Source organism: Stappia indica (assembly GCF_009789575.1).
GTDB classification, from domain to species: domain Bacteria; phylum Pseudomonadota; class Alphaproteobacteria; order Rhizobiales; family Stappiaceae; genus Stappia; species Stappia indica_A.
The window spans coordinates 2,559,515-2,671,430 of the sequence record NZ_CP046908.1; the positions used below are offsets into that span (position 1 = coordinate 2,559,515).

General features: G+C 64.9%; 115 protein-coding genes, 2 tRNA genes and 4 pseudogenes. 92 read left to right on the forward strand and 29 right to left on the reverse strand.

The annotated features are described in order from the left end of the window. Positions 1–24 precede the first annotated feature (24 nt). Positions 25–1,848 (reverse strand): translational GTPase TypA, encoded by a 1,824-nt coding sequence (gene typA / locus GH266_RS11965; protein WP_158194109.1) that lies wholly within the window; start codon positions 1,846–1,848, stop codon positions 25–27. Positions 1,849–2,017: 169 nt separating this feature from the next. Here typA and GH266_RS11970 point away from each other — a divergent pair, with 169 nt between their 5' ends. The 4 genes from GH266_RS11970 (at position 2,018) to folK (ending at position 5,396) form a co-directional block, all read left to right on the forward strand. Beyond that, complete coding sequence (locus GH266_RS11970) at positions 2,018–2,503, forward strand: MarR family winged helix-turn-helix transcriptional regulator (RefSeq protein WP_158194110.1); 486 nt, start codon at positions 2,018–2,020, stop codon at positions 2,501–2,503. Further along, a complete protein-coding gene (locus tag GH266_RS11975; RefSeq protein ID WP_244953675.1) occupies positions 2,500–3,828 on the forward strand; it encodes a multidrug effflux MFS transporter in 1,329 nt (442 codons plus the stop codon). The genes GH266_RS11970 and GH266_RS11975 overlap by 4 nt, the downstream gene beginning before the upstream one ends. A 186-nt stretch (positions 3,829–4,014) precedes the next feature. Continuing rightward, positions 4,015–4,890, forward strand: coding sequence for a dihydropteroate synthase (gene folP / locus GH266_RS11980; RefSeq protein WP_158194111.1), 876 nt, complete (start codon positions 4,015–4,017; stop codon positions 4,888–4,890). After that, positions 4,887–5,396, forward strand: coding sequence for a 2-amino-4-hydroxy-6-hydroxymethyldihydropteridine diphosphokinase (gene folK, locus GH266_RS11985; protein ID WP_158194112.1), 510 nt, complete (start codon positions 4,887–4,889; stop codon positions 5,394–5,396). Before folP ends, folK begins: the two co-directional genes overlap by 4 nt. A gap of 33 nt (positions 5,397–5,429) precedes the next feature. Here the strand turns inward: folK and GH266_RS11990 are convergent, their stop codons facing one another. Together GH266_RS11990 and hisC are read right to left on the reverse strand one after the other, a co-directional pair. Beyond that, a complete protein-coding gene (locus tag GH266_RS11990; RefSeq protein WP_158194113.1) occupies positions 5,430–6,350 on the reverse strand; it encodes a prephenate/arogenate dehydrogenase family protein in 921 nt (306 codons plus the stop codon). A 62-nt stretch (positions 6,351–6,412) separates the two neighbouring features. After that, positions 6,413–7,534 carry a histidinol-phosphate transaminase gene (gene hisC, locus GH266_RS11995; RefSeq protein WP_158194114.1) on the reverse strand — a complete coding sequence of 374 codons (1,122 nt, stop codon included), beginning with the start codon at positions 7,532–7,534 and terminating at the stop codon, positions 6,413–6,415. A gap of 384 nt (positions 7,535–7,918) precedes the next feature. Here hisC and metX point away from each other — a divergent pair, with 384 nt between their 5' ends. After that, a complete protein-coding gene (gene metX / locus GH266_RS12000; protein ID WP_158194115.1) occupies positions 7,919–9,148 on the forward strand; it encodes a homoserine O-acetyltransferase MetX in 1,230 nt (409 codons plus the stop codon). Positions 9,149–9,273: 125 nt separating this feature from the next. Beyond that, positions 9,274–9,837 (forward strand): methionine biosynthesis protein MetW, encoded by a 564-nt coding sequence (metW, locus tag GH266_RS12005; RefSeq protein ID WP_067224794.1) that lies wholly within the window; start codon positions 9,274–9,276, stop codon positions 9,835–9,837. On the opposite strand, the gene GH266_RS12010 is transcribed toward metW, so the two are convergent. The 3 genes from GH266_RS12010 to GH266_RS12020 all read right to left on the reverse strand — a co-directional run bounded on the left by GH266_RS12010 (position 9,770) and on the right by GH266_RS12020 (position 11,834). Continuing rightward, positions 9,770–10,624 (reverse strand): class I SAM-dependent methyltransferase, encoded by an 855-nt coding sequence (locus GH266_RS12010; protein ID WP_158194116.1) that lies wholly within the window; start codon positions 10,622–10,624, stop codon positions 9,770–9,772. The two genes, metW and GH266_RS12010, sit on opposite strands and share 68 nt — an antisense overlap. A gap of 159 nt (positions 10,625–10,783) precedes the next feature. Next, positions 10,784–11,323, reverse strand: a complete 540-nt coding sequence (locus GH266_RS12015; RefSeq protein WP_158194117.1) for a MarR family winged helix-turn-helix transcriptional regulator — start codon at positions 11,321–11,323, stop codon at positions 10,784–10,786. Positions 11,324–11,333: 10 nt separating this feature from the next. Continuing rightward, complete coding sequence (locus tag GH266_RS12020; RefSeq protein WP_158194118.1) at positions 11,334–11,834, reverse strand: flavin reductase family protein; 501 nt, start codon at positions 11,832–11,834, stop codon at positions 11,334–11,336. A gap of 238 nt (positions 11,835–12,072) precedes the next feature. On the opposite strand from GH266_RS12020, the gene GH266_RS12025 reads away from it, so the two are divergent. From GH266_RS12025 to acs, 15 genes are all read left to right on the forward strand, one after another. Beyond that, complete coding sequence (locus GH266_RS12025; RefSeq protein ID WP_158194119.1) at positions 12,073–13,119, forward strand: 2,5-dihydroxypyridine 5,6-dioxygenase NicX family protein; 1,047 nt, start codon at positions 12,073–12,075, stop codon at positions 13,117–13,119. Further along, entirely contained in the window at positions 13,116–13,919 is an 804-nt protein-coding gene (locus tag GH266_RS12030) for an alpha/beta fold hydrolase (protein ID WP_158194120.1), read from the forward strand. Before GH266_RS12025 ends, GH266_RS12030 begins: the two co-directional genes overlap by 4 nt. Then, on the forward strand, positions 13,916–15,187 hold the full coding sequence (locus GH266_RS12035; protein ID WP_158194121.1) for an acyl-CoA dehydrogenase family protein: 1,272 nt from the start codon (positions 13,916–13,918) through the stop codon (positions 15,185–15,187). Before GH266_RS12030 ends, GH266_RS12035 begins: the two co-directional genes overlap by 4 nt. Next, the gene (locus tag GH266_RS12040; protein ID WP_199270303.1) at positions 15,184–16,722 is read left to right on the forward strand and encodes a class I adenylate-forming enzyme family protein; all 1,539 of its coding nucleotides are present in this window, start codon (positions 15,184–15,186) and stop codon (positions 16,720–16,722) included. The genes GH266_RS12035 and GH266_RS12040 overlap by 4 nt, the downstream gene beginning before the upstream one ends. A gap of 31 nt (positions 16,723–16,753) precedes the next feature. Next, positions 16,754–17,767, forward strand: coding sequence for a TRAP transporter substrate-binding protein (locus GH266_RS12045; RefSeq protein ID WP_158194122.1), 1,014 nt, complete (start codon positions 16,754–16,756; stop codon positions 17,765–17,767). Further along, a complete protein-coding gene (locus GH266_RS12050) occupies positions 17,764–18,273 on the forward strand; it encodes a TRAP transporter small permease (protein ID WP_158194123.1) in 510 nt (169 codons plus the stop codon). The genes GH266_RS12045 and GH266_RS12050 overlap by 4 nt, the downstream gene beginning before the upstream one ends. Positions 18,274–18,316: 43 nt before the next feature. Further along, the gene (locus GH266_RS12055) at positions 18,317–19,609 is read left to right on the forward strand and encodes a TRAP transporter large permease (protein ID WP_158194124.1); all 1,293 of its coding nucleotides are present in this window, start codon (positions 18,317–18,319) and stop codon (positions 19,607–19,609) included. Between the two features lie 146 nt (positions 19,610–19,755). Continuing rightward, positions 19,756–20,076: a hypothetical protein gene (locus GH266_RS12060; protein ID WP_158194125.1), complete on the forward strand. Its 321-nt coding sequence runs from the start codon at positions 19,756–19,758 to the stop codon at positions 20,074–20,076. Between the two features lie 108 nt (positions 20,077–20,184). Continuing rightward, the gene (leuC, locus tag GH266_RS12065) at positions 20,185–21,597 is read left to right on the forward strand and encodes a 3-isopropylmalate dehydratase large subunit (protein ID WP_158194126.1); all 1,413 of its coding nucleotides are present in this window, start codon (positions 20,185–20,187) and stop codon (positions 21,595–21,597) included. 227 nt (positions 21,598–21,824) lie between these two features. Next, the gene (locus GH266_RS12070; protein WP_158194127.1) at positions 21,825–22,382 is read left to right on the forward strand and encodes an HNH endonuclease; all 558 of its coding nucleotides are present in this window, start codon (positions 21,825–21,827) and stop codon (positions 22,380–22,382) included. Positions 22,383–22,581: 199 nt separating this feature from the next. After that, positions 22,582–23,982, forward strand: a complete 1,401-nt coding sequence (locus GH266_RS12075) for a TadE/TadG family type IV pilus assembly protein (RefSeq protein ID WP_158194128.1) — start codon at positions 22,582–22,584, stop codon at positions 23,980–23,982. 269 nt (positions 23,983–24,251) lie between these two features. After that, positions 24,252–24,327: transfer RNA gene (locus GH266_RS12080), tRNA-Thr, on the forward strand. A 329-nt stretch (positions 24,328–24,656) separates the two neighbouring features. Next, positions 24,657–25,178: a hypothetical protein gene (locus tag GH266_RS12085; protein WP_158194129.1), complete on the forward strand. Its 522-nt coding sequence runs from the start codon at positions 24,657–24,659 to the stop codon at positions 25,176–25,178. 29 nt (positions 25,179–25,207) lie between these two features. Then, a complete protein-coding gene (locus GH266_RS12090; RefSeq protein WP_158194130.1) occupies positions 25,208–25,606 on the forward strand; it encodes a DUF1761 domain-containing protein in 399 nt (132 codons plus the stop codon). Between the two features lie 153 nt (positions 25,607–25,759). Then, the gene (gene acs / locus GH266_RS12095) at positions 25,760–27,700 is read left to right on the forward strand and encodes an acetate--CoA ligase (protein WP_158194131.1); all 1,941 of its coding nucleotides are present in this window, start codon (positions 25,760–25,762) and stop codon (positions 27,698–27,700) included. Between the two features lie 84 nt (positions 27,701–27,784). Here acs and GH266_RS12100 read toward each other — a convergent pair whose 3' ends face one another. From GH266_RS12100 to hemC, 4 genes are all read right to left on the reverse strand, one after another. Beyond that, positions 27,785–29,695: a heme biosynthesis protein HemY gene (locus tag GH266_RS12100; protein WP_158194132.1), complete on the reverse strand. Its 1,911-nt coding sequence runs from the start codon at positions 29,693–29,695 to the stop codon at positions 27,785–27,787. A gap of 61 nt (positions 29,696–29,756) precedes the next feature. Further along, on the reverse strand, positions 29,757–31,715 hold the full coding sequence (locus GH266_RS12105; RefSeq protein ID WP_158194133.1) for a COG4223 family protein: 1,959 nt from the start codon (positions 31,713–31,715) through the stop codon (positions 29,757–29,759). A gap of 181 nt (positions 31,716–31,896) precedes the next feature. Beyond that, positions 31,897–32,604, reverse strand: a complete 708-nt coding sequence (locus tag GH266_RS12110) for a uroporphyrinogen-III synthase (RefSeq protein WP_158194134.1) — start codon at positions 32,602–32,604, stop codon at positions 31,897–31,899. Positions 32,605–32,607: 3 nt separating this feature from the next. Then, the gene (gene hemC, locus GH266_RS12115; RefSeq protein ID WP_209001450.1) at positions 32,608–33,543 is read right to left on the reverse strand and encodes a hydroxymethylbilane synthase; all 936 of its coding nucleotides are present in this window, start codon (positions 33,541–33,543) and stop codon (positions 32,608–32,610) included. Between the two features lie 50 nt (positions 33,544–33,593). Here hemC and tsaD point away from each other — a divergent pair, with 50 nt between their 5' ends. The 10 genes from tsaD to leuB all read left to right on the forward strand — a co-directional run bounded on the left by tsaD (position 33,594) and on the right by leuB (position 42,154). Further along, positions 33,594–34,748: a tRNA (adenosine(37)-N6)-threonylcarbamoyltransferase complex transferase subunit TsaD gene (gene tsaD, locus GH266_RS12120; protein WP_158194135.1), complete on the forward strand. Its 1,155-nt coding sequence runs from the start codon at positions 33,594–33,596 to the stop codon at positions 34,746–34,748. Then, positions 34,745–35,269, forward strand: coding sequence for an NUDIX hydrolase (locus GH266_RS12125; protein WP_244953676.1), 525 nt, complete (start codon positions 34,745–34,747; stop codon positions 35,267–35,269). Before tsaD ends, GH266_RS12125 begins: the two co-directional genes overlap by 4 nt. Continuing rightward, on the forward strand, positions 35,266–36,285 hold the full coding sequence (locus GH266_RS12130; protein ID WP_244953677.1) for an NAD(P)H-dependent glycerol-3-phosphate dehydrogenase: 1,020 nt from the start codon (positions 35,266–35,268) through the stop codon (positions 36,283–36,285). Before GH266_RS12125 ends, GH266_RS12130 begins: the two co-directional genes overlap by 4 nt. A gap of 114 nt (positions 36,286–36,399) precedes the next feature. After that, positions 36,400–36,687 carry a YciI-like protein gene (locus GH266_RS12135; RefSeq protein WP_067224394.1) on the forward strand — a complete coding sequence of 96 codons (288 nt, stop codon included), beginning with the start codon at positions 36,400–36,402 and terminating at the stop codon, positions 36,685–36,687. A gap of 3 nt (positions 36,688–36,690) precedes the next feature. Then, positions 36,691–37,113, forward strand: a complete 423-nt coding sequence (locus GH266_RS12140; protein WP_158194136.1) for an EVE domain-containing protein — start codon at positions 36,691–36,693, stop codon at positions 37,111–37,113. Beyond that, entirely contained in the window at positions 37,110–37,775 is a 666-nt protein-coding gene (locus GH266_RS12145) for a class I SAM-dependent methyltransferase (protein WP_158194137.1), read from the forward strand. The genes GH266_RS12140 and GH266_RS12145 overlap by 4 nt, the downstream gene beginning before the upstream one ends. A 145-nt stretch (positions 37,776–37,920) precedes the next feature. Further along, positions 37,921–39,090, forward strand: a complete 1,170-nt coding sequence (locus GH266_RS12150) for a M20 aminoacylase family protein (protein WP_158194138.1) — start codon at positions 37,921–37,923, stop codon at positions 39,088–39,090. 75 nt (positions 39,091–39,165) lie between these two features. Beyond that, positions 39,166–39,951 (forward strand): sulfite exporter TauE/SafE family protein, encoded by a 786-nt coding sequence (locus GH266_RS12155; RefSeq protein ID WP_209001451.1) that lies wholly within the window; start codon positions 39,166–39,168, stop codon positions 39,949–39,951. 37 nt (positions 39,952–39,988) lie between these two features. Then, positions 39,989–40,948, forward strand: coding sequence for a threonine/serine dehydratase (locus GH266_RS12160; protein ID WP_158194139.1), 960 nt, complete (start codon positions 39,989–39,991; stop codon positions 40,946–40,948). A gap of 93 nt (positions 40,949–41,041) precedes the next feature. Beyond that, entirely contained in the window at positions 41,042–42,154 is a 1,113-nt protein-coding gene (gene leuB / locus GH266_RS12165) for a 3-isopropylmalate dehydrogenase (protein ID WP_158194140.1), read from the forward strand. Positions 42,155–42,239: 85 nt separating this feature from the next. On the opposite strand, the gene GH266_RS12170 is transcribed toward leuB, so the two are convergent. The 4 genes from GH266_RS12170 to GH266_RS12185 form a co-directional block, all read right to left on the reverse strand. Then, positions 42,240–42,443 (reverse strand): Trm112 family protein, encoded by a 204-nt coding sequence (locus tag GH266_RS12170; protein WP_158194141.1) that lies wholly within the window; start codon positions 42,441–42,443, stop codon positions 42,240–42,242. 104 nt (positions 42,444–42,547) lie between these two features. Continuing rightward, positions 42,548–43,228, reverse strand: coding sequence for an LON peptidase substrate-binding domain-containing protein (locus GH266_RS12175; protein WP_158194142.1), 681 nt, complete (start codon positions 43,226–43,228; stop codon positions 42,548–42,550). A gap of 147 nt (positions 43,229–43,375) precedes the next feature. After that, on the reverse strand, positions 43,376–44,368 hold the full coding sequence (gene trxA, locus GH266_RS12180; RefSeq protein WP_158194143.1) for a thioredoxin: 993 nt from the start codon (positions 44,366–44,368) through the stop codon (positions 43,376–43,378). A 151-nt stretch (positions 44,369–44,519) separates the two neighbouring features. Continuing rightward, positions 44,520–45,035, reverse strand: coding sequence for a prolyl-tRNA synthetase associated domain-containing protein (locus tag GH266_RS12185; protein ID WP_158194144.1), 516 nt, complete (start codon positions 45,033–45,035; stop codon positions 44,520–44,522). 177 nt (positions 45,036–45,212) lie between these two features. On the opposite strand from GH266_RS12185, the pseudogene GH266_RS12190 reads away from it, so the two are divergent. Further along, a pseudogene (locus GH266_RS12190) lies at positions 45,213–45,925 on the forward strand (IS5 family transposase). 191 nt (positions 45,926–46,116) lie between these two features. After that, positions 46,117–46,191, forward strand: a tRNA-Gly gene (locus tag GH266_RS12195). Positions 46,192–46,895: 704 nt separating this feature from the next. On the opposite strand, the pseudogene GH266_RS23700 reads toward GH266_RS12195, so the two are convergent. Further along, positions 46,896–47,102, reverse strand: a pseudogene (locus GH266_RS23700) (transposase); the annotation flags it as partial. Positions 47,103–47,490: 388 nt separating this feature from the next. On the opposite strand from GH266_RS23700, the gene GH266_RS12205 reads away from it, so the two are divergent. The 4 genes and pseudogenes from GH266_RS12205 to GH266_RS12220 all read left to right on the forward strand — a co-directional run bounded on the left by GH266_RS12205 (position 47,491) and on the right by GH266_RS12220 (position 50,137). Next, a complete protein-coding gene (locus GH266_RS12205; RefSeq protein WP_036585637.1) occupies positions 47,491–47,862 on the forward strand; it encodes a DsrE family protein in 372 nt (123 codons plus the stop codon). 37 nt (positions 47,863–47,899) lie between these two features. Then, entirely contained in the window at positions 47,900–48,355 is a 456-nt protein-coding gene (locus GH266_RS12210) for an OsmC family protein (RefSeq protein ID WP_036585640.1), read from the forward strand. A 70-nt stretch (positions 48,356–48,425) separates the two neighbouring features. Then, positions 48,426–49,756 (forward strand): annotated as a pseudogene (locus GH266_RS12215) (NAD(P)/FAD-dependent oxidoreductase). A gap of 15 nt (positions 49,757–49,771) precedes the next feature. After that, positions 49,772–50,137, forward strand: coding sequence for a DUF5368 domain-containing protein (locus tag GH266_RS12220; RefSeq protein ID WP_036585643.1), 366 nt, complete (start codon positions 49,772–49,774; stop codon positions 50,135–50,137). Positions 50,138–50,156: 19 nt separating this feature from the next. On the opposite strand, the gene GH266_RS12225 is transcribed toward GH266_RS12220, so the two are convergent. Continuing rightward, positions 50,157–50,984 (reverse strand): AraC family transcriptional regulator, encoded by an 828-nt coding sequence (locus GH266_RS12225; protein ID WP_036585645.1) that lies wholly within the window; start codon positions 50,982–50,984, stop codon positions 50,157–50,159. Between the two features lie 50 nt (positions 50,985–51,034). Here GH266_RS12225 and GH266_RS12230 point away from each other — a divergent pair, with 50 nt between their 5' ends. The 8 genes from GH266_RS12230 (at position 51,035) to GH266_RS12265 (ending at position 57,241) form a co-directional block, all read left to right on the forward strand. Further along, the gene (locus GH266_RS12230) at positions 51,035–52,456 is read left to right on the forward strand and encodes an SLC13 family permease (protein WP_199270304.1); all 1,422 of its coding nucleotides are present in this window, start codon (positions 51,035–51,037) and stop codon (positions 52,454–52,456) included. Positions 52,457–52,486: 30 nt separating this feature from the next. After that, positions 52,487–53,362 (forward strand): MBL fold metallo-hydrolase, encoded by an 876-nt coding sequence (locus GH266_RS12235; protein WP_036585647.1) that lies wholly within the window; start codon positions 52,487–52,489, stop codon positions 53,360–53,362. Between the two features lie 14 nt (positions 53,363–53,376). After that, a complete protein-coding gene (locus GH266_RS12240) occupies positions 53,377–53,583 on the forward strand; it encodes a YgaP family membrane protein (RefSeq protein WP_036585649.1) in 207 nt (68 codons plus the stop codon). Continuing rightward, complete coding sequence (locus GH266_RS12245; protein WP_036585651.1) at positions 53,580–54,005, forward strand: YeeE/YedE family protein; 426 nt, start codon at positions 53,580–53,582, stop codon at positions 54,003–54,005. Before GH266_RS12240 ends, GH266_RS12245 begins: the two co-directional genes overlap by 4 nt. 1 nt (position 54,006) lies before the next feature. Next, a complete protein-coding gene (locus tag GH266_RS12250) occupies positions 54,007–54,444 on the forward strand; it encodes a YeeE/YedE family protein (RefSeq protein ID WP_036585653.1) in 438 nt (145 codons plus the stop codon). Continuing rightward, positions 54,428–54,775: a protein tyrosine phosphatase family protein gene (locus GH266_RS12255; protein ID WP_036585655.1), complete on the forward strand. Its 348-nt coding sequence runs from the start codon at positions 54,428–54,430 to the stop codon at positions 54,773–54,775. Before GH266_RS12250 ends, GH266_RS12255 begins: the two co-directional genes overlap by 17 nt. Positions 54,776–54,786: 11 nt before the next feature. Beyond that, positions 54,787–56,541, forward strand: coding sequence for a SulP family inorganic anion transporter (locus tag GH266_RS12260; RefSeq protein ID WP_036585657.1), 1,755 nt, complete (start codon positions 54,787–54,789; stop codon positions 56,539–56,541). A 322-nt stretch (positions 56,542–56,863) separates the two neighbouring features. Then, positions 56,864–57,241 carry an ABC transporter permease subunit gene (locus GH266_RS12265; RefSeq protein WP_244953828.1) on the forward strand — a complete coding sequence of 126 codons (378 nt, stop codon included), beginning with the start codon at positions 56,864–56,866 and terminating at the stop codon, positions 57,239–57,241. A gap of 350 nt (positions 57,242–57,591) precedes the next feature. On the opposite strand, the gene GH266_RS12270 is transcribed toward GH266_RS12265, so the two are convergent. After that, a protein-coding gene (locus GH266_RS12270) for an IS3 family transposase (protein WP_155269201.1) occupies positions 57,592–58,760 on the reverse strand; the annotation gives its coding sequence in 2 pieces (ribosomal slippage) (positions 57,592–58,496 and positions 58,496–58,760; 1,170 coding nt in all). A 64-nt stretch (positions 58,761–58,824) separates the two neighbouring features. Beyond that, positions 58,825–59,146: pseudogene (locus tag GH266_RS12275) on the reverse strand (site-specific integrase); the annotation flags it as partial. A gap of 350 nt (positions 59,147–59,496) precedes the next feature. Between GH266_RS12275 and GH266_RS12280 the strand changes: the two are divergent. The 14 genes from GH266_RS12280 to GH266_RS12345 all read left to right on the forward strand — a co-directional run bounded on the left by GH266_RS12280 (position 59,497) and on the right by GH266_RS12345 (position 71,067). Next, positions 59,497–60,069 carry a hypothetical protein gene (locus GH266_RS12280; protein ID WP_158194145.1) on the forward strand — a complete coding sequence of 191 codons (573 nt, stop codon included), beginning with the start codon at positions 59,497–59,499 and terminating at the stop codon, positions 60,067–60,069. Next, the gene (locus tag GH266_RS12285) at positions 60,059–60,409 is read left to right on the forward strand and encodes a hypothetical protein (protein ID WP_036585661.1); all 351 of its coding nucleotides are present in this window, start codon (positions 60,059–60,061) and stop codon (positions 60,407–60,409) included. The genes GH266_RS12280 and GH266_RS12285 overlap by 11 nt, the downstream gene beginning before the upstream one ends. A gap of 35 nt (positions 60,410–60,444) precedes the next feature. Then, positions 60,445–61,536, forward strand: a complete 1,092-nt coding sequence (locus GH266_RS12290) for a DUF4417 domain-containing protein (RefSeq protein ID WP_080692015.1) — start codon at positions 60,445–60,447, stop codon at positions 61,534–61,536. A 116-nt stretch (positions 61,537–61,652) separates the two neighbouring features. Then, entirely contained in the window at positions 61,653–62,330 is a 678-nt protein-coding gene (locus GH266_RS12295) for an ATP-binding protein (protein ID WP_158194146.1), read from the forward strand. Beyond that, positions 62,331–62,927, forward strand: a complete 597-nt coding sequence (locus tag GH266_RS12300; RefSeq protein WP_036585665.1) for a hypothetical protein — start codon at positions 62,331–62,333, stop codon at positions 62,925–62,927. It begins immediately after the preceding gene. Positions 62,928–62,929: 2 nt separating this feature from the next. Then, on the forward strand, positions 62,930–63,850 hold the full coding sequence (locus GH266_RS12305; protein ID WP_036585667.1) for a Kiwa anti-phage protein KwaB-like domain-containing protein: 921 nt from the start codon (positions 62,930–62,932) through the stop codon (positions 63,848–63,850). Positions 63,851–64,259: 409 nt separating this feature from the next. Continuing rightward, entirely contained in the window at positions 64,260–65,222 is a 963-nt protein-coding gene (locus GH266_RS12310; RefSeq protein WP_158194147.1) for an ArdC family protein, read from the forward strand. After that, positions 65,219–65,614 carry a DUF2958 domain-containing protein gene (locus GH266_RS12315; RefSeq protein WP_036589696.1) on the forward strand — a complete coding sequence of 132 codons (396 nt, stop codon included), beginning with the start codon at positions 65,219–65,221 and terminating at the stop codon, positions 65,612–65,614. Before GH266_RS12310 ends, GH266_RS12315 begins: the two co-directional genes overlap by 4 nt. 124 nt (positions 65,615–65,738) lie before the next feature. Further along, entirely contained in the window at positions 65,739–67,877 is a 2,139-nt protein-coding gene (locus GH266_RS12320) for a Spo0J and enkurin domain-containing protein (protein WP_158194148.1), read from the forward strand. A 155-nt stretch (positions 67,878–68,032) separates the two neighbouring features. Next, a complete protein-coding gene (locus tag GH266_RS12325) occupies positions 68,033–68,602 on the forward strand; it encodes an ATP-binding protein (protein WP_036589140.1) in 570 nt (189 codons plus the stop codon). A gap of 399 nt (positions 68,603–69,001) precedes the next feature. Then, complete coding sequence (locus GH266_RS12330) at positions 69,002–69,166, forward strand: hypothetical protein (protein WP_196244983.1); 165 nt, start codon at positions 69,002–69,004, stop codon at positions 69,164–69,166. A 198-nt stretch (positions 69,167–69,364) separates the two neighbouring features. Continuing rightward, entirely contained in the window at positions 69,365–69,913 is a 549-nt protein-coding gene (locus tag GH266_RS12335; RefSeq protein WP_036589139.1) for a hypothetical protein, read from the forward strand. Between the two features lie 64 nt (positions 69,914–69,977). Next, entirely contained in the window at positions 69,978–70,394 is a 417-nt protein-coding gene (locus GH266_RS12340) for a hypothetical protein (protein WP_036589138.1), read from the forward strand. Beyond that, positions 70,387–71,067, forward strand: a complete 681-nt coding sequence (locus GH266_RS12345; RefSeq protein ID WP_036589137.1) for a hypothetical protein — start codon at positions 70,387–70,389, stop codon at positions 71,065–71,067. The genes GH266_RS12340 and GH266_RS12345 overlap by 8 nt, the downstream gene beginning before the upstream one ends. Positions 71,068–71,074: 7 nt before the next feature. Here the strand turns inward: GH266_RS12345 and GH266_RS12350 are convergent, their stop codons facing one another. Both GH266_RS12350 and GH266_RS12355 read right to left on the reverse strand, forming a co-directional pair. Next, positions 71,075–71,458, reverse strand: coding sequence for a type II toxin-antitoxin system VapC family toxin (locus GH266_RS12350; RefSeq protein ID WP_036589135.1), 384 nt, complete (start codon positions 71,456–71,458; stop codon positions 71,075–71,077). Beyond that, entirely contained in the window at positions 71,455–71,712 is a 258-nt protein-coding gene (locus GH266_RS12355; protein WP_036589132.1) for a type II toxin-antitoxin system Phd/YefM family antitoxin, read from the reverse strand. The genes GH266_RS12350 and GH266_RS12355 overlap by 4 nt, the downstream gene beginning before the upstream one ends. Before the next feature lie 199 nt (positions 71,713–71,911). Here GH266_RS12355 and GH266_RS12360 point away from each other — a divergent pair, with 199 nt between their 5' ends. The 5 genes from GH266_RS12360 to GH266_RS12380 all read left to right on the forward strand — a co-directional run bounded on the left by GH266_RS12360 (position 71,912) and on the right by GH266_RS12380 (position 80,311). After that, positions 71,912–76,261: a strawberry notch family protein gene (locus GH266_RS12360; protein ID WP_158194149.1), complete on the forward strand. Its 4,350-nt coding sequence runs from the start codon at positions 71,912–71,914 to the stop codon at positions 76,259–76,261. Then, entirely contained in the window at positions 76,262–77,299 is a 1,038-nt protein-coding gene (locus tag GH266_RS12365; protein WP_036589118.1) for a DUF7146 domain-containing protein, read from the forward strand. Between the two features lie 368 nt (positions 77,300–77,667). Further along, complete coding sequence (locus GH266_RS12370; protein WP_051517913.1) at positions 77,668–78,603, forward strand: DUF2493 domain-containing protein; 936 nt, start codon at positions 77,668–77,670, stop codon at positions 78,601–78,603. Between the two features lie 120 nt (positions 78,604–78,723). Continuing rightward, positions 78,724–79,185: a hypothetical protein gene (locus tag GH266_RS12375; protein WP_425329538.1), complete on the forward strand. Its 462-nt coding sequence runs from the start codon at positions 78,724–78,726 to the stop codon at positions 79,183–79,185. Positions 79,186–79,909: 724 nt separating this feature from the next. Next, positions 79,910–80,311 carry a single-stranded DNA-binding protein gene (locus GH266_RS12380; protein ID WP_036589112.1) on the forward strand — a complete coding sequence of 134 codons (402 nt, stop codon included), beginning with the start codon at positions 79,910–79,912 and terminating at the stop codon, positions 80,309–80,311. 69 nt (positions 80,312–80,380) lie between these two features. On the opposite strand, the gene GH266_RS12385 is transcribed toward GH266_RS12380, so the two are convergent. After that, on the reverse strand, positions 80,381–80,821 hold the full coding sequence (locus GH266_RS12385; RefSeq protein WP_199270306.1) for a hypothetical protein: 441 nt from the start codon (positions 80,819–80,821) through the stop codon (positions 80,381–80,383). A 243-nt stretch (positions 80,822–81,064) separates the two neighbouring features. Between GH266_RS12385 and GH266_RS12390 the strand changes: the two genes are divergently transcribed. The 25 genes from GH266_RS12390 to GH266_RS12505 all read left to right on the forward strand — a co-directional run bounded on the left by GH266_RS12390 (position 81,065) and on the right by GH266_RS12505 (position 102,110). After that, positions 81,065–81,313 (forward strand): helix-turn-helix domain-containing protein, encoded by a 249-nt coding sequence (locus GH266_RS12390; protein ID WP_036589110.1) that lies wholly within the window; start codon positions 81,065–81,067, stop codon positions 81,311–81,313. A gap of 128 nt (positions 81,314–81,441) precedes the next feature. Next, entirely contained in the window at positions 81,442–81,705 is a 264-nt protein-coding gene (locus tag GH266_RS12395) for a hypothetical protein (protein WP_051517908.1), read from the forward strand. A gap of 133 nt (positions 81,706–81,838) precedes the next feature. Next, positions 81,839–82,063, forward strand: coding sequence for a transcriptional regulator domain-containing protein (locus tag GH266_RS23495; protein ID WP_080692129.1), 225 nt, complete (start codon positions 81,839–81,841; stop codon positions 82,061–82,063). Continuing rightward, a complete protein-coding gene (locus GH266_RS23500; RefSeq protein ID WP_051517907.1) occupies positions 81,978–82,610 on the forward strand; it encodes a DUF2285 domain-containing protein in 633 nt (210 codons plus the stop codon). Before GH266_RS23495 ends, GH266_RS23500 begins: the two co-directional genes overlap by 86 nt. A gap of 135 nt (positions 82,611–82,745) precedes the next feature. After that, on the forward strand, positions 82,746–83,027 hold the full coding sequence (locus tag GH266_RS12405) for a helix-turn-helix transcriptional regulator (RefSeq protein ID WP_036589108.1): 282 nt from the start codon (positions 82,746–82,748) through the stop codon (positions 83,025–83,027). Between the two features lie 11 nt (positions 83,028–83,038). Further along, entirely contained in the window at positions 83,039–84,157 is a 1,119-nt protein-coding gene (locus tag GH266_RS12410; RefSeq protein WP_051517906.1) for a replication initiator protein A, read from the forward strand. A gap of 177 nt (positions 84,158–84,334) precedes the next feature. Next, positions 84,335–84,838 (forward strand): DUF2840 domain-containing protein, encoded by a 504-nt coding sequence (locus GH266_RS12415; protein ID WP_158194150.1) that lies wholly within the window; start codon positions 84,335–84,337, stop codon positions 84,836–84,838. Positions 84,839–84,867: 29 nt separating this feature from the next. Beyond that, on the forward strand, positions 84,868–85,605 hold the full coding sequence (locus tag GH266_RS12420; RefSeq protein ID WP_051517911.1) for a DNA-methyltransferase: 738 nt from the start codon (positions 84,868–84,870) through the stop codon (positions 85,603–85,605). Then, positions 85,602–86,150 (forward strand): S26 family signal peptidase, encoded by a 549-nt coding sequence (locus tag GH266_RS12425; protein ID WP_036589100.1) that lies wholly within the window; start codon positions 85,602–85,604, stop codon positions 86,148–86,150. Before GH266_RS12420 ends, GH266_RS12425 begins: the two co-directional genes overlap by 4 nt. A gap of 71 nt (positions 86,151–86,221) precedes the next feature. Then, positions 86,222–86,560 carry a DUF736 domain-containing protein gene (locus tag GH266_RS12430; RefSeq protein WP_036589098.1) on the forward strand — a complete coding sequence of 113 codons (339 nt, stop codon included), beginning with the start codon at positions 86,222–86,224 and terminating at the stop codon, positions 86,558–86,560. 3 nt (positions 86,561–86,563) lie between these two features. Further along, positions 86,564–87,343: a lytic transglycosylase domain-containing protein gene (locus tag GH266_RS12435; RefSeq protein WP_051517905.1), complete on the forward strand. Its 780-nt coding sequence runs from the start codon at positions 86,564–86,566 to the stop codon at positions 87,341–87,343. Between the two features lie 247 nt (positions 87,344–87,590). Further along, on the forward strand, positions 87,591–89,375 hold the full coding sequence (locus GH266_RS12440; RefSeq protein ID WP_036589096.1) for a relaxase/mobilization nuclease domain-containing protein: 1,785 nt from the start codon (positions 87,591–87,593) through the stop codon (positions 89,373–89,375). 15 nt (positions 89,376–89,390) lie between these two features. Next, entirely contained in the window at positions 89,391–91,391 is a 2,001-nt protein-coding gene (locus tag GH266_RS12445) for a conjugal transfer protein TraG (RefSeq protein ID WP_036589094.1), read from the forward strand. A gap of 11 nt (positions 91,392–91,402) precedes the next feature. After that, positions 91,403–91,831: a ribbon-helix-helix protein, CopG family gene (locus tag GH266_RS12450; RefSeq protein ID WP_036589091.1), complete on the forward strand. Its 429-nt coding sequence runs from the start codon at positions 91,403–91,405 to the stop codon at positions 91,829–91,831. A 530-nt stretch (positions 91,832–92,361) separates the two neighbouring features. Next, positions 92,362–93,360 (forward strand): P-type conjugative transfer ATPase TrbB, encoded by a 999-nt coding sequence (gene trbB / locus GH266_RS12455; protein WP_036589089.1) that lies wholly within the window; start codon positions 92,362–92,364, stop codon positions 93,358–93,360. Further along, the gene (locus GH266_RS12460) at positions 93,357–93,686 is read left to right on the forward strand and encodes a TrbC/VirB2 family type IV secretion system protein (protein ID WP_036589087.1); all 330 of its coding nucleotides are present in this window, start codon (positions 93,357–93,359) and stop codon (positions 93,684–93,686) included. Before trbB ends, GH266_RS12460 begins: the two co-directional genes overlap by 4 nt. Next, the gene (locus GH266_RS12465) at positions 93,686–93,967 is read left to right on the forward strand and encodes a VirB3 family type IV secretion system protein (protein ID WP_036589085.1); all 282 of its coding nucleotides are present in this window, start codon (positions 93,686–93,688) and stop codon (positions 93,965–93,967) included. The genes GH266_RS12460 and GH266_RS12465 overlap by 1 nt, the downstream gene beginning before the upstream one ends. 10 nt (positions 93,968–93,977) lie before the next feature. Continuing rightward, the gene (trbE, locus tag GH266_RS12470; RefSeq protein WP_158194151.1) at positions 93,978–96,500 is read left to right on the forward strand and encodes a conjugal transfer protein TrbE; all 2,523 of its coding nucleotides are present in this window, start codon (positions 93,978–93,980) and stop codon (positions 96,498–96,500) included. Then, entirely contained in the window at positions 96,497–97,273 is a 777-nt protein-coding gene (gene trbJ / locus GH266_RS12475) for a P-type conjugative transfer protein TrbJ (protein WP_036589081.1), read from the forward strand. Before trbE ends, trbJ begins: the two co-directional genes overlap by 4 nt. Before the next feature lie 20 nt (positions 97,274–97,293). Further along, positions 97,294–97,581: a putative entry exclusion protein TrbK-alt gene (gene trbK-alt / locus GH266_RS12480; RefSeq protein WP_036589078.1), complete on the forward strand. Its 288-nt coding sequence runs from the start codon at positions 97,294–97,296 to the stop codon at positions 97,579–97,581. Between the two features lie 3 nt (positions 97,582–97,584). Next, a complete protein-coding gene (gene trbL / locus GH266_RS12485) occupies positions 97,585–98,943 on the forward strand; it encodes a P-type conjugative transfer protein TrbL (RefSeq protein WP_036589076.1) in 1,359 nt (452 codons plus the stop codon). Continuing rightward, the gene (gene trbF, locus GH266_RS12490; RefSeq protein ID WP_036589072.1) at positions 98,940–99,629 is read left to right on the forward strand and encodes a conjugal transfer protein TrbF; all 690 of its coding nucleotides are present in this window, start codon (positions 98,940–98,942) and stop codon (positions 99,627–99,629) included. Before trbL ends, trbF begins: the two co-directional genes overlap by 4 nt. Further along, positions 99,626–100,651, forward strand: a complete 1,026-nt coding sequence (gene trbG, locus GH266_RS12495) for a P-type conjugative transfer protein TrbG (RefSeq protein ID WP_036589069.1) — start codon at positions 99,626–99,628, stop codon at positions 100,649–100,651. The genes trbF and trbG overlap by 4 nt, the downstream gene beginning before the upstream one ends. Then, positions 100,648–101,823 carry a TraB/TrbI/VirB10 family type IV secretion system protein gene (locus GH266_RS12500; RefSeq protein ID WP_199270307.1) on the forward strand — a complete coding sequence of 392 codons (1,176 nt, stop codon included), beginning with the start codon at positions 100,648–100,650 and terminating at the stop codon, positions 101,821–101,823. The genes trbG and GH266_RS12500 overlap by 4 nt, the downstream gene beginning before the upstream one ends. Beyond that, positions 101,823–102,110, forward strand: a complete 288-nt coding sequence (locus GH266_RS12505; RefSeq protein WP_036589063.1) for a DUF2274 domain-containing protein — start codon at positions 101,823–101,825, stop codon at positions 102,108–102,110. Before GH266_RS12500 ends, GH266_RS12505 begins: the two co-directional genes overlap by 1 nt. Here GH266_RS12505 and GH266_RS12510 read toward each other — a convergent pair. The 7 genes from GH266_RS12510 to GH266_RS12540 form a co-directional block, all read right to left on the reverse strand. Next, positions 102,104–103,072, reverse strand: a complete 969-nt coding sequence (locus GH266_RS12510; RefSeq protein WP_036589061.1) for a LysR family transcriptional regulator — start codon at positions 103,070–103,072, stop codon at positions 102,104–102,106. The two genes, GH266_RS12505 and GH266_RS12510, sit on opposite strands and share 7 nt — an antisense overlap. Positions 103,073–103,113: 41 nt before the next feature. After that, a complete protein-coding gene (gene tlpA, locus GH266_RS12515; RefSeq protein ID WP_036589143.1) occupies positions 103,114–103,800 on the reverse strand; it encodes a thiol:disulfide interchange protein TlpA in 687 nt (228 codons plus the stop codon). Between the two features lie 56 nt (positions 103,801–103,856). After that, on the reverse strand, positions 103,857–104,471 hold the full coding sequence (locus tag GH266_RS12520; RefSeq protein WP_036589059.1) for an SCO family protein: 615 nt from the start codon (positions 104,469–104,471) through the stop codon (positions 103,857–103,859). After that, positions 104,471–104,974: a copper chaperone PCu(A)C gene (locus tag GH266_RS12525; protein WP_051517904.1), complete on the reverse strand. Its 504-nt coding sequence runs from the start codon at positions 104,972–104,974 to the stop codon at positions 104,471–104,473. Before GH266_RS12525 ends, GH266_RS12520 begins: the two co-directional genes overlap by 1 nt. Positions 104,975–105,639: 665 nt before the next feature. Next, positions 105,640–106,095 (reverse strand): pseudoazurin, encoded by a 456-nt coding sequence (locus GH266_RS12530; protein WP_036589054.1) that lies wholly within the window; start codon positions 106,093–106,095, stop codon positions 105,640–105,642. Between the two features lie 26 nt (positions 106,096–106,121). Next, entirely contained in the window at positions 106,122–106,784 is a 663-nt protein-coding gene (locus GH266_RS12535; protein WP_155269264.1) for a class I SAM-dependent methyltransferase, read from the reverse strand. A gap of 13 nt (positions 106,785–106,797) precedes the next feature. Next, a complete protein-coding gene (locus tag GH266_RS12540) occupies positions 106,798–109,047 on the reverse strand; it encodes a heavy metal translocating P-type ATPase (RefSeq protein WP_036589052.1) in 2,250 nt (749 codons plus the stop codon). Between the two features lie 188 nt (positions 109,048–109,235). Here GH266_RS12540 and GH266_RS12545 point away from each other — a divergent pair, with 188 nt between their 5' ends. Next, positions 109,236–110,168, forward strand: a complete 933-nt coding sequence (locus GH266_RS12545) for an endonuclease/exonuclease/phosphatase family protein (protein WP_036589051.1) — start codon at positions 109,236–109,238, stop codon at positions 110,166–110,168. Positions 110,169–110,186: 18 nt separating this feature from the next. After that, entirely contained in the window at positions 110,187–110,714 is a 528-nt protein-coding gene (locus GH266_RS12550) for a hypothetical protein (protein WP_199270308.1), read from the forward strand. 3 nt (positions 110,715–110,717) lie between these two features. On the opposite strand, the gene GH266_RS12555 is transcribed toward GH266_RS12550, so the two are convergent. Next, positions 110,718–111,131, reverse strand: coding sequence for a MerR family transcriptional regulator (locus GH266_RS12555; protein ID WP_036589046.1), 414 nt, complete (start codon positions 111,129–111,131; stop codon positions 110,718–110,720). 255 nt (positions 111,132–111,386) lie between these two features. Between GH266_RS12555 and GH266_RS12560 the strand changes: the two genes are divergently transcribed. Next, entirely contained in the window at positions 111,387–111,788 is a 402-nt protein-coding gene (locus tag GH266_RS12560; RefSeq protein ID WP_036589045.1) for a copper chaperone PCu(A)C domain-containing protein, read from the forward strand. Positions 111,789–111,916 lie beyond the last annotated feature (128 nt).

Here is a 111,916-nt window from a genome sequence, read left to right on the forward strand (position 1 = left end):
ACATCCACTCGACCTTGCGGCGTATCAGGCGCTCTGCTTGGTCGCCGCACGCTCCGCGCGCTTGCGGTCATGCGGATCGAGCAGCGCCTTGCGCAGGCGGATGGTCTTCGGCGTCACCTCGACCAGCTCGTCGTCGTTGATGTAGGAGAGCGCCGCTTCCAGCGACAGGCGGATCGGCGTCGTCAGGCGCACCGCCTCGTCCTTGCCGGCCGCGCGCACGTTGGTGAGCTGCTTGCCCTTCAGCACGTTGACCTCGAGGTCGTTGCCGCGCGTGTGCTCGCCGATCAGCATGCCGCGATAGACCTTGACGCCCGGGTCGATCAGCATCGGGCCGCGGTCTTCCAGGTTGAACAGCGCATAGGCCACCGCCTCGCCGTCGCCGTTGGAGATCAGCACGCCGGTGTGACGGCCGGCGATCTCGCCCTTGTACGGCGCGTAGTCGTGGAACAGGCGGTTGAAGATCGCCGTGCCGCGCGTGTCCGACAGCAGCTCCGACTGGTAGCCGATCAGGCCGCGGGTCGGGGCGTGGAACACCAGCCGGGTGCGGCCGGCGCCCGACGGGCGCATCTCGAGCAGGTCGGCCTTGCGCTCCGACAGCTTCTGCACGACGACGCCGGAATGCTCCTCGTCGACGTCGATGATGACTTCCTCGATCGGCTCCAGCCGCTCGCCGTTCTCGCCGGTGCGGAACACCACGCGCGGACGGCCGACGCACAGCTCGAAGCCCTCACGGCGCATGTTCTCGATCAGGATCGCCAGCTGCAGCTCGCCGCGGCCCGCGACGATGAAGGCGTCGGCCTCGGTGCTGTCCTCGATCTTCAGCGCGACGTTGCCCTCGGCCTCGTCCATCAGCCGCTTGCGGATGACGCGCGACTGCACCTTGTCGCCTTCCGTGCCGGCCAGCGGGCCGTCATTGACGCGGAAGGTCATCGACAGGGTCGGCGGATCGATCGGCTGGGCCGGCAGCGCCTCGGTGTATTCCGGCGCGCAGATCGTGTCGGAAACCGTCGCCTCGCTCAGGCCCGAGATCGAGATGATGTCGCCGGCGACGCCCTTCTCGATCGGCTGGCGCTCGAGGCCGCGGAAGGCCAGCACCTTGGAGATGCGGCCGGTCTCGACCAGCTTGTTGTCGCGCGACAGCGCCTTGACCGCCATGTTCGGCACCGCCTCGCCCGAGACGATGCGCCCGGTCAGGATGCGGCCGAGGAACGGGTTGGCCTGCACCGTCGTCGCCAGCATGCGGAAGGCGCCCGGCTCCGCCTTCGGCGGCTGGATATGGGCACGCACCAGGTCGAAGAGCGGATCCATGGAATCCTTCGGACCCGCCGGATCGCTCGCCATCCAGCCCTGCTTGGCCGACCCGTAGAGCACCGGGAAGTCCAGCTGCTCCTCGTTGGCGTCGAGCGCGGCAAAGAGGTCGAACACCTCGTCCAGCACCTCTTCGGCACGCTGGTCCGGCTTGTCGATCTTGTTGATCGCGACGATCGGGCGAAGGCCGAGCTTCAAGGCCTTGCCGAGCACGAACTTGGTCTGCGGCATCGGCCCTTCGGCCGCGTCGACCAGCAGAACCACGCCGTCGACCATGTGCAGGATACGCTCGACCTCGCCGCCGAAATCGGCGTGGCCGGGCGTGTCGACGATGTTGATGCGGGTGTCGCCGTGGGTCAGCGAGGTGACCTTGGCGAGAATGGTGATGCCACGCTCCCGCTCAAGGTCGTTGGAATCCATCATCCGCTCTTCCGTGCGCTGATTGTCGCGGAAGGCGCCCGACTGCTTCAGCAGCACGTCGATCAGGGTGGTCTTGCCATGATCGACGTGCGCGATGATGGCGATGTTGCGCAAGTCCATGTTCGGGCTGCTCCGGAAATGACAACGCGGGCCCACCGGGACCCGCGGATTTTCGCGCCCTCTATAACCGCAGAGCCGGATTCTTGCAACGCAGCATTACGCAGGGCGTCCTTGACAGATCCGCAGGACGGGCGCATTTGATAAGGTAACCATACTATCTGGAAAGCTTATGGACCCCGATCTTCCGACCAGGCCGCTCGGCTTTCTCGTCGGCGACATCGCCCGGCTTTTGCGCCGCCGCTTCGAGAAAGCGCTGGCCGAGGCCGACACCGGCCTCACCGCCGGCGAGGCCCGCACCCTCGCCTTCGTCGAGCATTATCCCGACCAGCGCCAGAGCGCGCTGGCCGAGCGTTTCGGCGTCGAGCCGATGACCATGTGCGGTTTTCTCGACCGGCTGGAAAATGCCGGCCTCGTTGCGCGCCGCCCCGACCCGTCCGACCGGCGGGCCAAGCTCGTCGCGCTGACGGCGGCGGCCGAGCCGGTGCTCGACCGCATCCATGCCGAGGCGGTCACGATCCGCCGCGCCGCCCTGGCCGGCATGAACCGGCAGGAGATGGACGCCGTCTACGCCCTGCTGGAACGCATGCACACCAACCTGCACGCCTCGACCGACCACAAGACCTATCAAAAGACAGACCAACCGGAGCGCTCATGAGCAGCACCGCCACATCCGCCGTTTCCGAGGCGATGGACAAGCTTCCCCCGCTCGATCCCGCCCTTGCCCCCGGCGCCCCGCGCGCCCGGACCGGCCGGCCGGCCCCGCCGGAGGGCGGCCCGATCATGAGCGAGATGCGCACCTCGCTGCTGGGCGCTGCGCTCGTCGCCATCGGCCCGATCACCATGGCCCTCTACACCCCGGCCATGCCGGTGCTGGCCGAGGCCTTCGGCACGTCCCAGTCGATGATCAAGCTGACGCTGACCGCCTATTTCGCCGGCTTCGCGCTGACCCAGCTGATCTGCGGCCCCCTGACCGACGCCTTCGGCCGCCGTCCGGTGACCCTGGCCTTCCTGGTGCTCTATCTGGCCTCCACCGTGGTCGCGACCTTCGCCCCCACCATCGAGTGGATGATCGTCGCCCGCACGCTGCAGGGCATCGGCGCCTCGGTCGGCGTCGCCGTCTCGCGCGCCATCGTCCGCGACCAGTTCACCGGCCAGACCTCGGCCCGCATCATGAACACCATCGCCATGATGCTGGCGATCGGCCCGGCGCTCGCCCCCACCATCGGCGGCGTCACGCTGGAACTGTTCGGCTGGCGCGAGATCTTCTGGGCCATGCTGATCTACGGCGTCGTCCTGCTCGTGGTGACGCAGGTCGCGTTCCGCGAGACCAATCCCTATATCGACCGCGCCAACCTGCGGCCGCGGGTGCTCCTGCACAATTACGCGACGCTGCTGCGCGATCCGCGCTACATGCAGCCCAGCATGCTGGTCGGCTTCGGCATCGGCACCATCTACACCCTCGCCTCGGTGCTGCCCTTCGTGCTGATCGACCATGTCGGCCTGACGCCCAGCCAGTTCGGCTTCGGCATGATGGTCCAGTCAGGCTCGTTCATCTCCGGCACCATCGTCACCGGCTTCGCCATGCGGCGGGTCGATGCCATCCGCCTGCTGCCCTTCGGCATGACCGGCATGGTCGCCGCCGCCGCGGCCCTGCTCGCCTCCTTGAGCCTGTTCCCGCCGACCTTCCTCGGGGTGATGCTGCCGGTCGGCGCCTTCGCCTTTTCGCTTGCCATGTCGCTTCCTTCCGTCACCAGCGCCGCGCTGCAGGGCTTCCCGCGCATGGCCGGAGCGGCCTCCGCACTGATGGGTTTCCTGCAATTCGGCGCCGGCCTGCTCGGCAGCCTGATCATCGCCGCCCTCGGCAATCCGCTGCTCGGCATCATCCTGGTGCCGCCAGCAATGCTGTTCATCGCGGTCGCCTCCTACCTGCTGCTCGGCCGGGTCAATGCCCGCCGGGTTGCCGCCGCCGGCCAGGGCTGAAATCCGCCGCGACCCTTGACGCGATTGGGCCTTGACGCGGCGGGGCGAACGGCGCAAGACCGCGGCGGAGACGGTTGTTCCGGTCGCAATCTCGGCCGTGCGCGGAGGCTGGCCAGCCATATCTGGCGGCGGGGCTTCCGGGCCGGGGCATCACGCCAGGTCGGGACACGAGACCGGGGCAGACGAATGACATCACCTCGCAGCGACGCACCCCCTTCGCCGGCTGCCGATGCACGGGCGCCGCGCCTTCTGCGCCACAGCCGCGGCGCGGTGCCGCTCGACCGGCCGCGGGTGATGGGCATCCTCAACATCACGCCGGACTCCTTTTCCGACGGCGGCCGCTTCCTCGCCCGCGACGATGCCCTGTCCAGCGCCCGGCGGATGATCGCCCACGGCGTCGACGTGATCGACATCGGCGCCGAAAGCACCCGGCCGAACGCCGACCCGGTCTCGGCCGAGGAGGAATGGCGCCGCCTCGCGCCCGTGCTGGGCGAGGTCGTCGCCCTCGGCGCGCCCGTCTCCATCGACACCTACAAGGCCGACATCGCCGCCAGGGCCTGCGCTCTGGGCGCCGTCATCGTCAACGATGTCTGGGGCCTGCAGAAGGATCCGGCGATGGCCGAGACGGTCGCCGAGGCCGGCGCCGCAGTGATCATGATGCACAACCGCGAGCGCGCGGATCAGGGTATCGACATCCTCGCCGACATCGACCGCTCCTTCGAGCGCTCGATGGAGCTTGCCGCCCGCGCCGGCATCCCGGCCGAGCGTCAGATGCTGGATCCGGGCATCGGCTTCGGCAAGACCCAGGACCAGAGCTACAAGGTGGTCAACCGGCTGGAGCATTTCGCCCGCCACGGCCTGCCGCTGATGGTCGGCGCCTCGCGCAAGCGCCTGATCGGCGCGGTGCTGGACGTCGACACCGAGGACCGGCTCTACGGCTCCCTTGCCCTGCACACCATCGCCTTCCTCAAGGGCGCGGCCATGGTCCGCGTCCACAATGTCCAGCCGCATGTCGATGCCGCCCGCATCGCCCATGCCACCATGAGCGAGCACGTGGGATGAGCACCGCACAGAGAAAGACCCTGGTGCGCGCCGCGCTCGGCCTGGGGTCCAATGTCGGCGACACGCTGGCCAATCTGGACGCGGCGCTCGCCGCGCTGGCGGCAACGCCGGGCATCGTCGTGGTCGCCCGCTCCTCCGACTACCGCACCCCGCCCTGGGGCCCGGTGCCGCAGGACGACTACCGCAATGCCTGCGCGGTGATCGAGACCCGGCTGTCGCCGCGCGACCTGCTCGACCGCTGCCTGGAGGTCGAGCGCAGCCTCGGCCGCGTCCGCGACATCCGCTGGGGGCCGCGCGTCATCGATATCGACGTGCTGATCTATGGCGAGGAGCGGATCGAGGAGGACGGCCTGACGATCCCGCATCCGCGCATGGGCGAGCGCGCCTTCGTGCTGGTGCCGCTGGCCGAGATCTGGCCGGACGCGCCGGTCGGCGACGGGCGCACCGCGCGCCAGGCGCTCGCCACCTGCCCGGGCCGCGACGAGATCCGCCCCATCAGGGACTGATCCCGTCCGCCAGCGTGCGCCCGGAAACTCCGCTTAGCGCTTGGCGTCGCGGCCGAAGTTCGGCGCGTCGGTCTCCTGGCCCGCCTCGACGATGGAACGGCGGATGCCGCGCGTGCGGGTGAAGAGCTCGAACAGCGCCTCGCCGTCGCCCCAGCGCACCGCCCGCTGCAAGGCCGACAGGTCCTCGGAGAAGCGCGACAGCATCTCCAGGATCGCGTCCTTGTTGTGCAGGCACACGTCGCGCCACATGGTCGGGTCGGAGGCCGCAAGCCGCGTGAAGTCGCGAAAGCCCGAGGCGGAATACTTGATCACCTCGGACTTGGTCACCGTCTCCAGATCGTCGGCCGTGCCGACGATGTTGTAGGCGATGATGTGCGGCACATGCGAGACGATGGCCAGGACCAGGTCGTGATGCTCGGCATCCATCGTGTCGACCATCGAGCCGCAGGCCCGCCAGAAGGCCGACAGCCGCTCCAGCGCCTCAGGGTCGGTGCCCGGCACCGGCGTCAGGATGCACCAGCGGTTTCGGAACAGTTCGGCAAAGCCCGCATCCGGTCCCGAATGCTCGGTGCCGGCGATGGGATGGCCGGGGATGAAATGCACCCCGTCCGGCAGGTGCGGCGCCATCTGCCGCACCACGGAGGCCTTGGTCGAGCCGACATCGGTGACGATGGCACCGGGGGCAAGCGCCGGGGCGATCCACTTGGCCACCGCCTCGCTCGCGCCCACCGGCACGCACAGGATGACGAGATCGGCACCGCTCACCGCCTCGGCGGCGTCGAGATGATAGCTGTCGCCGAGCCCCAGTTCCTCGGCCCGGCGCAGTGTCTGCTCCGAGCGGGTGGAAATGGCGATCTCCTCGGCCAGCCCCTCGCGCCGCGCCGCATGCGCGATGGAGGAGCCGATGAGGCCGATGCCGATCAGGGCAAGGCGGCGGAATTTCGGATCTGACATGAAAACGGCCTGACACTTGCGGTTCCCGCGCGCCGTGGCGCGGGAACCGTCGCCGTGGCGCCTCAGCGCCCGGCGAGGAACTCCTTCAGCACCGAGACGACCTCGCGGTTGGCCTCCTCGCTGCCGATCGACATGCGCAGCGCATTGGGCAGCCCGTAGGCGCCGACGGCCCGCAGCACGCATCCGCGCGCGCTGAGATAGGCATCGGCCTCCGCCGCGGTGCGGCCCGGCTCCTCGGGGAAGTGGATCAGCACGAAATTGCCGACGCTCGGCGTAACTTCAAGGCCCAGCGCCGCCATTTCCTTGCTCACCCAGTCCAGCCAGATGTCGTTATGGGCGACGGCGGTCTCCAGGAAGGCGCGGTCGCGCACGGCGGCGATGCCGGCGGCCTGCGAGGCGCCGGAGACGTTGAACGGCCCGCGCACCCGGTTCAGCGCGTCGATCACATGCGCCGGGCCGTAGCCCCAGCCGATGCGCAGCGCCGCCAGACCGTAGATCTTGGAGAAGGTGCGCGTCATCAGCACGTTGTCGGCCGTCGCCGCCAGTTCGACGCCGGCCTCGTAGTCGTTGCGGCGCACATATTCGGCATAGGCCGCATCGAGCACCAGAAGGACGGAAGGCGGCAGGCCGGCATGCAACCGGCGGATCTCGTCGAACGGCAGGTAGGTGCCGGTCGGATTGTTCGGATTGGCAAGGAACACGACCTTGGTGCGCGGGGTCACCCGCGCCAGCAGCGCGTCGACATCCGTCGTCAGGTTCTGCTCCGGGGCGACGACCGGCGTGCCGCCGGCGGCCAGGATGGCGATCTTGTAGACCAGGAAGCCGTATTCGCTGTAGAGCCCCTCGTCGCCCGGACCGATATAGGTACGCGCCACCAGCTCCAGGATCTCGTCCGAGCCGTTGCCGCAGATCATCCGCTCCGGGTTCAGGCCGTAGACGTCGGCGATCGCCTCGCGCAGACCCGTCGAGCCGCCGTCCGGATAGAGCTCCAGATGACCGGCGCAGGCGCTGAACGCCTCCACGGCGCGCGGGCTCGGGCCCAGCGGCGTCTCGTTGGAGGACAGCTTGTGGAGCTTCGCACCGCCCGCCGCCTTGGTCCGGCCGGGCACGTAGGGAGCGATCTCCAGAATGCCGGGGCGCGGCTCGGGACGGGACGGGGAACGGGGATCGGCGGTCGTCAGCATGGCCGAGATTTCCTGACTGCGGCGGTCTTGGCCGGCACGCGGGCCGGCCTTGCGGGACTACCGTATCGGCAACCATGCCGGCACGGCGGAAGAACGGCCGGCAACCATGCCGGCCTTGCGATGAGGGCGGCCGGCAACCATACCGGCCTTGCGAAAAGACAGCCGGCGCCCGCTGAAAACGGGGCTCCGGCCAGCGCATACTCATAGGCAGTAGGCCTGTCGAAAGCAAAAGAAAACATTGACGTTGCCCGGACGGGCTCCTACGTCTGCTGGTCCCCGCGGGCCGGCCCCCACAAGGGCGAAAACCGGCCCTCGCGAGACAGTTTCGACCCCAGGCGTTGCCTGCAAACCGCGCGAACGCCGCCAGGAGGATGTCCGGCACCGATGAGCAAGGACACGACCGCCGAAGAGACCCCGCCCGATCAGAGCCCACCGGAACTGCGGGCAGCGCCGGCCAGCGAGGCCGACAACCCGTCGAGCCGCGTCGAGAGGTTCGGCGGCGACAAGGCGTTGCAGCTCGATTCCGGCACCGTGCTCGATCCCTGGCAGATCGCCTACGAGACCTATGGTACGCTGAACGAGGACCGCAGCAACGCGATCCTCGTCGCCCACGCCCTGACCGGCGACCAGTATGTCGCCTCGCCCAATCCGCTGACCGGCAAGCCCGGCTGGTGGTCGCTGCTCGTCGGCCCGGGCAAGCCGGTCGACACCGACCGCTTCTTCGTCATCTGCGCCAATGTGCTCGGTGGCTGCCTCGGCACCACCGGCCCCGCCTCCACCAATCCGGCGACCGGCCGGCGCTGGGGCCTCGACCTGCCGCTGGTGACCATCCGCGACATGGTCCGCGCCCAGGCGGTGCTGCTCGACCATCTCGGCATCGAGACGCTGTTTTCCGTGGTCGGCGGCTCCATGGGCGGCATGCAGGTGCTGCAATGGGCGGTGAGCTATCCCGAGCGGGTGTTTTCCGCCGTGCCCATCGCCGCCGCCGCCCGCCATTCCTCGCAGAACATCGCCTTCCACGAGGTCGGCCGCCAGGCGGTGATGGCCGATCCCAACTGGTGCGGCGGGCGCTATTTCGAGCGCGGCGTGCGCCCCTCCAAGGGGCTGGCGGTGGCGCGCATGGCCGCCCACATCACCTATCTCTCCGACCCGGCGCTGCACCGCAAGTTCGGCCGCAACCTGCAGGACCGCGAGGCGATCACCTTCGGCTTCGACGCCGATTTCCAGATCGAGAGCTACCTGCGCCACCAGGGCATGACCTTCGTCGACCGGTTCGACCCCAACTCCTATCTCTATGTCACCCGGGCGATGGACTATTTCGACCTGGCCGCCGATTTCGGCGGCTCGCTGCCGCGCGCCTTCCTGCATTCGCCGACCCGGTTCTGCGTCATGTCCTTCACCTCCGACTGGCTGTTCCCCACCGCCGAGAGCAAGGCCGTGGTCAAGGCGCTGAATGCGGCCGCCGCCAACGTCTCCTTCGTCGAGGTGGAGAGCGACCGCGGCCACGACGCCTTCCTGCTCGATGAGCCGGAAATGTTCCGCACCGTGCTCGGTTTCCTGACCGGCGCGGCCCATGCCCGCGGGATCGCCCCGCCGGCGGGAGGTGCTGCATGAGCGTGACGACCATCACCACACCCGAGGCCGCGGTGGACGCGCCGCCCGTGCCGACGACCGCGCCGCAGGCTGCCGCCCAGCCGGGCAGCGCGCGCGGCGACCACCGTCTCGTCGCCGATCTGGTCATGCCGGGATCGCGGGTGCTCGACATCGGCTGCGGCGAGGGCGAGCTGCTCGATCTGCTGATCCGCGAGAAGCAGGTGGACGGGCGCGGCCTGGAACTGTCGCAGGCCGGCGTCAACGCCTGCGTCGCCCGCGGTCTGTCGGTCGTCCAGGGCGATGCCGACCGCGACCTGTCGGACTATCCGGACAACGCCTTCGACTTCGTCATCCTCAGCCAGACGCTGCAGGCGACCTACGCTCCGCGCCGGGTGCTGGAGGAGCTGCTGCGCATCGGCTCCAACGTCATCGTGTCCTTCCCGAACTTCGGCTTCTGGCGCAATCGCCTGCAGCTTCTGTTCGGCGGCCGCATGCCGGTCACCGACTACCTGCCCTATTCCTGGTACGACACGCCGAACATCCACTTCTGCACCATCCGCGACTTCGTGCTCCTGTGCCAGGAGGCCGATGCCCGGATCGTCAAGTCGATGGCGCTGGATGCGGGCGGCCGCCCGGTCGGCTTCACCGCGCCCTGGTGGGTCTGGAACCTGATCGGCGAACAGGCCCTGTTCCTGCTGAAACGCTCGTAAGGCCTGACCGCCCGAAGCCAGACCGCCTGAACCCGGAGCCGGCGCGCCCGTTCATGCCGGGCGCGGCGCCCTCCGGCACGAAGACCGGCCGCAGCGCCTTCATCAGCCGCGTCTCGCCGCCGGCCGGCGCACCGCGGAACATCTGCTTCTCCGCCTCGATCACCAGCAGACCGGCAAAGGCCGGCCACAGCCGGCGGCCGATCCGGTCCCAGGCCGGCGCGCTGCGCAGCACCAGTCGCGAGCGGGTCGGCGGCAGGCACAGCGCCTCGTCGCTTCCCGACGGGCGGAACTGGCAGGCGCGCAGCAGCCCCTCGATCTGTCCGCGCGAGAACGGCCGGCCGTAGCCGAAGGGCGAGATTTCCGAGCGCGCCCACAATCCCCGCCGGTTGGCGACGACGACGATCATCCGCCCGCCCGGCACCAGCACCCGCCAGATCTCGCGCAACAGCGCTTCCGCATCGCCGCAATGGTCGAGGCAGTGGACGACGAGCACATTGTCGAAGACGTGATCGGGGAACGGCAGCTCGGTCTCGTCGACCAGCGTCGCCGAGTTGCGCCCGCCGCGCGGCCAGGCGACCACCCCTTGCGCCGCCGGCATCGCGGCGATGCACCGCTCCGCCTCTTCCAGATAGGGCCGCATGTACGGCGCGGCGTAGCCGACCCCGAGCAGGCTACGCCCTTTCAGGTCGGGCCAGCGGGCGCGGATCCGCGCGCCGACCAGCACCCGCATCATCCGTCCGAGCGGCAGGTCGTAGAAGGTACGCTGGTGCTGGACGTCGAGATACATGCTGACCCGCCTGAGGCAGACCCCGGCGGGGCGTGCGGGCTGATTGAACCCGTTGCGGCGTTTGGATGCAACAACGCAACTTTTCGGCATTTCGAGACGGAATTTTGCAAAATCCGTCTCAATTTCTGCAATAGCCCTCAAATCATTGTAATTACAATATTATTTTTCGGAAAAACCGTCGAAATCCACGAAAGGAGCGCCAGATCCCGCCCGTTCGATCAGCCGCAGCAGGGCCCGGCGCAGCGTCTCCGTTTCCCCCTCGCCGATCGCCTCGACCAACCGCGCCTGATGTGCCTGCGCCTCGAGGATAAGTTCGTCGACATGCGCCTCGCCCGCCGGCGTCAGCCGCACCCAGACGCGGCGCCGGTCTTGCTCATCCGCCTGCCGCGCGACCAGCCCCTTGGCGACCAGCTTGTCGACGGTCTTGGAGATCGCCGGCTGGTTGGCAAGGCAGCTCTTCGCCAGTTCGCCGACGGTCAGCCCCTCGCCCGTCCCCTTCAGCGAGGCGAGGATGCGCCACACCGCCACCGGCACGCCGCGGGCCCGCACCTGCTCGTGGAATTCCGCGCTTGCAACGCTGGAGGCCCGCGCCAGCAGATAGAGCAGATAGCCGTCGACGAAGCGCCCGGAGGCAGCGCCGGAAGCGCCTTCAGGCGGGCTGCCGGGGGACGGGCGGCTAGGTGCCGCAAGATCGGTCATTGCACGCCTCTCATTCGGGCAGGGCGGCCGACGGGCCGGCATAGCTCGGGGTCGCGTAGCGCCCCGAATGATAGAGCAGCGGCTCGCGGTCCGCATGGTCGAAGGCCTCGACCCGCCCGAGGAAAACCAGGTGGTCGCCGCCCTCCACCCGGGTCGCGTTGAGGCACTCGAACACGGCGGTTACCCCCGCCAGCACGGGCACGCCGCACTGCCCCGGCTGCCACGAAACTCCAGCGAAACGGTCCTCCACCGGCCGCGCGAACCGGTCGGACAGCGCCTGCTGATCGGACGCCAGGATGTTGACCGCATAGTGCCGGGACCGCTCGAAAACGGCGAGATTCTGCGATTTTCGGGCGAGACTCCACAGCACCATCGGCGGGTCGAGCGAGACCGAGTTGAAGGAATTGGCCGTCAGCCCGACCGGCCGGCCGGCCTCGTCCAGCGTGGTGACGATGGTGACGCCGGTGACGAACCGCCCGAGGGCGCTGCGGAAGCTGCGGTGATCGCTCATCATGGCCCGTCCTCGTGCCTTCGGCTTGCGGAATGCCGGCGACCCGCCGCCGGCAACAAGTTCATGCCTAAAAATATTCCTTTTCATACAATAACGAAATTGCTACGCTCCTCCAAGTTCTTTTCGCTTGCTGCGAAAATTGCCCGCCCGGCGCAACAAAACGTCGGACGGCACGGATCTGGCCGTGCCGGACATCGGCGCGAAGCGATGGGCCGGGGCGGATCGGGAGGAGGATCTGATGCTCGCCGACAGGATCGAGGGAAAGTGGATCGACGCCTTCGCGGCCGTCTTCACCCTCTGCAAGGTCGCGCCGGGGGAGAGTGTCGCAATCCTCTCCGAAACCCAGTCGCGCGCCCTCAACGTCCACATCGCGGAACTCGCCCTGCTGCGCCTCGGCGCCCGACCCTTTCACGTGGTCGTGCCGACGCCCCCGCAGGATGCGCCGGTGCCGGTGCGCTCGACCGGCGCGTCGGCCGCGCTCACCGGACAGGACGCGGCGATTGCCGCCCTTGCCGCCAGCGGCCTTGTCGTCGACCTGACGGTCGAAGGCCTGCTGCACGCGCCGGAGCTTCCGCGCATCATCGCGGGCGGCGCCCGCATGTTGATGATTTCAAACGAACATCCGGACGCGCTTGAGCGCCTGCTGCCGCAGCCACGCGACAAGGACCGGGTGCGAGAGGCCGTCTCCCGCATCCGTGTGGCGACCGAGATGACTGTCACCTCCGCCGCCGGCACGGACCTCAAGGTCGCCATGAAAGGCGCCTCGACCGTCGGCGTTTGGGGCTGGTGCGACCGGCCGGGCTCCGTCGCCCACTGGCCGGCCGGCCTCGTCGTCAGCTTTCCCGCCGCCCACAGCGTCAACGGCACATTGGTGCTGGATGCCGGCGACATCAACCTGACCTTCAAGCGCTATCTCGAGCGCCCGGTCCGCCTCACCATTGTCGACGACTACGTGACGGCGATCGAGGGCGAAGGTACGGATGCCGAGCTGACCCGCCGCTATCTCGCCGCCTGGGGCGACAAGGAGGCCTATGCCGTCGCCCATGTCGGCTTCGGCATGAATGCCGGGGCACGCTACGAGGCGCTGACCATGTACGACCAGCGCGAGACCAACGGAACGGAAGTGCGCGCCTATTCGGGCAATTTCCTGTTCTCGACCGGGGCCAACGAGTTCGCCGGCCGCTTCACCAAGGGTCATTTCGACATCCCGGTGCGCGGCTGCACCATCGCGCTCGACGGCGAACCGGTGGTGGTGGACGGCGAGCTGATCGAGGCGCTGCGATGAGCCGGCCCGACCACATCCGCAGGACCGGGGGCGAACGCGCCGTCGTGCTGCTGCACGGCATCGGCGCCGGCGCGGAGATGTTTGCGCCGCAGATCGAGGGGCTCGGCCGGGACCACGACACCATCGGCTGGAACCTTCCCGGCTACGGCAGCACCGCGCTGCTGTCGCCGATGACCTTCCCGGCCTTGTCTGCGGCCCTGCTCGCCTTTCTCGACCGGCTCGGGCTCGACCAGGTCGACCTGCTCGGGCACTCGATCGGCGGCATGCTGGCCCAGGACTTCGTCGCCCGCCATCCGAACCGCGTGCGCACCCTGGTTCTGTCCGCCACCACCGCCGCCTTCGGCAGCCGCGACGGCGAGTTCCAGAAGCGCTTCGTCGCCGAGCGGCTGGCCCCGCTCGATGCCGGACGGACGATCCCCGAGCTGGCCCGCGAATTCGTGCCGGATCTCGTCGGACCGGCCTGCGACCCGGCCGCCGTACCAGTGGCCACCGCCGCCATGAGCCGGGTCCCGGAGGCTACCTATCGCGAGGCGATCCGCTGCCTTGCTACCTTCGATGCGCGCGACACGCTGGCCGACATCGCCGTGCCGGTGCTGCTCGTCGCCGGCGAGGTCGACCGCAATGCCCCGGCCCCGACCATGCGCCGGATGGGCGAGAAGCTGCGCGATGCCCGCTACGTGGAGCTGCCCGGCACCGGCCATCTGGCCCCGCTGGAATGCCCGCAAGCCTTCGAGGCCGCGCTCCGCGACTTCCTGAAACAGACCGAGACCACACCGCCGCAAGAGGGAGCAGGCCGATGACCGTCGCCGATCTCGAGACGCTCGACATGGACAAGCCGATCTTCGATCCCAAGGCCTTCCGCCTGACCGAGCAGGAGGAGGAACTGACCGCCCTCGCCCGCCGGGTGGCCAAGTCCCGCTTCGCTCCGCGCGCCGAGGCCATCGACCGCGACGCGGTGTTTCCGACGCAGAACTACCGCGACATGCACGAGACCGGCCTGCTCGGCATCTGCGTGCCCAAGGAGGACGGCGGCCACGGCGCACCGTTCCGCACCTACATGATGACGGCGGCCGAGATCGGTCGCTATTGCGGCGCGACGGCCCTGACCTGGAACATGCATGTCTGTTCCTGCCTGTGGACCGGCGCGCTGACCGACGACCTGGAAATCGAGGCCGGCGAGCGCGAGCTGCATCGCCAGCGCCGTGCCGTCCACTATAAGCGCATCCTGGAAGACGGGGCTATCTACTCCCAGCCCTTCTCGGAAGGCGGCGCCGCCGCGGCCGGTGCCGCGCCCTTTTCCACCTCCGCCCGCAAGGTCGACGGCGGCTGGATCATCAACGGCAAGAAGATCTTCGCCTCCCTGTCCGGCCATGCCGATTATTACGGTATCCTCTGCGGCGAGATGAAGGAGGGCGAGCGCCCCTCGCGCCGCGACACGATGTATATCGCCGTGCCGGCGACGGCCGAGGGCGTCGAGGTGGTCGGCCCGTGGGATCCGCTCGGCATGCGCGGCACCGTTTCGCGCACCCTGCTGTTCAAGGATGTCTTCGTCTCCGAGGACGAGTCCCTGATGCCGCGCGGCGTCTACTACCAGGCGGCCAGCCGCTGGCCGCACATGTTCATGACCCTGTCGCCGACCTATATGGGCATCGCCCAGGCGGCCTTCGACTTCACCGTGAAATACCTGCGCGGCGAATGGCCGGGCCTGCCGCCGGTCAAGCGGCGCATGTTCCCCACCAAGCAGATGGGCGTCGCCCAGATGCACCTGATGCTGGAGCAGACCAAGGCCCTGTGGTTCCATGCGATCACCGAGGCCGGTCCCGATCCCTCGCGCGAGCAGATGCTGCGCGCCTGGGCGGCCCATTACACGGTGATGGAGAACGCCAACGAGATCTGCCAGCTCGCCATCCGCACCTGCGGCGGCCAGTCGATGCTGAAGTCCCTGCCGCTGGAGCGCCTGTTCCGCGACAGCCGCTGCGGCGCCCTGATGCTGCCCTGGACCGCCGAGATCTGCCTCGACCGGATCGGCCGGGAAAGCCTCTACCTGCCGGGAGAAACCGACGAGTGACGTCGATCGACCACTGGATCGAGGCGCATGCGCGCTTCACCCCGGGAAAGACGGCGCTGGTCTTCGGCGACGAGCGGATCGACTACGCCGCTCTCGCCGACCGCATCGGCCGGCTGGCCGGCGCGCTTGTGGCCCGCCACGGCATCAAGCGCGGCGAGCGGATCGCGTATCTCGGCACCAATTCGCCCGACCAGCTGCTGCTGACTTTCGCCGCCGCCCGGATCGGCGCCATCGTCGTACCGCTGAACTGGCGCCTTGCCCCGCCCGAGCTCTCGCACGCCCTCGCTGACAGCGGCGCAAGGCTCCTGGTGCACCAGCCCGATTTCGCGGCCACCCTTGCCGCGATGGCGACTCTCTCCCCGCTTCCCGAGCAGTTATTGGCCGACCCGGCAACGGGCGGGCTCGCCCACCAGGCGAGGGATGACGCGCCGCTCGGCCATGACGAGGGAGACGGCACGGCGCAGGATCCCCTGCTGATCGTCTACACCTCCGGCACGACCGGCCGGCCGAAGGGCGCCGTGCTGACCCAGGCCGCCGTCGAGGCCAACGCGCTGAACGCCCTGCACATGCAGGAGATCACCGCCACTGACACGGTCCTGACGGTGCTGCCGATGTTCCATGTCGGCGGGCTCAACATCCAGACGACGCCGGCGCTCTATGCCGGGGCGACGGTGATCCTGCACGACCGCTTCCACCCCGGCGCGACGCTCGCCGCGATCCGCGACCAGCGCCCCGACCTCACCGTGCTGGTGCCGGCAACGCTCGCCGCACTGATCGCCCATCCCGAGTGGGAGACGGCGGACCTTTCCTCCCTGCGCCTTGTCGCGACCGGTTCTTCCGACGTGCCGCACGCCCTGATGCGCGCCTTCGTCGACCGCGGCGTGCCGGTGCTGCAGGTCTATGGCGCGACCGAGACCGGACCGGTCGCGATCTACCAGCGCCGCGAGAACGTTGTCCCGGAATTCGGCGCCATCGGCCGGCCCGGCCTGCATACGAAGGCGCGCATCCGCATCGGCGAGCGCGACGCCCGCCCCGGCGAGATCGGCGAGATCGAGCTGAAGGGCGGCAACATCACGCAAGGCTACTGGAACAACGAGACGGCAACGGCCGACACGTTCCGCGGCGGCTGGTTCCGCACCGGGGACCTTGCCCTTTGCGACGAGGCCGGCGTCTTCTGGTTCAAGGACCGCTTGAAGAACGTCATCATCTCCGGCGGCGAGAACATCTATCCGGCCGAGCTGGAGCGGGTGCTCGGCGAGATCGCCGACTTGAGGGAGGCCGCAGTGGTCGGCATTTCCGATCCGCGCTGGGGCGAAAGCCCCGTGGCGGTGGTGGTTGCGGAACCCGGCCGGGAGGTCACCGCCGAGGCGGTGCTGGCAGGGTTCGACGGACGTCTGGCGCGCTACAAGCACCCGAAATCCGTCGTCTTCACGCAGGAGCTGCCGCGCAATGCGCTCGGCAAGATCCAGCTGGAAAGGGTCAGGAAAATAGCCGAGGATGCGCTCAATGCGTCCGGCAAGAAGCAAAGCGCCTGACCGGAACAAGAACCAGACAGAGGGGACTGAAATGCGGAAATTCATCGGGATGCTGACCGCGGTCGCGGCACTTGGCCTCGCCACTGCCGCCTCCGCCGAGACCACCTTGCGCGTGTCCAACTGGCTGCCGCCGTCCCACCCCATCGTCAAGGACATCCTGGCCCCCTGGGGCGAGCAGGTGGCCAAGGCGACCGACGGACGCGTCAAGGTCGAGATCATGGCCGCGCCGATCGGCAAGCCGCCGGCACAGTTCGACCTGATCCGCTCGGGCGCGGCCGATGTCGGCTATGGCGTGCATGGCTACACGCCCGGCCGCTTCAAGCTGACGCCGCTGGTCGAGGGGCCGTTCCTGTCCGATAGCGCCGAGGCGCTGTCCGTCGCCTACTGGAAGGTGCAGGAGGCGATGCTCTCCAAGGCCGACGAGCATGAGGGCGTCAAGCTGCTCACCGTCTTCACCCATGGTCCCGGCGGCATCTACACGACCACCAAGAAGGTCGCCTCGGTCGACGACCTTGCCGGCCTGAAGATGCGCATCGGCGGCGGCATCGTTGCCGAGATCGCCTCGCGGCTCGGCATGGTCGGCGTGCAGGCCCCCTCGCCGCAGGTCTACGAGATCCTCGCCAACGGCGTCGCCGACGGCATCCTGTTCCCGCCGGAGTCCGTGCCCTTCTTCCGCATCGACGAAGTCATCCGCAACGGCGTCTCCGTGCCGGGCGGCCTCTACAACACCTCATTCTTCGTGGTGATGAACCGCGGCGCCTGGGACAAGCTGTCGGATGAGGACAAGGCCGCCATCGACAGCGTGTCGGGCGAAGCCATGGCCCGCATGGCCGGCCAGGCCTGGGACGCGGCCGACGCGGCCGGCGTCAAGGTGATGGAGGACAAGGGCGTCGCCCAGACCACCGCCGACGAGGCCATGACCGCCGCCATCGCCGAGAAGCTCGCCGGTGTCGAGAAGGGCTTCCTCGACGCGGCCTCCGCCGCCGGCATCGATGGCCAGGCGGCCATCGACATGCTCAAGGCCGAGATCGCCGCGGCGAAATGACCGGCGAACCCCGCGACGGCGCGACCGGCGGGGGCGCCAGCCCCTTCCGGCCGCTCGCCGCGGCGACGCGCCTCCTCCAGCTCGTCGCCGCGCTGCTGCTGCTGGTGATGATGGCGGTGACCTTCGTCGACGTCATCGGCCGCTACGTGTTCAACAGTCCGCTGCCCGGCGCCTTCGAGCTGACCGAGGTGCTGCTGGCGCTCGTCGTCTTCGTCGGCCTGCCGATCGTCACCGCACGGCGGGAGCATGTCACTGTCGACCTTCTCACCGGCCGGCTTCCGGGCCGTCTCCGGCAGGGTCTTGCCCGGGCAGCGCTGGCAGTGACCGCCGGCGTGCTGGCGGTGTTTGCCTGGCGGCTGGCGCTTCTGGGCCGCGACTACAGCTCCTATGGCGATGCCACGGTCTATCTGGGCATCCCGCTCGGGCCCGTCGCCGTCGCCATGGCGGTGCTGGCCGGGATTTCCGCGCTCGTCGCCGCCGTTCTCATCCTGCGCCGGCAGCCCTGAGCGGGCCGCCTCGTCCACCTCCCCGAGGGACCTTCGCAAGACCATGGAAACCTGGCTTCCCGGCCTCGTCATTCTCGTCGTCGTGATGTTCGCGGGCGTGCCGATCGCCGTCGCCATGGCCGCCGTCGGCGGCCTCGGCCTGACGATGATCCTCGGCTTCGCCCCGGCCATGGCGATGGTCGGACAGACCACGTTCGACACCGGCCTTTCCTACCCGCTGTCGGTGGTGCCGCTCTTCGTGCTGATGGGCAATCTCGTCACCCGAGCAGGCCTCTCCGACGAGCTCTACGCCGCCTGCCACGCCTGGCTCGGCCATCGCCGCGGCGGCCTTGCCATGGCGACCGCCGTTGCCTGCGGCGGCTTCTCCGCGGTCTGCGGCTCTTCGCTCGCCACCGCCGCGACCATGGGCAAGGTCGCCCTGCCGCAGATGCGCCGCTACAAGTACGACGACGGGCTGGCGAGCGGGGTGATCGCGGCCGGCGGCACGCTCGGCATCCTGATCCCGCCCTCCGTGATCCTGGTACTCTACGGCGTCACCGCCCAGCAGGACATCGCCAAGCTGTTCATCGCCGGCATCATTCCCGGCATTCTCGGCATCCTCGGCTACATGGCCGCCGTCTGGCTGGTCTGCTGGCGGCGCCCCGAAGCCGGCCCGCCGGCCGAGCGCCTGCCCTATCGCGAGCGCTTCCGCGCGCTTGCCGGCGTTGCCGGCATCACCGCCCTGTTCGCGCTGGTGATCGGCGGCATCTATGCCGGCATCTTCACCGCAACGGAGGCCGCCGGCATCGGCGCCAGCGGCGCCTTCGTGATCGCGCTGGCCCGCCGCCGGCTGACCCTCGCCACCCTGCTGGAGACGCTGAGCGATACGGCCGCCACCACGACGATGATGTTCATGGTGCTGATCGGCGCGCTGATCTTCTCCAACTTCGTCAACATCGCCGGTCTGCCGGCGGCGCTCTCGGGCATGGCGGCCGCCTCCGACCTGCCGCCCTGGGCGATCCTGCTCGCCGTGCTCGGCGTCTATCTCTGCCTCGGCATGGTGCTGGAAAGCCTGTCCATGGTGCTGCTCACCGTGCCGATCTTCGCACCGATGATGGCGGCCCTCGGCTACGATCTCGTCTGGTTCGGCATCGTCGTCGTGGTGGTCACCGAAATCAGCCTGATCACACCGCCGGTCGGCCTCAACGTCTTCGTGCTGAAGACGGTGATGCCGGACGTGCCGCTCGGCCGGATCTTCCGCGGCATCGTGCCGTTCATCCTGGCCGATATCGTCCGCCTGGCGCTGATCGTCGCCGTGCCCTCGCTGGTGCTGCTGCTTCCCGGCCTGATGCGCTGACGCCGCCGCGCCGGCGTGCCGGGCGAGCCCCCCGCAGGCAACTGCGGCCTTGACCCGGCAAGGCAATCGGCGCAAATGAAAGGGAACGGGCATGACAACGGCAGGCGCGGCTCGCAGGAGCCGGCGCCTCCTTGCGATGTGGCCCGTTGTCGATCGACATGCCGGCCGCCCGCCGCAGGCGGAGAGGGACCCGGCAGCGTCGGAAGCTGGAGCCGCTGGAGACCATGCCGGTCGCATCGTGTGACAGGACGCCCGCGCCGCCGCGCGGCAGGACATTGCAGCCGGGCGGCACCGTCCGGATTGCGAAGGCCTGCACGCGTCCGCGCCCGACCCGCACCCGCCGCTGGCAGCGTATCGAGATCGGCGACCGTCGCCGCCTGCCCGCGCGCTTTCACGCCCTCTTCGCCTCCCCCGGTGATCCCGGCCTTACCGCCGGCCTCGCGCCGGCCGGGAGTGCCGCCGGCTGAGAGGCCAGGCCCCTTTCTTCGAAATCCGCCATTCGCCGCACCTCATGCGGCACCCGGCCGGAGGCCCGACAGCCCCGTCCAGGACCTTCAGAATATCAGGAGAGACAGATGAACGCTCCGCGCACGCTCTACGACAAGATCTGGGACGACCACGTGGTCGAGACCCAGGAGGACGGCACCGTCCTGCTCTATATCGACCGCCACCTGGTGCATGAGGTCACCAGCCCGCAGGCCTTCGAGGGCCTGCGCATGACCGGCCGCAAGGTCCGCCAGCCGCAGCGCACGCTGGCCGTGGTCGACCACAACGTGCCGACCACCGACCGCAGCCACGGCATCGACGATCCCGAGTCCGCCCTGCAGGTCGACACGCTGGCGAAGAATGCCGCCGAGTTCGGCGTCGAATATTACAGCGAGACGGACCTGCGCCAGGGCATCGTCCACATCGTCGGCCCCGAGCAGGGCTTCACCCTGCCGGGCATGACCATCGTCTGCGGCGACAGCCACACCTCGACCCATGGCGCCTTCGGCGCGCTCGCCCACGGCATCGGCACCTCGGAGGTCGAGCACGTGCTCGCCACCCAGACGCTGATCCAGAAGAAGGCGAAGAACATGCGCGTGACCGTCGACGGCATCCTGCCGGACGGCGTCACCGCCAAGGACATCATCCTGGCGATCATCGGCGAGATCGGCACGGCCGGCGGCACCGGCCATGTCATCGAATATGCCGGCGAGGCGATCCGCGCGCTGTCGATGGAAGGCCGCATGACCGTCTGCAACATGTCGATCGAGGGCGGCGCCCGCGCCGGCCTGATCGCCGCCGACCAGAAGACCTTCGACTATATCAAGGGTCGTCCGAAGGCCCCGAAGGGCGCGGACTGGGACAAGGCGGTCGCCTACTGGCAGAATCTCTTCACCGACGAGGGCGCCCATTTCGACAGCGAGCTGCGCCTCGACGCGGCCAACCTGCCGCCGATCGTCACCTGGGGCTCCAGCCCCGAGGACGTGATCTCGGTGACCGGCCGGGTGCCGGATCCCGAGGAGATCGAGGACGAGAACCGCCGCGCCTCCAAGCGCCGCGCGCTGCAGTACATGGGCCTGACCGCGGGCACCCCGATCACCGACATCGCCGTCGACCGGGTGTTCATCGGCTCCTGCACCAACGGCCGCATCGAGGACCTGCGTGCCGCAGCCTCCGTCATCCGCGGCCAGAAGGTGCGCGAGAGCGTCAACGCCATGGTGGTGCCGGGCTCGGGCCTGGTGAAGGCCCAGGCCGAGGCCGAAGGCCTCGACAAGGTGTTCCGCGAGGCCGGGTTCGATTGGCGCGAGCCGGGCTGCTCCATGTGCCTTGCCATGAACGCCGACAAGCTGTCGCCGGGCGAGCGCTGCGCCTCCACCTCGAACCGCAATTTCGAGGGCCGCCAGGGCTTCAAGGGCCGCACCCATCTGGTGTCGCCGACCATGGCGGCAGCCGCCGCGATCGCCGGCCATTTCGTCGACATCCGCGAGTGGCCGCACGGCTGACAGCCGCCGCCGAACCGGCCGGGACGATGAACGCGGGCCTTCGGGCCCGCGTTTTTTTTGCCCGCAAGCCCCTGGCGCCGAAGACCGAGCCATGCGCTTTGTCGGGCTTCACAAGACTGTCACTGTGGCTCTACACTATGCCTGCGTTCGGTCGACCGGCCGGGGAAGCGAATCGCGGTTGCGATGCGCCTTCGCCGGGCCGGCGAGCAGGCATGAGGAGCGAAGGTGTGACACTCGCCGTCTCTCCAGGTGCTCACCCGGCCCTGGTGCTCAATGCTGACTACCGCCCGCTGGCGTATTATCCGCTGTCGCTCTGGGCGTGGCAGGATGCGGTGAAGGCCGTGTTCCTCGACAGGGTCAATATTGTCTCCGAATACGACATCACGGTCCGAAGTCCGAGCAGCGAGTTCAGACTTCCCAGCGTCGTATCGCTGAAAAGCTACGTAAAGCCGAGCCGCCATCCCGCCTTCACCCGCTTCAACGTCTTCCTGCGCGACCGGTTCCAATGCCAGTATTGCGGCTCGCGGGAGGAACTGACCTTCGACCATCTCGTCCCACGCTCGAAAGGCGGGCAGACCACCTGGGACAACGTGATCACGGCCTGCTCGCCCTGCAACCTCCGCAAAGCCAACAAGTCCTGCGCCGATATCAGCATGTGGCCGATGCATTTGCCCTTCCCCCCGACCGTCCAGGACCTGCACAACAACGGTCGCCTGTTCCCGCCGAACTACCTGCACGACAGCTGGCTCGACTTCCTCTACTGGGACACCGAGCTGGAGCCCTGAGCCCATCGGCTCCCCCGTCACTCGCTGCAGGCTCATGCCCCGCCGGACACCGTCCGCAGGGCCGGCGCTTTTACCCTTTGTCAACCGACTCGTCGAAACCCCCGTCTTTCGCAGATCGGTTTAACCAACCGGTCGCTCCTTCGTGCCACTGTCCCGGACAAAGGCACGTGCCGCCGCATCGGCACGGGAGTGGGAAAAGATGCTGTCTCGTAATTCCGGCAAGAAGCTCGGTGCCACCATGCGCCAGGCGCGGCGCTTCGCCCTGGACCGCAGCGGAGCGATCCTGCCGCTCTTCGCGATCGTTGCGATCTTCGCGATCGTCGCCGGTGGCGCCGGTCTCGACTTCGCCCGCGCCATCAACCAGCGTCAGAGCATTGCCCGCGGTCTCGACGCGGCGATGCTGGCGGTGGCCCGCGAGCTGTCGATCCGCAACATGACCTCGGCAGAGATCCAGTCCTACCTCGACGCCAATTACGAGGCCTATTTCGGCGCCAACACCAAGGGCTCGAACGCGGGCAGCGAGATCATCATCGACGCGCCGAAAATCGATACCGAAGCGCGGGTGATCCAGGTCTCGGCACGCTCTCGCGTACCCACCTACTTCATCCATCTCGCAGGATTCGGCCCGAAGGAGCTGAACGTCGCCGTCAATGCCGAGGCCGTGTACCCGAAGAGCGTCGAGGCGACGCTGGTGCTCGACGTCACCGGCTCGATGGGCGGCAGCAAGATCTCCGCGCTGCGCAATGCCGCTGCGAGCTTCGTCAACACGCTGGTGCCGCCGGACATCGCCCCGATCAACGAGAAGGTGCGGATCGCCGTCGTCCCCTATGCCTCCGGCGTCAACATCGGCTCCTCGCGCGCGACGCTCGCCACCAAGGGAGCGAACGCGACGCGCAGCTCCTACACCGATTGCGTCTCCGAGCGCACAGGCGCGCAGGCCTATACGGATGCCAGCTACATCACCGCCTCGGTCGGACCAGGGACGACCCGGGCCGGCAACAACAGCGGCTATTACTGGAACGGCTCGCGGGCCTACAGTTCCTCCGGCTTCGTCTGCCCCAATGCCGAGGTCGTGCCCCTGACGCTCGATCCCGGCTCCTCGTCCAAGGCGGGAACGCCGCTCTACACGATCTCGCGGCTCTCAGCGAGCGGCAACACCGCCGGCCAGACCGGCGTCGCCTGGGGCTGGTACACGCTGTCGCCCAACTGGTCGACGCTGTGGCCGTCGGACAGCAAGCCTGCCGCCTATTCGGACGAGCGCGTGCTGAAATACATGCTGCTGATGACCGACGGCGAGTTCAACACCTGGTTCGACGGACCGGTGAGGCTGGGCAAGACGAACTACGACTGGATCGCCCGAACCGACCAGAGCACGAACTCGACCAACCGTGCCTTCGAGTTGTGCAACGCGATCAAGAAGAGCGAGATCAAGATCATCACCGTCGGCTTCCAGATCGGCAGCAACTCCCAGGCCAAGAAGGTCATGAGCCAGTGCGCCTCCTCGTCCAGCGACTACTATCTTGCCGACAACGAGGCCGAGCTGAACGCACGGTTCCAGGCGATCGCCAACCAGATCAAGTCGACCTACCTGTCGCGCTGAGGCAGACGCCGACGGGTCCTGCGAAAGCGGGGATGGCGGGCGTAAAGCCTCTTGCGCACCGCCCGCTTGTCCGCTATCACACCGCCACCTGACGGACCGGTCGTCCGGCATCACCCTTCCCGTGGCATCGCCCTTGAGGCTCTGCCGAAGCGGAACGGGACGCTTGCCGAAAAGACAGACCGCCCGGCGGGCAACCGGTCCGGCCCTGTGCCGCCGGTTCTGGCGGGAACCCGCCACACGCCCCGGGGCACTTCGTCCCGGTCTGGTACGCCGCTGTAGCTCAGTTGGTAGAGCACGTCATTCGTAATGATGGGGTCGTAGGTTCGAGTCCTATCAGCGGCACCACTTTCTTTCCTCTTGAAGATCGGCCGGTCCTTGCCGCCCTGGCGGCGCGGATCGCATTCCTTTGCTCCCGGACCATTTCTGCGCCCCGCAAGCCCGGCGATCTGCCAGGACGCCTGGACCGGCGGCACGTGCATGACAGGCGCGCAGTCAGGCGCGCATTTGTGCTGGCAGGAGTTCACGATACGTTCTATCATCGCGGCATGACCGGACCCGTTGCAACCCTGCCGGCCGGCACGACCGCGACTGACGGCGGGACTGCCGGAACGGAGCATCGACCGCCTGTCCCTGCCAATTCCACATCGGCAAGGGCGGAACAGCTCCCCTTTGCCATGCTGCCGGGGGACGCAGACACAGCCGAGCCGGCAGGCAATGCCGACAGCCAACCGGCGGACCTGCTCGCCGCATCGCTGGTCGAGACCCCGGTGGCACAGGAACAGCAGACGCCGACGGGTGAGCTCGTTCCGGCGCAGGCGGGCGCACCGCGCGCGGCCGAGGCGCTTGGCCTCGGCGACCGTTACCGCTATCTCACCGGGGCCTCTGGCCGGCGCTACCTGTTTTCCGGCGTCGATCTCGACGCGCTGGAGGACTTTCGCAACGCGGTGGTGGTGATCGGTCTCGGCGAGGGGCGCCCGGAGAGCGGCCACGCCCGCCGGGTGTGGATCGGCGAGATCGACCGCGACGGCATCCGCCGCGGCCCGGCCCTGCCCCGTGCGCTGTCCCGTGCAGCGGAAGAGGCGCACGGAACCGTGCTGGTTCACCTGCTGGCGGGCCATGCGGCGGAACGGCGCGAGGTGCTGGAGGATCTGGCCGCCGGCCTTGCCAGCGCCGGACTGGAAACACTGAGCGCCTGAACGGCGAAAATTGGGGACGGATCAGGCTGATGATGTTCGACGGGATCGATCTTCTCGCCGTGCTGGCAGCGGCGGTGGCCTCCTTCGCCGCCGGGGCGGTGTGGTACGGATTGCTCGGGAAGGTCTGGATGCGGGCCCCGCGCCTGGACAAGGCCGCCATCCGGCCGCGCCCGCTCTTGTTCATCGGCAGCTTCGTTTGCCAGTTGGTCATGGCGCTGATCTTCGCCGGCATCATCTACCATGCCGGCCCGATGACGGTCGCCAACGGCGTCCTGTCCGCCGTGCTGGTATGGACCGGATTTCTCGCCACCACCCTCATCGTCAACCACCGTTTCCAGGGCGCCTCATGGGGATTGACCCTGATCGACGGCGGCCACTGGCTGGCGGTACTGATCGTTCAGGGCGTCGTTCTCGGCCTGATGGGCTGATGCGGCGCAAAGGCTGACGCAACGTCCTGCCCGGCCTACGAAAGAACGATTGCAGCAAAGTGGACGGCCCCGGCCGCGATCCCCATAATGCGCGGCGACAACGAGCGGCACGCCCGCGTCATGCGCGCGCCTTGAAATACTGGGAGGATCCGTATGTCCGAAAATCTCTATCCGGTTCCGGCTGCGATTGCCGCATCCGCCCTGATCGACGATGCAAAATATCAGGAGATGTACGCTGCGTCGGTTTCCGATCCGGAGGCGTTCTGGGCCGAGCACGGCAAGCGGATCGACTGGATAAAGCCCTATACCCGGGTCAAGAACACCTCCTACGACCCGCACAACGTCTCGATCAAATGGTTCGAGGACGGCACGCTGAACGTCTCGGCCAATTGCGTCGACCGGCACCTGGCCACGCGCGGCGACAAGCCGGCGATCATCTGGGAAGGCGACGACCCGTCCGAGCACAAGGTGATCACCTACCGGGAGCTTGCCGGCGAGGTGAACCGCTTCGCCAACGTGCTGAAGGATCTCGGCGTCGCCAAGGGCGACAGGGTCACCATCTACCTGCCGATGATCCCGGAGGCGGCCTATGCGATGCTGGCCTGCGCCCGGCTCGGCGCCGTCCACTCGGTGGTCTTCGGCGGCTTCTCGCCCGACAGCCTGTCGCAGCGCATCGCCGGCTGCGAGAGCAAGGTGGTGATCACCGCCGACGAGGGGCTGCGCGGCGGGCGCAAGGTGCCGCTCAAGGCCAATGTCGACAAGGCCGCCGACAAGGCGCCGGTCGACAAGGTGCTGGTCGTGCGGCGCACCGGCGGCAACGTCGCCATGAAGGACGGCCGCGACGTGTGGTACCACGAGGCGCGCGAGCGCGTGTCCGACACCTGCCCGCCGGCCGAGGTGAACGCGGAAGACCCGCTCTTCATCCTCTACACCTCCGGCTCGACCGGCCAGCCCAAGGGTGTGCTGCACACCTCCGGCGGCTATCTCGTCTACGCCTCGATGACCCACCAATACGTCTTCGACTGCAAGGACGAGGACATCTACTGGTGCACGGCCGACGTGGGCTGGGTGACCGGCCACTCCTATATCGTCTACGGCCCGCTCGCCAACGGCGCGACGACGCTGATGTTCGAGGGCATCCCGACCTATCCTTCCCCGGCCCGTTTCTGGGAGGTGATCGACAAGCACAAGGTGACGATCTTCTACACCGCGCCGACGGCGATCCGTTCGCTGATGGGCGCCGGCACCGACCATGTGAAGAAGACCTCGCGCGCCTCGCTGCGGATCCTCGGCTCGGTCGGCGAGCCGATCAACCCGGAAGCCTGGATCTGGTATTACGAGAATGTCGGCGACAGCCGCTGCCCGATCGTCGACACCTGGTGGCAGACGGAGACCGGCGGCATCCTGATCACGCCGCTGCCCGGCGCCACGGCGCTGAAGCCCGGCTCGGCGACGCGCCCCTTCTTCGGCGTGCAGCCGGCGCTGGTCGATGCGGAAGGCGCGATCCTGGAGGGCGCCGCCGAGGGCAACCTCGTCATCACCGACAGCTGGCCGGGCCAGATGCGCACGGTCTACGGCGACCACGAGCGCTTCGTGCAGACCTACTTCTCCGCCTACAAGGGGATGTATTTCACCGGTGACGGCTGCCGCCGCGATGCCGACGGCTACTACTGGATCACCGGCCGCGTCGATGACGTCATCAACGTCTCCGGCCACCGCATGGGCACCGCCGAGGTGGAATCGGCGCTGGTCGCCCATCCCAAGGTGTCCGAGGCCGCGGTGGTGGGCTACCCGCACGATCTCAAAGGCCAGGGCATCTATGTCTATGTGACGCTGATGGCCGGCGAGCAGCCGAGCGAGGAGCTCGCCAAGGAACTGCGCGCCTGGGTGCGCCAGGAGATCGGGCCGATCGCCTCGCCCGACCTGATCCAGTTCGCACCGGGCCTGCCCAAGACCCGCTCGGGCAAGATCATGCGCCGCATCCTGCGCAAGATCGCCGAGGACAGCTTCGAAAACCTCGGCGACACCTCGACGCTGGCCGATCCGGCCGTGGTCGACGACCTGATCGAGAACCGCCAGAACCGCGGCGCCTGACGCACAACGGACGACACAACACGAAAAGAAAAGGGGCGCGGGATCATTTCCCGCGCCCCTTTTCGTTCTGGTCTCTCGCCGTCCTCAGTTGAAGAAGCGGTAGCCCGGCTTCTTCGGCGGCTCCTCGTCGTCGCCGCCATCCGGGCCCGGATCGTCGGGCATGTGCTTCAGCGGAAACTCGATCGGCCGCGACAGGTCCTTGTCCTTCGCGTCCTTCGCCACCGGTTTCGCGTCGCCCTCGCTCTTGGTCGGCGCGGCAGCTGCGGCTGCGACCGGTGTGGCGGTGGCCGGTGCGGAAGCCTCCTTGCCGTTGCCGGCAGTAGGCACTGCGGGCGTCACGGCAGGCTTGGCCGTCCCTTTTTCCGAAAGGTCCTTGTCGGCAGAAACCGGCTCGGCCGGCTGTGCTGTCGGGGCAGGAGCGGGTGCAGGCTTCGCCTCGGCTCCAGGCGCCTCCGAAGCCGTCTCTGGCGTCTTCTCCAAAGGCTTCGCTGCCGCCTTTTCAATCGCCTTCTCCGGGCCCTTCTCTTCGGTTTCGGCAACGACCCCCGGCGTGGTGTCGGCGGGCTTCGGCGCAGCCCTCGTCATCTCCACCAAGGGTCCGTCATCGAGTGCGGCGATCCCCTCCGGCCGGGCCGGGATCGAGGCCGCAACGGCCGGCAGCGCCTCGAACAGCGCCTCGTCCAAGGCCTCGAGCGAGGTGTCCTGATGGTCGAGGGCGGCCGGCGGCGAGGTCCACACGAAGGCATCCAGCCGGCCATCGACCGGCGACACGGGCGCCCAGCTCTCGCTGACGACGCCGTCGGCGACCCAGGCCGGATCGGCCGGCGCGCGCACCGCGCGTGCCAGCCACTCGCGCACCCGGCCGCGGTCGCCGTGCTGGGTTTCCTCCAGCTCCGCCATCAGCAGGAAGGCGCGGCGGGTCGGCTCCAGCGTCATCGCTGCCTTGAGCTGGGCCCGGGCCAGCGTGTAGTCGGAGGCCTCCAGCGCGGCGCGGGCGAGCGCCAGCGCGCCTTCCGCATTGTGGGCGCGCAGCGCGGCCAGGGTCTTGATCCGCTTCAGCCGATCGAGCGCCGAATCGCCGGTACGCGCATGGGCATAGGCGTCCGCCAGATCGGGATGCGGGGACAGCTTCCAGGTGGTCTCCACCACCTTCAACGCCTTGCGGATGTCGCCGCGCCGGGTGGCGAGCCGCGCCGCGACGACCGCTGCCGGCACCAGGTCGGGCGCCAGCCCGTGCGCCTCGGAGGCCAGCCCCTTGGCCTGGTCCGGATCGCGGTCTTCCAGCTCCAGCGCCTGCGCGGTCAGCAGCACCGCCTTGTGGCGGCGGAAGGTCTTCTTGTCGACGAGCTTGGCCGCGTAATTGCGCTCCAGCGAACGGATCGCATCGGCCCAGTCGCCGGCAACCGCCTGATAGCCGAGCACCGCGCGGCCGGCCCAGGCAAGGCCCGGAACCAGCTTCGCCGCTTCCTCGGCATAGTGGCGCGCGGCGACCGGCTCGCCGACACGCTCCGCCTCGACATAAAGCCCGTGCAGGCCGACCGGCTTGAGCCTGGGATCCTCCAGCATCGCCTCGAAGCGGCCGCGCGCCTCCTCGTGACGCCCGGCCAGCTGGGCGCTCTGGGCGAGCAACAGGGAGGTCGACGGCTCGTGGCCGAGCAACTTGGCGGCCTCCCCGCCATAGCGCGAGGCGCTGGTAGCATCGCCCACGCCCAGCGCCAGCATGCCCTTCGACAGCGCGTCATAGCCGCGGTCGCGGCGGCGACGGCGGAAGAAGCGGCCGACAAGGCCGGGCGAGCGCATCAGGAACAACGCCAGGTTCCACAGGAAGATGCCGACGGCCAGCAGCACGGCAAGCGCCACGGCCGCGGTCATCAGCCCGGTCTCGATCCGGTAGCCCTGCCAGTCCAGCGTCACGAGGCCGGGCCGGTCGGCGATCCAGGCCATGCCGAGAGCGGCGGCGAAGACCAGGGCGATGAAAATCAGCAAGCGGATCATGTCGTCTCTACTCCCGGCGGCTCGTTACCCGGCGGTTGGTGCGCAACTGGCGCGGCGGTCGTCAGTTCGAGGCGGCAGGCGCCGCCGCACCGCCCATCGATTTCAGCACGTCGCCGGTCACCCGGTCCATCAACTCGTCTGCGGCAAGCCGCGCCCTTGCATCCGCCGCCCAGTCCGCGCCGGCAGCACGCACCGCCTCCGGCAACTCCTCGTAGGCGGCAAGCGCACCGGCAAGATCGCCGCTGTCGACCCGCGCCTCCATGCGGCCGAGCGCAGCTTCCGGCGTTGCCGCGTCGCTTTCGCCGGGCTGGCGAACCGAGACCAGCGAGCGTGCATTGGCGAGCAGACTGCCGACGAGATCGCCATCGGCCGGTGCGTCGATCTGCGCAGCCATGGCGCGCGCGGCGACGGCGAAGTCGGCCCGCAATGCAGTGCGGGTCGGTACGCCGCTTTCCGCACGGGCCGCCAGGGCGGAGAGATCCGTGCCCTCCGGCAGGGCCGAGGAGACGGCGGCCAGCTCGGTCGCAAAGGGCTCGCCCCGATCCATCGCCGCACGCAGCGACGAGACGGCAACGGCGCGCGCCGCCGTTTCCCTTGCGCTGACGTCGCCCATGCGCGCCTCGACCGGCGACAGTCGCTCGTCCAGCGCGGAAACACGCCCGGTCAGGCCGGAAAGCTCCTGCTCCAGCTTCGAGGCAAGGGCAGTCTGGTTGCCCGAGATCGTGTCGAGATCGCCGCGCAGGCCGGAAAGCTCCGACTTGAGCCCTTCGAAGTCCTGCCCCAGCGAGGCCGCACGGTCCCGCAACTCGGCAAGGCCGCCGGAAAGGTCCGAGGTGTCGGGAACCTTGGCCGCAAGTTCGTCCAGGCGGGCGGTCAACGCCTGCTGGCCGTCCGAAATCTGCTTGAGCGTCGTATCGAGTGCGCCCTGCGCCTCCTGCAGGCTGGCCAGCCCGGCCGTCTCACCGGCACCGCCGGAGGACACGAACCGGCGAAGCTCGGCAAGACCGGATTCGATCTGGTCGATACGCGTTGCCGCCTCGTCGGACAGGCTGCTTGCCGCCGACCCGGACGACAGATCGCGCAAGGAGGCCTCGAGGGCGCCGATGCGCTCTTGGACGGCGCTCAAGGCAGCATCGGCGGCCGGGGCCTCACGCTCGGCAAGGCCTGCGATCTGCGTCTCCAGACCCGTGATGCGGCTTTGCGCCGCGGTGAGCGCCGACTGCAACTCGGCCGATGCGCCGCCTGAAGAGAGCAGACCTGCCTGATTGACGCCCCAGACGCCGCCAAGGACGATGGCGCCGCCGAGCAGCGAGGCGGCGAGCAGCCCGCCAAAGCCGGTCGAGGACTTGGCTTCGCTCGCGGCCGCAGGCGCCGCGGACTTGTCCGGCTTGGCCTGCGAGGACGCAGTCGATGCAGAAGAAGTCGGCTTGGTGGCCGCCGAGCTCGCGCCCCCCGATGATGCCGAGGTGGAAGAAGTGGAAGACGGCGCGGCGGACGAGGAGGCCGCCCCCGAAGAGGGTGTTGCCGTTGCCGGCTTGGCAGCCGCCGGACCGGAGGAGGACGACGTCGCCGAAGATGCGGGCGATGCCTGCGAGCTACCGGAAGACGCGTTGCTTGCCGGCGAAGCAGGGGCCGACGACGTGCCGGCGGCGGGCTTCGCGCCGGCGGCGCCGGAAGAGGCGGAACCGGGCGTCGAACTGCTCGCAGAGCCGGCCGAAGCGCCCGTCGGCGAGCCTGTTGCCACGCGGCTTTCCGGCTTCGAAGACGCCCCTGCCGCACTCGACGGCGCCGAAGGCGAACCGGCCGTGGAAGACGAGGAACTGCCGGCCGTGGCGGAGGATGTCGAAGCGGTCTTCGCTGCCCCCACTTCCTTGGCCTGCAGATCGATGGTCACCGGCTTGCGGCCCGCACCTGCAGCCGCCGCGCCCTTGGCGTCGGTCGCTTTCGGATCGCCTGCCTTAGGGTCGGCGGATGTCGAAGCGGTGCTCCTGGGGTCCGGCTTCTTGCTGTCGGCAGCCATGAACGGTCTCTCCCTTGGGTCCTTCACCGGGGCCGGATGTCGGCACGGGGCCAGTATAGCGCGTCCGGCGGCGTCCTTGCCCCTCACCCCTTTGTCTATGTTCGCCGCTCTTGCGGTGCAAAACAAATCTGCCCCCGGGCGGGTTTCGCCGCAGGTGAAAAAACCTTTCAACACCCGCACATCACGGCGGCAGCAAAGCCATCAACCCGGCCTCATCCGGAGTTTTCGCAAGGTCCACCGGCCCAAGGCCGGTCAGCGGTTCGCCTGCTTCCGCCGAGATGGCGAGAAAACGGAACGGCGGGCGGTCGCCCCAGGCGGCCAGCACATCGGCCAGCGCCTGTGCGGACCGGCGCGAGTAGACGGGCGCAAGAACCGGCTCGGCGCTGGCCGACAGGGCCGTGCGGATATCCTGCGGCAAGCTGCCGACCGGTTCCATCGCATAGAGCTCGACCAGCCGGCAGGCGATCCCCGCCGGTGCGAGCAGCCCGGCCAGGTCGCCCGAGCGGTCACGCGCGGCAAGATGCAGCACCTCGGCTCCTCTCGGGATCGCAATCCTCAGGGCCGCGGCAAGAGCGACGAGATCCCCCTCGGCCGCGTGGGTCTGCGCAAAGCCGGCCGCCCGTGCAGCGCGTGCGGTCGCCTCCCCCACCGCATGCAGCGGCAGGGCGTAATGGGCGGGAGACAGAAGGCGGACTGCCGCCTCGATGCCTCTTGCGCTGGTCGCCGCAATCGCCGCCAGCCCCTCTGCCGGCGGCAGGGTATCCGGTCCCGGATCGAGCAGGGCGAACGCCAGGAGCGGCGCCACATGCACCTGGTGACCGGCCGCGCGGTAGCGGGCGGCACTGCGGTCGGCGGCAGGCGCCGGGCGGGTCACCAGAACACGGGCCATGGCTCAATACGCGAAGAAGTCCGGGCCGCCGCGGCGCTTCAGCTCGGCGCCGGCATCGCGGCCCATCGCTTCGGCCTCGGCCGTCGTCCCTTCGCGCCGGGTCTCGTGTACCGTGCGTCCGTCCGGCGTCAGGATCAGTCCTTCCAGCACCAGCCGGTCGCCGGACAGGCGCGCCAGCCCGCCGATCGGCGTGCGGCAAGAGCCGTCGAGCTCGCGCAGGAAGGCGCGCTCGGCCAGAAGGCAGGTCTCCGTCGCCGCGTCGTGGATCGAGGCGATCATCTCCCGCGTTGCCGCATCGTCGGCGCGCGCCTCGATGCAGATCGCCCCCTGCCCCACGGCGGGCAGGAACTCCTCCACCTCCAGCAGCGAGGTGATGACATGGGCGAGGCCGAGCCGGCGCAGGCCGGCATTGGCAAGCAGCGTTGCGTCGACCACCCCGTCGGCCAGCTTCTGCAGCCGGCTCTGGACATTGCCGCGATAGGTCACCACCTCGATATCCGGTCGCAGGCGCTTGATCATCGCCTGGCGGCGCAGGCTCGAGGATCCGACCACCGCGCCCTGCGGCAGGTCGGTGAGCCGCGCCGCCTTCGGCGAGATGAAGGCGTCGCGCACGTCCTCGCGCGGCAGGAAGGCGATGATCTCGAGCCCGTCTGGAAGCACCGTCGGCATGTCCTTGGAGGAGTGCACGGCGATGTCGATCTCTCCCTCCAGCATCGCCGTTTCCAGCTCCTTGGTGAAAAGGCCCTTGCCGCCCACCTCTGAGAGCGGTCGGTCGAGGATGCGGTCGCCGGAGGTCTTGATCACGACGATCTCGAAGGCCTCCTGCGGCAGGCCATGGGCGGCCATCAGCCGGTCGCGGGTCTCGTGCGCCTGGGCAAGCGCCAGGGCGCTGCCACGCGTGCCGATGCGCAAGGGAAGGCCGGAATGTTTTGTTTGCAAGAAACTCGTCCCTGGTGTTAGGCGGGGTGCGTCCGTTAGGCGGAACCGCGATGATAAGACCTGAAAGCGCATCGGCCAATGCGGCCGGCTCAAGTTTCCCTCCTGCCGGGCCGCTGACGGTGTTGGGCATCGAGACCAGCTGCGACGAGACCGCAGCCGCCGTGGTGCGCGTTGCGCCCGATGGCAGCCGGCAGATCCTGTCCGACGTGATCCGTTCGCAAACCGGCGAGCACGAGGCGTTCGGTGGCGTCGTACCCGAAATCGCCGCGCGCGCCCATATCCGCATTCTCGACGGACTGGTGAGTGCAGCGCTCAAGGATGCCGGCGTCGGCTTCGACGAGCTCGACGCGGTCGCCGCAACCGCAGGCCCAGGCCTGATCGGCGGCGTCATCGTCGGCCTGACCACGGCCAAGGCCATCGCCATGGCCGCCGGCAAGCCGCTCGTCGCCGTCAACCATCTGGAAGGCCACGCGCTGACCGCGCGGCTGACCGACGGCCTGCCGTTTCCCTACCTTCTGCTGCTGGTGTCCGGCGGCCATACCCAGTTCCTTCTGGTGGAGGGTGTCGGCCGGTATCGGCGTCTCGGCTCCACCATCGACGATGCCCTGGGAGAGGCCTTCGACAAGACGGCAAAGCTCCTGCAGCTCGGCTTTCCCGGCGGGCCGGCAGTGGAAAAGGCCGCAATGCGCGGCGATCCGTCGCGCTTCCACCTGCCCCGGCCGATGCTCGACCGGCCCGGCATCGACGTCTCCTTCGCCGGGCTGAAGACCGCCCTTCGCACCACCGCCGAGGCGAACGCGCCGTTGTCGCAGCAGGATGTCGCGGACCTTTGCGCCTCCTTCCAGCAGGCGGTGACCGACGTGATCGGCGAAAAGAGCCGGCGGGCGCTCGCCCTTTTCGCAGAAAGCCACCCGCAGATCGCGCCTGTGCTGGTGATCGCCGGGGGTGTTGCCGCCAACACGGCGATCCGGGCGCGGCTGGAGGCGGAGGCGGCGAAGGCCGGCGCACGTCTCGTCGCACCGCCTGGCCGCCTATGCACCGACAATGCCGCGATGATTGCCTGGGCCGGCATCGAACGGCTTGCAGAGGCGCGCGCCGCCGGCAAGGCTCTGGACGAGCGCGACGCCCCGGCGCGGCCGCGCTGGCCATTGGATTCGGAGGCCGCCACTGTGATCGGATCGGGACGCAAGGGAGCCAAGGCGTGACCGCAGACCCCCGCTTTTTCGAGGGCGTCCTGTGCGACGCCGTGCCGGAACGCTTCGACCGGCTGAAGCACAAGGCCTATATCTATCTGACGGCCGGGCGCGAGGTGCTGGTCTTCCGCCAACCCGACCAGCCGGAAGTCGGCCTGCAGGTCCCCGGCGGCACGGTCGATCCCGGCGAAAGCCATCTTTGCGCCGCCTGCCGGGAGTTTCGCGAGGAAACCGGGCTCGAGGTCGCCCGCGCGCTCGACCCGCTCTGCGAGCAGACCGTACTCTTCGACAATTCCCGGGGACGCGACATCCACGCCCGCCGGCTCTATCACGGCCGGCTGCGCGGCAACGAGACACGCCAGGCCCGCTGGGAACATTACGAGATGACGCCCTCGGCCGGCGGCGATCCAATCCGCTTCGAGCTGTTCTGGATGGATGTCGGCGAAGCCCTGCGGCTCGGTCCGGACCGCTTCTTCACCGGCTTTCACGCCCCGCTCGCCGAGCTGGCGCTCCGGCTGGGGATCGCCCCGTGAGCCGCACGGCGGACAGCGCGCCGGAGATCCGCCGAATCGCCGTCATCGGCGGCGGCGCCTGGGGCAGCGCGCTGGCGCTCACCGCCGCGCGGGCCGGGCGCGACACGGTGCTGTGGGCGCGCGACGCGGAAACGGTCGCGGCTGTGGCCTCGGGCCGCGGCAATCCGGTCTACCTGCCTGATATTCCCTTCGATGCCCGCGTGGCCGCAACCACGGACCTTGCCGAAGCGCTGGAGGATGCGGACGCAGCGCTGCTGGTGACCCCGGCCCAGACCACGCGCGCCATGGGCGCGGCCATCGCCCCGCTCGCCCGGCCCGGCCTGCCGGTGGTGCTGTGCGCCAAGGGCATCGAGCGCGAGACCGGGCTGCTGCCGGCCGAGGTGCTCGCCGAGGCAGCGCCCGCCTGCCGGGCGGCGATCCTCTCGGGCCCGAGCTTTGCCGCCGATGTCGCCCGCGGCCTGCCGACGGCGGTGACGCTGGCCGCCGAAGACGGCGAGCTGGCCGATGCGCTGGCGCTCGCGCTCGCCAGCCCCCAGTTCCGCCCCTACGCCTCCACCGACCCGCTCGGCGCGCAGATCGGCGGCGCCCTGAAGAACGTGCTGGCGATTGCCTGTGGCGCGGTGGCGGGCAAGGGCTGGGGCGCGAGCGCGCTGGCCGCCCTGACCGCGCGCGGTTTTGCCGAGCTCAGCCGGCTCGGCCTGACGCTGGGCGCCAGACCGGAAACGCTGACGGGTCTTTCCGGCCTTGGCGATCTGGTGCTGACCTGCTCCTCGCCGCAGTCGCGCAATTTTGCCTTCGGCATGGCGCTGGGCGAAGGCCGCACGGTGGCCGAGCTCGCGGCGACCGGCAAGCTGGCGGAGGGCGTGTATTCCGCCGCCGTTGCCGTCGATCTCGCCGCCCGGCACGGGGTCGAGATGCCGATAGCGGCAGCGGTGGCCGACGTGCTGGACGGCCGGCTCGACGTCGACGAGGCCTTGCAGCGGCTGATGACGCGCCCGCTGCGCCGGGAAACCTGACAGGGTTCTCGGCGCGGCTTGCGGACGGCCGTGAACCGGGTATCTATGCCGCATGACCCTTTGGCGTCTTGCCATGCGCGAGACGCTACCGAACCGATACGGGAGGCCCCGCCGATGCTTTATGCCCTCATCTGCACCGACAAGCCGGGCGCGCTGCAGACGCGCCTCGACAACCGCGCCGACCATCTCGCCTTCCTCAAGGCGATGGGCGACAAGCTGAAGGCGGCCGGCCCGTTCCTGGACGACGACGGCGGCATGACCGGATCGCTGGTGGTGATCGAGGCAGCGAACCGCGACGAGGCGCTCGCCGTCGCGTCCGAGGACCCCTATGCCCGCGCGGGCCTCTTCGAAAGCGTCGAGATCCGGCCCTGGAACTGGGTCATCAAGAACCCGGAGGCCTGAAGCATGCGCTACTGGCTGTTCAAGTCCGAGCCGGACAAGTGGTCCTGGGAGATGCAGAAGGCGAAGGGCGAAGCCGGCGAGCAGTGGGACGGCGTTCGCAACTACCAGGCCCGCAACAACATGCGCGAGATGAAGCTCGGTGACCGCGGCTTCTTCTACCATTCCAACATCGGCAAGGAAGTCGTCGGCATCGTCGAGGTCTGCGCGCTTGTCCATCCCGACAGCACCACCGACGATCCGCGCTGGGAATGCGTCGACATCCGCGCCGTCCGCGACATGCCCAAGCCCGTGACGCTGGCCGACGTCAAGAACGAGCCGCGGCTGGCCGACATGGCGCTGGTCACCTCCATGCGCCTGTCGGTGCAGCCGGTGACGGAAGAGGAATGGAAGATCGTCTGCGAGATGGGCGGCCTGAAGGACGCATGACCACGACCGTCGATCCGCGCGCCTTCGTGCTGGCGAACACGCGGATCCACCCGGTCCCGCATGCGCCGGAGATCCGCCTGTACCTGGCCGACGAGGCGGTGGCGCTGTGGCAGAAGACCGAGGACGATCTCGGCGCCATCGGCCTGCCGCCGCCGTTCTGGGCCTTCGCCTGGGCCGGCGGCCAGGCGCTGGCCCGCCATATCCTCGACGAACCGGCGCTGGTCGCCGGCCGCAGCGTCTACGATTTCGCCACCGGATCGGGACTGGCCGCGATTGCCGCCGCCCGCTCCGGCGCGGCGCGGGTGGCCGCTTGCGACATCGACAGCTTCGCGCTCGCCGCCGCCCGGCTCAACATGGAGCTGAACGGGGTTTCCTTCGCCCTTGAAGGCGAGGATCCGCTCGATCTTGCCCCGCCCGACGCCGAGGTGATCCTGACCGGCGACGTCTTCTACGAAAAGCCGATGGCGAGCCGGGTGCTGGCCTGGGCCGACCGGGCGCTGGCCCGCGGCTCCCGCGTCCTGGTCGGCGATCCGGGGCGCGCCTATCTGCCGAAGGAACGGCTGCGGCACCTGGCCACCTTCGACGTACCGGTGAACCGCTCGCTGGAGGATTTCGAGGTCAAGCGCACCAGCGTCTACGAGCTGCTGGCGCCGAAAACCTGACGTAGCGGCGAGGCGGCGCCTGCAAAAGTGGGCCGGCAAAATGGCGCCGGGACTTGCGCAAGTCCACGTTTTCGGCGTCAGATACGCGCCTCTCCGCGGCAGCGCCGCAGCCTCGACAGCCTTTCGCCAAAACCAGAGGACCATCATGCCGATCATCAACCGCTTCGCCGATCTCGCCGAGGAGATCACCGAGTGGCGCCGTGACATTCATGCCCATCCGGAACTGCTTTACGACACGCACCGTACCTCCGAGCTGGTCGCAGACAAGCTGAAGGCCTTCGGCGTCGACGAAGTGGCGACCGGCATCGGCCGCACGGGCGTGGTCGGCGTCATCAAGGGCAAGTCGAACGGCTCCGGCAAGGTGATCGGCCTGCGTGCCGACATGGACGCGCTGCCGCTCGACGAGATCACCGGCAAGCCCTACGCCTCCACCGTTCCCGGCAAGATGCATGCCTGCGGCCATGACGGCCACACCGCCATGCTGCTGGGCGCCGCCAAGTATCTGTCCGAGACCCGCAACTTCGACGGCACTGTCGTGGTCATCTTCCAGCCGGCCGAAGAGGGCGGCGCCGGTGCCAAGGCGATGGTCGACGACGGCCTGATGGACCGGTTCGGCATCCAGGAAGTCTACGGCATGCACAACATGCCGGGCGAGCCGCTCGGCAGCTTCCACATCCGCCCGGGCGCGATGATGGCCGCTGCCGACCGCATCCAGATCGACATCGAGGGCGTCGGCGGTCATGCCGCCAAGCCGCATGAGGTGGTCGACACGCTGCTGGTCGGCGCCCACATCATCCAGGCGGTGCAGTCGATCGCCAGCCGCAACGTCGACCCGCTGAAGTCCGTAGTCGTGTCGATCACCGCCTTCAACGGCGGCTTCACCGACAACGTCATCCCGCAGACGGCCCACCTGCGCGGCACCGTGCGCACGCTCGACGCGGAAATCCGCGATCTCGCCGAGAGGCGGCTGAAGGAGATCGTTCCGACCATCGCCTCGGCCTTCGGCGCCAAGGCGGAGGTCAACTACCTGCGCGACTATCCGATCACCATCAACCACGCCGAGCAGACCGACTTTGCCGCCGGCATCGCCCGGACGATCTCTGGCGACGACAACGTGGTGACGGACGTCGCCCCGACCATGGGCGGCGAGGACTTCTCCTTCATGCTGCTGGAGCGTCCGGGCGCCTTCATCTTCGTCGGCAACGGCGACAGCGCCAACCTTCACCACCCGGCCTATGACTTCAACGACGAGTTGATCCCGGTGGGCTGCTCCTACTGGGTCAAGCTGGTCGAGACGGCGATGCCGTCCAGCTGATGCCGTCGAACTGATGCAAGACCGGATGCGGGAGACCCTCCCGCATCCGCCCCTCCCCTACGTGCGGGCCTCCCCTTGACCGCCCTTCTCGACACGCTCCAGCATCTCACCGCCGCTCCCGGCATGTCCGCGGCCTCGCAAGTCCTGCTCATCGTCGTCAGCCTTGCCACATCCGCCGTATCTGCCGCCTTCGGGCTGGGCGGGGGCATGATGCTGATCGCGGTGATGGCGCAGGTCATGCCGATCCCCGCGCTGGTCCCGGTTCACGGCGTCGTCCAGATGGGCTCCAACGGCGGCCGGGCTCTGGTGTTGCTGCCGCATGTCAACTGGATCGCCGCCCTGTGGTACGCGCTCGGCGCGGTCGCAGGCGCCGTCCTCGGCGGTGTGCTTGCCGTCAACCTGCCGGCGGAGATCGTCCGCCTCGCCCTCGGCCTCTTCATCCTGTGGATCGTCTGGGGCCGGATGCCGCGCTTCGAGCGCGCGCCGAAGCGGGCGATGGCCGGCGCCGGCTTCGTCGCCACCGGCCTCAGCATGGTCTTCGGCGCCACCGGCCCGATCGGTGCCGCGGTGCTGGCGGCCCTGCGCCTGCCGCGCCGGACCTTCGTTGCCACACAGGCAGTCACCGCGCTGTCGCTGCATGTGTTCAAGATCGCCGTCTTCGGCTTTCTCGGTTTCGCCTTCGCCCCCTGGACGGGCCTGATCCTGGCGATGATCGCCAGCGGTTTCATCGGCACGCTGATCGGCACGCGCCTGCTTGCGCGCATGTCGGAAGGCGCATTCCGATACGGGTTCCGTCTCCTCATGACCGTCCTTGCCGGCGGTCTCGTGCTGCGCGGCCTTGCCGGGTTCCTGCCCGCCTGATCCGCAGCCCCCTTTCACCTCCCTCAAGGAGCCCATCATGACCGAGCAGGCCGCAAAGCCCCTTCCCGTCACCGCCGCCGACATCGAGGCCGCCGCCGCACGGATCGCCGGCCGGGTGCGCCGCACGCCGGTGGTCGACAGCGGCGCCGGCAGCTTCGGCATCGATGCCTCGGTGTCGATGAAACTGGAGCTAGTCCAGCATACCGGCTCCTTCAAGGCACGCGGCGCCTTCAATACGCTGCTGTCGTCCGATGTTCCGGAGGCAGGCGTTGCGGCGGCCTCCGGCGGCAACCACGGCGCGGCGGTCGCTTATGCCGCGCGCGCCCTCGGCTACCCGGCGGACATCTTCGTCCCCGAGACCTCCGCCCCTGCCAAGATCGCCCGCATCCGCGCCGCCGGCGCCAGACTGCATGTGGCCGGCACCCGCTATGCCGATGCGGCAGAGGCCTGCGCCCGCCACCGGGAACAGACCGGCGCAATGGACATTCACGCCTATGACGCGCCCGGCACCATCGCCGGCCAGGGCACGGTAGCGCTGGAATGGCTGGAACAGGTCCCCGATCTCGACACGGTGCTGATCGCCGTCGGCGGCGGCGGGCTGATTTCCGGCTGCGCCTTGTGGCTGGCCGGCAAGGTGCGGGTGGTGGCGGTGGAGCCGGAAGGCTCCTGCGCCCTGAACGCGGCACTCAAGGCCGGCGAGCCGGTCGACGTGCCGGTCGACAGCCTGGCCGCCGACAGCCTCGGCGCCCGGCGCTGCGGCGACCTGGTGCACACGATCTGCGCCGCTCATGTCGACCAGAGCCTGCTGGTAACCGACGAGGCCATCCGCGCGGCGCAGACGCGGCTGTGGACGGAGTTGCAGGTGGCGGCCGAACCCGGCGGGGCGACGGCGCTTGCCGCCCTGACCTCGGGCGTCTACCGCCCCGCCCCCGGAGAGCGAGTCGGCGTGCTCGTGTGCGGCGGCAATGTCGCGCTCGACAGCATCGCGACCGGCTGAGCGCATGCTTGCCAAGCGGCGCGCGACGTTCTAGCAGAAACCGGAAAGATCATCCCTTCGGCCTTCCGGAAAACCCATGAGGAAACGCTTCCAATGACGACCTACAAGCTTCTGCTCCTGCCCGGCGACGGCATCGGCCCCGAGACCATGGGCGAAGTGAAGAAGGTGCTCGGCTGGTTCAACGCCCGCGGCACCGCCAGCTTCGAGACCGAGGAAGATCTCGTCGGCGGCTGCGCCTACGATGCCCATGGCAAGGCGATTTCGGACGAGGCGATGGCCCGCGCCATGGCTTCCGACGCGGTGCTGTTCGGCGCCGTCGGCGGTCCGAAGTGGGACGGCGTGCCCTATGACGTGCGCCCGGAAGCCGGCCTGCTGCGCCTGCGCAAGGACATGGAGCTCTTCGCCAACCTGCGTCCGGCGATCTGCTACCCGGCGCTGGCCGACGCCTCGTCGCTGAAGCGCGACGTGATCGAGGGTCTCGACATCCTGATCCTGCGCGAGCTGACCGGCGGCGTCTATTTCGGCGAGCCGAAGGAGATCACCGATCTCGGCAACGGCCAGAAGCGTGCCGTCGACACCCAGGTCTACGAGACCTACGAGATCGACCGCATCGCCCGCGCCGCCTTCGAGCTGGCCCGCACCCGTCGCGGCAAGGTCACCTCGATGGAAAAGCGCAACGTGATGAAGTCCGGCGTGCTGTGGAACGAGGTGGTGAGCCAGGCCCATGCCGACGGCTACCAGGATGTCGAGCTCGAGCACATGCTGGCCGATGCCGGCGGCATGCAGCTGGTCCGCTGGCCGAAGCAGTTCGACGTCATCGTCACCGACAACCTGTTCGGCGACATGCTGTCCGACGTCGCGGCGATGCTGACCGGCTCGCTCGGCATGCTGCCTTCGGCCTCGCTCGGCGCTCCGGATCCGGAGACCGGCAAGCGCAAGGCGCTCTACGAGCCCGTGCACGGCTCGGCGCCGGACATTGCCGGCAAGGGTGCGGCCAACCCGATCGCGATGATCGCAAGTTTCGCCATGTGCCTGCGCTACTCGTTCAGCCTCGTCGAGGAAGCGGACCTGCTGGAGAAGGCGATTTCGTCCACACTGGACAAGGGCCTGCGCACCCGCGACATCGCCGGCAAGGGCGACAGCGCCATCGGCACCTCGGCCATGGGCGATGCCATCGTTGCCGAACTCGACGCGCTGAGCGCCTGACCAGGCCGAGCGCCCAGTACCAATGCAAAGGGCCGACCCCGCAGGGCCGGCCCTTTTTCGTTTCGGATTGCCGCTGGCTGCTTGCTCAGGCGGCGTCGCTGTCGTCCAGCGGACGCGCTTCGTCCGGCAGCATGATCGGAATGCCGTCGCGGATCGGATAGGCAAGCTTGGCCGCGCGCGAGATCAGCTCCTGCTTCGCCGCATCGTATTCCAGCGTCGTCTTGGTCAGCGGACAGACCAGCAGCTCCAGGAGCTTGCGGTCGAGTGCATGGGCGGGTTCGCTCGCCATCGCGGTATCTCCGTTATCGAGCCTGTGCCGGCCCGGTTCCGAACCGATTGCTGCCATGGCCGGACCGTCAATGCAACAGCGGGGCCCTGTTGCCGTTGCCGAACCTATTGCAGCGTCACGCCGCCTTCCTCGCGGCTGCGGCGGGCAAGGTCGACCTCGGTCAGGGCCACGAGCGTTTCGGCGCGGGTGCGAAGGTCCGGCGCCTCCAGCAGCGCCTGCTTCTCAGCCGGGCCGTAAGGGCTCATCATCGCCAGCGCATTGACCAGGATCTCGGTCGAGGCTCGGTCGATGCTGTCCCAGTCCGCCTCCAGGTCGTTGGCCTCGAGATAGGCCCGCAGCGTCTTCACCAGACCGTCGCGGTCGACTTCGTCCTCGCCGAGCCCGGTGCCGAAATCCTCGGCAAAGCCCGCGGGAGCGATGCGCCCGATGCGGTAGGGCGTGAGCGTTGCAAGCTCCTCCTCGAGGCGGAAGCGGGCAATCCCCGTCAGCGTCACCAGGTAGCGCCCGTCGCCGGTTTCCTGCACCGCGATGATGCGGCCGAGACACCCGATCCCGACGAGCGGCGGCACCGGCTCCTCCGTCTTGCCGGAGGCAAAGTCGGGCTGGATCATGCCGATCACCCGGTCGCTGGAAAGCGCCGCGTCGATCATCGCCACATAGCGCGGCTCGAAGATGTTGAGCGGCATCTGCGCCTTGGGCAGCAGTACCGCCCCGGCGAGCGGGAACAGCGGAACCGTCGCCGGCAGGTCTGAGAAACTGGAATAGATCGCGTTTCCGGCGCGCATGTCGGATCACCCGTTGGAAAGCGTTGCGGCAGGCAGCGGCCTGCCTTCTCCTCTCCTATATGGGCGCACCAACCGCCCGTGGCCAGCCGGAGCCGGCCACGGAGCGAAAAAAGCCCTGCCGCTCAAGGCAGGGCCAAGACTGCCGGTTCAGCGGAACAGGACAGCCGACAGGCGCCGGCGGCCATAGGCCGTCGCAGGGTCCTTGTGGCCCCAGGCCTCGAAGAACTGCAGCAGCTGCTTGCGCGCCCCGTCCTCGTTCCACTCCCGGTCGTGGCGCACGATCTCGATCAGCTGGTCGACCGCCTCCTGGCGCCGCGCGGCGCTGGAGCCGAGCGCGACGGCCAGATCGAAACGCGCCTGGTAATCGGACGGATTTTCGGCGATGCGCGCCTCAAGACCTGCGAGATCGCCGAGATTGCTTGCCTGATCGGCAAGATCCAGCGCGGCACGGGCAGCAGAGATCGCCGGATCGGCGGCAGCAGCCTCCGGCGCCATCGCCAGCACTTCGCGCGCCTTGTCGAGCGCCTCGGCGGCGACATAGCACTGGGCAAGCCCGCCGATGGCGGCAGCGCTTTCCGGCTCCATCGACAGGGCGGCGGCATAAAGCTGCGCGGCCTGGGCGAGATCGCCGGCCTCGCGCGCGGCCTCGGCCTGCGCGATAACCTGCTCCAGATCGCTCGGCCCGATCGGCCCGGCGATGCGCTCGATGAACGCCTTCACCTGGCTTTCCTGCTGGGCTCCCATGAACCCGTCGACCGGCTGGCCGTTCTTGAACGCGATGACCGCCGGGATCGACTGGATGCCGAGCTGCCCGGCGACTTCCGGATGGTCGTCGATGTTCATCTTGGCGAGGACCACGGCACCGCGTGCATCGCGCACGGCCTTTTCCAGCACCGGGGTCAGCTGCTTGCACGGGCCGCACCAAGGCGCCCAGAAATCGACCAGCACCGGCTGCTTGCGCGACGCCTCGATGACATCGGCCATGAAGCTCTGGGTGGTGACGTCGCGGATGACATCCGCCGCCGGAGCACCGCCGGCTGCCGGTCCGGCACCGCCTCCCGGTGCGGGCGGTGTCCCATAGCCGCCACCGCCGAAGGACCCGCCGAAGCTGCCCCCGACCGAAAAACCGTCGTTGCTCATACCCTGTCGTCCCCGATTGCGCGAACGGGCCGAGGTCAGCCTGTCCGCCGCGTGATTCGTCTGGTTTCCCTCTCTCGCGCCGCCGGGTCGTCCGGCAGATCGGGAGGGCTCCCGCATGTTGCGCCTAACATGGGCGCATCGGCGGCAAAATTCAAACCGCGCCGTGCTGCCCGGATACCGCGATCACACGCGGTTCGTGGCCGCAGGCGCGTGCGAAGGCCAACAACCCCGCGCGCGAGATCGTCGTGGTCGCCGTGTTCTCCAGCGGATGGAAATTGAGCGGCTCGACCTCCATCATCGCCGCATCGAAAACCGGCGTAACCCTTTGGCCCTCGCGGTCGTTGATCAGGGCAAAGGGCGTCACCGAACCCGGCAGCACGCCGAGAACCTCCATCAGGAGGTCCGGCTTGCCGAAGGAAACACGCCCCTGCGCACCGATCAGCTGGTGGATCGACTTCAGGTCGATCTCCGCATCGTGCAGCGCCACCACGAGGAAGATGCGGCCCTTCTTGTCCTTCAAGAACAGGTTCTTGGTGTGACCGCCGGGAATTTCGTCGTGGATTTCGGTGGATTCGGCGACCGTGAACACGGCCGGATGATCGCGCGTCGCGACCTCCAGACCAAGGCCGTCGAGAAAGGCGAGAAGGTCCTGGCGACTTGCCGGCATGGGGTCCTGTCCTGATCCTGCGGGCCGGAAGTCCGGCGGGAAGGCTCGACTTTTGCCTCGCAAATCAAGGCAACACCGGTCTAAGGCCTGTGGGGATTCAGGATTCCCATTTTGCCGGAGATGTGATTCACACTCCGGATGGAACGCTTCGTACTGACCGACGCCCAATGGGCGAAGATGGAACCGCACTGTTTGGGCAAGCCGACGGACCCTGGACGCAGCGGGGGTAACAACCGACTGTTCATGGAGGCGGTGCTGTGGATTGCTCGCACGGGTAGTCCGTGGCGTGATCTGCCTGCCATGTTCGGCAACTGGAGTACGGCGTTCCGGCGGTTCAGCGACTGGCGCAAAGCCGACGTTTTCAAGCGGATTTTCGATGCTCTGTCGGATGAGCCGGACATGGAATACGCCATGATTGATGCCACCATCGTCAAGGTTCACCGGCACGGTCAGGGCGCAAAAGGGGGACTCAGAGCCAGGCCATAGGCCGCTCCAAAGGCGGCATGACGACCAAGGTTCTGGCCCTGACTGATGGGCTCGGGAACCTTGTCCGCTTCCGCCTGATGCCCGGCCACCGCTTCGACACCGTTGGCGTTGCCCCGCTCATCGACGGCGTCGAGTTCGGAGCTCTGCTCGCTGACAAGGCTTTCGATAGCAACGACATTGTCGCCAACCTCAATGAACGCGGCGCGAAGATCGTCATCTCGCAGCACCCACGCCGCGCCAAGCCCATCCCGCTCGACGTCGAGATGTACAAATGGCGCCATCTGATCGAAAACTTCTTCTGCAAACTCAAGGAGTTCAAACGCATCGCCATGCGCGCCTGCAAAACCGATCAGAGCTTCGAGGCCATGATCTACCTCACCGCCGCCGTCATCAACTCACGATGAATCCCCACAGGCCTTAGCCGACGCAGCCGCCCGTGCACAAGCCGGGCCGCGCCCGATGCCCGCCAACACCCGGAAATCCACCGTTGATCCACAGCCCGCGGCGTACAAAAAACACTGTTGCAATCCGCATCGCCTTGGTTCATATACAGCCCACCTCAGGCGCCGGTCGCGACCGGCCGCCACAAACTGATGCGGGCGTAGCTCAGGGGTAGAGCACAACCTTGCCAAGGTTGGGGTCGAGGGTTCGAATCCCTTCGCCCGCTCCAGTTTCCCAATAACAATCAGCAAGTTAAAAGGCGCCGTACGCGGCGCCTTTTGCTTACAAAGGAATTCTAGGCGTTTTTGTAAGCGCCTTGTAAGCACGAAAAAGGGTGATTCTGGATAGCGTTGGGTAATTTCAACAATCGCGTGGGACAAGCTTCCGACATCCGGCGCTGACATTGTTCAAGATTCGCCCTTCGTATTGAGGATATTGATCGGCCGATAATCGAACCGATTCCACCCTCGGCGGGAGCCAAAGCCGGAGAACGCCTGCGATCTATAAACCCACCAGTGTGGATTAGCGTCTAATTTGGTTTGCCCCCTGAAAGTTCTCTAATCGCTCTGGCCAAGGTTTCTTTTTCAGGCCCGCGCTTTTGCCGGGTTCAGGGTTCTCTCTGCAGTCGAAAGCTTGGGTCGCTGCCTTTCGGCGTCGGATGGTGGATCGACCGAAGTGATCCTCGCGGTCATCTTCCGTGCGTCTGATGGAGGTGCTGCGTTTCAGAGGGTCGGCCTGATCCCGGCCAAGCGGCCCGGCAGGACGCATTCGTGAAGTCAGTCGGCCAGTCGTACTCGCTGGTTGTTATACATTGGCATCACTCCAGCGGAACTGAGTGTTTGTGTTCCATATTGCATGGAGGATAACGGTGAGCTTACGGGCAACGGCCACGCGTGCCTTCTTAAAGCCGAATGCCTTGGCCAGCTTAATACCTCACGCTTTGAGCGTGGAGAAGCGCAGGTTGCGCGTCAGCAGTGTGATAGCCGCCTCGTAGAGATGTATTCTTGTAAGCCGATTGCCTTGTTTGGAGATGCGGCCGTTACCGCTGGTTTCGCCGGACTCACAGCGTCGAGGTGTGAGGCCGAGATAGGCGTCGGCACTTGACGAACGCCGGATGCGCGCTGCATCGTCAAAGTCCGAGGCAACCGCAAGGCCGTAATCACGCCGATGCTAGGCGCGGTCACGAACAGGCGCACCATCGGCGTTGCTCTAGCGACAGCGGAAGGGCGTGGGTTCAGCACCTTGATCTGGTTCAGGATCGAGGTACGTGCCTTCATCAGCGTCTCGGCTACCAATCGCATCTCAGGCGAGGCGTCGAGTTCGCCTGAGATGATCTCGCCGGCGCGGTCTTCGAAATTTGGAGGAACCGTCCCGCGTTCGGCGAGAGGCACCACCAGCGACTACGCTAAGTGGTCCGATTTGGCGGATAAACGACATCTTTTGTCCAGATGGCGATCTTCTCCGCGCGGCAGTTCCTGCCTAGGTCATGCGCAGAACATCACGATGACCAATCAGGCAGGAGACGAGCATGCAAACGGCCAATTTCGTAGCGACACTTTTCGACGGCAAATCCAATCCCGCCAAGGCGACCGTCGCCTTCACCATGGCTCTGAACGCGGTGAAGAAGGGACACAGCGCGATGGTCCTGCTGATGGTCGAGGCTGTCGAACTCGGTCTGCCGGACGCGACTGCCGAAATGGATGTCGGCGCGCCTTTCGCTCCCGTGGCGAAGCTCCTGGAGGAATTCCTGTCGCTCGGCGGCCGCGTCGGTATCTGCGCCTCGTGCATGATCCACAACGGGTTCACCGCCGAACAGATGGTTCCCCAATACGAGATCGTCACCGCGCCCGAGGTCATCGACCTGCTGATGGCGGCGGGTGGCTCGCTGCAGATCACCTGAGCCGCTTCGAGCTCCAACATCACCATTGAGGTTAGACATGTCGGACACCCCGAAAAGAAACATCGTCACAGCGCGCGAAAGCGGCTTCGGCCCCTTCGGCCAGTATATCAATGTCGGCCATCACGTTCTGGGAGCCGACGAGCCTGGCATCTATGGCGGGCGCAATACCGGTCCCGATCCGTTCGAACTGGTGATGGCCGGTCTCGCCGCCTGTACGACAATGACCATCCGTATGGTGGCGGACCGCAAGAAGCTGCCGCTTGAGGACGTCAAGGTGGAGGTCCGCCATCTCCGGGCGCCGCCGATGATGGGGGCAGGCGGCTCTAGGCCGACCGACGGCAAACCGCATGCCTTCGAGCGCCAGTTGAGCTTCAAGGGCCCGCTGAGCGAGGAGCAGAGGCAGATGCTGGTCGCCATGGCTGACAAATGCCCGGTCCACAAGCTGCTGGAAGGCGAGGCCGACATCATCACCCGCGAGGTGGAGGCAGCCTGAGCCGCAGCGGGGCAGACAGGGTCGGCAGGCATCCTGCCGACCTCCGGAATGAGGGAGAGAGGGCTTGAGCATGGGATTTGACAGCACAAGGCGCGGTTTTCTCAGCCTGAGCGCGATGGGCGCCGCCGCATTCATGACGGGCGCGAATGCGCGTGCGCAGGGTGTAGCCACTTCGGCCCGCATCGTCATAATCGGCGCGGGTGCGGCGGGCACGGCGCTTGCCAATCGCCTGATCGAACGCCTGGATGGTGCATCGATCACGATCATCGATCCACGCCGCGAGCATCTCTACCAACCGGGCCTGTCACTGGTCGCAGCCGGGCTGAAACCCGCTTCCTACGTGGTTTCGCAGACTGCTGACTGGCTGCCTTCGGGCGTCACGCTGATCGCCGAGAACGCCGCCGCCATCGACCCCGTCGCGAAGACGATTGCCACCGAGAACGGCAAGGTTCTTACCTATGATTTCCTGGTCGTCGCGCCGGGGCTGGTGCTCGACCATGAGGCGATCGAGGGCTTTTCGCTCGATATGGTCGGCCAGAACGGCATAGGTGCACTCTATGCTGGGCCGGACCATGCCACAAGGACATGGCGGGCCGCCTCGAAATTCGCGGAAGAGGGCGGCGTCGGTCTGTTCACTCGCCCGGCCACCGAAATGAAATGCGCCGGCGCGCCGCTCAAACACACATTCCTGATCGAGGATATTGCCAGCCGTGGCGGCGCCGCAGGCAAATATGAAATTCATTATGCCGCGCCGCAGCCGGTGCTGTTTTCGGTGCCGATCGTCTCCGAAAAGGTGCGGATGCTGTTCGGCGAGCGCGGCATCGCAACCCATATGGGCCAGACGCTGAAATCCGTCGATCCGGGTCGCAGGATCGCCACCTTCGAGTCAAGCTCGACCGATGCGAGTGGCGCGGTTTCGGTCACGAGTTCCGAGATGAAGTGGGACATCTCCATGTCATCCCGCCGCAGCGCGCGCCCGAGGTCATCCGCCAGTCCGGCCTTTCCTGGGCCGACAAGTGGACCGATCAGGGCTGGGTCGAATGCGACATGAAAACCCTGCGCCATCTGCGCTATCCCGAGATATTCGCGCTCGGCGACGTCGCCGGCGTGCCTAAGGGCAAGACCGCGGCCAGCGTGAAATGGCAAGTGCCGGTGGTCGAGGACCATCTCGTCGCCGCCATTCAGGGCCGTGAGGGAACTCAGACCTATGACGGCTATACATCCTGCCCGATGATTACACGCGTTGGCCGGGCCATGCTGGTCGAGTTCGACTACCACAACAATCTCGTGCCTTCGTTCCCCGGCCTGATCGCGCCGCTCGAGGAACTCTGGATCAGCTGGCTGATGAAGGAAGTGGCTCTCAAGGCCACCTACAACGCCATGCTGCGCGGCCGGGCTTGAGGGAGGGACGAAACGATGCAGGAACTGACATTCACTACGCTGATCGCCGTGCTTCAGGAAATGTTTGGAAGCGGGCTGTTTTGGACGCTCGTGGTCGTGGCCGTGCTAGTCACGCTCGCCTATCTCTATGTGCTGCTGCGTGACCGGGCGGTGTCCTGGCGCAAGTTCCTCTGGGCGCAGGTCGCCATGCCCATCGGTGCGGTGGCGGCCGTGGTTTTCGTCCAGACGATCACCAGTTCAGGCTTGCGTGACATTGGCGGCCCCATCGATGTGGTCGTACTTCTGGCGGTCGCGGCTATGGGGGCTATCGGGGCGGCGATCCTCGTCTACACCCTGCAATCCCTGCTGCGCCCTCCACTCAAGCCCTCCGGTCGGAGATGAGGACCGGGAACCACGCCGCTCACGCGGCGGCGCGAGCCTCGTGCAAGAAGCGCTGCGGCGTCGTGCCGAACTGTTCACGGAATGCCGCAACGAAGGCGGACGGGCTGTGCCATCCCAGTGAAAAGGCGATGGCAGTGCTGCTGTCGCCGCGGTTGAGCGCGTCGATCGCCGCCAGCAACCGGAGCCGGTTACGCCATTGGCGGAAGGACAGGCCCGTCTCGTTGCGGAAGAGACGCTCGAGCGTACGCGGAGTGGTACCGAAAGCCTGCGCAAGTTCCGCGAGCGGACGCCGGTCTGCGGGATTGGCGGCCAGATGCTGCGTCAGGCGGACAAGCCGCGCGTCCTGACCGCCGGGCAGGCTGAGCGGCGCTTCCGGCAACATTTCCAGTTCATCGAGCGCCACTTCGGCAAGGCGAAGCGCGCGGTCGTCATATGTTCCATCCTGTGTGCGCAGGTCCAGTTGCAGGATCAGTTCCCGCACGAAAGGCGTCAGTTCGAGAACCGCGCAGCCCTGTCCCTTCGGCCCCTTCCCCTCCCGTACCGGCCGTGATGGATCGACATAGAGATTGAGCATATCGGCATCGGTCTCGGTCGCGAAGCGGTGCGGCAGGCCGCCGGGAATCCAGACCGCATGGCTGGGCGGCACCACCCAGACACAGGCGTGGCTCATCACCTTCACCACCCCTGTTATCGCCCAGAGCAGCTGGCCGCGCGGATGCGAATGGTCGCGAATTGTGTGGCCTGCGGCGATCTCGCGACCTCGGGTCAGCACCGGCCTCGACGGGTCGACAATATAGGCCGTCTCAAGTGGATCAAGAATTGGCGGGTTTTTGACATCTGTTGTCATGCTGACTGACTAGCGCATGCAGGGCGGAATGGCTAGCTGTTACGGTCAGAATGGATGCCAAGATACCACCCGCCAGCGCCCTGCGCCGCTTCACACCGGCCGGAAAGCCACTCATCGTAACCGCCGCCTGTGTAGCGGCAGCGCTTGTCGCCTTTGCCGCGCCTTGGGGCATGTCGTTTGAACAGGCACGATTGCTGGCGATTGTTCTGGTCACCCTGTCACTGTGGGGCACCTCGCTCGTTCCGTCCTATCTGGCCAGCCTGATTTTCTTTGCCTTTGTGCTGGTCGCCAATCTGGCGGAGCCCGCCGTGGTGTTCTCGGGCTTCGGCTCTGCCGCGATCTGGCTGATCGTGTCGGGGTTCGTCATCGGCGCGGCAATCAGCCGGTCAGGCCTTGGAGCAAGACTTGCCTCACTGATCGGCCCTGCCTTGACGGGCAGTTATTTCAGGCTCATCGGCGGGCTTATGCTGACCGCCATGGCGCTAGGTTTCGTAATGCCATCCTCGGTCGGCCGCGCGGCGGTTCTCGTTCCCGTCGGCATGGCCCTAGCGGATCGTGTGGGGTTCGGTCCGGGATCGAACGGACGCATTGGCGTTGCCGTGATCCTGGCCATCGGCTGCAACATGCCGAGCTTCGCCATCCTGCCTTCCAACATTCCCAACATGGTGCTCGCAGGGGCTTCCGAGACGATCTGGAGCGTGCATTTCGGCTACATGGCCTATCTGGCGCTGCACTATCCGGTGCTGGGCCTCATCAAGGCCGGCTTGACCGTTCTTTTGGTGGCGCGGCTGTTTCCCGCGCAGGTGGATGCAGTCAGGCCGGCAAATCTGGCGACTGCCGCCGGCCCGGCGAGCGGCGCGCAGATCAGGGTGGGGCTGATCCTTATCGCCACGCTGGCGCTGTGGATGACCGACAGTCTGCACGGCATAAATTCGGCCTGGATCGGTCTGGTCGCGGCGGTTGTCCTGATGCTTCCCCGCATCGGCGTGGTGACGCCTCCCGCCTTCAAGAATGCCACGGATTTCGGGATACTGCTTTTCGTTGCCGGCGCGCTGGCGCTTGGGGCTCTCGTCGACAAAGCTGGCCTCGGAACGATGTTCGGTGATGCGCTGCGCCATGTCCTGCCGTTGGCTCATGGCAATGACCTGCTCAACTTCATGTCGCTTTCCCTGATGGCCATGGCAACGGGTCTGTTCACGACCATTCCCGGCGTGCCGGCCGTGCTGACACCGATGGCGGGTGATCTGGCGGCGCAGACGGGCTTTTCCTTGCAGACAGTGCTGATGACGCAGGTGATCGGCTTTTCGACGCCGCTCTTTCCCTACCAACTCGCGCCGCTCGTCGTCGCCATGCAGCTCTCCGGCGAGAAGCTTGAGAGCCTGCCGCGCGTGATCCTGCTGCTGGCGGTAATCACCGTTCTGATCCTGCTCCCGCTCGATTTCCTGTGGTGGCTTCTGCTTGGATGGATTTGATCTTTTGCCCGAATTGAGAGGTATTCCGACATGATCCAGAAACCCGAAGTCACAGGCTTCTACGAGAAACGCACCGGATCGGTGCAATATGTCGTTGCCGACACGGCCACGAAAAAATGCGCCATCATCGATCCGGTGCTCGACTATGACGAGAAATCCGCCGCGACCGCAACGATCGAGGCGGAGCGCCTGCTGAAATTCATCGCCGACAAGGGTTATGAGCTGGAATGGATTCTCGACACTCATCCGCATGCCGACCATTTTTCCGCCGCCGCCTGGCTCAAGGAAAAGACCAGCGTGCAGACGGCCATCGGGGCCAAGGTCGTCGAGGTGCAGAAACTGTGGAAGGGCTTCTACAATTGGCCGGATTTTCCGGCTGACGGAAGCCAGTGGGACCGCCTGTTCGAGCATGGCGACACTTTCACGGTTGGCTCCATCCCGGGTCACGTCATGTTTTCGCCCGGCCACACGCTGGCTTCGATAACCTATGTGATCGGCGACGCCGCCTTCGTCCACGACACGCTCTTCGTGCCCGACAGCGGCACCGCCCGCGCGGATTTCCCTGGTGGTTCGGCCAAGGTGCTATGGAAATCCATTCAGGATATTCTGGCCCTGCCGGACGATACGCGCATCTTCACCGGCCATGATTATTGCCAGGGCGGACGCGAGCCGGAATGGGAATCGACCGTGGCCGAGCAGAAGGCCACCAATATCCACATGTCGAAATATCTGACGGAAGCCGAGTTCGTCGCGGCCCGCGAGGCGCGCGACGCCACCCTGCCGATGCCCAAGCTGATCCTGCACGCATTGCAGATCAACACCAATGCCGGACGCCTGCCCGAACCGGAGGCGAACGGCACGCGCTACCTGAAAATCCCCATGAACCTGCTTGACGCCCCCTGGTAAAAGGAAACACCCAAATGCGCATCAATATCGGAACGCCTGAACGGATGGCCCGGCTTGTCCTGGGCGCGATCCTCCTTGTGCTCGCTTTCGTGGCCGGCTTCCCGCCACTCTGGGCGTGGATCGCAGGTATTGTCGGCGTCGTGATGATCGTCACCGGCGCGCTGCGCTTCTGCCCTGCCTGGTCCATTTTCGGGATCAATACCAACCGGGGCTCGAAATGACCGAGTTCACCCCGGTCCAGTCGCTGCTCGGCGGGGCCTTGATCGGTCTTTCGGCGGTGCTGCTCATGGCCTTCCATGGCCGCATCGCCGGCATGACCGGCCTGCTTGCCGGACTCCTGCCCGGCATCGGCGACCGGAGCTGGCGGTTGGCCTTCCTCGCCGGAGCCGTCGCCGCGCCATTCCTGATCGTTAACATTCCCGGTTTCGGCATCGATTTCCAGAGCGCGACGCCCTTTCCTTGGATCGTCATCAGCGGGCTGGTTGTCGGCGTCGGCGTGACCCTCGGCAGCGGCTGCACGTCTGGCCACGGCATCTGTGGCAACGCCCGGCTTTCGCCGCGCTCCATCGTCGCCACGCTGACCTTCATGCTGACCACCGGCATCACCGTCTATGTGATCCGCCACCTGCTCGGAGGGTTCTGACATGCCCATTGTCATCGCTCTCGTGATCGGAGCGTTATTCGGGTCCGGCATTGCAATTTCCGGCATGGCAAATCCCGCCAAGGTGCTGAACTTCTTCGACGTGGCCGGAGCCTGGGACCCGTCGCTGGCTTTCGTCATGGGCGGTGCGCTGGCCGTCGCCTTTGTCGGTTACCGCCTTGTGCTGAAGCGGCCTGCGCCTCTGTGCGACGTCAAGTTCCATCTGCCGACCCGGCGTGACATCGACGCCGAACTGGTCGGTGGCTCGGCCCTGTTCGGCATCGGCTGGGGGATCGCCGGCTTCTGCCCCGGCGGCTCCGTCCCGGCGCTTGGCCTGGGCGAACCGGATGCGCTGGTTTTCGTAGTCTCGATGCTTGCAGGCATCATGATCGCGCGCAGCTTGCGCAGATGGATGGAGACACGTCGTGTGGCCGTTTCGTAAAGCCTCGCGCTTCCGCCGTGTGGATGACCTCTATTCGGTCACCGGCCAGCTCAAGGTCGAGGACCTGCCGGCCATCGCGGAAGCCGGTTTCACGGTTCTCGTCTGCATCCGGCCCGATGGCGAGGAAAGAGCCCAGGCTGCCTTCGCCGACCTTGCCGCCGCCGCACAAAATCTGGGGTTGATCTCGCACCATATTCCGGTGTCCGGCTTGCCCAGCCCAGAGCAGGTCGCGGCAATGCGTGAGGTGTTGGCCGCGAGCGAGGGCCAGATTCTCGGCTGGTGTCGCTCCGGCGCGCGCGCCGAAACATTGCGCCGCATGGCCGGCGATTGAGGACCATTTTCATGCAACGCTGGTTTCCCGTGGTCGACTGGGCGCGGCGCTACGACAGGGCCACGCTCGGGGCGGACGGGCTGGCGGCGGTGATCGTCACCATCATGCTGATCCCGCAATCGCTGGCCTATGCGATGCTGGCCGGCCTGCCGCCCGAAGTCGGGCTCTATGCATCCATCCTGCCGCTGTTGGCCTATGCCATCTTCGGATCATCGCGCACGTTGGCCGTGGGGCCGGTCGCGGTCGTCTCGCTGATGACCGCATCGGCCATCGCTCCGGTCACGGCGGCGGGACTGGCCGACGGCATGACGGCGGCTGTCGTGCTGGCCGCGCTGTCGGGTCTCGTCCTCATCCTGATGGGCGTGCTGAGGCTTGGCTTCCTTGCGAACTTCCTCAGCCATTCCGTCATTTCCGGCTTCATCACCGCATCCGGTATCCTGATTGCAGCCGGGCAGTTGCGGCACATTCTCGGCGTATCGGGAGGCGGCGACACACTGCCGGAAATCATCTCATCGCTGGCTGGACAATGGGGCGCGATCAATTCCGTCACGCTCGCAACCGGCGCCGCAGTGCTGGCCTTTCTCTATGTGGCGCGCCGCTGGGCGAAAGCCGCGCTGGTGGCAATCGGCCTGCCGCTATGGTTGGCCGATGCAGTCGCTCGCGTAGCCCCCGTCGTGGCTATCGCCGCGACCATCCTTGCTGCCACCATGCTCGGACTCGGCGACAAGGGTGTCGCGCTGGTCGGGGCCATTCCCTCCGGCTTGCCAGTTCCGGGCTTTCCGCGCGTCACGCTCGACCTGAGCCTGGCGCTCACGCCGGCTGCGGTGCTGATCTCGGCGGTAGGTTTCGTTGAGTCGGTTTCCGTCGCGCAGACGCTGGCGGCGCGGCGCCGCGAAAGGATCATCGCCGATCAGGAACTGATCGGGCTGGGGGCCGCAAACATCGCGGCATCCATCTCGTCGGGCTATCCCGTCACCGGCGGTTTTGCGCGTTCGGTCGTCAATTTCGACGCGGGAGCGAGAACGCCCGCGGCCGGCGTATTCACCGCCGTTGGCATCGCGCTGGCGACGCTCTATCTGACGCCATGGTTGGCCAACCTGCCGCAGGCGACGCTGGCCGCGACCATCATTCTGGCGGTCCTGTCGCTGGTCGACCTCAGGGCACTGATGCGGACCTGGCGCTATTCCCGCTCGGATTTCGCCGCGATGGCGACGACGATCCTCGTCACCCTGCTATGGGGCGTCGAGACGGGCATCACATCCGGGGTCATCCTGTCGCTGGTCCTGCATCTGTGGCGTACCAGCCGGCCGCATACGGCAGTTGTCGGGCAGGTTCCCGGCACCGAGCATTACCGCAATGTCGAGCGCCACGAGGTGATCACGCATCCCGAGATCGTCTCGCTGCGCGTCGACGAAGGCCTGTGGTTCGCCAATGCCCGCTTTCTGGAGGATCGCATCGCCGCCGTTGTGGCGGCGCAGCCTGCCATACGGCATGTCATCCTCATGTCCCCGGCGGTCAATGCAATAGATACCAGCGCGCTGGAAAGCCTGGAGGAGATCAACCGCCGCCTGAAGGAACAGGGCATCGGCTTCCACCTCTCCGAGGTCAAGGGACCGGTCATGGATCGTCTGGCCAGGACCGACTTCCTGAACCATCTGAACGGGCTCGTGTTTCTGAGCCAGCACGAGGCCGTGAACAGCTTGCTGTCGGGCGCGCTGCGTCTTGGCTCATCTCCGGAACAGACGCAGATCGACGCTTCTGTGTAGCGTCACTGCAATTCCAGCATTTTCCCTTATCGATTTCGCTGGTGAATTCCGCAGCGTCAGAAATCGACTATCTCGTGCATCCGGCTCACCGAGCTTTCCGTCGAAGCATTCGCCGTCCGCCTGTGAGTCTGGTCAGGGATAGGACGGCTTGCAGGAAGATAAAGACACGCCGTTCCCGGTCAGTGCACGACGATCTTCGCACCGGACTTCACGCGGTCGTGCAGGTCGATGACCTCCTGGTTGGGAAGACGGATATGCTGGCGTCTGGCTGGCGCTTGCGATCGCATTCTCGACCGTCATCCGCTCGCCCGCCACCTCGGCGCTGGCCGCGCTGTCGGTCTGGCTGGTGCTCACCGTGTTCTGGGGCATGATCGCGCCGTTGGTGGCCGGGATCGTCGCGCCGATCGACCCGTTCGATCCGATCAGCGTGCTCAACCGCTTTGAGTGGCAGCAGGCGATCGCCCGCATCTCGCCGCAGACGCTCTATGGCGAGGTTACGGGGCTGCTACTGAACCCTGCCGCGCGCTCCGTCGGGCCGCTGTTCATGCACCAGATGCAGGGCGCGGTGATAGGAGCGCCGCTGCCGACCCTACAGAGCCTGCTGATCGTTTGGCCCCAGATCTCCGGACTGATCGCCGCGATGCTGGTCCTGTTCACGCTCGCCTATGTCGTGTTCCAGCGGCAGGAGGTGCGGGCATGATAGCCGCGGGCCTGAGCCATTGAACGCCATCCTCCGCTTGACGCAAGCTGATCTGGCGGAGGAGTTCTGCATTTTCCGTCTGGCAGGTAAGCGACTGGCTGGAGGCGCGAACCCATGTGGCTGTCGCTATCGCCAGATTGCGGGATACTCCCGCCCGTCGTCGCCCAGCCTTTCGCTCAAGTTGTGGATATACGATTAGCTACCCCGACACCAAAATATTGTAACAAGCGGCAGGTTCTAACGCATTTAGGAGAATGATGGTGGCTTTCCCATCGAGAGGCGTTCTGAAGAAGTCCGCAATCGTGACCATCATTTGTGGTCTGACCCCATAAGGTGGTCCGGTTTCAGTCTTAATGCATGATTGGCTTTTCGGCCATCGCCTGTGCCGATGATGGAGGTGCGCCAGGTGGCGATGGCGGCCAGACAATGGCCTCTGGTGCGGGTGGTTTGTAACCGAGTGATGAGTGTGGCCTCTCGGTGTTGTAGTAGCGCCGCCATGCCTCGATGATGACCTTGGCCTCGGCGAGGCTGTAGAAGATCTCACCGTTGAGCAGTTCGTCGCGCAGCTTCGAGTTGAAGCTCTCGCAGTAGCCGTTCTCCCAAGGGCTGCCGGGTTCGATGAACGCGGTCCTGGCGCCGACGGCCACGATCCAGTCCCGCACGGCCTTGGCGATGAACTCCGGGCCGTTGTCGGAACGAACATGGCCAGGAACCCCGCGCAGGATGAACAGGTCCGACAGGACGTCGATGACGTCGGTTGAGTTGAGCTTGCGGTCGATCCTAATCGCCAGGCACTCTCGGGTGAACTCATCGATAATGTTGAGCATGCGGAACTTCCGGCCATTGTGGGTCCGGCTTTCGACGAAGTCATAGGACCAGACATGGTTTGGGTACTCGGGCCGAAGCCGGACGCACGATCCGTCATTTAGCCAGAGGCGGCCTCTCTTCGGTTGCTTGTGGGGAACCTTCAGCCCCTCCCGCCGCCAGATGCGCTCGACACGTTTGGCGTTCACCGTCCAACCCTCCGACCGCAGCATCGCCGTGATCCGGCGATAGCCATAGCGGCCATAGCGGGAGGCGAGCCGAATGATGGCGGCAGTGAGAACCTCGTCATCAGGCCGACCTCTCGGCCGCTTGCGCTGAGTCGAACGGTGCTGTCCGAGAACCTTGCAGGCAAACCGCTCCGAGACGGAGAACTTCGCCACGACATGGTCAACGCAGCGACGACGACGGGCGGGGCTCAATAGTTTCCCGAGGCAGCCTCTTTCAGGATCAGCTTCTCGAGCGTCAGGTCCGACACAGCCTTGCGCAGCCGGTCGTTCTCCTTCTCGAGCTCCTCCAGCCGCTTCACCTGGTCACCCTTCAGGCCGCCGAACTCCTTGCGCCAGCGGTAATACGTGAACTGCGTCACGCCGATCGTGCGAACCGCCTCGCCAACCGATCTTCCTTGCGACAGCAGAACATCGACCTGGCGAAGCTTCGCGACGATCTCTTCCGGCTTGTGCTTCTTCTGGGGCATTCCAAAGTCCTCTCCAACGGCTCAATAGCCTACTTCACAGAGGACCACTTTTCAGGGGGCAGACCAGTAAGCTGGCACGCACATCACCGGTCAATTCGAACTGAACAGGCCGACCCGTCTTTTGTTGAACGACCATCGCCCGCTTTCGTATCTCCGATCCAGTGACCAAGTTTCCGATTTTGATCTTTACCAGATCGCAGCCACGAAGCTTGCTGTCGATAGCAAGATCAAAAAGAGCACGATCCCGAACACGCCCTTCTCGATCAAGGAAGAAGCGGATTGCCCATATCTGTTTCTGCGTCAACGGGCGTTTTAGTTCCAACTGTCTTTCCGGCATTCCAGGCAGCGCGGCCGCGAACTGCGGCATCGTAGTGAGAGTAACCCATTTTATTTCTCCTAGGCCGTGATTGGCCAAGGGAATAACGAAGCGACGACAGCAATGGGGCCGACGGCCGACTGGCAGATCTCAGCAGCGTGCGATGGAAAGCAGCCGCTCTAATGCGAGGGCGGCAGCGCCCGAGCCAAGGAGGTGAAACCGCGTTCGTGATCGCGACGAGAAGCTTGTTCGCATCCCGTTTGGTCAGATTCCAATCAGCGGAGCAGCGAAAGCGCGCGGACACCCGATCGCCTCCTAGGCCGCGGTATTCCGCAACGTCGGACCTTTGCAAGAAGAGGTCTTGAATAAGCCGTGCACCTGCCCTATTCTCACTTGTGTAGCGTGAGATAGGTGACGATGATGAGATATCAGATGTTGAGTCCTGACCAAGAGCCCGTGCTTGCGGGAGCTCTGAATGGCAAGTTCGCATTCTCACTCATGATCCGAGGCATCAAAGGCAATCCCCTTTTGCCCACACCGCTCTTTATTGACTTCCAGGATGTTCAAGTCGCGACCGCCAGCTTTCTTCGGGAATCCGTATTTTCCCTTAAGTCTTACCTGCGCGCCATGGATTCGAAATATTACGCGGTCGCGGCAAACGTGAATGACCCGGTCTATGATGAATTTCTGATGGTTGCACACGCAAAAAATGATGCCATCATTAGCTGTCGCCTGGATGAGAACGATCAGGTCTCGGACATTGGACTCGTTGGACAACTTGATCCGAAACAGCAGATTACTTTCGACCTCGTGAACAGGCTACGCGAGGCCGATGCTAACACCCTGAAGGAGCGTTACGGGGAAGCAGAGAAGACGACCGCTTGGAACAACCGACTCGCTGGATTGGCCGCTCGCGGCCTTATTCGGGAGTTTTCAAAGGGACGCGCCAAATATTACAGGCCCGTCGTGGAGGTGGGTAATAATGGGCGCTGAATTTCTTAGCAGGACCAAGAAAACGATTCGCAAGACCATCGACAATCATCGCGTGGCCTTGGCGACCGCTAACCTGTTCTCGACGATTCCGGGCGAAAAGCCCCGTATTTACCTGGGGACGATCAGTTCCGGTGTGGCCGTGGCCGCAGGGGAATCTTTCATCGCGGAAGCAAGAAAATCGGGCTCTGTCACACTCCGGCGCGGGAATGACACCGTGGGCACCATGGATAACCCATCGACGCAAGTGGTTTCCTCCATTCAGCAGTCGGGCGGTGTGGCCCGCGCGATCGTACAGCGGGTTCATCTTGTGTCAGGCAAGGTGGACGTCACGCTGTGCTAATCGACACGACCAAGAGTACCGAGCTCCAAACCCGCATGCTCACGGACAACCCGCACATCAACACGATGTGCCTGGGTTGTGGCAATTGCCCAGACCGCGACATTTGTGGCGGCCTGAGCATCGAGGCTCAGATCATGGATTGTCTCCACCATTGCTGCGGTGCGTCTGACACCTGCACCAAGGTTTGTCCGGGCAACGCTATCGTCTTTCCCCAGCAGGTTCGGGAAATCGGTGGCTTCGATCTCCACGCCACGCCCCGTGCGCCAGCTCTCCCGGTTGTCCTAAAGGGAGATGTGGTGGAGTTGATCTACCATGGCAGCCGTCGCGTTCAGGCGCTCGAAGCGGACGTGGTTGCGTTGAGACTGGCTGATGTCGTGGACTTCCGCCGCAAGCGTACCAAGCATGTGAGCGCCGAGGTGCTTCGCGAGGCCTTCCGTCTCTCGCCCGATTGCAAGGTAATCCTGACGGGCGTCGATCACGACAACAAGATTGAACCGTGGTGGTCCCTGGGCCCCGCGCGCCCGGCGATTATACGAGACCTAGTAGCCAATGGCGTCCAGATGGTCACCACGCCAAATTTCAGCCTGGTGCTCGACCATCCTCGTTGGGACGACCTGCACGCAATGAAACGGATCGCCCTTGTCTTCTCTGAATTCCAGGAAAATGGCCTCGCCTGCGCATTGCATCCGAATGGCAGGACCTTTCAGGATTTCGAGCGCTGGCGGACTTTCGTCGCCGAGCGCCCAGAAGTGCAGGTCATGGCCTATGAGTTCATCACCGGGCCAGATCGATCTGGACGGCGGCAATTTCATTTGGATCGATTGGCCGAACTGGCCGCAGCAGCCGACCGTCCACTGGACATCATTGTCCGGGGCAATCCGCAGGTTATTCCATTCCTGCGCCGCCATTTTCGAGAGGTGCTATACATCGACACGACGGCCTTCATGAAAACGCAGAAGCGCCAAATGGCCGAGCGGGTCGCGAATAACGCGCTTGAGTGGGTTTCATCGAAAACGTCACCGGGAGCTCCACTCGATCCGCTGCTGAGGACCAATCTTGAGGAACAGGTGGCTTATCTTCGCGCTGCCTACTATGGTCAGCCGCTGCCTGCGGCGAAAGCCGCTTGAGGTGTGCCATCGACAGCCTGACCTTCGAACTTGTCGATGATATCGCCCTAGCTGCCCCAGGCTACTCTGGTTGGGCTGCGCGCATGCCGCGGCAACTCGGAGAAGAGCTTGGACCGATGCTGGAACTTTGGCGCCTCGGACACTTACCAGCCGCCCTCAGCCAATGGCTCGTGGCGCCAGACTATGCCAAGCAGCTCTCGAAGGTCACGACGATGACGGACTGGTTCAGCTCCGACGGAAGTCAGGGAGTCATCGCGGTTCGAAGCATCATGGGCGATGCCACGAACTGGCAGAATTTCTCGATCAAGGCCAAGAATGCCGCCATTACTATTGGCGTGCCGCAGCCGGAGGCCTGGCAACTGATCGCGAGCCTCGAGGAAATCTATACGAACACTATCGAGCATAGTGAGCGCGCGGATAGTGGCTTGGTCGCCTACGTCGCTCGACCGAACAGCTTTGAGTATGTTGTCTGTGACGCCGGTATCGGCGTGCAACGCAGCCTTCGCAAGAATCCCCACTACGCCGCCATTCCTGATTCATGTACGGCGCTTGAACTGGCACTTCGCGAGGGCATCTCGGCCAAAGCCGAACAGGGTCGGGGAATGGGTTTCAGGCCAATACTGGTAGGGTTGACCAATCTCAGCCGCATGGTGCGGTTCAGGTCTGGTGACGGTGCATGCATCTTTTCTCGTCAGGCCGATGGTACATTGCCGGCGACCACGTTGCAGCGGGCCTGGATAGACGGATTTTTCTGCTCTGTCAGGATTGACGCCTGCGCGCATGGAGGACGGTAGATGCAGTTCAGGGTTATACCGGCCTTCGTGGTGTTCCTTGGCTCCTACTTGCCTTTGAGCCTCATACTTCTCGCCCAGAACTTCGACTACGCCTTCGTGGGCCGTCCGCCTTGTTGGCGGATTTGGGAGGATGGCTGCTCGATCCCACTGAAGAATCCTGCCTTCGCCATAGGAATTTTCTTGGCGTGTCTCATCTGCTTCGCCTTGACCTTGTGGGCGCTTGCCGCGGTCAAGCCCAAGAATGAGATCATCGTCCAAGAGGCGAGGCATGTGCCTGCTGACCTAATGAACTACACGTTGCCCTACGTTGTCTCGTTCATGAGCATCGACTATCAGGATTTTGGAAAATACATCGGCGTGATCATCTTTCTGGGGTGGATGTTCTGGATCAGCTACAAGTCCGGCCAGATCATACTGAATCCCGTCCTGATTGTGTTCGGTTGGAAGCTTTACGATATCTCCTACAACCACGCCGCGTCCAAGCAGGTGCATAGCGCCAACGTCCTCGCTCAGGGGGCAATCACGCCCGGTGCCCGATATCGCCAGGCTCCGGTTCAGGACATCTTGATTATTAAACCGAGCGCCGGGGGAGACTGATTATGCCGTTGCCGCAAAGCCTAGCCGACTTCAATATTGAAGAGTCCACGGTGTCCGTCTGGCTTTTCAAGAAATCCGTGACTGCGGATGGTTTGCCGCGGTTCAGCGGCCGCCATGTCAATACGGACGAAGAGCTCGACGGCGCCTTGAAGGAAGCTCTCACCGAGGCGAGGGCCTCCATTCAGGATGTGACTCCATATACATTGCTAGCGGCCGCCCAAGATGGAATCGCGCTCGGCATTGACGCGCTGGAAACCCACGCGGATGCGATCACCGCGCAGATGGCGGACCCTCTTGCCGAAAAGAAGGTCCGGTCACTTAAGGACGTTCAAAACACCAAGTTCTACGTCGTGAAGCTCACGCATGCCGACAACGCGATCCACGCCGTTAGGAGCACGGATAACTCCTGGCAATCCAGGAAAACGCGCAGTGCTATATCCGTCATTTTCAAGGACGAGCAGCTTGGCCTGAACGAGGAGCCAGCCTTCAGTATTTCTCGCCATGTGGATTTTTTCATCGCGGGCGACGACATCGTCATGCTGAGTAAGCCATCGTTTGAGAAGGTGCTCAGCTACAAGCAGGCTCATGCCGAGGACTTCGTCGCCTTGCAAGCTGAGCCCGCCTTTGCCGCGGTCTTCTCAGACGTGGCGCCGTTGGTGACCTTCGTGGGTCAGAACAAAATCCATCTGCGCCGCGCCTGTGTCATTCGCCAAAAGGGGCACTACATGGATGCGCAGTTCATGCAGCGTCTCCGAGACAATTTTGCAAGGTGCGGCCTCAACTTGGTGTTCGCAGCTGATGGGAGGTTGGTCGCGACCCCTGAGACTTGTGCCGATATTATCCGCGCGCTGCTCGATCACCGCCTGTCGTCGTTTTTCTCGGAACAGCATTATGACGTTCCCGACGCTACCGCCGTCGCGTAGTCCTGAATTGCAAGCAGTATCCTCTCCAGAAGCGGGTCGAACCCCGAAAGCCGATATCTGCCGTGTTGGGCCCGGTGAGCTAGTGGCGGCCGTCTGCTTTAGGGACGCGGCAGTGCGGCGCCGAATGACCGAAATGGCGGCGCGTTGCGGTCGAAATGCAGCCGTCACCTGAATGGCCGCTTTTCCACTCCGCCGACCAGATGCGGTCGGGCAGGAATCCACCCCTAACTTGCCATTTGATGTCGTGGGGGAAGGCCTTCCCCCTGGTCGGCACTGGCATTGCCGACGCACCCCCATCAGCGGGGAGACCCCGCAACGCCCCCTTCAGAGTGAGAGTGCGGACGGGTTTTCCGTGACGGGTTGAGGGCTGGAGAAAAGGTCTCCGGCGCCCGTCGCGGAGATTATCCCGATGGCCAGACAAGATCGCGCCGTCCCTGACAGTGGCGCGCGCAGCAACCTTTACGACGACATCACCAACAAGATCATCGCCGAGTTGGAGCAAGGGCGGCTGCCCTGGGTTCAGCCCTGGGGGACGGCGGCGGCGAAGGCTCCCCTTGCCATGCCGCGGAATGCGACGACCTCCCGGCACTATTCCGGGATCAATGTGCTGATCCTCTGGGGGGCTGTGATCCAACATGGCTTTCCAACCCAGAATTGGCTGACCTTCCGGCAGGCGCTGTCGCGTGGAGGCAATGTCAGGAAGGGCGAGCGAGGCACCACCGTCGTCTATGCCGACCGCTTCACACCCGAGGACGAAAAGCGTCGTGCCCGAGAGACCGGCGAGGAACCAGGCCGTATTCCCTTCCTAAAGCGATTCACGGTCTTCAACGCCGCGCAATGTGAGGGCCTGCCGGAGGATATCTCAGTCGATGCCCCGCCACCACCACCCGGCCTGATCGAGCCGAAGGTCGAGGCACTCATCAAGGAGACCGGCATCGACTTCCGCATCGGCGGAGATCGCGCCTTCTATATGCCGTCGTCGGACTATGTTCAGGTGCCGCCTCCGCAAGCCTATTTCGAGCCGATCAACTGGCATCGAACGGCCCTGCACGAGATGGGGCACGCGACTGGCCATGCCTCGCGGCTTGGGCGGGATTTCTCGGGCAGCTTCGGCACGAAGAAATACGCCTTCGAAGAACTTGTCGCCGAAATGAACGCGGCCTTCTGCTGCGCCACTCTGGGTATCGTACCTACCGTGCGCCACGCCGATTATATCGGGTCGTGGCTGGAGTGCCTTCGCGAGGATAATCGCGCCATTGTCCGCGCCGCCTCGCAGGGCAGCAAAGCGGCCGATTGGCTGCTGTCGCATCTGCCTGATCAGGATGCCGGCGAAACGGATGCGGGCGTAGCCGAACGGAGGGCTGCGGCATGATCCTCCTCACCGATATGCAGCGCGACCGGCTGCTGGCCAATGGCCGCCAGCGCGATCAGGATCACATTCCGGTCGTGAAGTTCTTCAACCCCCTCGGCGAAGGCGTCTGGCTCGCCACCGAACTGGATGAGGATGGCGACATCATGTTCGGTTTGGCCGATCTCGGCTATCCCGAACTGGGGTCGTGGAGCCTGAGCGAGATGCAGTCAGTCCGGCTGCCCCTTGGCATGGGCATCGAGCGTGATCTGCTGTTCACCGGGGATTTCCCGATCTCGGTCTGGGCCGAGGCCGCTCGCGAGACCGGCAGCATCCGCGCCGCCGAGCGTCTGCTCTACCGTGTTGGCGCGAGCTATTCCCGTACATCCGCCGATACAGAAAACCGGAGTGCCTGATTTCCGGGCTTCAGGTTCTGCGGCTGGCGTCGCTCTCTTCAGAGGAAGAGGGCGGCGCTTCGCTTCGTGACGGGCTGATAGCCGGAGAGAGAGGCTCACCGGCGTCCGTCATGGAGTACCTGACATGGCCACTGCCGTTCAGAAGATCACGCTGTCGTCCTCGCGCGACATTCCCTTCACCAAGCTGGTGCTCAGCCAGTCCAACGTCCGGCGTGTCAAGGCCGGTGTCTCGGTCGAGGAATTGGCCGAGTCCATCGCCCGGCGCGGCCTGATCCAGTCCCTGCATGTCCGCCCTGTCGTTGACGGCGAGGGCAAGGAAACCGGCATGTTCGAGGTTCCTGCCGGCGGTCGCCGCTTCCGCGCACTGGAACTGCTGGTCAAGCAAAAGCGCCTCGCCAAGATCGCGCCGGTCCCCTGCGTCGTGTCGGAGGCCAGCGCCGATGTGCTGATCGACGAGGTATCGCTCGCCGAGAACATCGAGCGCGCCCCCTTGCATCCGCTCGACCAGTTCCGCGCCTTCCAGGCCTTGCGCGAAAAGGGCATGACCGAGGAAGCCATCGCCGCCGCCTTCTTTGTGGACGCCAAGGTGGTGAAACAGCGCCTGCGCCTGGTCTCGGTCTCGCCCGCATTGCTCGACATCTATGCCGAGGATGGCATGACGCTGGAACAGCTCATGGCCTTCACCGTCAGTTCCGACCATGCCCGTCAGGAGCAGGTGTGGGACGCGATCAAGGATGGCTGGCAGAAGGAGCCCTATACCATCCGCCGTCTGCTGACCGAAACCACGGTGCGCGCCGCTGACAAGCGGGCGGTCTTCGTCGGTATCGACACCTATGAGGCAGCAGGCGGCTGCGTGCTGCGCGATCTCTTCCAGCAGGACGATGGCGGCTGGCTGCAAGATCCGGTGCTGCTCGACCGGCTGGTGGGCGAAAAGCTGAAGGCGGAAGCCGAAGTCATTGCCGTTGAGGGCTGGAAATGGATCGAGGTCGCCATCACCTTTCCCTATGGTCACGATCATGGCCTTCGCCAGATCGTCGGCACCACGGTCGACCTGAGCGAAGAGGAACGCGCCACCCGCGAGGCTCTGCGCGATGAATATGACCGGCTTGAAGCCGAATATGGTGAGGCTGACGAGCTGCCTGACGAGATCGACGCCCGCCTGGGTGAGATCGAACAGGCGCTGGAAACCTTCGAGCGCCGCCCGATGGTCTTTGAGTCGGACCAGACGGACAAGGCGGGTGCCTTCATCAGCATCGACGCCGATGGCTCCTTGCTGATCGAACGCGGCTATGTTCGCGCCGAGGATGAAACACCGGCCGAACCCGACGTTGAGATCGTTGACCCCGACACCGGCGAGGTGATCCAGCGGACCGAACCGGCCGTCACCCATCAGCGCGCCGTCATCACGCTTGGGGGGCAGCCGGTCGAACAGGAGGAAGACGACGAGACCGAGACCATCAAGCCGCTGCCAGATCGTCTGGTCAGCGAATTGACCGCGCACCGTACGCTGGCGTTGCGTGATGCCGTGGCGGTGAACCCGCATGTCGCCATGACGGCACTGCTGCACCGGCTGGTCATTGATTGCTTCATGCCGCATGCCAGCTGCGGATGCCTGGAAGCACAGGTCCGGGAGGTTCATCTGCCCGCACAGGCCGAGGATCTGCGCGATAGCGCGTCGGCCAAGGCCATCGCTGACCGCCACGAACGCTGGGGCGATCATGTCCCGGCAGACGATGCCGCCCTCTGGGATTGGCTGACCGATCTGGACGATGGTTCGCGCATGGACCTGCTCGCCCATTGCGTCAGCTATGGTGTGAACGCGCTCTATGAAAAGCCGAACCCCTATAGCGGCTCGGGCGTCAGCCAGCACGGGCTGGACATCCGCCTATCGCAGGCTGATCGGCTGGCGCGCTCGACCGGTCTCGATATGGTTGCCGTGGGCTGGCGGCCGACGGTTGAGAACTATCTTGGCCGCGTGACCAAGCCGCGTATCCTTGAGGCTGTGCGTGAAGGGGCCGGAGACCGGGCCGCCGAACTGATCGGGCACCTGAAGAAGGGTGACATGGCCAAGGAAGCCGAGCGCCTGCTGGCGGACACCGGCTGGTTGCCCGAGCCGCTGCGCATGGTGGATGATGGCATTGACGCGGACCCGACGACGGGAACCGACAGGGAAGCCGACGAGCTGCCCGATTTCCTCTCCGGTGATGGCGAGGACGATCCGGCTGATGACGAGGAGGAACAGCATATGGTCGCTGCTGAATAGCATTCATACGGGGCGGCTTCGGTCGCCCCGTTTCAGCCACCCCGTTTGTGCAACACGCCCAGTTCTCTTGACCCGGCTTTTCCTTTCGGAACTATGCGGGCGAAGCCGTTGGTCAACGCCAGGTTGGAACCCGCCCGACCTAAATAGGAAAAAGTATGTCAGACAAACCTTGTGTATACCTGACAGGGGCGTCTTGCTCCGGTGTTTCAACACTTGGTTCGATCCTGTCGAAGCGTTTCCGTGTCCCGCAAATTGATGTAGACGATTACTATTGGATGCCCACCGATCCCCCTTACAGCACCAAGCGTGCTCCCGAGGAGCGCGTCCAACTGATTAAAGATCGCCAGAGTTCTATCGTTGGATGGATACTCACAGGATCGTTCATCGGATGGGGTGATTCACTTATTCGGGACGTCGATTTGATTGTTTTCTTGTACACGCCAACGCCCGTTCGCCTTCAGCGTCTCGACGAGCGAGAGGCAGAACGTCATGGCTCTCGCATTTTGCCAGGAGGAGACATGCATGACGCTCACTTGGCCTTTCGGGATTGGGCATCACGTTACGACGACCCGGAGTTCACCGGGAGGAATTTTACGCAGCATCAGAAATGGCTGAGTAAGCAATCAGCGCCGGTGCTGAGGTTGGATGGCGAGCATGACAGTGAACTGCTGGCCGATCAGGTGGCAAGACAACTCGACTTGGCCCGATATCCGACCGGCGGCTAAGGGCTCTTGGCATTGAATACATCCACTGCTCCAACTCCACCTTCACCATAACAGCCGTCATCCCTGCACATGGGCGAGCGGCATGGGTGCCGTCTCTAGCCGGAAGGGAACACGATCCTGATGCCAGCATGGTGGCAAGGCTGGCGCGGCAGAGCATCTGCGACGGTATCCGGCATCCGGTCAGATGCGAAAAACCACCCCCGCTTCCATTCGCAAACCTTGGTCCGATCCGTCTCTTTGACATTCAACCCCAAAGGGGTCGGCTTACGCGCGCGTGCCGCCCTCGGGGATTCGGAAAGAGTCCGAACGCCCTCGGGTGATTGCAGATCCGGTCAGACACTTCGAGCGCCTGTCGCGCGGGGGATGGTCCCCCGCCTCCAAAGACAGGAGCCGGACCCCATGTCCTATGCAGATGCCACCGCCTTTGCCGCCAGCCTTGCCGCCACGCTGTTGGTTTCGATCGTTGTGTTCCAGGCCGGAGACGGCACCCATGCCGCTTGCCCCGCCGCCGAATTCGATGGCGACGACGACATGGTGAAGCTGGAACTGGACCCGTGGGAATAAGGTGCGAAAGCGCCTCATCCCCGACGGCCCGAGCGCGGCACCCCGCGATCGGGCCTTCAGCGCCTCACGATGATCCCCATCGTCGGCAGCGGACCCGGGAACAAGCCCTGTCAGAGAGGAAGAGTGCGGGCCGTTCGGCCGTGACGGGTTGAGGGCTGGAGAGAGAGGCTTCCCGGCGCCCGTCATGGAGTGATCCCGATGATCTTTGCCCGTTCCGAAACCTTCCGCTCTATCGGTCAGATTCTCGCAGCCGATGTTCTGCCAGCGCTCTATCGGGCGCAAAAGCTGCCGCTGCGCATCTCCTGCCTGGGCGTAGCCAGTTATGGCGTCAGTGACGATGAAAACAGCTTCGACCGCATGATCGCGCTTGGCGAATGCCCGTCACCGGAGGAGGCAATACAGGCAGCCGCTTTGCGCCTGTCACGCGGTGATATTTGCACGGGGCCGGACAGCTTCCCCTGTTTCCAGCCTCGTATCATGCTCATTCAGGATCACGATCATCGCCTGGTCCTTGCCGGCGAAATCCGTGCCGGTATCATCCTCTGGCAACAGCCAGTCTCATCCGATGCCCAGGCACGCAGGATTGTGACGGAGGCCAGCCGCCTGCGCGGGATGGCATTCCGGGCCGTGGACTCAACGGAGGCTGGGGCTTTGCGCTACCGCGCGGCGGCACTGGAAGCCCGTCTGGTCGACCCCTTCTGGCGCGAAATCTCTGCCGATCTCCTCCGCATGCCGCAAGCGGCGTGAGACTCACCCATTCCCCGTCATCCGCCCGGTCCTGAGCCGGGCTTTCTTGTTTCAGGAGGCTCACATGGCCGACTATTTTACCCACTTTTCCTGCCTGCTCGACGTGGGCACCCCCGAAAACGCCGCCCGCGCGCTCGATCTCTACAACGCCATGGCGGAGGACAATGCCGCCGAGGATCCGCCCTCGGACGGTTTCCTGCTCTCGATCCAGCCCGAACATGGCGGCACCCGGCTTTGGATACGCGATGATGTCACCGGCGATCCCGAGCATGTCATCCAGTTCGTCAAACGCTGTGCGAAAGCGTTCGGCCTGACCGGTTTATGGGGGATGCAATACGCCAATAGCTGCTCGAAGCCCCGTATCGACGGTTTCGGCGGCGGCGCGCATGTCCTCGATCTCGCCACCGGCGAGACGGTGGACTGGATCTATACCGATGGCTGGCTTTCCACCGTGCTGGAGGCAGGTGATCCCTATGCCTGAGATCATTGAAACCACGGTCTATCGCCTGGACGAACTATCCGATGCGACGAAGGACAAGGCGCGCGCCTGGTATCGCGAGGGCGGCTTCGATTACGACTGGTATGATGCCGTCTATGAGGATTTCCGGCGCATCGCGGAAATCCTCGGCATCGACTTCAGGACCCGTGCCGTCCGCCTGATGGGCGGCGGCACGCGCCGCGAACCCTGCATCTGGTTCCGGGGCTTCTGGTCGCAGGGCGATGGCGCCTGCTGGGAGGGGTCGTATTCCTACGCCAGAAACGCCACGGCCAAAATCCGGGCCTATGCGCCGCAGGATCAGGAGCTTCATCGGATCGCCGACGCCTTGCAGGCGGTCCAGCGCCGCAATTTCTACCAACTCCGCGCCGAGGTCAGCCATCGCGGGCATTACTATCACGAGTATTGCATGGCGATTTCGGTCGAACGCGACAGTCCGACATATCAGGACATGACCGAGGATGCCGAGGAGAGCGTCGCCGAAGCGCTGCGCGATCTGGCCCGCTGGCTCTACCGGCAGCTCGAACGCGAATATGAGTATCTCTCGTCCGACGAGGTGGTCGACGACACGATCGTCGCCAACGAATACACCTTCACCGAAGCGGGGCGCCCGGTTCGGATAGGCGACATGGTTGCCGGGCGGCGGGAAGCGTGCTGACCCTGATCTACAGGACACCCTCGATGTCGGTCCGTGCGAAATCGTCCCCGACATAGAGCAGCGGCGCTTTCCGCTCCTTCGCGGCCTCATAGGCAAAGCAATCGCCGAAATTGAGCGATGCGCGGTGAACACCTTTCCCCCACGCTTCATAGGCCGCCGCGACACGTTGCGCCGACGCAGCGGTCACATTGATGATCTCGAATCCGAGGTCATCAAGCAGACGCATCATCTCCTCACCGACATTCCGGCGGTTCGCCACGATCAGCGCCTCGGCCACGGTGCCAGCCGAGATCAGCAATTCCTCTTCCGCCTCAAGCGCCGCGATGCAGGCGTCCGCCTCCGGCTCATCGAGCAGAATGGCCATCAGCGCCGAGGTATCGACGACCATCATTGCGGCAGGCCGTCGTCATCATAAAGGAAGTCCTGACTCCGCGCGGCGGGTGCTCCCGCCAACGCCTTCGCCGCACCGGATTTCCGAAGCGCCTCAAGAAGCGCCCGGCGATCCTTCCGGCCCGGCACATTGCGGACCGGGACAAGCCGGACGGCGGCATGGCCATGGCGGGTCAACACCACTTCATCGCCGGCCTCTGCGCGGCGCACCAGTTCCGTCAACTGGCCTTTGGCTTCGGTTACGGAAATTCGCATGACACCTCCTTCTGGACCGCTCAATAGTCCATTTCTATCCAAGAAATGGACCGTTCGATAGTCCATGTCAAGCTGCGCAAAGCACGGGCCGCCCGTTCCCGCATGAGAGGGAGAGGAAGGCCGGGACGGGTTTGAGCCGGTGCGGTCGAGAGAGAGCGCTGCCCGGCTCGATCCTGTCCCGCTCTCCGAGGCTCATCCCATGACCTACACCTCTGCCGCCGCGGCCCTTCCGATCGGGCCAACCCTTGCCACCGTCGACACCGCCGTCGCCATCCACCAGGCCGGGCTTCTCCTTCTTCCCCATCTCGAACGCGGCCAGCGCATCGACGCGGCCACGCTGCGCGGTGCGATGGAAAGCGCCTTCGGCGGCTCCGACACGACCGGCGCCTGGAGCTGGAAGGATGCCTACGAAGCCTGCGAGGCCGCGACCGTCCTGTTTCTGCGCAAATACGGAAAGGCGCTTTTCCGTAAAGCCGGGTCTCAGGCCGCCAGCCTGCCGCTGCTGACCCGCATCGCCGGGCTTCTCCCCACCCATACGCGCCGCTCCGAAGAGAGCCAGACCTTTCAGCAGTTCTCGACGCCGATCCCGCTCGGCCTGATCGCCGCTTCTGCCGCCGCCATCACGCCAGCCGACCGGGTTCTCGAACCCTCCGCAGGCACCGGGCTGCTCGCCATCCTCGCCGAGATCGCCGGCGGATCGCTCGCCCTGAACGAGTTGGCTGACACCCGAGCCGATCTTCTTGCGCATCTTTTCCCGGCCAATCCCGTCACCCGCTTCGACGCGGCGCAGATCCACGATCATCTCGATCCCGCCATGGTGCCGAGCGTCGTGCTGATGAATCCGCCGTTCTCGGTGATGGCGAACGTCTCGGGCCGGATGGCCGAGGCCGCCTATCGCCATGTCGCCTCGGCGCTGGCGCGTCTGGCCGAGGGCGGGCGGCTGGTGACGATCACCGGCGCGAACTTCGCCCCCGACACGCCGGCCTGGCGGGATGCCTTCATCCGGCTTCAGGAGCATGGACGCGTGGTGTTCACCGCTGCCATCGACGGCTCTGTCTATGCCAAGCACGGCACGACTTTTCCCACCCGGCTGATCGTTATCGACAAATTGCCCGCCGACGATCGGGCCGCATTTCCGGCGTCGCCCGGCGTCGCGCCCGACGCCTCCACCCTGATCGGCTGGGTCGGCGAGCATGTGCCCGCGCGCCTGCCGGTCGATGCGTCGATCCTGGGGCAGACAGCCACCACGCCCGCGCCGTGCACCGTTCGCGGCTTTCTCGCCCGCGCCGCCGCCGCTGCTCCCGCGCGCCCCGCCGCCGAACCCGAAGGCGTCGAACTCGACTATGAGACCGTGGACTGGACGCCCGGCGAGGACGGCCGCATCACCGATGCCATCTACGAAGAATACGGATTGCAGGCGATCCGTATTCCCGGCGCACAAGCCCATCCCACCAAACTCGTGCAGTCGGCGGCCATGGCTTCGGTCGCACCGCCCAGACCGAGCTACCGCCCGCGTCTGCCCGCCAGCCTCGTCACCGAGGGCCTGCTGTCCGACGCCCAGCTCGAAACCGTCATCTATGCCGGCGAGGCCCATTCGGACTTCCTCGCCGGATCGTGGACGCTCGACGAGACTTTCGATGTCGTCTCGGCCGCGCCCGACGATGCGCCGAACGCTGTCCGCTTCCGTCGCGGCTTCATGCTCGGCGACGGCACCGGCGCCGGCAAGGGCCGCCAGTCGGCGGGCATCATCCTCGACAATTGGATGAGAGGCCGCCGCAAGGCCGTCTGGATCAGCAAGTCCGACAAGCTGCTGGAAGACGCCCAGCGCGACTGGTCCGCGCTCGGCATGGAACGCCTGCTGGTCACGCCCCTGTCGCGGTTCCCGCAGGGCAAGGACATCCGGCTGCCCGAAGGCATCCTCTTCACCACCTACGCCACCTTGCGTTCCGACGAGCGCGGCGAAAAGGCGTCCCGCGTCCGCCAGATCGTCGAGTGGCTCGGCGCGGATTTCGATGGTGTCGTCATCTTCGACGAGAGCCACGCCATGCAGAACGCGGCGGGCGCCAAGGGCGAACGCGGTGACGTCGCCGCCAGCCAGCAGGGCCGCGCCGGGCTTCGCCTCCAGCACGTGCTGCCGAACGCGCGCATCGTCTATGTCTCGGCGACCGGCGCGACCACGGTTCACAACCTGGCTTATGCCCAGCGGCTTGGCCTGTGGGGCGGCGAGGATTTTCCGTTCGCCACCCGCGCCGAGTTCGTGGAAGCCGTCGAGGCCGGGGGTGTCGCCGCCATGGAAGTTCTGGCCCGCGATCTTCGCGCGCTCGGTCTCTACACCGCCCGGTCGCTCTCCTATGATGGCGTCGAATACGAGCTGGTCGAACACCAGCTCACGCCCGAGCAGACGCGCATCTACGACGCCTATGCCGGCGCTTTCGCCATCATTCACAACAATCTCGACGCGGCGATGGAAGCCGCCAACATCACCGGCGGCGACAGCGGCTCCGGCACGCTGAACAAACAGGCCAAGTCCGCCGCGCGCTCGGCCTTCGAGTCCGCCAAGCAGCGTTTCTTCGGCCATCTCCTCACCAGCATGAAGACGCCGACCCTGATCCGCTCGATCGAGCGCGATCTGGAGGACGGCCATGCCGCCGTGATCCAGATCGTCTCCACCGGCGAGGCCCTCATGGAACGCCGGCTTGCCGAACTGTCGGCCGAGGAATGGAACGACGTCCGGATGGACATCACGCCCAGGGAATATGTCCTGAACTACCTCGCGCATAGCTTCCCGGTGCAGCTCTACGAGCCGTTCACCGACGCCGATGGCAATCTTTCCTCACGCCCCGTCTATCGCGAAGGTCAGCCGGTGGAGAGCCGTGAGGCCGTCGCTCGCCGCGACCGTCTAATCGAGAAGCTCGCCTCGCTGCCGCCCGTTCCGGGCGCGCTCGACCAGATCGTCCAGCGTTTCGGCACCGACCTCGTGGCCGAGGTGACGGGCCGCTCGCGCCGCATCGTCCGCAAATCCGGCCCCGGTGGCATCGACCGTCTGGCCGTCCAGAACCGCGCCGGATCGGCCAACCTCGCCGAGACCGCCGCCTTCATGGACGATCAGAAACGCATCCTGATCTTCTCAGACGCGGGCGGCACCGGCAGGTCGTATCACGCCGACCTCAATGCGAAGAACCAGCGCCTGCGCGTCCACTATCTGCTGGAACCGGGCTGGAAGGCCGACGCCGCCATTCAGGGCCTCGGCCGCACCAACCGCACCAACCAGGCGCAGCCGCCGCTGTTCCGGCCGATCTCGACCGATGTGAAAGCCGAAAAGCGGTTCCTTTCGACCATCGCGCGTCGTCTCGACACGCTGGGCGCGATCACGCGCGGCCAGCGCCAGACCGGCGGTCAGGGCCTGTTCCGGCCCGAGGATAATCTGGAATCGCACTATGCCCGCGATGCGCTGCGCCAACTCTACATGCTGCTCGTCCGCGGCAAGGTCGAAGGCTGCTCGCTCCAGATGTTCGAGGCGTCGACCGGCCTCAAGCTGATGGACTCGACGGGCATCAAGGACGAGTTGCCGCCGATCACCACCTTCCTCAATCGCCTGCTTGCCCTGACCATCGACTTGCAGGGCGTGCTGTTCACGGCGTTCGAGCAATTGCTGAACGCCCGCATCGAGGGCGCCATCGCATCCGGCAGCTATGATGTCGGGCTGGAAACGCTGCGAGCGGAGAGCTTCACCGTCACCGACCAGCAGACGATCCACGTCCATCCCGGCACCGGCGCCGAGGCGCGGCTCCTGACCATCACGCAGCGCCAGCGCAACCACCCCGTCACGCTGGCCGAGGCGCTCGATCTCCTCGCGGATCGCCGGACGAAGCTGCTCATCAATGAGCGCTCGGGCCGCGCCGCCGTCCAGACCCCGACCACCAGCGTCATGCAGGACGACGGGGAGATCGAGCGGCGCATTCGCCTGATCCGGCCGATGGAGGCGCACAACATTCCGGTGAAGATGATGGACGAGACCCATTGGGTCGAAGCCGACGAGGCCGCCTTCGCCTCAGCATGGGCGGCCGAAGTCGCCGAGGTGCCCGAGTTCGCCGACAGCACCATCCATGTCGTCAGCGGTCTCCTGCTGCCGATCTGGAAACGCCTCCCGGCCGAGTCGACGCGCGTTTACCGGCTCCAGACCGATGACGGGGAGCGCATCGTCGGCCGCCGCGTCTCGCCAGCCTGGGTCGCGGGCGCGGTTGCAACCAGCGCCTCGACGCTGACGCCCGATGACGCCTTCACCGCGCTGATGGATGGCCGGACCATCCTTGATCTCAGCGAGAGGCTTCAGCTTCGCCGCAGCCGCGTCATGGGCGCGAACCGCATCGAACTCACCGGCTTCACCGATACGATGCGGGATCGGCTGCGCGCCTATGGCCTGTTCCACGAAATCATCTCGTGGAAGCTCAGGATGTTCGTGCCGACCGATGCCAGCGGCCCGGCCATTCTCGCCAAGGTGCTCGAACGCTATCCGGTCGAGCGCATCGGTGAACGGGAGGCAGCGTAAATGGTCCGCCAGACCGCTTCCGAACTTGCCCATCGTCTTGGCCGGGAGGCCGAGGCGGTGTGCCGCCACTATCTGTCCAACGGGCGGCGCGAGGGGCGCTACTGGGTGGTGGGCGACGTTCGCAACACCCCCGGACGCTCCATGTTCGTCCGGCTCAAAGGCCCGGAATCCGGCAAGGGGGCTGTCGGGCGCTGGACCGACGCCGCAACGGCCGAGCATGGCGATCTGCTCGACGTGATCCGCGAAAGCTGCGGCCTGATCGACTTCCGAGATGTCGCCGACGAAGCCCGGTCGTTCCTCAGCCTGCCGAGGCCGGAGCCTGAACCGTCTGCTCCACCCTTGCCGGGCAAAGCGACGCCGGGATCGCCCGAAGCGGCACGGCGTCTGTTCGCCATGGCGCGACCGATGGCTGGCACAGTCGTAGAGGTGCATCTGCGGAACCGTGCGATTACGGCTTTGCACGACACAGCGAGCCTTCGGTTCCACCCACGCTGCTACTATCGCCCGGAAGGCGATGGCCCGACCGAGACCTGGCCTGCGATGATCGCTTCCGTCACCGACCTTGCCGGCGTCCAGACCGGCGCGCATCGCACCTGGCTTCGACCCGATGGCAGCGGGAAGGCGCCGGTCGAAACGCCGAGGCGGGCGATGGGTCATCTCCTCGGACACGGCGTCCGCTTCGGCAGGGCACAGGATGTCCTGGCGGCGGGCGAAGGCATCGAGACCGTGCTGTCGGCACGCTCTGGTCTGCCCCGCATGCCGATGATCGCCGCGCTCTCTGCGGCACACCTCGCCACCATCCTGTTCCCGGCATCGCTGCGCCGTCTCTATTTCGTCAAGGATCGCGATCCGGCCGGGACACGCGCGCGAGACCTGCTGGTCGAACGGGCGAGCAGCGCGGGGATCGAGGCGGTTATCCTGTCGCCGGTGTTCGGGGACTTCAACGAGGATCTCAGACGCCGCGGCATCGAGGCGCTTCGGGCGGCCTTGCAGGTTCAGATGATCCCCGAGGACGTCAGCCGGTTTCTCGCTGCGTGAGTGCGGGATCGGTCAGGCAGGGGGATGAGCCACGGCACCTCGAAACCTGCCGTATCCGGTCGTGGTGGTTCCCCTGATGCGTCGGAGGGACCGCCGCCCACAGCCTTCTGAGAGGGCGATCGGCCCATAAACGGGCCGGTCAGGCAATGGCCGCGCGACTTGGCTATTTTCCGCCGGCGCCAGACCACCCCACGCGGCAAGCCGCGTGGGGACCCCGGATCAGCCGCCTTTGCAGCGCGAAACAAAATAGCCGTGCCCGGCCATCAAGGCCCTCGCGCGAGCGCGAGGACTGCCAGCCCGTCCCGCCCATGGGCTTCGACGCCTGCGAAGGCCGCGATGGGCGCGGTCGATCCGACAAGGCGAACACCATGATGACCGACTACGATGACTTGAGGCTAGAGCCGCCGCACACCTCATCCCCCACCGATCACGTCCTCACCGAACTCCAGCTCTACGGCTACCGTCCGTTCGAGGATGAACCCGACCCGAGGCCGCTTCCCGAAGGCAATTCCGTGGCCGGGGCCGTCGCCGACATCTTCGACGCCCTGATCGCCACCTTGGGCGACACCCGTCTCGAACCCGACCTCGACGAGCTCCTCTGGTCGACCGTCAATCTCTTCCACCGCGCCACCGGCCGCATCGAGCGCGATCTGGACGACAACGAGCTGGCGCAGCGCCGCCTTCAGCGCGAACAGGACGGCAGCGAGGTGAAGTCGGTCGAACTGGAGCGGCTCACGGCCGAGGGGCAGACCTTCATCGAGCGGCGCAACAGCATGGAACTCTTCCGCGACGTCGCCGCCGAGCAGTTCGAGCGCCATACCGGATCGGCCTGGCGGCCGCGCTCCGGGTCGATGGTCAACCATCGCAACCTGACCTCGGCAATGATCGACAGCCGCGATTTCCTCGCCGCCAAGCGCCGGGCAGAGGCCGAGGTGATGCTTCCCGCCGGTCCTAGGGTCGCCTTCACCGGCGGTCTCGACTTCAACGATCACCGCCTGATCTGGGCCAAGCTCGATCAGGTCCACGCCAAGCACCCGGACATGGTGCTGCTGCACGGCGGATCGCCGAAGGGGGCCGAGCTGATCGCGGCAAAATGGGCCGACAATCGCAAGGTCCGCCAAGTCGCCTTCAAGCCCGACTGGACCAGACATGCCAAGGCCGCACCCTTCAAGCGCAACGACGCGATGCTCGAAACGCTCCCGGTCGGCGTCCTCGTCTTCCCCGGCACCGGCATCCAGGAGAACCTCGCCGACAAGGCCCGCAAGCTCGGCATCCCGGTCATGAAGATCGACGGCGGCGCGTAAAGCGCCGCCTTCGGGCGGCTGTCGAAGCCGCCAATTCTTGACGGCGAGCCGTCTTTTTGGTCACATAGGCCATCCTTGCAGAACCGGCGAAGCAACATAGTCGCAGGCGGCGCGCATCTCGTGGCGGCCTGTCGTGATCGTTTGTCCGTTCATGTGGAGGTTTCCATGTATCTTATTCTGCTCGCCATCTTCCTTTCCGTCATGGCCTGCATCGTGGCCTATCATCTGGCGATCTATGCCTTGCCCTTCATGGTCGGCCTGACGGCCTTCAAATATGTCTATGCCACGGACGCCGGATTCTTGATGTCCGGCCTTGCCGCCATCGGCGCGGCGCTCTTGTCCATCGCCGTCGTGATCGCGGTGCTGGGGTTTGCGAAAAACCCGTTTCTGCGTCTCGGCGCGCTCGCCGTCTTCACGATACCCGCTGCCATCGCGGGCTATGCGCTCGTCTATGGCGTTACCAAAAACGCGGTAGATTCCACTTTCGCGCTCAACATCCTCGGCAGCGTGGGCGGCCTGTTCATCGGCGTCGCGGCCATGCTCAATCTCAATGCTCTGGGAACCGCCGTCCTCTCACGCTGAACCGGACAGGCGATGCGTGGCGGCGTCCCGGCGCTCCCCATAGTGATGAAACCCGAGGGCCTGCGTCGCCGGATCTCCCACGCTGCCCGATCAGGGTGGACAGATCGGCATGGAGATGACCTACCGTTATCGCCCCGGTCCCTTCGCCCGGTCAGCCCTGAGAATCGGTCATCGGCTCGGTTCTCGCAAACCGTGCGACAGCATCGCAGCCCGCTGGTCAGCCCGTCGTTTCGCCGGGCGGTTACGACCGCGATCACCTTCATCGTCGCCCTTCCCAATATCCGCCGGATCGCGCCAGCGGCCCCGGATGGTTCTGGCGATGCCATTCTACTGAAAACCCGACAGCACATTCTTCTCGTCCCGGCCTGCCTTTCGGGCGGGGACGCGGATGGTCGGTGAATAAGGCCGGCGCCCGCGCGGGGTGGTGCGGACAGGGCCATGAGAGCACTGTTGGCAGCAAGGACGATGTTTGTGCTGTGCGTCTCAGTCCGTGTGCGTTCCGAGGCGCCAATCCCTCCGACTGACTGATCCCCTAAGTCCGTTCGGTTTCCACCAGCAACCCCCGCGGCTCCCAGCCGTGTTGCCGCGCGAGCGCGGCTGCCCGCTCCACCTGGGGCCTTAGGGGCGAGCTGCCGTGAGGACGGCAGTTGCGGGAGTCTCCCGACAGCCTTGGCCGGGTCTCGTCGGAGGGATGGTCCCTCCGAAGAAGCAACGGAGACTTACAATGCAGAACATCGTCATCCTCGCCGGCAACATCGGTCAGGACCCCGAAGCCCGCATCACCCAGGGCGGCACCGGCATCACCCACTTCACCCTGGCCACCTCGCGTCCCCGCTACTCGGAAGGCAAGGTTGTCCGGGACGAGAACGGCTATCGGGTGCAGGATACCGAATGGCACCGCATCACCGCCTTCAACGGCCTCGGCAAGACGATCCAGCAATATTGCGAGAAGGGTATGAAGGTTCTGGTTCGCGGCCGCATCCACTACACGAAGTGGACCGACCAGCAGGGCAACGATCGCTACGGTTGCGAGATAATCGCCGAGACAGTCGATTTCCTCAGCCGGGCCAGGCAGACCGAAAACGGTCAGGCCCAGCGCGACCTAGACGACGATATCCCCTTCTGACAAGGGCCAGAGCCCGGCGGCAGAAGCCGCCGGGTTCCTTTCGTGCCCACAGAACCATGTTCGTTAGCCTTAGCCGCAAGATATACTTGAGATAATCCGTGAGTTCTCATCAAAGAAGACGTTCATCCTCTCGCGGCCGAGATCCGAGGTCACCGCACAGGTAGAACATGCCATCCGCCAGGTTACGTCGGCTGGCTTCTTGGGAAGAGAGTCCAGCGGTTCGCCGACAAAGCCCTGAAACTGGGACGCACGACATTGATCCCCGAAATAATACTTGCGTGAGCCATCCGCGCTTTCAGCGATCCAAATCATGGGATCGTGCGGATGATTACGAATCGTGGACCCCTCGGGAGCCCAATAGATGAAAGGCGGCTCAGGATCAGCGTCAATGATCACATCAGGCTCACCCAGCACCTCGGATGGTATTGGGTCGTTTTGTGCGGACGCATATCCCACCGTCGTGCTTATCATCGCCACGGCTGCCGCAAAATACCTGACAGATTTCAGCAACAGGCTTCCTCATCATTCCTGCCATCGAAACACGATGACAAGACGTCAAATTACTACGTCGAAAATATGTCCCTGAACACTAACCTCCCGTCTGTCCGGCTCGAAAGGACGACCGAATCAGTCGCAGTTGCGTTGCTCAAATAGGCGTGTAGGGCGTCCGATTCAGGTGGATTTCGTCCAAACTCCGACTATTATAGCCGTAGTTGTGGCGCGCTTTTATGTGCCGGTGGGAGGTGATCATGCATGATCACCGCACATCAAACACGAGCCGCGCGCGCATTGCTTGGTTGGACACAGGAGATGCTTGCCGACAGGGCCAGGGTATCGCTCACCGCGCTCAAGCGCATGGAGTCGATCAATGGCCTGCGCGTCTATGAAAGCACCGCCGATCAGGTGCGTCGCGCGCTCGAAGCGCAAGGCATCGTCTTTATCAATTCGGGCCCGCATATTGGAGTGATGGTCGATGTTTCGCAGTTGCATACATACAAATAGGATGGGACGCCGCTTTTGCTCCCCGTCTTCCCCGATAACTATCGTCGCTCTCCGCCGTTTCCCGGTCACTTCGTTGCGCTATGCGTCGGATCGCTTTAGGTGCTGCGTCACACATAGTGGGAGGTAGAATGACCATGTTATCCTTTCTCGACGAGGCGCCGACCGGGGATCTGCTGACCGAATACGACCGGCAGAACGTAAAGCTCTATGTCCGTCTGCTTGATGCGGAGGAAGACGGGGCATGCTGGGAGGAGGCTGTCGAAGTGCTCTTCGGCATTGATCCGGATGCCGAGCCGGAACGTGCGCGCAAAATCCATGACAGCCATCTGGCGCGCGCACACTGGATGACCGAACATGGCTACAAGATCTTACGGCGAGGCCGGCCGAACTAATTTCCCTCTCTGCCGCCGATGACCGTATTGCCGCCAGTGCAAGGCGGCTTGCGGCTCGCGGTAATTGCTCTGTGGATGACTCGCCGCGATCCTCTGCCCTAATTGGCGTATCTTGTTGAGCGGGAGGAGTGTCATGAAACCCAACACATCACTCTGGCGCGTTGCGTCGACTTACGACTTCGTGGATCACGCAGGGGTCGACGATATCGCCTGGGAATGTCTGAGGCGAAACCGGGACTATCAGAAGGACTATGCCGGTCTAAAAGCGCGTAGTGCGCTCGATCGCCCTGTGCCTGCGGAACTGGAGCGCCGCTGGGGGTTGCGATTTCGCCGCCCGTCCTCGCCTCGCAGCCGCTGACCAGCCGATCTTCTGGAGCGAACACGCCAATACGGGCGTCCTTCGCCTGGCTGCCGCTGGCGGGAGTGGTGAGGAGGACCAGGCAACCCTCCGAACATTTCTCGGCGACGAAATCAAAGCGGCCACCGAGGCTCTGCATATTCTGCGCAGGAGGATTAATCCCGACCAGCACCTCATGATCGATCCGAATTGCAGGCCGGACGATCCTCTGGAAGCGCGCATTTCCATCAGCCGCGATGGGCTTGATCGCCTGGCCGCGCTCGAGCGGCTGCTGCGCCAATTCCTCGGCTACAAGGTTCCAGCCGACAGGCGGATGACCGACCAGCAACGCCGGCGCCTGAAATCCATGTTCCGCGCGGTCGACGCACGCCAGCATAATGCCAGCCAGCGCGAGATCGCCGGTGTCCTCTATGGCGTCGAGCGGGTTGCTTCCGAACACTGGAAAACCTCATCCTTGCGCGACGCCGTGAGCGAACTGCTCAAATATGGCGATGCAATGATCGGCGGCGGCTATCTCAAGCTCCTGCGCTTCCGCCGCCGATTATAGCCGCCTGTCCGATCAAGGGTGGGGGAATTTAGCCTCCCCTGAATTCCCCCTCCCTCTGCGCGATCGTTCTTCGCCACCGTGACCTGTGTCCGCCGCTTCGAACCAGCGGCTCCACAGCAAACCACGGAGGCACCCATGCGACCCGATCCTGCTCTTTTACCGCCCCGCTTCCTGCGCACGAAAGAAGCGGCAGCCTTTCTCGGCCTGTCCGCACGCACGCTGGAAAAGCATCGAACCTATGGCACCGGCCCATCCTACCGCAAGCTCGGCGGCCGCGTGGTCTACACCATCCATGAGCTGGAAGCCTGGGCTGAAAAGGGCACGGTCACCTCGACCTCGGACCCGCGCGGCAGCGTGCTGCCCGCCAAGCGGCAGGAGCTGACATCTTCTGGTCATTCCGGTCGCTACGCACGCTGAGGTCGGGCCATATGTCGCGTTATCGACCACCAGCCTCCGAACGGGCCCAGCTCGATGCGTTCGTGATCGCAACGGGCGATGCAAGCCCGCGCGATCAACGGGATCTCATGGAACGGCCGTTCTTCTCGCTGGCCAAGGCCAAGAGGATCGTTCCGATCCGCTACGCATCGGGCGATGTCCGAGTCGAGGTGTTCGCAGTTCCCGAACACGGCATGGCGACCATCTGGGACGCCGATGTTCTCATCTGGGCCGCGAGCCAGATCGTCGAAGCCCAGAACCACGGGCTCGTCACGTCCCGCTTCCTGCGTTTCACACCCTACCAGCTTCTCACCGCAACCGGCCGCGGCACAGGCATTCGCGCCTACGAACTGCTCAAGGGAGCGCTCGACCGGCTGCAATCGACCTCGATCCGCACCACCATCCGTCACGACAAGCAATGGCGGCGGCATCAGTTCTCCTGGATCAATGAATGGGAAATGCTCACCCGGCACGACGGCCGCGTCGAGGGCATGGAATTCGTCCTGCCAGACTGGTTCTATCGCGGCGTCATCGACCGCACGCTCGTACTGGCGATCGACCCGGCCTATTTCCGGCTGAGCGGCGGACTGGAACGCTGGCTCTACCGCGTTGCCCGCAAGCATGCCGGTCGCCAGCCGGAAGGCTGGCGCTTCGAGTTTTTCCATCTTCACAGGAAGTCCGGTTCGCTCGCACGACCTTCGGATTTCGCGCTGCACATGCGCCGGCTGATCATGCGCCAGCCGCTGCCTGGCTATCGCCTGGCACGCGAGATCGAGGACGGCCGCGAGCTGCTCCGCATCCAGCCTGTGCGCCTGTGGAAAGCCAGTGGACGAAGTGTGGACGGCATCTGTACTTCGAACGCATCCACTATCTGTACTTCGCACGCAGCAGGCACTGTACTTCGCACGCAGGGACAGCAGTTAAGCCTTTGGCCTGAAAAACAAATTCCGGCCCTTAACTTATCTAACCCTCTTGAATCTAACTTTTGTAGAGGCGCGCGCCCTGGGGAAAACCGGCTTCTCGACACCGCTGGCGACGCCTCCGACGGTCGGCTGACCGCGCAAAACATTCGGCTTTTCGCAAAGCGTGAACGGGGGCCGGAAGATGACTGAACGGTCCCGCAACTCGTCGTCTCGCGTTCCTTTAATCGTTGAACGGAATTCCCCGTTAATCGTGGACTCGCTCATCGACGCCTTACCGTCGCGAAGCACCGGCAACGGCCCACGATTGGCCTGCCAAACGCCGTCGACACGGCACGCGCTAATCATCAAATCGACAGGATTAAAGCCATGAGGCCGCCCGCCGACGTGCGCGCCGCCTACAAGGCCGCGCCCCATCTCACCCATGTGGAGCTCACCTGGCGCCAAGGCCGAATCGAACACTGGCTGCGCTTCGGTCATCCAGTCGCCGAGCAACGGATCGATTATGCCCGCCGTATCGCCAGCTTCGCTCCCGGCTACGTCTTCGCCTTCGTCCGTTGGGCCTCGAACGCCTATGGCACGGTGCTTTCGCGCGTCGACATCGTGCGCGTCGTCGAACCCGGGGAAGCCTTTCAGACGCTGCCTTTCGTCCGGCGCGGCGGCGACATCCTGCTTCGCCTCGACGGCTGGCCGCAGGTGGAAAAGGTTCTCCAGGCGATCGACGCCATCGAAGCGCTCGGCCTCGATCCGGCTGATGTTACGCCCGATCACTGGCGCCATGTCCACAATCGCCTGACCGTCGGTCTGGAGCCGCACGGCTATACGCTTGCGCAGCACAACGCCTGGCTCAAACGGCGGAGGATTCAGTCGTGACGATCCTCGCCGGCGATTGCCGGGAACTTATGCCCGCGTACGGTCCCTTCGACATGATCATCGCCGATCCGCCTTATGGCGACACATCGCTTGCATGGGATCGGCGCGTCGAAGGATGGCTGCCGCTTGCGCGGGCAGCCCTCGGCCGCACCGGATCGCTCTGGGTTTTCGGCTCGCTGCGCTGCTTCATGGCCACGGCCGACCGCTTTGCCGATGCAGGTCTTCGCTACGCACAGGAAATCGTCTGGGAGAAGCAGAATGGCTCCGGTTTCCACGCCGACCGCTTCAAGCGCGTGCATGAGTTGGCCGTCCAGTTCTATCGCGCCGAGACGCCATGGCGCGACATTTACAACGATGTGCAGACCACCCCTGATGCGGTCGCCCGCACCGTTCGCCGCAAGCGCCGTCCTCCCCATACCGGCCATATAGACGCTGGCTATTACATCAGCCATGACGGCGGTCCGCGCATCATGCGGTCGGTCATCTACATCCGCAATGCGCACGGCCGCGCCATTCATCCGACCGAGAAACCGACATCGCTCCTCGAAATCCTGATCCGGACAAGCTGCCCTGAAGGCGGCCTTGTTGGCGACTGGTTTGCCGGATCGGGCGCCGCGGGAGAAGCGTGCCGGCTGTCCGGCCGGCACTATATCGGCTGCGAGCTCGATGCCGACATGGCTGCGCTTGCGCGTGCGCGCATCGCTGCCGTCCTGCCACTGCACGGCGGAGGCCCCGCGCGCCGCGAGCCAGCCGGGGGCAAGCCATGACCGCGCGCAAGGCCACACTGGGCGCGATGCTCGCCGGTGCAGCGCTCATCGCGCTGCCGGCATGGACCAGGCATGCGCCATGGCTCATCTGGAACGCATCGGCCAGCGTGCCGATCGGGCTCTACACAGTCACCCCGGCGAAAGAGATCGAGGTCGGCGATCTGGTCGCGGTGCTGCCGCCCGGCGACCTCGCCATCTTCCTCGACACGCGCGGCTACCTGCCGCGCGGTGTGCCGCTCATCAAACGCGTGCTCGCACTTTCCGGCACAAAGGTCTGCCGCCACGCGGCAACGATCATTGCCTACGATCACGCCTATGGCGAAGCGCAGGCGCGTGACCGCTTCGATCGCGACCTGCCTTCCTGGCAAGGCTGCCGCACACTCGCCGAAGGCGAAGTGTTCCTGATGAATTGGGACGCTCCCGACAGCCTCGACGGCCGATATTTCGGGCCATTGCCGCTTTCTTCCATCACCGCCCGCGTCACGCCGGTCTGGACCGACGAGAACGGCGACGGGCGCTTCCGATGGCGGGCGTCAACGCGGTGAGCGCCCCGTCCGTCGGCCGGCGCTCCGCTTGCCGGCCGTCACCCATCACCGCAGCAGAAAGGACCAGACCCATGCCACAGATCGGCGAATTCACCCGCGAGAGTTTCGGCTTTTCCGGCCGCATCCAAACGCTCTTCCTCGACCGGACGATCGCAATTCTTCCAGCCGAGCCATCGGAGGTCGAGAACGCGCCCAACCACCGCGTCTATCTCGGCGGCGACGGTGACGGGCCGGAGATCGGCGCGGCATGGACCCGCACCGGCGAGAAAGCCGGCGAGTATCTCTCCGTGCTGCTCGACGATCCGTCCCTTCAGCATCCGATCCGCGCCAACCTGTTCCAGAATGGCAGCGACGCCGTCTCCTGGTCGCTGCACTGGAACCGGCCCCCCAAAGGTGACGGAAAGGACTGAGCGATGCCACTGCCTTGCATCGGGCATCGTCAGACGCGGGCGTTCGGGCGGCATCACGCCGCCCGGCGAATTGCGTTCCTTCTCCTTTCCGGCCTTTTCCTCGCCGCCACATCGGCGGCGGCCGCGAGAGCACAGAACCCACCATCCGTCCTGCAAACGACATGCGATCCGCTTGCGGCCCATGTGGCGGAAGCCGCTGAGCGCTTCTCCATTCCCGAGCACTGGATTCGCGCCGTCATGCAGACGGAAAGCGCCGGTGATCGCTCCGCCATATCCTCGGCCGGCGCCATGGGCCTGATGCAGGTCATGCCCGACACATGGACGGAACTGCGCTTGCGTTACGGCTTCGGCAGCGACCCGTTTGCGCCGCGCGACAACATCCTCGCGGGCACCGCCTATCTGCGCGAGATGCTCGACCGATACGGCAATATCGGCGCGATGCTCGCTGCCTATAATGCCGGGCCGGCGCGCTACGATGAATATGTTTCGACCGGCCGCGACTTGCCAGCAGAAACCCGTGCCTATATCGCGGCACTCGTCACTCTTCTCGGCGGGGAACCGCTTCCTCATAACCTCGCAAATGCTTCGCCATCGGTCACCGACTGGCGCGAAGCCGGCCTCTTCGCGGTGTCCGCCAGCAGCCCGGAAACTGCGCCCGGCTTGCACGGCGAGCGTCACGCGAGCGGCACACTGGCGGCACCGACATCGCACCACAATCCGCTCGTGCCAGCACAACCGGACGCCCTGTTTCCGGTTCGTACTTCCCAGGGAGCCCGGCCATGAGACGCAGCGTGCAACCTCGCATCGTGGCGCAATGCCGGAAAGGAGGTGCGGCAGGAAGGGCGACGTTAGTGATAGTGCGAATGGTAGGGCAAGTTAAAAGCGCCTGCCACGAACGCCCTAAGCCTCTGACTAAGCTTGGCTTTTACGTGGCAGGCGGGTCGGTCGCGTGCAAAGGGCACGAATTTGGGCAAGGAATTCAAGGGCTCGGCGTGGCAGGAGCCAGCTGGGCTGCGCGAGGTGTCCGGCGATGACCGACAGCGAGCACGAATTCCGCATCCGCCCGGGCAAGCCGCGATCTACCCGCGCGCCGCAGGCCAAAAGCTTCGTCAACCAGGTGCTGCGCGCCGCCCAGAAGGCAGGCCACACCCGTTCTCCAGGCGCATCGCGCTCTTCAGGCCGATTATCCGGTTCAGCGCCATCCACCTTCGGCCGCGGTCATAGCAAGTTCGGCCGTTCACGCCTCTTCGCATCCAATCGCCGCGTCATCGCCAAGGCCCGCATCGCCCGCCACAAAGGCCGCGCCTTCCGTGCAGCGCCGATGGCGGCGCATCTCGCCTATCTCAAGCGCGAGGGCGTCAGCCGGGACGGCGAGCGCGGGATCATGTTCGACGCCGAGACCGATCGCGCCGACGATCTCGGTTTTGCCCGGCGCTGCGAAGAGGACCGGCATCACTTCCGCTTCATTGTCTCGCCCGAAGACGCCGCCGACATGGACGACCTCAAGGGCTTCACCCGCGATTTGGTCAAGCAGATGGAGGCCGATCTCGCCACAAAGCTCGACTGGGTGGCCGTTGATCACTGGAACACCGACAATCCCCATGTTCACCTCCTGGTGCGCGGGGTCGACGAAACGGGAGCCGACCTGGTTATCTCCCGCGACTACATCAGCCGAGGCCTTGCCTCCCGCGCCCGCGATCTGGTCGATCTCGAGCTCGGCCCCAAGCCCGAACACGAGATCCGCAACGCACTTGAGCGCGAGGTGACCGCCGAGCGCTGGACCCGACTTGATCGTGAGATCACCCGGCAAGCCAACGAACTGGGCTACATCGATCTGCGGCCCGAGGTGAAAGGCCCCGACGATCCCGAAATCCGCAGGCTGATGATCGCGCGGCTGCGCCATCTCGAACAGGCCGGCCTCGCGACCGACGCGGGCATCAACGAATGGTTTGTCGAGCCGGGAGCCGAACGCACATTGCGCGATCTGGGCATCCGCGGCGACATCATCAAGACCATGCATCGCGCTTTTGCCGAACGTGGCTCCGAGCGCGGCGCCGCGGACTTCGTGATCGATGCAGCGCGCGAGGGCCCGCCGATTATCGGACGGCTCATCGACAAGGGGCTCCATGACGAGTTGACCGGCGAAGCCTATGCCGTGATCGACGGCACCGACGGCCGTGCCCATCATGTTCGCCTGCGCGGCATGGAGGCGTTCGCACATGCGCCCGACGTTGGCGGCATCGTCGAAGTCCGGCGCTTCGGCGGGCCGGACGATCCGCGTCCAACCCTGATCCTCGCCAACCGTTCGCATCTCGATCTGAACGAGCAGATCACCGCACCCGGCGCGACGTGGCTCGATTACCGGTTGGTCGAGCGTGAACCCATGCCGCTCGCCACCGGCGGTTTCGGAAAGGAGGTTCGCGAGGCCATGGACGCCCGTGCCGAGCACCTCGCTGACGAAGGCCTTGCCAGGCGTGACGGGCAGCGGATTGTCCTGCAGCGAAATCTGCTGAGCACCCTCCGCCGCCGCGAACTCGATGCCGTCGGTGCTGAACTTTCGGCCGAGACCGGAATGCCGCATGTGACGGCGCAGGCCGGCGAATACGTATCCGGCACCTACAGCCGCCAGATCACGCTCACCTCAGGGCGCTTCGCCATGATCGAGGGACGCGGTCCTGATGGCGGGCGCGGCTTCCAACTCGTGCCCTGGTCACGCGAGATCGACGACAAACTCGGCCAGCACATCTCCGGGGTCGCGAAATCCGGCAGCGGCATCGAATGGTCGCTGGGACGCAAACGCGATCTCGGCCTTTGACGAAAGGAATCTCTCATGTCCGGCACGAAAATCCTCTGGGGCCAGATTTCCATCGTCTTCCTGATCGTGCTCATCTCGGTCTGGTCAGGCACGCAATGGGTCGCCTGGCGGCTCGGCTTCCAGCCTCAGCTCGGCCCGGCCTGGTTCGAGGTGATGGGCTGGCCGGTCTATTATCCACCGGCGATCTTCTGGTGGTGGTATTTTTACGACGCCTATGCCCCGCGCATCTTCGCCGAGGGCGGCATCATCGCGGCGTCGGGCGGGTTCCTTGCAATCGGCATCGCCATCACCATGTCGGTGATGCGCGCCCGCGAGGCGGCCGATATCGATACCTATGGTTCGGCGCGATGGGCAGAGCGGCCCGAGATCGAGAAGGCCGGGCTGCTCGGCCCCGACGGCGTTGTGCTCGGAAAGCTCGATCGGGATTATCTGCGCCATGACGGGCCGGAGCATGTGCTGTGCTTTGCGCCGACACGATCGGGCAAGGGCGTCGGCCTCGTAGTGCCCTCGTTGCTGACCTGGCCCGGCTCGGCCATCGTCCACGACATCAAGGGTGAGAACTGGGAGCTCACGGCGGGCTTCCGAGGAAAGCACGGTCGCGTGCTCCTGTTTGATCCGACCAATGCGGCATCTGCCGCCTATAATCCGCTGCTCGAGGTGCGGCGCGGCGAATGGGAGGTTCGCGACGTCCAGAACATCGCCGATGTGTTGGTCGATCCCGAAGGGTCACTCGAAAGGCGCAACCACTGGGAAAAGACCAGCCATTCGCTCCTGGTCGGCGCCATCCTCCACGTCCTCTATGCGGAGAAGGACAAGACGCTTGCCGGTGTCGCGGCTTTTCTCTCCGATCCCCGTCGCACGATCGAAGCCACGCTCGATGGTATGATGGCCACCAGGCATCTGGGCGAAGCTGGCCCGCATCCCGTGGTCGCCTCGACCGCCCGCGAGCTCCTGAATAAATCCGACAATGAGCGTTCCGGTGTGCTCTCGACCGCCATGAGCTTTCTCGGCCTCTATCGCGATCCTGTCGTTGCGGCCGTCACCGCGCGCTGCGACTGGCGCATCGAGGACCTGATTGCCGACGCAAAGCCTTCCACACTCTATCTCGTGGTGCCGCCATCCGACATCTCTCGCACCAAGCCGCTCATCCGCCTGGTGCTCAACCAGATCGGCCGCCGCCTAACCGAGGATCTCCATACGAAAAAGCGCAAACATCGCGTCCTGATGCTGCTCGACGAGTTTCCGGCGCTCGGCCGGCTCGACTTCTTCGAGAGCGCGCTGGCTTTCATGGCCGGCTACGGTATCAAGAGCTTTCTGATCGCCCAGTCGCTCAACCAGATCGAAAAGGCCTACGGCCAGAACAACGCCATCCTCGACAACTGCCATGTGCGTGTCAGCTTTGCCACCAATGACGAGCGCACGGCAAAGCGCGTTTCCGACGCGCTCGGCACAGCAACCGAGATGAAGGCGATGCAAAACTATGCCGGCAGCCGGCTTGCGCCCTGGCTGGGGCACATCATGGTCTCGCGCTCCGAGACCGCCCGCCAGCTCCTTACGCCCGGCGAGATCATGCAGCTTCCGCCCGATGACGAGATCGTCATGGTCGCCGGCACGCCGCCGATCCGCGCGAAGAAGGCGCGGTATTTTGAAGATCAGCGTCTCAGTGAACGCATTCTGCCACCGCCAGATCCCGCAAAACTCGTCGTCACCGCGCGGCCGGATGGCTGGTCGGTGCTCAAGCCGGTCAAACCGGACGAAACACTGATCGCTGCCGCCGAAGAGGCCAGGAAGAAGAAGGAAGACAAGGCCAATTCCAGCCTGCGCCGTGAGCCCGAACTCCCCGACCATGTCGAGATCGTCCACGAGAAGAAGGAACCCGCTCCCGAAAACGAGTTCAGAATCATGCTCGACGATGATCAGGAGGACAACGCCCGCCAGCGACAGGCGATCCGCCGCCAGATGGGCCGTATCGCCCGGCAGACTTCACTCAATCCCGATGACGGTATCGAACTGTAAGGAATATGGCCATGCGCGATCGTCTCAACGCCTCCCTGCCAGTTGCCCTGATCGATCAGGTCGCCGAACTTGCCGCGCGCAAGAAAATAACGCGCTCTTCAATTGTCGAGGCGGCGCTCGAATCCTTTTTCTCGCCCGACAATGCCCAGATGCAGGAGGCAGCACTTGCCAGACGCCTCGACCGGCTTTCCCGACAGGTCGCCCGGATTGAGCGGGATCTTGGCATCTCGGCCGAAACGCTTGCGCTGTTCGTGCGCTTCTGGCTCACAGTCACACCGCCCATAGCGCCCGATGCCTATTCTGCAGCACAAGCCAAGGGTCGAGTGCGGTTCGAAGGATTCGTCGACACGCTCGGCAAGCATCTGCAGTCCGGCCGAAGCTTCTTGAAGGAGATACCGGAGGATGCTGCTGCAAGTTCAGCGGATCGCGTAGACAACTAGATTCACCTGTTTCGGGTGCCGGCACATCGTAAATGCTTTGATGTATATTCGGAAGGTGTCCACGCCCCATTTCGCAAAAGTGTTCCAATCAGGCAGTTCGCAGGCTGTGCCGCACCCTAAGGAATTCCGCCTCCATGTAAATGAAGTCGAGGTCTCGCGCGAAGATGACGCCGTCATCCTGCGTCCCGAGGCCGATAAATGACACCGTTGGGCTTCGCTGCACGCCGCTGTCGCGCGAGATGACGATAGTAAGGAACAACACAGGGAATTCTCCTACGTTCCAGACCTGCGCCTTGAAGATTAGGCCATCATTTATCCCCGGGCGTCAGTGAACTCCCTCTCGCTTTTAATTCGTCGGCGGCCCCTAAATCTCACGCAGACCTATCGAGCCAATTCCGCCGTTTTCCTGTATTTACACGCTACGCTACGACGCCTGCCGAAACTTCTTGAACTGCCGCGCTTTGTGGCTCTTTTAGTCATCCCCATCCGGGGATCGCCAATCACCTCCTCCCCGGCGGAACGGGGATGAGATGGCCGGAAACAACCAGAAACGGGCAACGACCGAACGCGGCGTGCGCATGCTGCGAACCGCGCTTGGGCCTGCCATCTCAACTCTCCTGCAAGACAAGTCCATCGTCGAGGTGATGCTGAACCCCGATGGACGCATCTGGGTAGATCGGCTGTCCGAAGGCCTCGCCGACACCGGCGAGCGGCTGACCCCGGAAGATGGCGAGCGCATCGTTCGCCTCGTTGCCCATCACGTCGGCGCCGAGGTCCATGCCCGTTCCCCGCGCGTCTCGGCCGAGCTGCCGGAAACGGGCGAAAGATTCGAGGGCCTGCTTCCGCCTGTCGTAGCCGCGCCGACCTTCGCCATTCGCAAGCCGGCCGTCGCCGTGTTCACGCTCGACGATTATGTCGCCGCCGGGATCATGGCCGAGGCGCAGGCCGCCGCGCTGCGCCAGGCCGTCTCGGCCCGCGCCAATATTCTCGTGGCGGGCGGTACGTCCACCGGCAAAACCACGCTCACCAATGCGTTGCTCGCCGAAGTCGCCAAGACGGCCGATCGCGTCGTCATCATCGAGGACACCCGCGAGCTGCAATGCGCCGCCCCTAATCTGGTGGCGATGCGAACGAAGGATGGTGTTGCGAGCCTGTCGGATCTTGTCCGCTCCTCCCTGCGCCTGCGCCCCGACCGCATCCCCATCGGCGAGGTGCGCGGCTCTGAAGCCCTGGATCTGCTCAAAGCATGGGGGACCGGACATCCCGGCGGAATCGGGACCATCCATGCTGGATCTGGAATTGGCGCGCTGCGCCGTCTCGAACAACTCATTCAGGAAGCCGTTGTCTCTGTCCCGCGCGCGCTCATCGCGGAGACGATCGACATAGTAGCAGTCCTTGCCGGGCGCGGTTCCGCGCGCCGGCTGGCCGAACTCGCCCGCGTCGAAGGGCTCGGCCCGGATGGCGATTACCAGCTTTCGCCCGCTCTTCCAGACCCCACCCCAAACGACCCTTCAGGAGAACCCGCATGATCCGCCGCGCCTTCCGCACCCGCAGCCACATCGCAACCGCCGCTACGTTCACCTGGGTCGCGTTGATGACCTCTCCGGCACTCGCCTCAGGCTCATCCATGCCCTGGGAAGCGCCTTTGCAGTCGATCCTTGAATCCATCGAAGGCCCGGTGGCGAAAATCGTCGCCGTCATCATCATCATCGTGACCGGCCTCACGCTCGCCTTCGGCGATACCGGCGGCGGCTTCCGGCGGCTGATCCAGATCGTCTTCGGCATTTCGATCGCGTTCGCCGCCAGCTCCTTCTTTCTCAGCTTCTTCTCGTTTGGCGGCGGGGCGCTGATCTGATGGCGACTGTTCTCGAACAGCTCGACGCCGTGCCGGGGTTCACCGCCCCGGTTCATCGCGCGCTCAGCGAACCCATCCTACTCGGCGGTGCGCCGCGTTCGGTAGCGATCCTCAACGGCACGCTTGCCGGGGCCGTGGGTCTCGGCCTTCAGCTCTGGCTCGCCGGCATCCTGATCTGGGCAGCAGGCCATCTCGCAGCCGTATGGGCGACGCGGCGCGATCCCCTCTTCATGGAAGTAACGCGCCGGCACCTGCGCGTTCCGGCTTTTTTTTCGGTGTGAGGCGCAGGCGATGATGAACCTCGCAGAATACCGCCGTACCGCCGCGCGCCTCGCCGACTACCTGCCCTGGGTGGCCCTGGTCGGTCAGGGCGTCGTCTTGAACAAGGATGGCTCTTTCCAGCGTAGCGCAAAGTTCCGCGGGCCGGATCTCGACTCGGCAGTCGCAGCCGAGCTGGTCGGCGTCGCCGCGCGCCTCAACAATTCCTTCCGCCGCCTCGGCTCCGGCTGGTGCATTTTCGTCGAGGCGCAGCGGTCCGAGGCTGGCACCTATCCGAACGACGTCTTTCCCGATCCGGCATCCGCGCTGGTCGATGCCGAGCGCAAGGCCGATTTCGAGGAGGAAGGCAGCCACTTCGTCTCCGACTACTATCTGACCTTCCTCTGGCTTCCACCCGCGGAGGACGCCGCCCGCGCCGAAAGCTGGCTCTATGAAGGCCGGGAGACCTCCGGCGTCGATCCCTGGGAGCTGGTGCGCGGCTTCGTCGATCGCACCGATCGCGTGCTGGCGCTCCTCGACGGCTTCATGCCCGAGTGCCGCTGGCTTACCGACGCCGAGACGTTGACCTATCTTCATTCGACCGTCTCGACCAAACGGCACCGCGTCCGTGTGCCAGAGACCCCGATCTATCTGGACGCGCTGCTCGCCGACGAGGCGCTGACCGGCGGGCTCGAACCGCGCCTCGGCGCCGCGCATCTGCGCATCCTCACAATCACCGGGTTCCCGAGCGTCACCACGCCCGGCCTGCTCGACGACCTCAACCGGCTGGCTTTCCCCTATCGCTGGTCGACCCGCGCCATTCTGATGGACAAGACGGACGCGACCAGGCTGCTCACGAAAATCCGCCGCCAGTGGTTTGCGAAGCGCAAGAGCATCGCCGCCATTCTGAAAGAGGTGATGACGAACGAGCAATCGGCGCTCGTCGACACCGATGCCGCCAACAAGGCTGCCGATGCCGACCTGGCGCTACAGGAACTCGGCGCGGACATCGCCGGCATCGCCTATGTCACCGCGACCGTCACGGTCTGGGACGCCGATGCCGCCCGCGCCGAAGAGAAGCTGCGGCTGGTCGAGAAGGTCATCCAGTCCCGCGATTTCAGCGTGATGGTCGAGACGGTCAACGCCGTCGACGCCTGGCTCGGCTCCCTGCCGGGCCACGCCTACGCAAATGTGCGTCAGCCTCCGGTCTCGACGCTCAACCTTGCCCACATGGTTCCTTCGTCCGCCGTGTGGGCGGGGCCGGAACGGGACGAGCACTTCGGCGCACCCCCGCTGCTGTATGGCAGGACCGAAGGCTCCACCCCGTTCCGGTTCTCCCTTCATGTCGGTGATGTCGGCCACACCCTAGTCATCGGCCCCACCGGCGCTGGGAAGTCCGTGCTTTTGGCGCTCATGGCCCTGCAATTCCGTCGTTATGAGGGCGCGCAGGTCTTCGCCTTTGACTATGGCGGGTCCATCAGGGCAACCGCCCTTGCCATGGGCGGTGACTGGCACGATCTCGGTGGACGGCTCACCGAAAACGCCGAGATTTCCGTCTCGCTCCAGCCGCTTGCCCGCATCGAGCAGACGCAGGATCGCGCATGGGCCGCAGACTGGATCATAGCGATCCTAGCGCGCGAAGGCGTATCCGCTACGCCCGAGGCGAAAGAGCATATCTGGACCGCCCTCACGTCGCTGGCGTCGGCTCCCGTCGAGGAACGAACGATCACCGGCCTCTCGGTGTTGCTCCAGTCCAACGATCTCAAGCTCGCACTCCAACCCTATTGCATCGGCGGTCCCTACGGCCGGCTGCTCGACGCCGAGTCGGAAACCCTGGGCGAAGCCTCTGTCGTCGCTTTCGAAACCGAAGGGCTGCTGGAGACCGGCGCGGCTCCAGCCGTCCTCGCCTATCTCTTCCACCGGATCGCCGATCGCCTCGACGGCCGCCCGACCATGATCGTCATCGATGAAGGCTGGCTTGCGCTCGGCGATCCGGCCTTCGCCAAACAATTGGGCGAGTGGCTGGTCACGCTGCGCAAGAAGAACGCAAGCGTTGTCTTTGCGACCCAATCGCTCGCACAGCTCGAAAAGAGCAGCATCGCGCCGGCGATCATCGAAAGCTGCCCGACGCGGCTGCTTCTGCCCAACGACCGTGCCGTTGAACCGCAGATCACGGCCATCTACAGGCGCTTCGGGCTGAACGATCGGCAAATCGAGATCCTGGCCCGCGCTATCCCGAAACGGGACTATTACTGCCAAAGCCGCAGGGGAAACCGGCTGTTCGAGCTGGGCCTGTCCGAAGTCGGCCTCGCGCTCTGCGCGGCGTCCTCCAAGTCCGACCAGGCATTGATCGCCGATATCCTCGCCGAGCATGGCCGCGACGGTTTCCTCGCTGCATGGCTCACGGCGCGCGGCGTCGAATGGGCGGCCGATCTCATTCCCAACCTCACCAACATCACCGCCGCTGCGGAGCCCCTCGCGCCCGGCGCGGTGCTCGCGGCGGCGCTCGACCTCACCGATGCCCTTGAACTCGACCCAGAGGAGATCATGCCATGACCCGACACCGCTTTCCCCGTCTCGCCGGCGCTTCATTGCTCGCGCTGTCCCTTGCCGCGCCGATGGCGCTTTCGCCGGTCTTCACCACGCCGGCCCACGCCCTCTTCGGCTTCGGCCGGATCGTTTACGACCCGACCAACCATGCCGAGAACCTTCTGACTGCCGCGCGGACGCTGGAGCAGATCAACAACCAGATCACGTCGCTCCAGAACGAAGCGCAGATGCTCATCAACCAGGCGAGGAACCTGGCGAGCCTCCCCTTCAGCTCGCTTCAGGCGCTCCAGCAGAATGTGCAGCGCACCCAGCAGCTTCTCGGAGAGGCGCAGAACATCGCCTTCGACGTTCAGTCGATCGACAGCATGTTCCAGCAAGACTACGGCAAGCTCTCCCTCTCGGCCACCGACAGCCAGTTGATCGCCGATGCGCGCAGCCGCTGGGAAACCACCGTCGGCGGCTTGCAGGACGCGATGCGTGTCCAGGCCGGGGTGGTCGGCAACATCGACACCAACCGCTCGCAGATGTCGGCCCTCGTCGGCGAGAGCCAGGGTGCGACCGGCGCGCTTCAGGCGACCCAGGCCGGCAACCAGCTCCTCGCGCTGCAAAGCCAGCAGCTCTCCGACCTCATTGCCGTGATCTCGGCCAATGGCCGGGCCGACGCCTTGTCCGAGGCTGAACGCGCCACGGCCGCCGAGCAGGGCCGCATCCAGCGCGAACGCTTCCTGACGCCCGGCTCCGGCTACCAGCCGGGCAATGCAAGCATGTTCAACAACTGACAGGCCGGAAGGGGGACATCATGGACGGCAAGGTGCTGGCCCGGATCGCGGCCATCATATTCGTCGCCGTCGCCATCACCGCGACAATCATCGAAATGACGCGCGAGGAGACCGCCGCGCCAGTGCCGGCCGCCCCCGCTATTCAATCGCCAGTCGATCCGTTGCGCACAGAGCAACGCCGCTGCCAGGGGCTTGGCGAAGCCGCCGCCAATGATGCCGAGTGTCTGCGCGTCTGGTCGCAGACCCGCGACCGCTTCCTCGGCCGCACACCTGCGCCGGCGACACCCGCTCCCAACGAAAGGCCCTGAGCGATGGGCGGAACCGGCGTTATCGACAATTTCCTGGGCATCTTCACGAGCTACATCGACTCCGGCTTCGGCCTGCTCGGTGGCGAGGTCGCATTCATCGCCACGACATTGATCGTGATCGACGTCACCTTGGCTGCTCTCTTCTGGGCCTGGGGCGCAGATGATGACATCATCGCCCGGCTGGTAAAGAAGACCCTCTTCGTTGGCGTTTTCGCCTACATCATCTCCAACTGGAATAATCTCGCCAGAATCGTGTTCGAGAGCTTCGCCGGCCTCGGCCTCATGGCCTCCGGCACTGGATTTTCGACCGCCGATCTCCTGCGGCCGGGCCGCGTCGCCCAGACCGGCCTCGATGCCGGCCGGCCGCTGCTCGAATCCATCTCGGACCTTATGGGCTGGATCGCGGTCTTCGAGAACCTCGTGCAGATCCTTTGCCTGTTCTTCGCCTGGGCGCTGGTGATCCTCGCCTTCTTCATCCTGGCGATCCAACTCTTCGTCACCCTGATCGAGTTCAAGCTCACGACCTTGGCGGGATTCGTCCTCATTCCTTTCGGCCTGTTCGGCAAAACCGCGTTCATGGCCGAGCGCGTGCTGGGCAACGTGATCTCCTCCGGCATCAAGGTGCTGGTCCTGGCGGTCATCATCGGCATCGGCTCCACCCTCTTTGGACAATTCACCGCCGGCTTCGGCGGCGCGACGCCAACAATCGACGATGCCATGGCAATCGTCCTGGCGGCCCTTTCCCTTCTCGGCCTCGGCATCTTCGGGCCGGGCATCGCAACCGGCCTCGTTTCCGGCGGCCCGCAGCTCAGTGCCGGTGCTGCGGTCGGAACCGGCCTCGCTGTCGGCGGCGCTGCCGTCGCGGCGGGTGGCGCCACCATGTTGGCCGCGCGCGGTGGAGCCGCCGCTCTTTCCGGTGGTGCGGCACTGGCGCGTGGCGGCGCAACGGCCGCCGGCGCAGCATCCTCTGCCTATACACTCTCCTCGATGGGCGATACCGGCGCGGCCAGCGTTGCGGCCGGTATCGGCGGTGTTGCGCGTGCCGGTGTAACCGCCGCCGTCTCTCCCCTGAAACGCGCGGCTTCCCGAGCCGCTGACAGCCTCAAATCCAGCCATGACGCCGGTGTTAAGGCGGGGTTCGAGCACACCGGTGGCAGTTCTTCCATGGGAACCATCGGTGGTGGCATCTCGTCGAGCCCGGCGAGCACTCCGTCTTCCGATGGAGCGCCAGCCTGGGCGCAACGCATGCGCCGCAGCCAGGCTCTGAGTCACGGCGCCTCGGCCGCCGCCCATGCCGTCCGATCCGGTGACAGTCACGGCGGCGGCGCCTCCATCAGCCTTTCCGAAAGCGACCGCACATGAACATCTTCAAACGCCCCACCACCCATTTCGGCAAGACGCCGGAACCCGTCACGCCCTATCAGAAGGCAGCCCAAATCTGGGATGAGCGCATTGGCTCGGCGCGCGTGCAGGCCCGCAACTGGCGCTTCATGGCCTTTGGCTGCCTGATATTGTCGGCCGGCTTCGCCTCGGCGCTTGTCTGGCAATCGGCCCGAGGCACCGTCGTTCCATGGGTGGTCGAAATCGACCGCCACGGGGAAGCCCGAACCGTCGAGTCCGCCGTCGCGGACTACCGGCCCACCGACCCGCAGGTCGCCTGGCACCTCGCCCGCTTCATCGAACAGGTGCGTGGCCTGCCATCGGACCCCATCGTTCTGCGCCAGGCATGGCTGCGGGCCTACGAGTTCACCACCGACCGAGGCGCCGTCGCACTGAACGAATATGCCAGGTCGAACGATCCGTTCACCCGCGTCGGCCGCGAACAGGTTTCGGTCGAGGTCTCCAGCGTCATTCGCGCCTCGCCGGACAGCTTCCGGGTCGCCTGGACCGAACAGCGCTACGAGAACGGCCAGCTCTCCCGCACGGAGCGCTGGACAGCGATCCTCACCATCGTCCTCCAGCAGCCCCGCACCGCTGAGCGCCTGCGCGCCAATCCCCTCGGAATCTACGTCAACGCGGTCTCATGGTCGCGGGAGATGACTCAATGACCAGAAATTCAGCAAGGGCCGGACATCCGGCTTTCCGTAAACCCGCAATGGCGGCTTGCCTGCTTGCAGCAACAGCGCTCGCCGGATGCGCGACCAATCGGACCCCGCAGTTCAGCTACGACGATAACGTGCCCCCATTGCCCGTGGTGCGAACCTCGGCGACCAACGACACCCCAAGGCCGCTCCACACGCCTCCGGCCTGGACGGTCGCGCGCGGCGGAGCAGCAGCGAGCACACCAACAGGACAGGTCGGCAACGCCAATGCGGCCGCGCGCGTCGAGCCGCGCCGGGAGGGCTATTACAATGCCATCCAGATCTACCCCTGGAGCGAAGGCGCGCTGTTTCAGGTCTATGCCGCTGTCGGACAAATCACGACGATCGCGCTCGAACCCGGCGAAAGCCTGACCGGCGCGGGGCCGATCGCGGCGGGGGACACGACCCGCTGGATTATCGGCGATACCGAGAGCGGTTCGGGAACGACGCGGCGCGTCCATGTGTTGGTCAAGCCGACCCGTGCCGACATCTCGACCAATCTCGTCATCACCACCGACCGCCGCACCTATCTGATCGAATTGCGGGCCAGCGACGAGACGTGGATGCCTGCGGTCGCATGGGCCTATCCCACGCCGCCTGCGACCCAGCGCGTGACCGCGCCGGCCGCTCCGATCATTCCGGCCGAGGCTGCGCGAAACTACCGCTACGGCCTCTCCGGCGACAACCCACCATGGCGGCCGATCACTGTCTTCGACGATGGCCGCCGTGTCTATGTCGTGTTCCCCCGCGGCATCATCCAGGGCGAGATGCCGCCCCTGTTCGTCATCGGCTCGGACGGCGAGCCCGAGATCGTCAATAGCCGCATCTATCAGAACGTTCTCATTGTCGATCGCCTCTTCGGCGCGGCCGAGCTGCGGCTGGGCTCCGGCAACCGGCAACAGACCGTCAGAATCGTGCGGGTGCAGCCCGGCCAGACCGCGGCCGCGACCAGCGGACAAACCACGGCAACGGGAGGAGCGCCGTCATGAGTGAGACCGAAGGCCGGAAGGAGGACGGGATGGAGCTGGCCGGAGCGGTCGACGACAAGGCGGGCTCCATGCGCCTGCGCGCCGAAGCGCCGCGCGTCACCCGCATCTCGCGCAAGGTTCTGCTCGGCGCCGGCCTGGTCGCCGGTATCGGCATCGGCGGCGCACTGATCTATGCGCTTCAGGGCGTCGATCGCGGTGGCCAGCCCGAGGAGCTGATCTCGACCGATCGCCGCCAGACCGCAGATGGCTTGCAGGGGCTTCCCGGCAGCTATGGCGACGTGCCGGCCCTCGGCCCGCCGCTGCCGGGTGACCTCGGTGGGCCAGTGTTGCGGGCGCGCGAGGAAGGCCAGCCTATTCCCGCGACCCCGATGCCGGTTCCCGCGGCCGATCCCGAGGAGCAGCGCCGCCTTGCATATCTGGAAGCGGCCCGCACCAGCGAAATATTCTTCCAGATCAGGGCCGGCCAGAACACTGTTTCGCCCTCGATCCCGGCCGTTCCGGGCATGTCCGGCCTGACGGGTGCCGGAACGCAGGACAGGCACCTTGCCTTCCTCAATGCCGAAGTGGATCGGCGCACCGTGGCGACGAATCGTGTCATGGCGCCAGCGTCGCCCTACATCCTTCAGGCCGGCGCGGTAGTCCCTGCCGCGCTGATCACCGGCATCCGTTCCGACCTGCCAGGACAAATCACGGCCCAGGTGACGCAGAATGTCTATGACTCCCCGACTGGCGCGCTGCTCCTCATTCCGCAGGGCACCCGCATCATCGGTGAGTACGACGCCGGCGTGACCTTCGGCCAGCGCAGGGTGTTGCTGGTGTGGAACCGGCTGATCTTCCCGAACGGCCGCTCGATCGTGCTGGAACGCCAGCCGGGCGCTGACGTCTCCGGCTATGCTGGCCTCGAAGATGGGATAGACTATCAGTGGTGGGATCTGATGAAGGCCGCCGGCCTCTCAACGCTCCTCGCGGTCGGCGCGGAGCTTGCAACCAGCGAAGAGGATCGCCTGATCCGCGCTATCCGCGACGGCGCGCAGGACACCATCAACCAGGCCGGTCAGCAGATCGTCCAGCGCCAGTTACAGGTCGAGCCGACACTGACCATCCGGCCCGGATACCCGCTGCGGGTGATTATCGCCCGCGATCTGGTCCTCGAACCCTATGGAGCGCATTGATGAGCAATCTCAAACTCGGTCCATTGCCCAGACTCGGCGTGGTGCGCATCACCGTCTCGCTGCCGGAGCCACTGAAGGAGGAACTCGACCTCTACGCCGCCGAATATGGCCGGCTCTATGGCGAGGTCGATACCGCAACCCTGATCCCCCACATGCTCGAATCCTTCCTGCGGTCGGATCGCGGCTGGCGGAGCCGCAAGGCCAGGGCTGTTGGTAAATCACGACCCACGACCGGAGGCCAGCCTGGCGCGGTCGGCCGGACGAATCCGGCCGACACCGATCATTGAGCACGCCGGCCTTGCTGCTTGACGGCCAGTTCCCGCGCGAAGCTCAGGAAGCGCCGCAGGGCCGGATTGTCGCTTGAGGGTGACCAGACGGCGCTGAACGGCACGATGTCCTCGTTCGCGGTCAACGGACGCAGGGTCAGATCAGCATGGGACATGCTGGTCCAGCCCTGGGAAACCAGCGTGATGCCCTCGCCAATGGCGACCATGTGCATCAGCGTCTCGACCGTGACCTGACGATAGCTCACATCAGGATAGGTGCTGTAATCGGCGATGCGGCGCACGATATAGTCATGGACCTCCGGACCGGGCTCCATACTCGAGACGATGAACTGCTCCTGCCGCAGTTGCGGCCAGTCCACGGCATTGCTGTCCGCGAGCGGATGCTCGGCGCTCATGGCCACATGGACCCGCTCGCGCCAGAACTCCTCGACATCACAACCGGCAAGCGGCGCGTTGCCGGTAAAGAACGCGACATCCAGCTGCCGCGCACGGATCGCGCGCAGATGATCCTGTCGCCCGCCATCGAATATAACGAGCCTGACACCCGGATAGCTTTGACGATAGGTCGCGATCAGTTCGCGAAGGAATCCGCCACCAAGTGTGGTGATAATCCCGACTTTGACCGTGCCCTCTTCGACCCTGCCTGCGGCGCCGGCGCGTTGCAGGACGGCCTCCGCCATCTGAAGAACAGGAATGATGTCATCGAGCAGTTGGCTGCCGGCATCGGTGAGGCGCACCCCGGAGGTGGAGCGCTCAAACAGGGAGATGCCGATAGCATCCTCGAAATTGCGTACCTGACGGCTGACGCTGGACACTTTCATTCCAAGGGCGCCGGCGGCACCGGAAAAACTCATCTGCTCGGCAGCGGCGAGGACATAGCGCAACGCCCTCATATCAAATGGAAGTCCGTCCGAAGGCCAACGTACAGGCCGCTCCCAACGTGGCGCGTTCGATTTCTCCATCGCCGGGCATCCTCCCTCGTGTCCCTCTCCCTTCGTTCGCGCTAGGTTTCCTCGTTGGCCGCTCCCATCGCAGTCCTTATAAATGAGACAGCATCCTCGCTCGCCCATTCGGCCGGACCGTTCATATGGGCGAGTAGACACCCGTCTCCATTGACCAACAACGTAACCGGCAGGCCCAGCGCCAAGCCCTGTTTCTTAAGGCCGTTGAAGAGGGACAGTGTCTGTTCGCTATAGTATCTAAGATTGTCGATCCCGATTTCCTTGAGAAAAGCTAGCGGTTTGTCATTTCCGCCGGTATCGAGGTTTACGGCAATAACCTCGAATTTTTCGCCTCCCACTTCATTTTGAAGTGCGTCGAGCGCCGGCATCTCCTCACGACAGGGAGCGCACCATGTCGCCCAGAGATTAATCAGCAGCGTTTTTCCCTCGAAGTCGCCGACGCTTACTGGTGATCCGTCCGGCCCACTGAATGTCATTCCACGCATAGATCGCGGCTTTTCTGTCGTAAGCATTGCCGCGACCGCGCCCTTTGAAGCACTCCTTATCGCCGTCAACTGATCTGGCGAAACTGAGCAACTATCCGATACCGCCGCTTCAGCGACGCTCTTTTGCCTCTCATCGGAAAAACCGCCTGATACAAAAATGCCACCCAGTCCGGCCAACATTCCAGCAACCATAGCTAAAACTATCCAGACACCGGTAGACGGCCCGGCGTTGTCTTTTGCCATCTGTAGCAACCTCCCGGTCATTGATTCGCCATTACGCCACGAGCGCTGATCAGTATTTATCCATCCCGTTGACGGATCAGGCGCTTCAACTTCGAAAGCATGACGCTCGCTTCTTCCTCGTAGTCCATGGTGCCGAAAAACCTTCCTTCCGCATCCATGAGGATAACGCTGGCCGTGTGATCCATCGTATAATCACCACCCTCAAGCGGGACTTTCGCATGGTAGATCTTGTATGCCTTTGCGACGGAATCGATCTGTTCGGCGGTGCCGGTAAGCCCGATTATGCGGTCATCGAACGCCTCGAGATACTGCTTCATTTGCTCAGGCCCATCGCGCTCTGAATCAACAGAGACGAACACGAAATTAAGCTTGTCCGCATCAGGACCGAGTTGCTTTGCTAATGTTGTCAGTTCGAACAGCGTAGTCGGGCACACATCCGGGCAATATGTGAAGCCGAAGAAGACTGCGCTCGGCTTGCCTAGCAGATCTTTCTCCGTCACTGTCTGACCTTCGGTTCCAACCAATTGGAACGGCCCGCCCACCGTCGCGACACCAGTGCTGCGGAACTGAATATTCGGTTGTCGCTCCTTTGAGATGATAGTAACGGCTGCGAGGCCCATGCCGACTGCAAGCACCGCAGCCGTAAGTAGTCCGGTCGTTCTCCCTCGCATCAGTTTTCTCCATCATGCGATGACGCGGAGCCACCCTGATGATCCGATTGCGCCTGTCCGAGGGCCCCGGCGGCGAACTCAACCTCCACCGAACCGGCCAACTCAAACTGAAGAGTGACTGGCACCATGTCCCCTTCTTTGATCGGTTTGACGAGGTCGATCAGCATGAGATGGTATCCGCCTGGAGCGAGCTCAATCTTGCCACCGGCGGAAATGACCATCCCGTCAGGCACCGGGCGCATTTTCATAATGCCGTCGCTCATTTCCATTTTGTGGATTTCGACGCGCGATGCTGCGGTAGAGCTGGCCCCCACGAGCCTGTCAGTCACGGCCCCGTTGTTGGCCGCGTCGAAATATCCGCCGCCAACCTTTGCTGCCGGGGACGTAGCACGTGTCCAGGGATGATTAATTACGATGTCGCCAACACGAAAATCATGCGCGAACGCTGTGGATGCAGAGACGAAGGCAGCAGTTACCGAGAGGATACGGATATATTTGAGCATTGATTTCTCCATGCAACAGAATGAGCGCAGGGGCGCGCCGGATCGATTTTCTGTCAGATGAAGAATGAGGGTGGCGCCCGCGCTCCGAGGGACGGGACGACGAGTATGTCCGGCGGATCACCCTTTTCGAGCGGCTTCATGAGCTCGCCGGGCGATCCAGGCGGTATCAGCGCAACCAGATCTAACCATACCGGAGGCACCGTCGGCCCTGATGAAGCGGCAGACTTGCAAAGTGCCGCGCAACAGTCCTTTCCGAGAAACCCGAGCGGGTTATCCGGGCTGCTATATTTGTTGCCGGACGGCGCACAGATGACGAACCCTGGTGCGGACGGGCTGATAAACATAACCGTCTTGGCGTAAGCCGACGCCAGGCCCTGAAGCAAGATGACATAAGCAAGCAAGCCGACGGCGAGACCGGTTATCCAGCATCCACTTCTTATTCCGCGTGCAAGTTGCATGGCTAAAAGCTTAACTGGCCCCGTCAATACCGTCGATGTGACATGTCGCAACGCTCAATCGGCTGCAACTCGGAATGAAACGACATAATGAGCATCCCATGTAACAAGAGCTCTAAAGGATTATAGAGGTTCCCTGCACCGGGACGGCAGCACCTTCCTTTGGTTCAGGCTTTGTGCTGCCATCCAGTATCGATTTGTCAGACAGAATCACGCAGCCGGAACGGCATCCAGAAGTTCGTCAAAGAGCTTCTTTGCTTTAGGAGGGTGTTTGGCTGCTCTGGCACCTCCCAGATTGACAGGAGCTCCAACAGAAATGAGCATCACCATTCCCATTCCGTAATGCGGTGCACATTTCACACCATAAACTCCTTCCTTTTCGATAGTGATGGTGATTTCCTCATTGAGTTTTCCTGCAAACCCCTGAGCTCCTTCGGGAAGCATCTCCTTGATGCTAACCGCATTGTGAGACTTATCGGTAGGAACGAATGTCACTGTGTCGCCGGGAGCTGCCCGAACAAAGTCCGGTTCATACACCATGGGGCCCTTCTTTCCCTTGTTTAGCATCTGGACCTTGTGGTTAGTTCCAGACTGTGCGCGTGCAGACAACCCAGACACAACCGTAAGCGCAGTTGCGCCTGCGAGTATCTCGCGTCTTGTCAGCATATCAAACTCCTTGATGTTGTTAGCGGTTAACTCGTTCCCCTTGCCTGACTCATTTCGGTCAGGTTGTTTGAGATTTTTGCGTCAGTTAATAGGCGAGGAACGTCCTGCTCTCTCGGCGTTAGCGAATGCGAGATGCGATAGATCGATGCTGGCGGAATGTTTCGGATGATGCTTCCCAACAATTGAGCTTTCAATCCGCATTTAAGTAGGATGCCCGCGGGAACAGGACACCGTATGCCATAGGTGAACTGAAACATGTGGCCGCTCGGCTCAAGCCTGAGCGCCGCGCTCCGGACGATCCTGTAGATGGTCCGGGCAGGCATCGACAGAAGTGGCAGACCGCTTACGATGGCATCGTATTTTGCAGCCTTATCGACCCCTGCCGCCGACAGGCGTGCGGCGTTGCCTCGAACAATCCTGATGCCGGGGAAACGTTCAGAGAGCAAATCTGCGAAACATTCATCCAGTTCGACCAGGGTGAGTTGCTCCCGAACAAGTCCCCGTGCCAATAGCGCCTCGGTGAAAACGCCTGTGCCCGGTCCAAGTTCAAGAACCTTTCCATTGGTGTAACCGACGGCGTTTGCCATCAACCCGGCCAGAGCCGGGCCGGAAGGCATGACTGCCCCTACCGTCAGCGGATCAGCGACCCAACGGCGAAGAAACGTCAGATATTGCGACCTCTGAACCACTGCCGAGCGTTTCCTATGTTCGGATTCCCCGCCATGCGAGAAGGCGCATCGCATTAGCGGTGACGAGAACGGTTGCGCCAGTGTCAGCAAGGATCGCGGGCCAAAGCCCCGTAATCCCAAGCACGGTCGTTACGAGGAAAACGCCTTTCAACCCAAGCGAGATGACGATGTTCTGCCAGATGTTGTTCATTGTCAGCCGCGACAGGGACACCATGTTCGCGACGTCTTTCACCCGACCATGCAAAATCGCAGCATCCGCCGTTTCGAGCGCAACGTCGGTTCCACCGCCCATGGCAATGCCGATGTCGGCGGCGGCAAGCGCGGGCGCGTCGTTAATGCCATCGCCTACCTTTGCCACAAAGCGGCCTTCATGCCGCATTTCACCGATCATCCGCTGCTTGTCCTGCGGCATCAGCTCGGCGCGGGCCTCCATTCCAAGCGAAGCGGCAATGGCTTTCGCGGTACGGGTGTTGTCACCGGTGAGCATGACAGAGTCCGCGCCCAGTTCGCGCAGAAGCGCGATACCCTCTTTTGCGTCCTCGCGCGGCTCGTCACGCATGGCGACCAGGCCGGCAATCTCTTTGCCGACAAGAAGCACAGAAACGGTCTTGCCCTCATCGTTTAGCGAGGCGATCCGGTCGGCAAGCGCCGCATCGATCTGAACCTCCTCCGCAGCCGCGCGGGGCGATGCAAGAAACAGCTTTTCGCCGTTGAGCGTGCCAACCACTCCTTTCCCGCCAACCGCACCGGCCTCCGACGCAGCGGTCAGCGGCACGCCTTCGCTTTCAGCTTTTGCAAGGATGGCGATGGCAAGAGGATGGCTCGATCCCACCTCGAGCGCCGCCGCGAGGCGCAGGGCCTCCCGTTCATCCCTTGCGACACCGATGATGTCGGTCACCTTCGGCTTGCCTTCCGTCAGGGTTCCGGTCTTGTCAAAGGCGACCCGGTTTACCTTGCCGAGATTCTCCAGCACCGAGCCGCCCTTCATCAGCAAGCCACGTCGCGCGCCCGCTGAGAGTGCGGCGGCGATTGCCGCCGGCGTCGAGATGACCAGCGCACACGGGCAACCGATCAGCAGGACCGCAAGGCCGCGATAGATCCACGTGCCCCATTCCGCGCCGGCGACCAGGGGCGGAATGATTGCGATCAGTGCAGCCACCACCATCACGCCGGGCGTATAGTATTTCGAGAAACGATCGATGAAGCGCTCGGTCGGGGCCTTAGTCTCCTGCGCTTCCTCTACGAGATTGATTATACGGGAAATCGTGTTGTCGGCGGCAGCAGCCGTCACCCGCATCCGCAGCACGCCTTCCTGATTGACGGTGCCGGCGAATAGATTGTCGCCTTCTTCCTTACGTTTAGGCACGGATTCGCCCGTCACCGGCGCTTCGTCGACAGCACTCTCACCCGACACCACCACACCGTCAGCCGGCACACGATCGCCGGGACGCACCATCACGATAGTGTCGACCGCAAGACTCTCGGCCGGGACGGTCTTCGTCGCACCGTCCACCTCGAGCAGCGCCGTCTTAGGCATAAGTGTCGCCAGAGCGCGAATGGACGCGCGCGCACGCCCGGTTGCAATGCCTTCGAGAAGCTCACCCACGAGAAACAGGAAAACGACGACCGCCGCCTCCTCGGAGGCATTGATGATCACCGCGCCAACGGCCGCTACGGTCATCAATGTCTCGATCGTGAACGGGCTGCCGTTCATCGCTCCGACAATCGCCCGGCGGGCGATGGGGATGAGCCCGACCGCCATGGCGATGATGAAGCCCCAAGGCTGCGACTGGGGGTAAAGCTGTGCGAGGCCGAAAGCGATCGCCAGCGCGGCCCCGCATAGTATGGTCAGTCGTGCCTTGGAGGTTTTCCACCACGGCCCTTCGGAAGGTCCGTGATCGTGCCCGTGTAGGCCCGCGAGGGCGTCCGACTGGCCGGTGCTCTCACTCGAATGATTGTGAGCTCCCTTGGCATGATCATGGTCACAACCAGGGCCGTGACGATGCACCGCGCCTTCCGTTGCGACGGCAGAATCCATCGCGGTAATCGGGACGGTCTTGTATCCGAGGCTACCAACCTTTTTAGCGAGTGCGTCTATTTCAATGCGGTCGCCATGGGTTACCGTCATTGTTCCGGCCACAACCGAAACCTTGACATCTGCGACGTCGTCGAGGCGACGTACCGCAGTGTCGATCTTCGCGGCGCAGCTTGCGCAATCCATGCCCTCGACCCTGAACCGGGTCTGGCGTTCAGCAGCACTCATGACTGGTCTCCTGTCATACAGGAGTAAATCTATAAAACCTCAGGCGGCTAGAGGGTCAAGTGCAATTATCGTTTTGGTGTTGCTTATTGACTTTTACCGAAAGGTTCGTGAGTTGGCAGATTTAATAGAGAAAGCGTGGGGGCATTTTGACTGTTTGCCGTCGTCGTCTGGTCGACTTCTTAATTCCAATGGTCGCTCTGGCGCAGGTTATCTATCTTGGAGCCCAGCTCGGTTCGCACCTGCTTGCCCGTGATTTGTGGGCAGCGGACATGGCCAACTTCATTCGGCCACACCTTCTCGCTGCGGGAATAGGGCTGTTCGCAACTGGCCTGCTGGTACCATCCCGGCTTACGCGGATGGGCGCTGTAATCTCACTTCTTGCTGCTATTTTTCCCTTCGTCTTCCTGCCCGCCCCGGCCAGCGAAACCGACGGCGTTCGGTTCACGATTGTTTCCGCTAATGTCCTGTCGGACAATCGCAACCCACGACCGTTTCTCGCGATCCCGGAAGTCGCTTCGAGCGATATCATCGTGCTTCAGGAAACGCGGCCGATCTGGCAGGATGCCTTGGTCGACAGCGGATTATGGCGCTACGAAAGTAACCGCGACCTGCGGGCAAATACCGACATGAAGGTGTTCAGCCGCTTTCCGATCGTCAGCGAGGAGGTCGTCTCGCCAGCAAGCCGTGACACGGGAGGCCGGCACCCGCTCAGGCTCGAGCTCCTGATCGAAGGCAGACCGGTGGTTCTCTACGCTGTTCACGCACAAACTCCGCGGAGACCATCGATGTGGCGAGAGCGGGCCGCATATTTTCGCGATCTGACACAAGCGCTGCAGCAGGAAGATGGTGATGCAGCTGTCATGATCGCTGGAGACTGGAATATGCCACCCTGGTCGCCCTTTTTTCAGGACTTTCTCGCAGAAACTGGCTACCGCACTACGGAATCCGCGTGGTGGCCGTCACCTACTCGATTTAGCACCCGCTTCGGCAACATACCCGCGCTAGGCACACCGATCGACAGGATTGTCATCTCGCCTAACATGGGGCTTGTAAGCCTCAATCTCGGACCGCGCTTTCAATCGAACCATCTTCCGGTTATCGCGCGGATTTCTTTGCCCTAAATTTGGGTTCTGTTTCGCTTGATCAAACGGTTGCCAGGAAAAAATCTCGTGCGCTCGCGAATATTGTTGTCTCTGCTGACCGGCACCGCTTCCATCATTGCAGGTACTATTACCGCAAATGCCATGCCGACCGGCGTCTTTCTGCTCCATCCTGGTGCCACGGCTCCTGGCGCAGACGATTGCCGCGATCTTACTGTGCGTGTCCGTCCCTCCGTGGAAAAAGCTGAGGCGTGGTATTGGGGACGCGCGCCGTTCGGCTCGGATTTGGAGTTCTACATGTTCCTGAGTCAAACAAGGATGGAAACGACGTTTTCGGCCGAAGGCGACTACGACACGGGCGAGCTTCGCAATCTGCAAACGAAAGGCGATGAGACCACGTTTGACCTGATACCCGACGAACATCCCGCGAAAATCATAAAGGGTTCGATCAGGCAGAGCGGCGATGGGTCTGCGCTTGCCATTACGCTATATGGTGTTCCCACGAGTGCGGCCGAAACGGACCGAGTTACGTATTACTGCAGCTTCAATGCGGACACGCAAACCTGATGGTCAGTGTTCGGTTGTGCAGAGATCGTGGTTCGCGAGCGATCTGATGACATAGCAATCCTTCATATGACCATCGTGACACGTGCCGACCATCCGGGCGAGTTCGTGCTCGAGTCGCGTCAGTCGGTCGATCTTGTCACGAACCATATTCAGTTGGCGTACGGCAATCTGATCAGCATCCTTACACGGACGTTCAGGATGAGCGCTAAGATCGAGGAGTTCACGGATAGCCTCAATAGTGAAGCCGAGATCGCGTGCATGCTTGATGAACGCCAGGCGTTCCCCGTCCGACGGTTCAAAACGGCGCTGGTTGCCCTCCGTCCGGTCTGCGGGCTTCATCAAGCCCATTTCCTCATAGTACCTTATGGTCGGGACCTTCACCCCTGTCTGCTTTGACAGCTCTCCAATAGTCAGCAAACGTTGTCTCCTTTTTCATTCTTAGCCCAGACTCATGTCCTCCTCGCCGCCCTGCAACAGGGCATATTGTCCGACGCGCTGAACTATTTGTGATCATCGTCGGTAAACGCATACCTGTATCTTTGGCAATCCTCCGATTGGGCAATCATGAAGTCAAACCTATATCACCTCCTCCTGAGCATAGCTTTGGTTCCTGGTTTTACAGCTGACGCCGGTGCTCGGGAAATTCAAGTATCGCACGAGAGTTCATCGCAAGTGCTTCAGATCGAGCATGCAGAGGTGCTCATCTCCTCCGGAGATACTTCGTCGCCGACGATGTATCTGACAATATGGAACGGAACGACATCCTCTGAAAACCTTGTCAGTGTCGAAAGCGACAGCTTCGCCGGCTTTAGGGTTTCCAGAAACACCTTCGGCCGCCATGAGCGAATAAGCAGCGTTCTAACGATCCCCGGCCATGCCGAGCTGAAGATGGTGGAACCGGGAATTCATCTGGCGCTTGACGGATTTGTCGCCAATCCACTCCGGCCAAATACCATTCCAATCACATTACGCTTCGAAGGCGGCGGCTCCATCACGATGAATGCCAACATTGTGCAGGACAAAGGAGACCTGACCCACCATCGTCATGGCGAGCAAGATACCCCGTTCAAGTGATACGCGATCACCGTAGTCGGTCAGTAAATGCAACGCTAAAAAGCGCAGATAGATTTTCAAGACATTTGAATCTAATTTATCATATTGATTTTATTTGATTTTTCCCATTTTCGCATAGGTTCGCTCCG

Excerpts from the sequence above, each read along its gene's own strand:
- typA (WP_158194109.1), bottom strand. The coding sequence starts at position 1,848 with ATGGACTTGCGCAACATCGCCATCATCGCGCACGTCGATCATGGCAAG.
- GH266_RS11970 (WP_158194110.1), top strand. The coding sequence starts at position 2,018 with ATGGACCCCGATCTTCCGACCAGGCCGCTCGGCTTTCTCGTCGGCGAC.
- GH266_RS11975 (WP_244953675.1), top strand. The coding sequence starts at position 2,500 with ATGAGCAGCACCGCCACATCCGCCGTTTCCGAGGCGATGGACAAGCTT.
- folP (WP_158194111.1), top strand. The coding sequence starts at position 4,015 with ATGACATCACCTCGCAGCGACGCACCCCCTTCGCCGGCTGCCGATGCA.
- folK (WP_158194112.1), top strand. The coding sequence starts at position 4,887 with ATGAGCACCGCACAGAGAAAGACCCTGGTGCGCGCCGCGCTCGGCCTG.
- GH266_RS11990 (WP_158194113.1), bottom strand. The coding sequence starts at position 6,350 with ATGTCAGATCCGAAATTCCGCCGCCTTGCCCTGATCGGCATCGGCCTC.
- hisC (WP_158194114.1), bottom strand. The coding sequence starts at position 7,534 with ATGCTGACGACCGCCGATCCCCGTTCCCCGTCCCGTCCCGAGCCGCGC.
- metX (WP_158194115.1), top strand. The coding sequence starts at position 7,919 with ATGAGCAAGGACACGACCGCCGAAGAGACCCCGCCCGATCAGAGCCCA.
- metW (WP_067224794.1), top strand. The coding sequence starts at position 9,274 with ATGCCGGGATCGCGGGTGCTCGACATCGGCTGCGGCGAGGGCGAGCTG.
- GH266_RS12010 (WP_158194116.1), bottom strand. The coding sequence starts at position 10,624 with ATGTATCTCGACGTCCAGCACCAGCGTACCTTCTACGACCTGCCGCTC.
- GH266_RS12015 (WP_158194117.1), bottom strand. The coding sequence starts at position 11,323 with ATGACCGATCTTGCGGCACCTAGCCGCCCGTCCCCCGGCAGCCCGCCT.
- GH266_RS12020 (WP_158194118.1), bottom strand. The coding sequence starts at position 11,834 with ATGAGCGATCACCGCAGCTTCCGCAGCGCCCTCGGGCGGTTCGTCACC.
- GH266_RS12025 (WP_158194119.1), top strand. The coding sequence starts at position 12,073 with ATGCTCGCCGACAGGATCGAGGGAAAGTGGATCGACGCCTTCGCGGCC.
- GH266_RS12030 (WP_158194120.1), top strand. The coding sequence starts at position 13,116 with ATGAGCCGGCCCGACCACATCCGCAGGACCGGGGGCGAACGCGCCGTC.
- GH266_RS12035 (WP_158194121.1), top strand. The coding sequence starts at position 13,916 with ATGACCGTCGCCGATCTCGAGACGCTCGACATGGACAAGCCGATCTTC.
- GH266_RS12045 (WP_158194122.1), top strand. The coding sequence starts at position 16,754 with ATGCGGAAATTCATCGGGATGCTGACCGCGGTCGCGGCACTTGGCCTC.
- GH266_RS12050 (WP_158194123.1), top strand. The coding sequence starts at position 17,764 with ATGACCGGCGAACCCCGCGACGGCGCGACCGGCGGGGGCGCCAGCCCC.
- GH266_RS12055 (WP_158194124.1), top strand. The coding sequence starts at position 18,317 with ATGGAAACCTGGCTTCCCGGCCTCGTCATTCTCGTCGTCGTGATGTTC.
- leuC (WP_158194126.1), top strand. The coding sequence starts at position 20,185 with ATGAACGCTCCGCGCACGCTCTACGACAAGATCTGGGACGACCACGTG.
- GH266_RS12075 (WP_158194128.1), top strand. The coding sequence starts at position 22,582 with ATGCTGTCTCGTAATTCCGGCAAGAAGCTCGGTGCCACCATGCGCCAG.
- GH266_RS12085 (WP_158194129.1), top strand. The coding sequence starts at position 24,657 with ATGCTGCCGGGGGACGCAGACACAGCCGAGCCGGCAGGCAATGCCGAC.
- GH266_RS12090 (WP_158194130.1), top strand. The coding sequence starts at position 25,208 with ATGATGTTCGACGGGATCGATCTTCTCGCCGTGCTGGCAGCGGCGGTG.
- acs (WP_158194131.1), top strand. The coding sequence starts at position 25,760 with ATGTCCGAAAATCTCTATCCGGTTCCGGCTGCGATTGCCGCATCCGCC.
- GH266_RS12100 (WP_158194132.1), bottom strand. The coding sequence starts at position 29,695 with ATGATCCGCTTGCTGATTTTCATCGCCCTGGTCTTCGCCGCCGCTCTC.
- GH266_RS12105 (WP_158194133.1), bottom strand. The coding sequence starts at position 31,715 with ATGGCTGCCGACAGCAAGAAGCCGGACCCCAGGAGCACCGCTTCGACA.
- GH266_RS12110 (WP_158194134.1), bottom strand. The coding sequence starts at position 32,604 with ATGGCCCGTGTTCTGGTGACCCGCCCGGCGCCTGCCGCCGACCGCAGT.
- tsaD (WP_158194135.1), top strand. The coding sequence starts at position 33,594 with ATGATAAGACCTGAAAGCGCATCGGCCAATGCGGCCGGCTCAAGTTTC.
- GH266_RS12135 (WP_067224394.1), top strand. The coding sequence starts at position 36,400 with ATGCTTTATGCCCTCATCTGCACCGACAAGCCGGGCGCGCTGCAGACG.
- GH266_RS12140 (WP_158194136.1), top strand. The coding sequence starts at position 36,691 with ATGCGCTACTGGCTGTTCAAGTCCGAGCCGGACAAGTGGTCCTGGGAG.
- GH266_RS12145 (WP_158194137.1), top strand. The coding sequence starts at position 37,110 with ATGACCACGACCGTCGATCCGCGCGCCTTCGTGCTGGCGAACACGCGG.
- GH266_RS12150 (WP_158194138.1), top strand. The coding sequence starts at position 37,921 with ATGCCGATCATCAACCGCTTCGCCGATCTCGCCGAGGAGATCACCGAG.
- GH266_RS12160 (WP_158194139.1), top strand. The coding sequence starts at position 39,989 with ATGACCGAGCAGGCCGCAAAGCCCCTTCCCGTCACCGCCGCCGACATC.
- leuB (WP_158194140.1), top strand. The coding sequence starts at position 41,042 with ATGACGACCTACAAGCTTCTGCTCCTGCCCGGCGACGGCATCGGCCCC.
- GH266_RS12170 (WP_158194141.1), bottom strand. The coding sequence starts at position 42,443 with ATGGCGAGCGAACCCGCCCATGCACTCGACCGCAAGCTCCTGGAGCTG.
- GH266_RS12175 (WP_158194142.1), bottom strand. The coding sequence starts at position 43,228 with ATGCGCGCCGGAAACGCGATCTATTCCAGTTTCTCAGACCTGCCGGCG.
- trxA (WP_158194143.1), bottom strand. The coding sequence starts at position 44,368 with ATGAGCAACGACGGTTTTTCGGTCGGGGGCAGCTTCGGCGGGTCCTTC.
- GH266_RS12185 (WP_158194144.1), bottom strand. The coding sequence starts at position 45,035 with ATGCCGGCAAGTCGCCAGGACCTTCTCGCCTTTCTCGACGGCCTTGGT.
- GH266_RS12205 (WP_036585637.1), top strand. The coding sequence starts at position 47,491 with ATGCAAACGGCCAATTTCGTAGCGACACTTTTCGACGGCAAATCCAAT.
- GH266_RS12210 (WP_036585640.1), top strand. The coding sequence starts at position 47,900 with ATGTCGGACACCCCGAAAAGAAACATCGTCACAGCGCGCGAAAGCGGC.
- GH266_RS12220 (WP_036585643.1), top strand. The coding sequence starts at position 49,772 with ATGCAGGAACTGACATTCACTACGCTGATCGCCGTGCTTCAGGAAATG.
- GH266_RS12225 (WP_036585645.1), bottom strand. The coding sequence starts at position 50,984 with ATGACAACAGATGTCAAAAACCCGCCAATTCTTGATCCACTTGAGACG.
- GH266_RS12230 (WP_199270304.1), top strand. The coding sequence starts at position 51,035 with ATGGATGCCAAGATACCACCCGCCAGCGCCCTGCGCCGCTTCACACCG.
- GH266_RS12235 (WP_036585647.1), top strand. The coding sequence starts at position 52,487 with ATGATCCAGAAACCCGAAGTCACAGGCTTCTACGAGAAACGCACCGGA.
- GH266_RS12240 (WP_036585649.1), top strand. The coding sequence starts at position 53,377 with ATGCGCATCAATATCGGAACGCCTGAACGGATGGCCCGGCTTGTCCTG.
- GH266_RS12245 (WP_036585651.1), top strand. The coding sequence starts at position 53,580 with ATGACCGAGTTCACCCCGGTCCAGTCGCTGCTCGGCGGGGCCTTGATC.
- GH266_RS12250 (WP_036585653.1), top strand. The coding sequence starts at position 54,007 with ATGCCCATTGTCATCGCTCTCGTGATCGGAGCGTTATTCGGGTCCGGC.
- GH266_RS12260 (WP_036585657.1), top strand. The coding sequence starts at position 54,787 with ATGCAACGCTGGTTTCCCGTGGTCGACTGGGCGCGGCGCTACGACAGG.
- GH266_RS12280 (WP_158194145.1), top strand. The coding sequence starts at position 59,497 with ATGAGATATCAGATGTTGAGTCCTGACCAAGAGCCCGTGCTTGCGGGA.
- GH266_RS12285 (WP_036585661.1), top strand. The coding sequence starts at position 60,059 with ATGGGCGCTGAATTTCTTAGCAGGACCAAGAAAACGATTCGCAAGACC.
- GH266_RS12290 (WP_080692015.1), top strand. The coding sequence starts at position 60,445 with ATGCTCACGGACAACCCGCACATCAACACGATGTGCCTGGGTTGTGGC.
- GH266_RS12295 (WP_158194146.1), top strand. The coding sequence starts at position 61,653 with ATGCTGGAACTTTGGCGCCTCGGACACTTACCAGCCGCCCTCAGCCAA.
- GH266_RS12300 (WP_036585665.1), top strand. The coding sequence starts at position 62,331 with ATGCAGTTCAGGGTTATACCGGCCTTCGTGGTGTTCCTTGGCTCCTAC.
- GH266_RS12305 (WP_036585667.1), top strand. The coding sequence starts at position 62,930 with ATGCCGTTGCCGCAAAGCCTAGCCGACTTCAATATTGAAGAGTCCACG.
- GH266_RS12310 (WP_158194147.1), top strand. The coding sequence starts at position 64,260 with ATGGCCAGACAAGATCGCGCCGTCCCTGACAGTGGCGCGCGCAGCAAC.
- GH266_RS12315 (WP_036589696.1), top strand. The coding sequence starts at position 65,219 with ATGATCCTCCTCACCGATATGCAGCGCGACCGGCTGCTGGCCAATGGC.
- GH266_RS12320 (WP_158194148.1), top strand. The coding sequence starts at position 65,739 with ATGGCCACTGCCGTTCAGAAGATCACGCTGTCGTCCTCGCGCGACATT.
- GH266_RS12325 (WP_036589140.1), top strand. The coding sequence starts at position 68,033 with ATGTCAGACAAACCTTGTGTATACCTGACAGGGGCGTCTTGCTCCGGT.
- GH266_RS12330 (WP_196244983.1), top strand. The coding sequence starts at position 69,002 with ATGTCCTATGCAGATGCCACCGCCTTTGCCGCCAGCCTTGCCGCCACG.
- GH266_RS12335 (WP_036589139.1), top strand. The coding sequence starts at position 69,365 with ATGATCTTTGCCCGTTCCGAAACCTTCCGCTCTATCGGTCAGATTCTC.
- GH266_RS12340 (WP_036589138.1), top strand. The coding sequence starts at position 69,978 with ATGGCCGACTATTTTACCCACTTTTCCTGCCTGCTCGACGTGGGCACC.
- GH266_RS12345 (WP_036589137.1), top strand. The coding sequence starts at position 70,387 with ATGCCTGAGATCATTGAAACCACGGTCTATCGCCTGGACGAACTATCC.
- GH266_RS12350 (WP_036589135.1), bottom strand. The coding sequence starts at position 71,458 with ATGATGGTCGTCGATACCTCGGCGCTGATGGCCATTCTGCTCGATGAG.
- GH266_RS12355 (WP_036589132.1), bottom strand. The coding sequence starts at position 71,712 with ATGCGAATTTCCGTAACCGAAGCCAAAGGCCAGTTGACGGAACTGGTG.
- GH266_RS12360 (WP_158194149.1), top strand. The coding sequence starts at position 71,912 with ATGACCTACACCTCTGCCGCCGCGGCCCTTCCGATCGGGCCAACCCTT.
- GH266_RS12365 (WP_036589118.1), top strand. The coding sequence starts at position 76,262 with ATGGTCCGCCAGACCGCTTCCGAACTTGCCCATCGTCTTGGCCGGGAG.
- GH266_RS12370 (WP_051517913.1), top strand. The coding sequence starts at position 77,668 with ATGATGACCGACTACGATGACTTGAGGCTAGAGCCGCCGCACACCTCA.
- GH266_RS12380 (WP_036589112.1), top strand. The coding sequence starts at position 79,910 with ATGCAGAACATCGTCATCCTCGCCGGCAACATCGGTCAGGACCCCGAA.
- GH266_RS12390 (WP_036589110.1), top strand. The coding sequence starts at position 81,065 with ATGATCACCGCACATCAAACACGAGCCGCGCGCGCATTGCTTGGTTGG.
- GH266_RS12395 (WP_051517908.1), top strand. The coding sequence starts at position 81,442 with ATGACCATGTTATCCTTTCTCGACGAGGCGCCGACCGGGGATCTGCTG.
- GH266_RS23495 (WP_080692129.1), top strand. The coding sequence starts at position 81,839 with ATGAAACCCAACACATCACTCTGGCGCGTTGCGTCGACTTACGACTTC.
- GH266_RS12405 (WP_036589108.1), top strand. The coding sequence starts at position 82,746 with ATGCGACCCGATCCTGCTCTTTTACCGCCCCGCTTCCTGCGCACGAAA.
- GH266_RS12410 (WP_051517906.1), top strand. The coding sequence starts at position 83,039 with ATGTCGCGTTATCGACCACCAGCCTCCGAACGGGCCCAGCTCGATGCG.
- GH266_RS12415 (WP_158194150.1), top strand. The coding sequence starts at position 84,335 with ATGAGGCCGCCCGCCGACGTGCGCGCCGCCTACAAGGCCGCGCCCCAT.
- GH266_RS12420 (WP_051517911.1), top strand. The coding sequence starts at position 84,868 with ATGCCCGCGTACGGTCCCTTCGACATGATCATCGCCGATCCGCCTTAT.
- GH266_RS12425 (WP_036589100.1), top strand. The coding sequence starts at position 85,602 with ATGACCGCGCGCAAGGCCACACTGGGCGCGATGCTCGCCGGTGCAGCG.
- GH266_RS12430 (WP_036589098.1), top strand. The coding sequence starts at position 86,222 with ATGCCACAGATCGGCGAATTCACCCGCGAGAGTTTCGGCTTTTCCGGC.
- GH266_RS12435 (WP_051517905.1), top strand. The coding sequence starts at position 86,564 with ATGCCACTGCCTTGCATCGGGCATCGTCAGACGCGGGCGTTCGGGCGG.
- GH266_RS12440 (WP_036589096.1), top strand. The coding sequence starts at position 87,591 with ATGACCGACAGCGAGCACGAATTCCGCATCCGCCCGGGCAAGCCGCGA.
- GH266_RS12445 (WP_036589094.1), top strand. The coding sequence starts at position 89,391 with ATGTCCGGCACGAAAATCCTCTGGGGCCAGATTTCCATCGTCTTCCTG.
- GH266_RS12450 (WP_036589091.1), top strand. The coding sequence starts at position 91,403 with ATGCGCGATCGTCTCAACGCCTCCCTGCCAGTTGCCCTGATCGATCAG.
- trbB (WP_036589089.1), top strand. The coding sequence starts at position 92,362 with ATGGCCGGAAACAACCAGAAACGGGCAACGACCGAACGCGGCGTGCGC.
- GH266_RS12460 (WP_036589087.1), top strand. The coding sequence starts at position 93,357 with ATGATCCGCCGCGCCTTCCGCACCCGCAGCCACATCGCAACCGCCGCT.
- GH266_RS12465 (WP_036589085.1), top strand. The coding sequence starts at position 93,686 with ATGGCGACTGTTCTCGAACAGCTCGACGCCGTGCCGGGGTTCACCGCC.
- trbE (WP_158194151.1), top strand. The coding sequence starts at position 93,978 with ATGATGAACCTCGCAGAATACCGCCGTACCGCCGCGCGCCTCGCCGAC.
- trbJ (WP_036589081.1), top strand. The coding sequence starts at position 96,497 with ATGACCCGACACCGCTTTCCCCGTCTCGCCGGCGCTTCATTGCTCGCG.
- trbK-alt (WP_036589078.1), top strand. The coding sequence starts at position 97,294 with ATGGACGGCAAGGTGCTGGCCCGGATCGCGGCCATCATATTCGTCGCC.
- trbL (WP_036589076.1), top strand. The coding sequence starts at position 97,585 with ATGGGCGGAACCGGCGTTATCGACAATTTCCTGGGCATCTTCACGAGC.
- trbF (WP_036589072.1), top strand. The coding sequence starts at position 98,940 with ATGAACATCTTCAAACGCCCCACCACCCATTTCGGCAAGACGCCGGAA.
- trbG (WP_036589069.1), top strand. The coding sequence starts at position 99,626 with ATGACCAGAAATTCAGCAAGGGCCGGACATCCGGCTTTCCGTAAACCC.
- GH266_RS12500 (WP_199270307.1), top strand. The coding sequence starts at position 100,648 with ATGAGTGAGACCGAAGGCCGGAAGGAGGACGGGATGGAGCTGGCCGGA.
- GH266_RS12505 (WP_036589063.1), top strand. The coding sequence starts at position 101,823 with ATGAGCAATCTCAAACTCGGTCCATTGCCCAGACTCGGCGTGGTGCGC.
- GH266_RS12510 (WP_036589061.1), bottom strand. The coding sequence starts at position 103,072 with ATGGAGAAATCGAACGCGCCACGTTGGGAGCGGCCTGTACGTTGGCCT.
- tlpA (WP_036589143.1), bottom strand. The coding sequence starts at position 103,800 with ATGGCAAAAGACAACGCCGGGCCGTCTACCGGTGTCTGGATAGTTTTA.
- GH266_RS12520 (WP_036589059.1), bottom strand. The coding sequence starts at position 104,471 with ATGCGAGGGAGAACGACCGGACTACTTACGGCTGCGGTGCTTGCAGTC.
- GH266_RS12525 (WP_051517904.1), bottom strand. The coding sequence starts at position 104,974 with ATGCTCAAATATATCCGTATCCTCTCGGTAACTGCTGCCTTCGTCTCT.
- GH266_RS12530 (WP_036589054.1), bottom strand. The coding sequence starts at position 106,095 with ATGCTGACAAGACGCGAGATACTCGCAGGCGCAACTGCGCTTACGGTT.
- GH266_RS12540 (WP_036589052.1), bottom strand. The coding sequence starts at position 109,047 with ATGAGTGCTGCTGAACGCCAGACCCGGTTCAGGGTCGAGGGCATGGAT.
- GH266_RS12545 (WP_036589051.1), top strand. The coding sequence starts at position 109,236 with ATGGTCGCTCTGGCGCAGGTTATCTATCTTGGAGCCCAGCTCGGTTCG.